Source organism: Pseudomonas congelans (assembly GCF_900103225.1).
Lineage (GTDB): Bacteria > Pseudomonadota > Gammaproteobacteria > Pseudomonadales > Pseudomonadaceae > Aquipseudomonas > Aquipseudomonas congelans.
Window position 1 is genome coordinate 1 of the sequence record NZ_FNJH01000010.1, and the last position, 112,265, is coordinate 112,265.

112 protein-coding genes, 2 tRNA genes and 5 pseudogenes (1 of these 119 running past the window's edge) are annotated in these 112,265 nt (G+C 58.5%); 48 read left to right on the forward strand and 71 right to left on the reverse strand.

Translation table 11 applies throughout. From position 1 onward, the window contains the following. Positions 1 to 74 precede the first annotated feature (74 nt). Positions 75 to 512: a DUF4399 domain-containing protein gene (locus BLR20_RS23470; RefSeq protein WP_025991017.1), complete on the reverse strand. Its 438-nt coding sequence runs from the start codon at positions 510 to 512 to the stop codon at positions 75 to 77. Positions 513 to 650: 138 nt separating this feature from the next. Continuing rightward, positions 651 to 1,286 (reverse strand): 2OG-Fe(II) oxygenase, encoded by a 636-nt coding sequence (locus BLR20_RS23475; RefSeq protein WP_032614391.1) that lies wholly within the window; start codon positions 1,284 to 1,286, stop codon positions 651 to 653. Between the two features lie 141 nt (positions 1,287 to 1,427). Here BLR20_RS23475 and BLR20_RS23480 point away from each other — a divergent pair, with 141 nt between their 5' ends. Both BLR20_RS23480 and BLR20_RS23485 read left to right on the forward strand, forming a co-directional pair. Then, entirely contained in the window at positions 1,428 to 2,186 is a 759-nt protein-coding gene (locus tag BLR20_RS23480) for a DUF2059 domain-containing protein (RefSeq protein WP_003372151.1), read from the forward strand. Between the two features lie 51 nt (positions 2,187 to 2,237). After that, entirely contained in the window at positions 2,238 to 2,429 is a 192-nt protein-coding gene (locus BLR20_RS23485; RefSeq protein WP_032614392.1) for a hypothetical protein, read from the forward strand. Here the strand turns inward: BLR20_RS23485 and bipL are convergent. Continuing rightward, on the reverse strand, positions 2,426 to 3,367 hold the full coding sequence (gene bipL / locus BLR20_RS23490; protein ID WP_032614394.1) for a phospholipase BipL: 942 nt from the start codon (positions 3,365 to 3,367) through the stop codon (positions 2,426 to 2,428). The two genes, BLR20_RS23485 and bipL, sit on opposite strands and share 4 nt — an antisense overlap. Before the next feature lie 270 nt (positions 3,368 to 3,637). On the opposite strand from bipL, the gene BLR20_RS23495 reads away from it, so the two are divergent. Then, positions 3,638 to 6,025 carry a penicillin acylase family protein gene (locus BLR20_RS23495; protein WP_054993306.1) on the forward strand — a complete coding sequence of 796 codons (2,388 nt, stop codon included), beginning with the start codon at positions 3,638 to 3,640 and terminating at the stop codon, positions 6,023 to 6,025. Between the two features lie 355 nt (positions 6,026 to 6,380). On the opposite strand, the gene BLR20_RS23500 is transcribed toward BLR20_RS23495, so the two are convergent. The 7 genes from BLR20_RS23500 to BLR20_RS23530 form a co-directional block, all read right to left on the reverse strand. Beyond that, positions 6,381 to 7,262, reverse strand: coding sequence for an ABC transporter permease subunit (locus tag BLR20_RS23500; protein ID WP_003394422.1), 882 nt, complete (start codon positions 7,260 to 7,262; stop codon positions 6,381 to 6,383). Next, positions 7,259 to 8,179 carry an ABC transporter permease subunit gene (locus BLR20_RS23505; protein WP_005896142.1) on the reverse strand — a complete coding sequence of 307 codons (921 nt, stop codon included), beginning with the start codon at positions 8,177 to 8,179 and terminating at the stop codon, positions 7,259 to 7,261. Before BLR20_RS23505 ends, BLR20_RS23500 begins: the two co-directional genes overlap by 4 nt. Further along, positions 8,176 to 9,318 carry a polyamine ABC transporter ATP-binding protein gene (potA, locus tag BLR20_RS23510; RefSeq protein WP_010438884.1) on the reverse strand — a complete coding sequence of 381 codons (1,143 nt, stop codon included), beginning with the start codon at positions 9,316 to 9,318 and terminating at the stop codon, positions 8,176 to 8,178. The genes BLR20_RS23505 and potA overlap by 4 nt, the downstream gene beginning before the upstream one ends. 55 nt (positions 9,319 to 9,373) lie before the next feature. Then, positions 9,374 to 10,468, reverse strand: a complete 1,095-nt coding sequence (locus BLR20_RS23515; RefSeq protein WP_032614398.1) for a polyamine ABC transporter substrate-binding protein — start codon at positions 10,466 to 10,468, stop codon at positions 9,374 to 9,376. A 171-nt stretch (positions 10,469 to 10,639) separates the two neighbouring features. Beyond that, positions 10,640 to 11,737, reverse strand: a complete 1,098-nt coding sequence (locus BLR20_RS23520) for a polyamine ABC transporter substrate-binding protein (RefSeq protein WP_032614400.1) — start codon at positions 11,735 to 11,737, stop codon at positions 10,640 to 10,642. Between the two features lie 142 nt (positions 11,738 to 11,879). Beyond that, the gene (locus BLR20_RS23525; RefSeq protein WP_054993307.1) at positions 11,880 to 13,244 is read right to left on the reverse strand and encodes an aspartate aminotransferase family protein; all 1,365 of its coding nucleotides are present in this window, start codon (positions 13,242 to 13,244) and stop codon (positions 11,880 to 11,882) included. 68 nt (positions 13,245 to 13,312) lie between these two features. Continuing rightward, entirely contained in the window at positions 13,313 to 14,671 is a 1,359-nt protein-coding gene (locus BLR20_RS23530) for a glutamine synthetase family protein (protein WP_002555767.1), read from the reverse strand. 594 nt (positions 14,672 to 15,265) lie between these two features. Here BLR20_RS23530 and BLR20_RS23535 point away from each other — a divergent pair. Further along, a complete protein-coding gene (locus BLR20_RS23535; protein WP_003413528.1) occupies positions 15,266 to 16,642 on the forward strand; it encodes a glutamine synthetase family protein in 1,377 nt (458 codons plus the stop codon). 376 nt (positions 16,643 to 17,018) lie between these two features. Continuing rightward, a complete protein-coding gene (locus tag BLR20_RS23545; RefSeq protein ID WP_054993779.1) occupies positions 17,019 to 17,657 on the forward strand; it encodes a TetR/AcrR family transcriptional regulator in 639 nt (212 codons plus the stop codon). A gap of 108 nt (positions 17,658 to 17,765) precedes the next feature. Here BLR20_RS23545 and BLR20_RS28175 read toward each other — a convergent pair whose 3' ends face one another. The 8 genes from BLR20_RS28175 to BLR20_RS23590 all read right to left on the reverse strand — a co-directional run bounded on the left by BLR20_RS28175 (position 17,766) and on the right by BLR20_RS23590 (position 26,026). Beyond that, positions 17,766 to 18,851: an RHS repeat-associated core domain-containing protein gene (locus BLR20_RS28175; RefSeq protein WP_235810004.1), complete on the reverse strand. Its 1,086-nt coding sequence runs from the start codon at positions 18,849 to 18,851 to the stop codon at positions 17,766 to 17,768. A gap of 144 nt (positions 18,852 to 18,995) precedes the next feature. Next, the gene (locus BLR20_RS23555) at positions 18,996 to 19,211 is read right to left on the reverse strand and encodes a TOBE domain-containing protein (protein WP_002555770.1); all 216 of its coding nucleotides are present in this window, start codon (positions 19,209 to 19,211) and stop codon (positions 18,996 to 18,998) included. 26 nt (positions 19,212 to 19,237) lie between these two features. Continuing rightward, positions 19,238 to 20,050, reverse strand: a complete 813-nt coding sequence (gene ssuB / locus BLR20_RS23560) for an aliphatic sulfonates ABC transporter ATP-binding protein (RefSeq protein ID WP_010435797.1) — start codon at positions 20,048 to 20,050, stop codon at positions 19,238 to 19,240. Continuing rightward, on the reverse strand, positions 20,047 to 20,844 hold the full coding sequence (gene ssuC, locus BLR20_RS23565; RefSeq protein ID WP_003413534.1) for an aliphatic sulfonate ABC transporter permease SsuC: 798 nt from the start codon (positions 20,842 to 20,844) through the stop codon (positions 20,047 to 20,049). The genes ssuB and ssuC overlap by 4 nt, the downstream gene beginning before the upstream one ends. Before the next feature lie 28 nt (positions 20,845 to 20,872). Then, positions 20,873 to 21,838, reverse strand: a complete 966-nt coding sequence (locus BLR20_RS23570) for a sulfonate ABC transporter substrate-binding protein (protein ID WP_054993778.1) — start codon at positions 21,836 to 21,838, stop codon at positions 20,873 to 20,875. Between the two features lie 496 nt (positions 21,839 to 22,334). Further along, the gene (locus BLR20_RS23580; protein ID WP_024648852.1) at positions 22,335 to 22,973 is read right to left on the reverse strand and encodes a peroxiredoxin; all 639 of its coding nucleotides are present in this window, start codon (positions 22,971 to 22,973) and stop codon (positions 22,335 to 22,337) included. A 169-nt stretch (positions 22,974 to 23,142) separates the two neighbouring features. Next, positions 23,143 to 24,504 (reverse strand): OprD family porin, encoded by a 1,362-nt coding sequence (locus BLR20_RS23585; protein ID WP_032614412.1) that lies wholly within the window; start codon positions 24,502 to 24,504, stop codon positions 23,143 to 23,145. Positions 24,505 to 25,585: 1,081 nt separating this feature from the next. Next, entirely contained in the window at positions 25,586 to 26,026 is a 441-nt protein-coding gene (locus BLR20_RS23590) for a hypothetical protein (protein WP_054993777.1), read from the reverse strand. Here BLR20_RS23590 and trmL point away from each other — a divergent pair. Then, the gene (gene trmL / locus BLR20_RS23595) at positions 26,025 to 26,480 is read left to right on the forward strand and encodes a tRNA (uridine(34)/cytosine(34)/5-carboxymethylaminomethyluridine(34)-2'-O)-methyltransferase TrmL (RefSeq protein WP_002551469.1); all 456 of its coding nucleotides are present in this window, start codon (positions 26,025 to 26,027) and stop codon (positions 26,478 to 26,480) included. The two genes, BLR20_RS23590 and trmL, sit on opposite strands and share 2 nt — an antisense overlap. 489 nt (positions 26,481 to 26,969) lie before the next feature. Here trmL and secB read toward each other — a convergent pair whose 3' ends face one another. Genes secB through BLR20_RS23615 form a run of 3 tightly spaced genes read right to left on the reverse strand, consistent with a single transcriptional unit; the run spans position 26,970 to position 28,166 of the window. Next, positions 26,970 to 27,458 carry a protein-export chaperone SecB gene (gene secB, locus BLR20_RS23605; protein WP_003372189.1) on the reverse strand — a complete coding sequence of 163 codons (489 nt, stop codon included), beginning with the start codon at positions 27,456 to 27,458 and terminating at the stop codon, positions 26,970 to 26,972. 40 nt (positions 27,459 to 27,498) lie between these two features. Beyond that, positions 27,499 to 27,750, reverse strand: coding sequence for a glutaredoxin 3 (grxC, locus tag BLR20_RS23610; protein ID WP_002551467.1), 252 nt, complete (start codon positions 27,748 to 27,750; stop codon positions 27,499 to 27,501). A gap of 2 nt (positions 27,751 to 27,752) precedes the next feature. Then, positions 27,753 to 28,166, reverse strand: coding sequence for a rhodanese-like domain-containing protein (locus BLR20_RS23615; RefSeq protein WP_003318290.1), 414 nt, complete (start codon positions 28,164 to 28,166; stop codon positions 27,753 to 27,755). Between the two features lie 156 nt (positions 28,167 to 28,322). On the opposite strand from BLR20_RS23615, the gene gpmI reads away from it, so the two are divergent. The 5 genes from gpmI to BLR20_RS23640 all read left to right on the forward strand — a co-directional run bounded on the left by gpmI (position 28,323) and on the right by BLR20_RS23640 (position 35,150). Beyond that, positions 28,323 to 29,855, forward strand: a complete 1,533-nt coding sequence (gene gpmI, locus BLR20_RS23620) for a 2,3-bisphosphoglycerate-independent phosphoglycerate mutase (RefSeq protein WP_010433151.1) — start codon at positions 28,323 to 28,325, stop codon at positions 29,853 to 29,855. A gap of 153 nt (positions 29,856 to 30,008) precedes the next feature. Continuing rightward, entirely contained in the window at positions 30,009 to 31,334 is a 1,326-nt protein-coding gene (locus BLR20_RS23625) for a murein hydrolase activator EnvC family protein (protein WP_054993776.1), read from the forward strand. Between the two features lie 33 nt (positions 31,335 to 31,367). After that, complete coding sequence (locus BLR20_RS23630; RefSeq protein ID WP_010433148.1) at positions 31,368 to 32,705, forward strand: S41 family peptidase; 1,338 nt, start codon at positions 31,368 to 31,370, stop codon at positions 32,703 to 32,705. Between the two features lie 3 nt (positions 32,706 to 32,708). Then, positions 32,709 to 33,491, forward strand: coding sequence for a divergent polysaccharide deacetylase family protein (locus tag BLR20_RS23635; protein WP_032613086.1), 783 nt, complete (start codon positions 32,709 to 32,711; stop codon positions 33,489 to 33,491). A gap of 156 nt (positions 33,492 to 33,647) precedes the next feature. Continuing rightward, positions 33,648 to 35,150: a trypsin-like serine peptidase gene (locus BLR20_RS23640; RefSeq protein ID WP_054993775.1), complete on the forward strand. Its 1,503-nt coding sequence runs from the start codon at positions 33,648 to 33,650 to the stop codon at positions 35,148 to 35,150. A gap of 4 nt (positions 35,151 to 35,154) precedes the next feature. On the opposite strand, the gene BLR20_RS23645 is transcribed toward BLR20_RS23640, so the two are convergent. The 8 genes from BLR20_RS23645 to BLR20_RS23680 all read right to left on the reverse strand — a co-directional run bounded on the left by BLR20_RS23645 (position 35,155) and on the right by BLR20_RS23680 (position 42,497). Further along, positions 35,155 to 35,910 carry a substrate-binding periplasmic protein gene (locus tag BLR20_RS23645; RefSeq protein WP_010433142.1) on the reverse strand — a complete coding sequence of 252 codons (756 nt, stop codon included), beginning with the start codon at positions 35,908 to 35,910 and terminating at the stop codon, positions 35,155 to 35,157. A 185-nt stretch (positions 35,911 to 36,095) separates the two neighbouring features. Beyond that, a complete protein-coding gene (gene hisF / locus BLR20_RS23650) occupies positions 36,096 to 36,866 on the reverse strand; it encodes an imidazole glycerol phosphate synthase subunit HisF (RefSeq protein WP_010433139.1) in 771 nt (256 codons plus the stop codon). 19 nt (positions 36,867 to 36,885) lie between these two features. After that, entirely contained in the window at positions 36,886 to 37,623 is a 738-nt protein-coding gene (gene hisA / locus BLR20_RS23655) for a 1-(5-phosphoribosyl)-5-[(5-phosphoribosylamino)methylideneamino]imidazole-4-carboxamide isomerase (protein ID WP_003372206.1), read from the reverse strand. 87 nt (positions 37,624 to 37,710) lie between these two features. Next, positions 37,711 to 37,971 (reverse strand): DUF2164 domain-containing protein, encoded by a 261-nt coding sequence (locus tag BLR20_RS23660; protein ID WP_010433134.1) that lies wholly within the window; start codon positions 37,969 to 37,971, stop codon positions 37,711 to 37,713. 4 nt (positions 37,972 to 37,975) lie between these two features. Further along, entirely contained in the window at positions 37,976 to 38,614 is a 639-nt protein-coding gene (gene hisH / locus BLR20_RS23665; protein ID WP_032613091.1) for an imidazole glycerol phosphate synthase subunit HisH, read from the reverse strand. After that, positions 38,614 to 39,207: an imidazoleglycerol-phosphate dehydratase HisB gene (gene hisB / locus BLR20_RS23670; RefSeq protein WP_054993781.1), complete on the reverse strand. Its 594-nt coding sequence runs from the start codon at positions 39,205 to 39,207 to the stop codon at positions 38,614 to 38,616. Before hisB ends, hisH begins: the two co-directional genes overlap by 1 nt. A 93-nt stretch (positions 39,208 to 39,300) precedes the next feature. Next, a complete protein-coding gene (locus BLR20_RS23675; protein ID WP_054993774.1) occupies positions 39,301 to 40,500 on the reverse strand; it encodes an amino acid aminotransferase in 1,200 nt (399 codons plus the stop codon). 335 nt (positions 40,501 to 40,835) lie between these two features. After that, complete coding sequence (locus BLR20_RS23680) at positions 40,836 to 42,497, reverse strand: OFA family MFS transporter (RefSeq protein ID WP_003427314.1); 1,662 nt, start codon at positions 42,495 to 42,497, stop codon at positions 40,836 to 40,838. 499 nt (positions 42,498 to 42,996) lie between these two features. Here BLR20_RS23680 and BLR20_RS23690 point away from each other — a divergent pair, with 499 nt between their 5' ends. The 4 genes from BLR20_RS23690 to BLR20_RS23705 all read left to right on the forward strand — a co-directional run bounded on the left by BLR20_RS23690 (position 42,997) and on the right by BLR20_RS23705 (position 46,829). Beyond that, a complete protein-coding gene (locus BLR20_RS23690; RefSeq protein ID WP_054993773.1) occupies positions 42,997 to 45,222 on the forward strand; it encodes an AsmA family protein in 2,226 nt (741 codons plus the stop codon). A gap of 93 nt (positions 45,223 to 45,315) precedes the next feature. After that, positions 45,316 to 46,383 (forward strand): A/G-specific adenine glycosylase, encoded by a 1,068-nt coding sequence (gene mutY, locus BLR20_RS23695; protein WP_054993772.1) that lies wholly within the window; start codon positions 45,316 to 45,318, stop codon positions 46,381 to 46,383. After that, complete coding sequence (locus BLR20_RS23700; RefSeq protein WP_002555777.1) at positions 46,380 to 46,652, forward strand: oxidative damage protection protein; 273 nt, start codon at positions 46,380 to 46,382, stop codon at positions 46,650 to 46,652. The genes mutY and BLR20_RS23700 overlap by 4 nt, the downstream gene beginning before the upstream one ends. Before the next feature lie 101 nt (positions 46,653 to 46,753). Then, a tRNA-Phe gene (locus tag BLR20_RS23705) sits at positions 46,754 to 46,829 on the forward strand. 89 nt (positions 46,830 to 46,918) lie between these two features. Here BLR20_RS23705 and BLR20_RS23710 read toward each other — a convergent pair. Next, positions 46,919 to 47,152, reverse strand: a complete 234-nt coding sequence (locus BLR20_RS23710) for a ribbon-helix-helix domain-containing protein (RefSeq protein ID WP_010433119.1) — start codon at positions 47,150 to 47,152, stop codon at positions 46,919 to 46,921. 203 nt (positions 47,153 to 47,355) lie between these two features. Here BLR20_RS23710 and BLR20_RS23715 point away from each other — a divergent pair, with 203 nt between their 5' ends. The 4 genes and pseudogenes from BLR20_RS23715 to BLR20_RS23725 all read left to right on the forward strand — a co-directional run bounded on the left by BLR20_RS23715 (position 47,356) and on the right by BLR20_RS23725 (position 49,918). After that, on the forward strand, positions 47,356 to 47,634 hold the full coding sequence (locus BLR20_RS23715) for a hypothetical protein (protein ID WP_010433117.1): 279 nt from the start codon (positions 47,356 to 47,358) through the stop codon (positions 47,632 to 47,634). Positions 47,635 to 47,981: 347 nt separating this feature from the next. Beyond that, a pseudogene (locus BLR20_RS28555) lies at positions 47,982 to 48,719 on the forward strand (PAS domain-containing protein); the annotation flags it as partial. Positions 48,720 to 48,821: 102 nt separating this feature from the next. Next, positions 48,822 to 49,289: pseudogene (locus BLR20_RS28560) on the forward strand (methyl-accepting chemotaxis protein); the annotation flags it as partial. Positions 49,290 to 49,432: 143 nt separating this feature from the next. Beyond that, on the forward strand, positions 49,433 to 49,918 hold the full coding sequence (locus BLR20_RS23725; protein WP_003342242.1) for a hypothetical protein: 486 nt from the start codon (positions 49,433 to 49,435) through the stop codon (positions 49,916 to 49,918). 57 nt (positions 49,919 to 49,975) lie between these two features. Here the strand turns inward: BLR20_RS23725 and gabP are convergent, their stop codons facing one another. Beyond that, complete coding sequence (gene gabP, locus BLR20_RS23730; protein WP_025990996.1) at positions 49,976 to 51,367, reverse strand: GABA permease; 1,392 nt, start codon at positions 51,365 to 51,367, stop codon at positions 49,976 to 49,978. A 525-nt stretch (positions 51,368 to 51,892) separates the two neighbouring features. On the opposite strand from gabP, the gene BLR20_RS23740 reads away from it, so the two are divergent. From BLR20_RS23740 to BLR20_RS23760, 5 genes are all read left to right on the forward strand, one after another. Beyond that, positions 51,893 to 52,666, forward strand: a complete 774-nt coding sequence (locus BLR20_RS23740; protein ID WP_003318317.1) for an ABC transporter ATP-binding protein — start codon at positions 51,893 to 51,895, stop codon at positions 52,664 to 52,666. 13 nt (positions 52,667 to 52,679) lie between these two features. Beyond that, positions 52,680 to 53,444 (forward strand): ABC transporter substrate-binding protein, encoded by a 765-nt coding sequence (locus BLR20_RS23745; protein WP_054993771.1) that lies wholly within the window; start codon positions 52,680 to 52,682, stop codon positions 53,442 to 53,444. Positions 53,445 to 53,509: 65 nt separating this feature from the next. Continuing rightward, on the forward strand, positions 53,510 to 54,205 hold the full coding sequence (locus tag BLR20_RS23750; RefSeq protein WP_054993770.1) for an ABC transporter permease: 696 nt from the start codon (positions 53,510 to 53,512) through the stop codon (positions 54,203 to 54,205). After that, on the forward strand, positions 54,202 to 54,891 hold the full coding sequence (locus BLR20_RS23755; protein WP_010433100.1) for an ABC transporter permease: 690 nt from the start codon (positions 54,202 to 54,204) through the stop codon (positions 54,889 to 54,891). Before BLR20_RS23750 ends, BLR20_RS23755 begins: the two co-directional genes overlap by 4 nt. A gap of 1 nt (position 54,892) precedes the next feature. Continuing rightward, positions 54,893 to 56,164, forward strand: coding sequence for a methyltransferase (locus tag BLR20_RS23760; protein WP_054993769.1), 1,272 nt, complete (start codon positions 54,893 to 54,895; stop codon positions 56,162 to 56,164). 295 nt (positions 56,165 to 56,459) lie between these two features. On the opposite strand, the gene BLR20_RS23765 is transcribed toward BLR20_RS23760, so the two are convergent. Both BLR20_RS23765 and BLR20_RS23775 read right to left on the reverse strand, forming a co-directional pair. Beyond that, a complete protein-coding gene (locus BLR20_RS23765) occupies positions 56,460 to 56,786 on the reverse strand; it encodes a DUF6124 family protein (protein WP_010433096.1) in 327 nt (108 codons plus the stop codon). A 433-nt stretch (positions 56,787 to 57,219) separates the two neighbouring features. Then, the gene (locus BLR20_RS23775) at positions 57,220 to 58,245 is read right to left on the reverse strand and encodes a J domain-containing protein (protein ID WP_054993767.1); all 1,026 of its coding nucleotides are present in this window, start codon (positions 58,243 to 58,245) and stop codon (positions 57,220 to 57,222) included. A 758-nt stretch (positions 58,246 to 59,003) separates the two neighbouring features. Here BLR20_RS23775 and BLR20_RS23785 point away from each other — a divergent pair. From BLR20_RS23785 to BLR20_RS23800, 3 genes are all read left to right on the forward strand, one after another. Next, a tRNA-Thr gene (locus BLR20_RS23785) sits at positions 59,004 to 59,079 on the forward strand. Between the two features lie 1,110 nt (positions 59,080 to 60,189). After that, a complete protein-coding gene (locus tag BLR20_RS23795) occupies positions 60,190 to 61,554 on the forward strand; it encodes an AAA family ATPase (protein ID WP_082429615.1) in 1,365 nt (454 codons plus the stop codon). Positions 61,555 to 61,556: 2 nt separating this feature from the next. Beyond that, positions 61,557 to 62,234 (forward strand): RloB family protein, encoded by a 678-nt coding sequence (locus tag BLR20_RS23800; protein WP_054993765.1) that lies wholly within the window; start codon positions 61,557 to 61,559, stop codon positions 62,232 to 62,234. On the opposite strand, the gene BLR20_RS27565 is transcribed toward BLR20_RS23800, so the two are convergent. Genes BLR20_RS27565 through BLR20_RS23900 form a run of 21 tightly spaced genes read right to left on the reverse strand, consistent with a single transcriptional unit; the run spans position 62,227 to position 77,602 of the window. After that, on the reverse strand, positions 62,227 to 63,201 hold the full coding sequence (locus BLR20_RS27565) for a hypothetical protein (RefSeq protein ID WP_054993764.1): 975 nt from the start codon (positions 63,199 to 63,201) through the stop codon (positions 62,227 to 62,229). The genes BLR20_RS23800 and BLR20_RS27565 overlap by 8 nt on opposite strands. After that, the gene (locus BLR20_RS23810; RefSeq protein WP_054993763.1) at positions 63,174 to 63,884 is read right to left on the reverse strand and encodes a hypothetical protein; all 711 of its coding nucleotides are present in this window, start codon (positions 63,882 to 63,884) and stop codon (positions 63,174 to 63,176) included. The genes BLR20_RS27565 and BLR20_RS23810 overlap by 28 nt, the downstream gene beginning before the upstream one ends. Then, positions 63,881 to 64,411: a baseplate complex protein gene (locus BLR20_RS23815; protein ID WP_054993762.1), complete on the reverse strand. Its 531-nt coding sequence runs from the start codon at positions 64,409 to 64,411 to the stop codon at positions 63,881 to 63,883. Before BLR20_RS23815 ends, BLR20_RS23810 begins: the two co-directional genes overlap by 4 nt. Beyond that, a complete protein-coding gene (locus tag BLR20_RS23820) occupies positions 64,408 to 65,340 on the reverse strand; it encodes a hypothetical protein (RefSeq protein WP_054993761.1) in 933 nt (310 codons plus the stop codon). Before BLR20_RS23820 ends, BLR20_RS23815 begins: the two co-directional genes overlap by 4 nt. Further along, positions 65,330 to 65,830: a hypothetical protein gene (locus BLR20_RS27895; RefSeq protein ID WP_054993760.1), complete on the reverse strand. Its 501-nt coding sequence runs from the start codon at positions 65,828 to 65,830 to the stop codon at positions 65,330 to 65,332. Before BLR20_RS27895 ends, BLR20_RS23820 begins: the two co-directional genes overlap by 11 nt. Further along, positions 65,827 to 68,169, reverse strand: a complete 2,343-nt coding sequence (locus BLR20_RS23830; protein WP_054993759.1) for a phage tail protein — start codon at positions 68,167 to 68,169, stop codon at positions 65,827 to 65,829. Before BLR20_RS23830 ends, BLR20_RS27895 begins: the two co-directional genes overlap by 4 nt. Before the next feature lie 8 nt (positions 68,170 to 68,177). Further along, the gene (locus BLR20_RS23835; RefSeq protein WP_004407232.1) at positions 68,178 to 68,702 is read right to left on the reverse strand and encodes a phage tail protein; all 525 of its coding nucleotides are present in this window, start codon (positions 68,700 to 68,702) and stop codon (positions 68,178 to 68,180) included. Continuing rightward, on the reverse strand, positions 68,699 to 69,868 hold the full coding sequence (locus BLR20_RS23840; protein ID WP_054993758.1) for a baseplate J/gp47 family protein: 1,170 nt from the start codon (positions 69,866 to 69,868) through the stop codon (positions 68,699 to 68,701). Before BLR20_RS23840 ends, BLR20_RS23835 begins: the two co-directional genes overlap by 4 nt. Then, positions 69,865 to 70,182 carry a DUF2590 family protein gene (locus BLR20_RS23845; protein ID WP_003342289.1) on the reverse strand — a complete coding sequence of 106 codons (318 nt, stop codon included), beginning with the start codon at positions 70,180 to 70,182 and terminating at the stop codon, positions 69,865 to 69,867. Before BLR20_RS23845 ends, BLR20_RS23840 begins: the two co-directional genes overlap by 4 nt. After that, complete coding sequence (locus tag BLR20_RS23850; RefSeq protein WP_054993757.1) at positions 70,182 to 72,551, reverse strand: phage tail tape measure protein; 2,370 nt, start codon at positions 72,549 to 72,551, stop codon at positions 70,182 to 70,184. Before BLR20_RS23850 ends, BLR20_RS23845 begins: the two co-directional genes overlap by 1 nt. A gap of 5 nt (positions 72,552 to 72,556) precedes the next feature. Further along, positions 72,557 to 72,700: a DUF6890 family protein gene (locus tag BLR20_RS28565; RefSeq protein ID WP_003342293.1), complete on the reverse strand. Its 144-nt coding sequence runs from the start codon at positions 72,698 to 72,700 to the stop codon at positions 72,557 to 72,559. Positions 72,701 to 72,720: 20 nt separating this feature from the next. Then, positions 72,721 to 73,011 (reverse strand): putative phage tail assembly chaperone, encoded by a 291-nt coding sequence (locus BLR20_RS23855; protein ID WP_003342295.1) that lies wholly within the window; start codon positions 73,009 to 73,011, stop codon positions 72,721 to 72,723. 33 nt (positions 73,012 to 73,044) lie between these two features. Next, positions 73,045 to 73,524 (reverse strand): lysis system i-spanin subunit Rz, encoded by a 480-nt coding sequence (locus BLR20_RS23860; RefSeq protein WP_054993756.1) that lies wholly within the window; start codon positions 73,522 to 73,524, stop codon positions 73,045 to 73,047. Then, positions 73,521 to 74,048 (reverse strand): lysozyme, encoded by a 528-nt coding sequence (locus tag BLR20_RS23865; protein WP_054993755.1) that lies wholly within the window; start codon positions 74,046 to 74,048, stop codon positions 73,521 to 73,523. The genes BLR20_RS23860 and BLR20_RS23865 overlap by 4 nt, the downstream gene beginning before the upstream one ends. Further along, complete coding sequence (locus BLR20_RS23870) at positions 74,045 to 74,251, reverse strand: hypothetical protein (protein WP_003342302.1); 207 nt, start codon at positions 74,249 to 74,251, stop codon at positions 74,045 to 74,047. Before BLR20_RS23870 ends, BLR20_RS23865 begins: the two co-directional genes overlap by 4 nt. Further along, a complete protein-coding gene (locus BLR20_RS23875) occupies positions 74,251 to 74,460 on the reverse strand; it encodes a TraR/DksA family transcriptional regulator (protein WP_004407224.1) in 210 nt (69 codons plus the stop codon). The genes BLR20_RS23870 and BLR20_RS23875 overlap by 1 nt, the downstream gene beginning before the upstream one ends. After that, positions 74,460 to 74,912 carry a phage protein gene (locus BLR20_RS23880; RefSeq protein ID WP_003342306.1) on the reverse strand — a complete coding sequence of 151 codons (453 nt, stop codon included), beginning with the start codon at positions 74,910 to 74,912 and terminating at the stop codon, positions 74,460 to 74,462. The genes BLR20_RS23875 and BLR20_RS23880 overlap by 1 nt, the downstream gene beginning before the upstream one ends. Before the next feature lie 3 nt (positions 74,913 to 74,915). Continuing rightward, positions 74,916 to 76,028: a DUF2586 domain-containing protein gene (locus BLR20_RS23885; protein WP_054993754.1), complete on the reverse strand. Its 1,113-nt coding sequence runs from the start codon at positions 76,026 to 76,028 to the stop codon at positions 74,916 to 74,918. A gap of 14 nt (positions 76,029 to 76,042) precedes the next feature. Further along, positions 76,043 to 76,711, reverse strand: coding sequence for a phage virion morphogenesis family protein (locus BLR20_RS23890; protein ID WP_054993753.1), 669 nt, complete (start codon positions 76,709 to 76,711; stop codon positions 76,043 to 76,045). Further along, positions 76,701 to 77,144: a phage tail protein gene (locus BLR20_RS23895; RefSeq protein ID WP_054993752.1), complete on the reverse strand. Its 444-nt coding sequence runs from the start codon at positions 77,142 to 77,144 to the stop codon at positions 76,701 to 76,703. The genes BLR20_RS23890 and BLR20_RS23895 overlap by 11 nt, the downstream gene beginning before the upstream one ends. Further along, entirely contained in the window at positions 77,141 to 77,602 is a 462-nt protein-coding gene (locus BLR20_RS23900; RefSeq protein WP_054993751.1) for a head completion/stabilization protein, read from the reverse strand. The genes BLR20_RS23895 and BLR20_RS23900 overlap by 4 nt, the downstream gene beginning before the upstream one ends. Before the next feature lie 35 nt (positions 77,603 to 77,637). Here BLR20_RS23900 and BLR20_RS23905 point away from each other — a divergent pair, with 35 nt between their 5' ends. Beyond that, positions 77,638 to 77,934 (forward strand): hypothetical protein, encoded by a 297-nt coding sequence (locus BLR20_RS23905; protein ID WP_003342323.1) that lies wholly within the window; start codon positions 77,638 to 77,640, stop codon positions 77,932 to 77,934. 140 nt (positions 77,935 to 78,074) lie between these two features. Here the strand turns inward: BLR20_RS23905 and gpM are convergent, their stop codons facing one another. Genes gpM through BLR20_RS23920 form a run of 3 tightly spaced genes read right to left on the reverse strand, consistent with a single transcriptional unit; the run spans position 78,075 to position 80,750 of the window. Then, a complete protein-coding gene (gene gpM, locus BLR20_RS23910; protein WP_054993750.1) occupies positions 78,075 to 78,797 on the reverse strand; it encodes a phage terminase small subunit in 723 nt (240 codons plus the stop codon). Beyond that, a complete protein-coding gene (locus BLR20_RS23915; RefSeq protein WP_054993749.1) occupies positions 78,794 to 79,816 on the reverse strand; it encodes a phage major capsid protein, P2 family in 1,023 nt (340 codons plus the stop codon). Before BLR20_RS23915 ends, gpM begins: the two co-directional genes overlap by 4 nt. Before the next feature lies 1 nt (position 79,817). Then, the gene (locus BLR20_RS23920) at positions 79,818 to 80,750 is read right to left on the reverse strand and encodes a GPO family capsid scaffolding protein (protein WP_054993748.1); all 933 of its coding nucleotides are present in this window, start codon (positions 80,748 to 80,750) and stop codon (positions 79,818 to 79,820) included. 161 nt (positions 80,751 to 80,911) lie between these two features. On the opposite strand from BLR20_RS23920, the gene BLR20_RS23925 reads away from it, so the two are divergent. From BLR20_RS23925 to BLR20_RS23935, 3 genes are all read left to right on the forward strand, one after another. Beyond that, positions 80,912 to 82,966: a terminase large subunit domain-containing protein gene (locus tag BLR20_RS23925; protein WP_054993747.1), complete on the forward strand. Its 2,055-nt coding sequence runs from the start codon at positions 80,912 to 80,914 to the stop codon at positions 82,964 to 82,966. Beyond that, positions 82,893 to 83,744 (forward strand): phage portal protein, encoded by an 852-nt coding sequence (locus BLR20_RS23930; RefSeq protein WP_054993780.1) that lies wholly within the window; start codon positions 82,893 to 82,895, stop codon positions 83,742 to 83,744. The genes BLR20_RS23925 and BLR20_RS23930 overlap by 74 nt, the downstream gene beginning before the upstream one ends. A gap of 75 nt (positions 83,745 to 83,819) precedes the next feature. Beyond that, positions 83,820 to 84,080, forward strand: coding sequence for an ogr/Delta-like zinc finger family protein (locus tag BLR20_RS23935; protein WP_003342337.1), 261 nt, complete (start codon positions 83,820 to 83,822; stop codon positions 84,078 to 84,080). 39 nt (positions 84,081 to 84,119) lie between these two features. Here BLR20_RS23935 and BLR20_RS23940 read toward each other — a convergent pair whose 3' ends face one another. Further along, entirely contained in the window at positions 84,120 to 84,302 is a 183-nt protein-coding gene (locus tag BLR20_RS23940; RefSeq protein WP_054993746.1) for a hypothetical protein, read from the reverse strand. A gap of 88 nt (positions 84,303 to 84,390) precedes the next feature. After that, on the reverse strand, positions 84,391 to 84,741 hold the full coding sequence (locus tag BLR20_RS23945; protein ID WP_032703434.1) for a helix-turn-helix domain-containing protein: 351 nt from the start codon (positions 84,739 to 84,741) through the stop codon (positions 84,391 to 84,393). An 84-nt stretch (positions 84,742 to 84,825) separates the two neighbouring features. Here BLR20_RS23945 and BLR20_RS23950 point away from each other — a divergent pair, with 84 nt between their 5' ends. The 9 genes from BLR20_RS23950 to BLR20_RS23990 all read left to right on the forward strand — a co-directional run bounded on the left by BLR20_RS23950 (position 84,826) and on the right by BLR20_RS23990 (position 90,985). Continuing rightward, on the forward strand, positions 84,826 to 85,038 hold the full coding sequence (locus BLR20_RS23950) for a helix-turn-helix domain-containing protein (RefSeq protein ID WP_032703435.1): 213 nt from the start codon (positions 84,826 to 84,828) through the stop codon (positions 85,036 to 85,038). 29 nt (positions 85,039 to 85,067) lie between these two features. Next, positions 85,068 to 85,547, forward strand: a complete 480-nt coding sequence (locus BLR20_RS23955; RefSeq protein ID WP_276325958.1) for a YmfL family putative regulatory protein — start codon at positions 85,068 to 85,070, stop codon at positions 85,545 to 85,547. Further along, on the forward strand, positions 85,544 to 85,906 hold the full coding sequence (locus BLR20_RS23960; protein ID WP_054993744.1) for a hypothetical protein: 363 nt from the start codon (positions 85,544 to 85,546) through the stop codon (positions 85,904 to 85,906). The genes BLR20_RS23955 and BLR20_RS23960 overlap by 4 nt, the downstream gene beginning before the upstream one ends. Before the next feature lie 70 nt (positions 85,907 to 85,976). Continuing rightward, positions 85,977 to 86,216, forward strand: coding sequence for a hypothetical protein (locus BLR20_RS23965; protein ID WP_004407174.1), 240 nt, complete (start codon positions 85,977 to 85,979; stop codon positions 86,214 to 86,216). Further along, positions 86,213 to 88,906 (forward strand): toprim domain-containing protein, encoded by a 2,694-nt coding sequence (locus BLR20_RS23970; RefSeq protein ID WP_054993743.1) that lies wholly within the window; start codon positions 86,213 to 86,215, stop codon positions 88,904 to 88,906. Before BLR20_RS23965 ends, BLR20_RS23970 begins: the two co-directional genes overlap by 4 nt. Positions 88,907 to 88,930: 24 nt before the next feature. Further along, positions 88,931 to 89,233, forward strand: coding sequence for a hypothetical protein (locus tag BLR20_RS23975; protein ID WP_054993742.1), 303 nt, complete (start codon positions 88,931 to 88,933; stop codon positions 89,231 to 89,233). Between the two features lie 84 nt (positions 89,234 to 89,317). Beyond that, positions 89,318 to 89,551: a hypothetical protein gene (locus BLR20_RS23980; protein WP_054993741.1), complete on the forward strand. Its 234-nt coding sequence runs from the start codon at positions 89,318 to 89,320 to the stop codon at positions 89,549 to 89,551. Positions 89,552 to 89,627: 76 nt separating this feature from the next. After that, positions 89,628 to 89,840 carry a hypothetical protein gene (locus tag BLR20_RS23985; RefSeq protein ID WP_004415321.1) on the forward strand — a complete coding sequence of 71 codons (213 nt, stop codon included), beginning with the start codon at positions 89,628 to 89,630 and terminating at the stop codon, positions 89,838 to 89,840. Next, the gene (locus tag BLR20_RS23990) at positions 89,837 to 90,985 is read left to right on the forward strand and encodes a site-specific integrase (protein ID WP_054993740.1); all 1,149 of its coding nucleotides are present in this window, start codon (positions 89,837 to 89,839) and stop codon (positions 90,983 to 90,985) included. The genes BLR20_RS23985 and BLR20_RS23990 overlap by 4 nt, the downstream gene beginning before the upstream one ends. 285 nt (positions 90,986 to 91,270) lie before the next feature. Here BLR20_RS23990 and BLR20_RS23995 read toward each other — a convergent pair whose 3' ends face one another. Then, on the reverse strand, positions 91,271 to 93,406 hold the full coding sequence (locus BLR20_RS23995) for an NACHT domain-containing protein (protein ID WP_054993739.1): 2,136 nt from the start codon (positions 93,404 to 93,406) through the stop codon (positions 91,271 to 91,273). Between the two features lie 1,179 nt (positions 93,407 to 94,585). Between BLR20_RS23995 and BLR20_RS28190 the strand changes: the two are divergent. Beyond that, positions 94,586 to 94,892: pseudogene (locus tag BLR20_RS28190) on the forward strand (integrase arm-type DNA-binding domain-containing protein); the annotation flags it as partial. Between the two features lie 4 nt (positions 94,893 to 94,896). Here BLR20_RS28190 and BLR20_RS24000 read toward each other — a convergent pair. Next, positions 94,897 to 95,259 (reverse strand): annotated as a pseudogene (locus tag BLR20_RS24000) (phosphoglycerate mutase family protein); the annotation flags it as partial. 98 nt (positions 95,260 to 95,357) lie between these two features. Beyond that, positions 95,358 to 95,699: a DUF5713 family protein gene (locus BLR20_RS24005; protein ID WP_054993738.1), complete on the reverse strand. Its 342-nt coding sequence runs from the start codon at positions 95,697 to 95,699 to the stop codon at positions 95,358 to 95,360. 187 nt (positions 95,700 to 95,886) lie between these two features. Between BLR20_RS24005 and BLR20_RS24010 the strand changes: the two genes are divergently transcribed. Together BLR20_RS24010 and BLR20_RS24015 are read left to right on the forward strand one after the other, a co-directional pair. After that, positions 95,887 to 96,309, forward strand: coding sequence for a DUF1493 family protein (locus BLR20_RS24010; RefSeq protein WP_054993737.1), 423 nt, complete (start codon positions 95,887 to 95,889; stop codon positions 96,307 to 96,309). Positions 96,310 to 96,615: 306 nt separating this feature from the next. Further along, on the forward strand, positions 96,616 to 97,353 hold the full coding sequence (locus BLR20_RS24015) for a hypothetical protein (protein ID WP_074595064.1): 738 nt from the start codon (positions 96,616 to 96,618) through the stop codon (positions 97,351 to 97,353). 10 nt (positions 97,354 to 97,363) lie between these two features. Here the strand turns inward: BLR20_RS24015 and BLR20_RS28195 are convergent. The 5 genes and pseudogenes from BLR20_RS28195 to BLR20_RS24040 all read right to left on the reverse strand — a co-directional run. Further along, positions 97,364 to 97,504, reverse strand: a pseudogene (locus BLR20_RS28195) (GNAT family N-acetyltransferase); the annotation flags it as partial. 66 nt (positions 97,505 to 97,570) lie between these two features. Beyond that, positions 97,571 to 97,861, reverse strand: coding sequence for a type II toxin-antitoxin system RelE family toxin (locus BLR20_RS24025; RefSeq protein WP_010434526.1), 291 nt, complete (start codon positions 97,859 to 97,861; stop codon positions 97,571 to 97,573). Next, complete coding sequence (locus tag BLR20_RS24030; protein ID WP_002551444.1) at positions 97,851 to 98,090, reverse strand: type II toxin-antitoxin system RelB/DinJ family antitoxin; 240 nt, start codon at positions 98,088 to 98,090, stop codon at positions 97,851 to 97,853. The genes BLR20_RS24025 and BLR20_RS24030 overlap by 11 nt, the downstream gene beginning before the upstream one ends. A gap of 156 nt (positions 98,091 to 98,246) precedes the next feature. Continuing rightward, positions 98,247 to 98,720: a GNAT family N-acetyltransferase gene (locus BLR20_RS24035; protein WP_032613122.1), complete on the reverse strand. Its 474-nt coding sequence runs from the start codon at positions 98,718 to 98,720 to the stop codon at positions 98,247 to 98,249. Positions 98,721 to 98,822: 102 nt separating this feature from the next. Then, the gene (locus tag BLR20_RS24040; protein WP_054993172.1) at positions 98,823 to 99,371 is read right to left on the reverse strand and encodes a GNAT family N-acetyltransferase; all 549 of its coding nucleotides are present in this window, start codon (positions 99,369 to 99,371) and stop codon (positions 98,823 to 98,825) included. A 160-nt stretch (positions 99,372 to 99,531) separates the two neighbouring features. Between BLR20_RS24040 and BLR20_RS24045 the strand changes: the two genes are divergently transcribed. Continuing rightward, positions 99,532 to 100,026, forward strand: coding sequence for a hypothetical protein (locus tag BLR20_RS24045; RefSeq protein ID WP_054993173.1), 495 nt, complete (start codon positions 99,532 to 99,534; stop codon positions 100,024 to 100,026). 81 nt (positions 100,027 to 100,107) lie between these two features. Here BLR20_RS24045 and BLR20_RS24050 read toward each other — a convergent pair whose 3' ends face one another. From BLR20_RS24050 to BLR20_RS24075, 4 genes are all read right to left on the reverse strand, one after another. Next, positions 100,108 to 101,382: an OprD family porin gene (locus BLR20_RS24050; RefSeq protein WP_054993174.1), complete on the reverse strand. Its 1,275-nt coding sequence runs from the start codon at positions 101,380 to 101,382 to the stop codon at positions 100,108 to 100,110. Positions 101,383 to 102,030: 648 nt separating this feature from the next. Beyond that, entirely contained in the window at positions 102,031 to 103,137 is a 1,107-nt protein-coding gene (gene aguA, locus BLR20_RS24060) for an agmatine deiminase (protein ID WP_054993175.1), read from the reverse strand. A 5-nt stretch (positions 103,138 to 103,142) separates the two neighbouring features. Beyond that, a complete protein-coding gene (aguB, locus tag BLR20_RS24065) occupies positions 103,143 to 104,021 on the reverse strand; it encodes an N-carbamoylputrescine amidase (RefSeq protein WP_003372277.1) in 879 nt (292 codons plus the stop codon). Between the two features lie 516 nt (positions 104,022 to 104,537). Continuing rightward, entirely contained in the window at positions 104,538 to 107,450 is a 2,913-nt protein-coding gene (locus BLR20_RS24075) for an aminotransferase (protein ID WP_054993176.1), read from the reverse strand. Between the two features lie 242 nt (positions 107,451 to 107,692). Between BLR20_RS24075 and rfbB the strand changes: the two genes are divergently transcribed. The 4 genes from rfbB to BLR20_RS24095 form a co-directional block, all read left to right on the forward strand. Continuing rightward, on the forward strand, positions 107,693 to 108,775 hold the full coding sequence (gene rfbB / locus BLR20_RS24080) for a dTDP-glucose 4,6-dehydratase (protein ID WP_054993177.1): 1,083 nt from the start codon (positions 107,693 to 107,695) through the stop codon (positions 108,773 to 108,775). 80 nt (positions 108,776 to 108,855) lie between these two features. Continuing rightward, positions 108,856 to 109,401 (forward strand): dTDP-4-dehydrorhamnose 3,5-epimerase, encoded by a 546-nt coding sequence (rfbC, locus tag BLR20_RS24085; protein WP_054993178.1) that lies wholly within the window; start codon positions 108,856 to 108,858, stop codon positions 109,399 to 109,401. A 170-nt stretch (positions 109,402 to 109,571) separates the two neighbouring features. Continuing rightward, on the forward strand, positions 109,572 to 111,380 hold the full coding sequence (locus BLR20_RS24090) for a sensor histidine kinase (RefSeq protein ID WP_033832452.1): 1,809 nt from the start codon (positions 109,572 to 109,574) through the stop codon (positions 111,378 to 111,380). After that, a protein-coding gene (locus BLR20_RS24095; protein WP_054993179.1) for a sigma-54-dependent transcriptional regulator crosses the window boundary here: on the forward strand, positions 111,377 to 112,265 show its 5' portion. It continues 497 nt past the right edge of the window; the window shows 889 of its 1,386 coding nt (coding positions 1–889); the start codon lies at positions 111,377 to 111,379; its stop codon lies off the right edge, out of view. Before BLR20_RS24090 ends, BLR20_RS24095 begins: the two co-directional genes overlap by 4 nt.

The following is a 112,265-nucleotide window of genomic DNA, read 5'->3' on the forward strand; positions in this document are numbered from 1 at the left end:
ACACCTATCGTTCCTCACGCTCCAGCGTGGGAATGCCTTTCGTGACGCTCTGCGTCACACAAGCACTGAAAGCCCTACTTCACATTGATGGTGATTTTCTTCGACTCGACCGAAGGATTCAGCGGCATGTGGCCTTTGTCGCCCATCAGCAATTGCAGGGTGTGCTGGCCCGGCGGCAGGTTGATTTCGGTTTCGGTCTGGCCTTTACCGAAGTGGCGGATGTTGTCGCTGACCGGCAACGGCGCGTCCATCGCGGGCTGGTCCTTCACGTCGATCAGCAGGTGATGGTGACCGGTCTCGGGAACATCGACCCCCGCAGGCGCGACGCCCATGCCCTTGAGACCGAATTGCACCTTGAACGGTGAGGTTACCGTTTCACCGTCCTTGGGCGAGATGATGTACACCTCGGCGCCTTCGGGGGCGGCGGTGCGTGGTATATCGGCGGCGCTGGCCAGCATGGATGCGCTGAGCAACAGGCCGGCGACCATCGTTCCAGAAAATAAGGATTTCATGATTGCTCCGGCTGCAGTTGACGTAAGTCGACCCTGAAACGACGAATCCGTCGCTTCAGGAGTGCTCACGATAGACCGCAGTCCGGCTCAATGGCTCATTGCGTTGATGAAACTGTTTTCATGAACGCGGCCCGAAGGTCATTGAAAAAGCTCGTTGCCCCGGCGCCTGAACCACCCCGTCAATGACAGCCGGTCACGGCTGGCGGGCATGACTTCATGGGGAATTTCGCCGGACATGAAGACCACCAGACAGCCGCCCGCAGGCTGAACGTCGTAAGCCACCTCGTCCTTTAGGTACATGCGTAACTGACCGCCATGCTCGGGCAACCAGGCGTTGTTGAGGTAGAGCACCGCCGACACCATGCGCCTATCGTCATCGCGGAATCGGTCCACATGCCTGAGGTAGCGGGCACCTGGCGGATACAGCGCAAAATGGCTTTCGTAATCTTCAAGCCCCAGGAAAAGGCCGCGATTGAGCGCCTGACGCAAACTGTCCATCAGCTCAAGATAGCGGTCGCAGCACTGTACCTGCCCCGGCTCAAGCCACTGAATGCGGTCGCCACGAATACCCTCGCGTATTTCCAGCGCGGCTCCCTTGCCAATTGCGGCAGGCTCGAGCTCACCTTCGGCAGCACGTTTGCGGCACTCTTGCTCAAGTTCCAGAGTCAGAGCTTCGGGCAGGAAAATATTCTGCTGCGACCAGCCGTTGGCGGCCAGATCGTCGACGATTCGTAACAGCAGTGGGTGGTCAGAGGGTATGCGCATGGCGTGCATAGTATCCATAAGCCCTGAAATCGGACAGAGGCTTATACAGGCGGCATTACGCGCATGAGATTTCATTCACCGAAGGCACTCATATCTCGACAAATCCACGCTAACACCGGGAGAATAGCGGCCTGCCGACAGGAGTCCCCAATGCGTCGTTTGTTTGTTTTGCTGTTGATGTTCTGCACCTCACCTGCTTGGGCAGACAGCTACGATCAGTTGTACAAGTCTGCAGGCTGGCCGGAACAGCGCGCGCATTTCAACGATGCCCTCAAGGCTGCCCAACAGCGTTACAGCAACAACCTGCCGCCCGCGGTTTATCAAGCGCTGGTCAACAACAGTAATCAGCGTTTCGCCCCACAGGCCATGGACCAGCGCGCGTCGAAGCGCCTGCGTGAAAGCCTCAAGGACCCTGCCCCGTCGCTGCAGTTTTTCCAGTCGCCGCTGGGCCGCAAGATCGTCAATGCCGAGCTGACCGCCACCCGCGCCGATCAACTGGCCAAACATGCACAGGGGCTGCCGCATATCGAAGCGGACGCAACGCGTCAGTTGTTGATCGGCCATCTGGCCCAGGCGCTGCCTGCCAGAGAGGCCGGCGCGGAAGTCAGCCTTGCCATCGCAGGCGTTGCTGCAGACAGCCTGAGCCAGATGATTCCCGGCCTGCTGGGCGGAGGCCAGGCGCAGGGCATGCTCGAAGGCCAGCGCGAGCGACTGATGGCGCAGATGAGTGCTGATCTGAACAACACGCTGCTGTACGTCTATCGCGACCTGTCGGACCCTGAGCTCGAAGAATTCTCGACCTTCGCCGAGTCGCCGGAAGGCAAAGCCTATTATCAGGCCGCTCTGGCCGCGATTCGTGCCGGTCTGGCCGTCGGGCAGAGTGCGTCGAGCCTCAATCCCGGACAGTAAAAACCGTTCAGGCCTTCAAGCGCCTGGAGTCAAAGGAATGGACACCATCGTATGAAAGACTCGTTGGCCCTGCTTGCCACCGCTATCGTTATGGCCTTTCTCTCCTGGCTGTTCTGGAGTTCTCTGGGACAGGACGCCTTTGCCGTGTTCGGGGCGCTGATGCTCGTCGTACTGGCCATTGAAAACTCTCGCCTGCGCCGCCAGGTAAAGGCGCTGCAGGCCGGCAAGGCTGAAAAAGTCTAACGAAGTCGCCCTTCCAGAAAATCAAAGTACCGGGCCCGCAGCTCTGGCGTTTCGTTGGCCAGATGATGTCGGGCATGCCCCAGCATCAGAATCTGCGGCTGGCTGAACTTGTCTTTCAGGATCGCCAGATTGTGCGACCAGTCGACCGTCATGTCCGCCTCACCCTGAATGATCAGCGGGCTGCGCAGGCTGCGCGGCGCGCTTTCAACGCGCACGATCCATTGCGCCAGCGCGCCGACCCAGGCAGTCGGCAGCCGCAACGGCTGTAACGGATCGGCCAGCAGAAAAGGCAGGAACGCGGGCGCGTTGGAGTTTTCCGTGAAACGGCGGGCAATGCCATTCACGAACGGCTTGAGCAGGTGATAACTCAGACGCGACCAGCCCCAGGCACGCGGCCTGACCAGCGGCGCCAGCAGGATCACCTCACCCTGCGCCGGCGAGTCAGCCCCCTGATGAAGCAGGTGATCCGTCACGATGGCACCGCCCATGCTTTGTCCGCACAGGTGCCAGGGATGTGGCAGCCCAAGGCCCTCGGCTTCGAGCAGCAAGCGTTGCAACACCAACTGATACTCGGCGAAGTCATTGATGCAGGCACGATTGCCGCTCGACAGACCATGCCCCGGCAGGTCACAGGCGATCACGGCAAAGCCCTGTGCCAGAGCCCACTCGATCACATGCCGATACAGCCCCATGTGGTCATAGAAACCGTGAAACAGAAACAGCGTGGCAACCGGATTTTCAGGCAGCCATACCTGCCCCACCACCTCGTAGCCCGCCACATCGAGACGCCCCAGCCAGCTGCGTATGACGTTTTCGCCGCCCAGTCCGGCCAGACCATAGAAACGCTGGTAGGCCTGGGCATCCAGAGAAAGCGGATCAATAACGCTCAGCGGCAGCAGGCTGGCACGCAGGTTATCGGGGTCAAACGTGGCGGACATGTGGTTTCCAGATTTCAACAAAGGACTCGTAAAGTTGTGTAACGATATTCTTCTGTCTGCTCCGGCATGGCAAGCTAAGCCGCTGTAATCGCAGACATCTGTCATTGAACGTGCACATTGCTGTCTGCACACTGGGCATTGCTCGCCAGCTCACCTGCCTGAGTTCGCCCTGAAGCCGCTTCAAACGGGCTCATGTGTCGGATTTCATCGAGTCAACTGCATCACAACGATAGTCTCCATTCCTGCCTACGCCATTTACAGAGAAACCGGATGAAACGCAGCCTCTTCATTCTAGCCATCATCATCGCCCTGCTTGCAGGTGGCGCGGGCTGGTACGTAAACAGCAAGTTGCCGGTACGCGATGGCGAGATCGCCATGAGTCGTCTTCAGGCCCCCGTCACCCTGAGCTACGACGAGCGTGGCGTGCCGCACATCCGCGCCGAGAACGAAGCCGACCTTTACCGTGCGCTGGGCTATGCCCATGCTCAGGACCGGCTGTTCCAGATGGAAATGCTGCGTCGCCTGGCACGCGGCGAGCTGGCAGAGGTACTCGGGCCGAATCTGGTCGAGACCGACAAACTGTTTCGTACCCTGCGCATTCGTGAACATGCGGACGCTTATGTCGCACGTCAGGACAAGAACACCCCGACCTGGAAAGCGCTGGAAGCCTACATCGACGGCATCAACCAGTACCAGGACACCCACGCAAGGCCGATGGAGTTCGACGCGCTGGGCATCCCCAGACGACACTTCACTGCCGAAGACACCGTCAGCGTCGGTGGCTACCTGGCGTACAGCTTCGCGGCAGCCTTCAGGACCGAGCCATTGCTGACGTACGTGCGCGATCAGCTTGGCCCGGATTACTTGAAAGTCTTCGATCTGGACTGGCACCCGGACGGCATGCTGGCTTCGAAGCCGGCGCTGGCCAGTGCCGACTGGAAGGGGCTGGCGCAGCTCGCTCAGTTGAGCCACAAGGCGCTGGATGATGCGGGCCTGCCGCAGTTCGAGGGCAGCAACGCCTGGGTGATTTCCGGCAGCCGCACGCAAAGCGGCAAACCGATACTGGCCGGTGACCCGCACATTCGCTTCTCGGTGCCTTCGGTGTGGTACGAAGCGCAGCTGTCTGCACCGGGCTTTGAGTTGTACGGACACTTTCCTGCACTCAACCCGTTCGCGTTTCTGGGGCACAACATGGATTTCGGCTGGAGCCTGACCATGTTCCAGAACGATGACGTGGACCTGATTGCCGAAAAGACCAACCCGGCTAACCCGAATCAGGTCTGGTACCACGGGCAATGGGCGGACATGAAACGCACCGAGCAGCAAATCACCGTCAAAGGCCAGGCCCCGGTCACACTGACGCTGCTGGAGTCACCGCACGGCCCTATCGTCAATAATGTGATGGGCAAGAACGCCGGTCAGACGCCGATTGCCATGTGGTGGTCTTTTCTGGTGTCTGCCAACCCGGTACTGGATGGCTTCTACCAGGCCAACCGTGCCGACACTCTGGACAAGATGCGTAGCGCGGCCGAGAAGATTCAGTCGCCGGGCCTCAATATCGTCTGGGCCAACGCCAAGGGCGATATCGGCTGGTGGGCCGCAGCGCAACTGCCGATCCGTCCGCAAGGCGTCAACCCGGGTTTCATTCTGGATGGCAGCACCGCGCAGGCCGACAAAGAGGGCTTCTACCCATTCAGCGCCAACCCGCACGAAGAAAACCCCGCGCGAGGTTACATCGTGTCGGCCAACTTCCAGCTGCAGTCGCCGACCGGCATGCAGATTCCCGGCTATTACAACCCGGCTGAACGTGGCCAGGCGCTCAACCGGCAACTGAGCGACTCCAGCATAAAATGGGACTTGGCCGCCAACAAAGCGCTGCAACTGGGCACGCAGACCGACTATGCACCAAGCATTCTCAGGCCATTGATTCCGGTACTGCGCAGCGTTGTCAGCGACCCGGACGAACTGGCACTCGTGGAGCGGCTGGCCAGCTGGAAAGGTGATTACCCCGTCGATTCGGTGGGTGCCACGCTGTTCAATCAGTTCCTGTTCGACCTGACCGAAGAGACCTTTCACGACGAGCTGGGCGACGCGATGTTTGAAACACTGCTCTCGGCCCGCGTACTGGACGCCGCCCTGCCGCGCCTGGCCGCCGATGCCGATTCGCCGTGGTGGAACAATCGCAATTCACCGCACGAAGAAAGCCGCGCCAACACCGTCAAGGTGGCCTGGCGCGCCAGTGTTTCGCATTTGAGGTCGCTGTACGGCACCAACCCGGACGAATGGGTGTGGGGCAAGGCGCATACCCTGACTCAAGGCCATCCGCTGGGTTCGCAGAAGCCGCTGGACATGATTTTCAACGTCGGCCCGTACGCAGCGCCGGGCACGCATGAAGTACCGAACAACCTGTCGTCGAGCATCCGCCCTGCCCCGTGGCCAGTCGGCTACGGCCCCTCGACCCGCCGCCTGATCGACTTCGCCGACCCGGCGCACAGCCTGGGGATAAACCCGGTAGGACAAAGCGGCGTGCCGTTCGACAAGCACTATTCCGATCAGGCCAAAGCCTTCCTGAATGGCGAGTACCTGCCCCAGCACTTCAGCGAGAAGGACGTGGCCAGGCACACGGAAGGGGTTTTACGGTTGGTGCCGGGGGCGTAGCGACACTCTCTGCGCCGAGCCCGGAAACGGGGCTTCTTCCCGGAGGGCGTGGGAGCGAGCCTGCTCGCGAACTGTCGGGAACCGACAGTGAAACCGTCAAGTGCGGTACATCAGGCACAACCGAGATCGCTGGTTTTGCTGTCGGTCCCCGGCAGTTCGCGAACAAGTTCGCTCCTACGCCCTTCGGGCAGAATCAAGAGCAGACTTGCGACCAACGTCTTCGCGAACAAGTTCGCGCCTACGCCCTTCGGGCAGAATCAAGAGCAGACTTGCGACCAACTTCTTCGCGAGCAAGTTCGCTCCTACGCCCTTCGGGCAGAATCAAGAGCGGACTTGTGTATCCGCGTTCAGGTCTTCACGCCGCCGGAGCGCGCCTCGGATCAGGCTGCTTCCAGGCATCTGCCGCGCTTTCCTCGATAGCCTGTTGAATCGCACGCTTGCGGTTGTTTTCGGCGCGGCGGGTGAAGAACCAGACCAGAAAGGTCGCCAGTGAAACGGCCAGCAGGATCAGGCTCGCCACTGCGTTGATTTCAGGCTTCACACCCAGACGCACAGCGGAGAACACTTCCATCGGCAAGGTCGTCGAACCGGGCCCGGAAACGAAGCTGGCGAGTACCAGATCGTCCAGCGACAACGCGAAGGACATCATCCCCCCGGCTGCCAGCGATGGCGCGATCATCGGGATGGTGATCAGCAAGAACACCTTCCAAGGGCGGGCACCCAGGTCCATTGCGGCCTCTTCGATCGACAGGTCCAGCTCACGCAGGCGCGCCGATACCACCACAGCCACATAGGCCGCACAGAACGTCGTGTGCGCGATCCAGATGGTCATGATGCCGCGTTCCTGCGGCCAGCCGATCAACTGCGCCATGGCCACGAACAGCAGCAACAGCGACAGACCGGTGATCACTTCCGGCATTACCAGCGGAGCGGTGACCAGCCCGCCAAAGAACGTGCGGCCCTTGAAGCGGCTGATGCGGGTCAGCACGAACGCAGCCATGGTCCCCAGCGCCACCGCAGCAATGGCGGTATAGCAGGCGATTTCCAGCGAGCGCATCACCGAGCCCATCAGTTGAGAGTTGTCCAGCAGGCCGACGTACCACTTCACCGACCAGCCGCCCCAGACCGTCACCAGTTGCGAGGCGTTGAACGAGTAGATGACCAGAATCACCATCGGCGCATAGATGAACAGCAAACCCAGAACCAGCATCAGGTTCGAGAATCGAAAGCGGTTCATGCCTTGCCCTCCAGTTCTTTGGCCTGACTGCGGTTGAACAGGATAATGGGCACGATCAGCACCAGCAGCATGATGACCGCCAGCGCCGAAGCCACCGGCCAGTCACGGTTGTTGAAGAATTCCTGCCACAGCACGCGGCCGATCATCAGGGTTTCCGGGCCGCCGAGCAGCTCGGGAATCACGAACTCGCCCACCACCGGAATGAATACCAGCATGCAGCCGGCGATCACGCCGTTCTTGGACAGCGGTACGGTGATTTTCCAGAAGCTGTTGAAGGTGCTCGAACCCAGGTCGGAAGCGGCTTCCAGCAGGCTGGTGTCGTGCTTCACAAGGTTGGCGTACAGCGGCAGGATCATGAACGGCAGGTAGGAATAGACCACGCCGATGTACACCGCCAGGTTGGTGTTGAGGATCTGCAACGGCGAGTCGATCAGCCCCAGCCACATCAGGAACGCATTGAGCAGCCCGTTGTTGCTGAGAATACCCATCCAGGCATAGACGCGGATAAGGATCGCCGTCCAGGTCGGCATCATGATCAGCAGCAACAGCACGGTTTGCAGGTCCTTGCGCGCGCTGGCGATGGCGTAGGCCATCGGATAGCCGATCAGCAGGCACAGCAAGGTGCTGATGAAGGCCATCTTCAGCGAGCCCAGATAGGCCGAAACGTACAGGTCATCGCCACTGAGCAGGGTGTAGTTGGCGAAGTTGAGGACCATCTGCAGCTTTTCATCGGCGTAGCTGAAGATTTCGGTGTACGGCGGGATCGCGACGTCGGCCTCGGCGAAGCTGATCTTGAGCACGATCAGAAACGGCAGGGCAAAGAACAGGAACAGCCAGAGGAACGGCACGCCGATGACCATCTGCCGCCCGTTGGGCTTTATGCGCTCGAAAGCGCGCTTGATCTTGCGGATTTTCATGAGCGCAGTACCACGCCGCTGTCGTCTTCCCACCAGACGTAGACTTCATCGCCCCAGGTAGGCCGTGCGCCCTGACGCTCGGCGTTGGCGACGAACGACTGCACCAGCTTGCCGCCCGGCAGCTCGACGTAGAACACCGAATGACCGCCCAGATAGGCGATGTCATGGACCTTGCCGCGCGACCAGTTGTATTCGAAGGCTGGCTGCTCGGTGGTGATCAGCAGTTTCTCCGGACGCAGTGCGTAGGTGATGTGCTTGTCTTCCACTGAGGTACTGACGCCGTGACCGACATAGATATTGCGCTCCAGCTCAGGGCTGCGGATCAGCGCATGCGCTTCCATGTCCTCGATCACGTCACCTTCGAACAGGTTGACGCTGCCGATGAATTCGCAGACCAGACGGCTGGTCGGAGTCTCGTAGATGTCGATCGGGCTGCCGATCTGCGCGATCCAGCCCAGGTGCATGATCGCGATGCGCTCGGCCATGGTCATGGCCTCTTCCTGATCGTGAGTCACCATCACGCAGGTCACGCCGACGCGCTCGATGATTTCCACCAGTTCCAGCTGCATCTGCGAACGCAGCTTCTTGTCCAGCGCGCCCATCGGCTCGTCGAGCAGCAACAGCTTGGGCTTTTTGGCCAGCGAACGGGCCAGGGCCACACGCTGACGCTGACCACCGGAGAGCTGATGCGGCTTGCGCTTGGCGTATTGGGTCATCTGCACCAGCTTGAGCATTTCCGCCACGCGGGCGTCGATTTCCGACTTGCCCAGCTTGTCCTGCTTCAGGCCGAAGGCGATGTTGTCCGCCACGGTCATGTGCGGGAACAGCGCATAGGACTGGAACATCATGTTGATCGGCCGCTCGTACGGCGGCATGTCGGTGATGTCGACACCGTCGAGGTAGATGCGCCCTTCGGTCGGCCGTTCGAACCCGGCCAGCATGCGCAGCAGTGTCGATTTGCCGGAGCCAGAGCCGCCAAGCAGGGCGAAGATCTCGCCCTTGTTGATCTGCAGGGACACATCGTCCACCGCGATCGTCTCGTCGAACTTTTTCGTGACCCGATCAATCCTGACCAGCACCTCTTTGGGTTGCTGACCGCCTTCGATGGCTTTCTTGTAGGCGCCGGAGGCAACTGCCATGGGTGAAACTCCCAACAGGTAGGCAACCCGGCCCGTATGGCCGGGTGCTGGATTTTTATTTGCCCGACTTGACCTTGGTCCAGCTGCGGGTCATCAGACGTTGCACCTTGGGTGGCAACTCGCTGTTCACGAACAGGCGGTCCAGTACTTCCTGAGGCGGATAAACCGCTTCATCGGTACGGATGCTCTGGTCCATGAACTCGCCGGAGGCGGGATTGGGGTTGGCGTAGCCGACTTCATCGCTGACCTTGGCAATCACCTTGGGGTCGAGCATGTAGTTGATGAAGGCACTGGCCGCCTTGATATTCTTCGAGTCCGCCGGGATCGCCAGCATGTCGAACCACAGGTTGCCGCCCTCTTTCGGAATGCTGTAGGCGATCTTCACGCCCTTGCCCGCTTCTTCAGCCCGGGATTTGGCCTGGAACACGTCACCCGAAAAACCCGCCGCGACGCAAATGTCGCCATTGGCCAGGTCGGTGATGTATTTGGAGGAGTGGAAATAGGTCACGTAAGGACGAATCGCCAGCAGCTTGGCTTCGGCCTTCTTGTAATCGGCTTCCTTGGTGCTGTTGGGGTCCAGCCCCATGTAGTTGAGCACCGCTGGCAACATTTCATCGGCAGAGTCCAGAAACGCTACGCCGCAGCTGGAGAGCTTCTTGATGTTCTCCGGTTCGAACAGCACGGCCCAGGAGTCGATCTTGTCGACGCCCAGTGCTGCCTTGACCTTCTCGACGTTGTAACCGATGCCGTTGGTTCCCCACAGGTACGGCACGGCGTACTGGTTACCCGGATCGTTCTTCTCCAGACGCTTGAGCAGCGCCGGGTCGAGATTCTTGTAGTTGGGCAGCAGCGACTTGTCGAGCTTCTGAAACGCGCCGGCCTTGATCTGCTTGCCGAGGAAGTGATTGGACGGCACCACCACGTCATAGCCCGTGCGTCCGGCCAGCAGCTTGGCTTCCAGGGTTTCGTTGGAGTCGAACACGTCGTACATCGGCTTGATGCCGGTAGCGGCTTCGAAGTCCGCCAGGGTGGTCTTGCCGATGTAATCGGACCAGTTATAAATATGCACGGTGGACTCGGCCTGGGCACTGATCGACAGTGTCAGCCCGGCAGCCGCCAGCAAGGCTTTGGAAAGAATAGAAATAGACAAAGAATGAGTCCTTTTAACAGAGGGGCCTGAGCACCGGAGGGCGTCCGGAAAACCAAACCGGCGCGCAACTTACCGTCTATGCGTCCAACCAGCAAAGGTTTAGGCAATATTCCTGTCTGCTGGATGCTGCACGGCCAAGGCTACGCAGCATCCACAGGTTTGATGACAGGCTTATTTACCTGACTTTATCTTGGTCCAGCTGCGGGTCATGATCCGCTGCGTGGCAGCAGGCAAGTCTGCGATTGCATACAGTTTGGCCTGAACGTCGGCAGGTGGATAAACGCCAGGGTCACTGGTGATTTCCTTGTCGACCAGCGCAGTAGCCGCCGCGTTACCGTTCGGGAAGCGCACGGCGTTGGTGATCTCGGCCATGATTTCCGGCTTCATCAGGAAGGTCATGAACTTGTAGGCACCCTCGACGTTTTCGGCATCCTTGGGAATGGCGACCATGTCATAGAAGCTGCCGGCGCCTTCTTTCGGAATGTTGTAGGCAACCTTGACCTTGCCACCGGCTTCGGCAGCACGGGATTTGGCCTGGTAGATATCACCCGAGTAGCCGACGGCGACGCAGATGTTGCCGTTGGCCAGGTCCGAGATGTACTTGGACGAGTGGAAGTAGCCAATCGACGGACGAATCTTCATGAACAGCGCTTCAGCTTCGGCGATCTGCTTCTTGTCCTGAGAATCGGTCGGGTAACCCAGGTAATGCAGGGCGATCGGCAGCATTTCGGTCGGCGAATCGAGGAAGCTGATGCCGCACGACTTCAGCTTGGCAGCGTTCTCGGGCTTGAACAGCAGGTCCCAGGAATTGACTGGCGCGTCAGCACCCAGCGCGGCCTTGACCTTGTCCGGGTTGATGCCGATACCGATAGAACCCCACATGTACGGGAATGCGTGCTTGTTATCCGGGTCGCTGACCGACACGGCCTTGAGCAGCGATTCGTTGAGGTTCTTCCAGTTCGGCAGCTTGGACTTGTCCAGCTCCTGATAAACGCCGGCCTTGATCTGCTTGGCCAGGAAGTTGTTGGACGGTACGACGATGTCATAGCCGGATTTGCCAGCGAGCAATTTGGCTTCGAGCGTCTCGTTGCTGTCGAAAACATCGTAGACCACCTTGATGCCCGATTCTTTCTCGAACTTGGCAACGGTGTCCGGCGCGATGTAATCGGACCAGTTATAGACGTGCAGCACTTTGTCATCGGCCTGCGCAGCAGTGGCCACAACGCCCATCAGGGACAGCGCGAGAAGGGTCTTGCCAAATTTTTTCATGCGTAGCTCCAATGTATTTTTATCACTGACCGTCAGTTAGCGGCGTGTAGCCATTAGTCTGGCAACTTCCTGGGCAGGCTTTCAAGCCAAAGCCCCTCAAACAATGCACATTGCGCTCGAATCGACGCTTTTTTTCGCGTTTTCAGCCCTGCAACACCGCCAGCGTCAGATCCAGGCATTTGCGCGCCTTCTCTACCAACTCGTCGATTTGCTCAAAACTGATCACCAGCGGCGGCGCAATGATCATGGTATCGCCCACAGCCCGCATGATCAGGCCATTATCGAAGCAGAAGGTTCGACAGATCATTCCCGCGCCCTTGTCGGTATAGCGCTCGCGGGTGGCCTTGTCCTTCACCAGCTCAATCGCCCCAAGCAGCCCGACACCCCGGACTTCGCCCACCAGTGGATGATCGCTCAACTCACGCAAACGCTTTTGCAAATACGGTGCCGTTTCCGACCTGACCCGATCGACGATCTTTTCTTCGCGCAGGATACGGATGTTCTCAAGCGCAACCGCGGCCGCCACCGGGTGTCCGGAGTATGTAAAGCCATGATTGAAATCGCCGCCCTCATTGAGCACAGCGACGATTTCATCGCGCACGATCAGGCCGCCCATCGGGACGTAACCGGAAGTCAGCCCTTTGGCGATGGTCATCATGTCGGGCTTGAGGCCATAGAAATCGCTACCGAACCACTCACTGGTACGCCCGAAGCCACAAATCACCTCATCGGCGGCGAACAGGATGTCGTAGCGGGAGAGGATTTCCTTGATCTTCGGCCAGTAGGAGTCAGGCGGGACGATCACACCGCCTGCGCCCTGGATCGGCTCGGCAATGAACGCACCGACGTTCTCGACGCCCAGCTCGAGAATTTTCTTTTCCAGTTGCTCTGCAGCCCAGATGCCGAACGCGTCCGGCGTCATGTCGCCGCCTTCGCCGAACCAGTATGGCTGTGGAATGTGCACCACCCCCGGAATCGGCAGGTCGCCCTGCTCGTGCATGTACGTCATGCCACCCAGGCTGGCACCGGCGACAGTGGAGCCGTGATAGCCATTGACGCGGCTGATGATGGTTTTCTTGTTCGGCTGGCCTTTCAGCGCCCAGTAATGACGAACCATGCGCAGCATCGTGTCATTGCCTTCGGAGCCTGAACCGGTAAAGAACACATGGTTCATGCCCTGCGGCGCAATCTCGGAAATGGCCTTGGCCAGCTCCAGCACCGGCGGGTGGGCGGTCTGGAAAAACAGGTTGTAGTACGGCAGCTCGCGCATCTGTTTGCTGGCTGCGTCGGCCAGTTCTTCGCGGCCATAACCGATGGCCACGCACCACAGGCCGGACATGCCATCGAGGATCTTGTTGCCCTCGCTGTCCCACAGATAAACGCCCTCGGCACGGGTGATGATGCGCGGGCCCTTCTCTTTCAACTGTTTGTAGTCGCTGAACGGTGCCAGATGATGCTCGCTGCTCAGGGCCTGCCATTCGAGGGTTTGCGGGTTGTTGGCACTCATGCAGCACTTCCTTTGATCAGGTCAGTTGGCAGAGCGCCGCGCATCAACCGCAGCGGCGCTCTGCGTGATCAGACGGCGAAAAGCAGGAATTCCCGCTCCCACGAACTGATCACGCGCTTGAAGTTTTCATGCTCGGCGCGCTTGACCGCGACGTAACCGATGATGAATTTCTTGCCCAGGTATTTTTCGATGGTCTTGCTGTTTTCCATGCGCTCCAGCGCGTCTTCGATGGTCAACGGCAGGCGCAGATTGCGCCGCTCGTAACCCCGTCCGACCACCGGAGCGCTCGGATTGATGCCTTCAACCATACCGATGAAGCCGCACAGCAGACTGGCGGCGATGGCCAGATAAGGGTTGGCATCGGCACCCGGCAGACGGTTTTCCACGCGACGGTTCTGCGGTACGGCGTCCGGCACACGCAGGCCGACGGTGCGATTCTCTTCGCCCCACTCGACGTTTACTGGCGCCGAGGTGTCGGGCAGAAAGCGCCGGAACGAGTTGACGTTGGGCGCGAACAGCGGCAACAGCTCGGGGATGAACTTCTGCAGACCACCGACGTGGTTCAGAAACAGCTCGCTCATGGTCCCGTCTTCATTGGAGAAGATATTCTTGCCGGTCTCGATGTCGATGATGCTCTGGTGCAAGTGCATGGCACTGCCCGGCTCGCCGGTCATCGGCTTGGCCATGAAGGTCGCCGCGACGTCGTGCTTGAGGGCGGCTTCGCGCATGGTGCGCTTGAACACCAGAATCTGGTCGGCCAGCGACAGGGCATCACCGTGACGGAAGTTGATTTCCATCTGCGCCGTACCGTCTTCGTGGATCAGCGTGTCCAGGTCCAGGTTCTGCAGTTCGCACCAGTCATAGACGTCTTCGAACAGCGGATCGAATTCGTTGGCTGCTTCGATCGAGAACGACTGACGGCCGGTTTCCGGACGCCCGGAGCGTCCGATCGGAGGCTGTAGCGGATAGTCAGGGTCGTCGCTGCGCTTGGTCAGGTAAAACTCCATCTCCGGCGCCACGATGGGCTGCCAGCCCTGATCGGCGTAGAGCTTGAGGACCTTCTTCAGCACGTTGCGTGGCGACAGCTCGATGGGGTTGCCTTGCTTGTCGTAGGTGTCGTGAATCACCTGCGCAGTGGGCTCGACCGCCCAGGGCACCAGATACACCGCGTTCTGGTCGGGACGGCAGATCATGTCGATGTCTGCCGGGTCCAGCAGCTCGTAGTAGATATCGTCCTCTACGTAGTCACCGGTCACCGTCTGCAACAGCACGCTTTCAGGCAGGCGCATGCCTTTTTCAGCGATGAACTTGTTGGTCGGCGAGATCTTGCCACGTGTAATCCCGGTGAGGTCGGACATCATGCATTCGACTTCGGTAATCTTGTGTTCTTTCAACCAATCGGTGAGCTGGTCGAGGTTGGTACTCATAAATACCTCAGGGTTTTATTGTCCTGATCGTGATCAGGCGTTCCAGACGCATTGGCGTCATGATGTACAACTCGTTTCGGCAGACGCCGATTAGGGGTAAGGTGACAGCTGCGGGGCCGGATTTCCAGACGGCCACGGTCACACCGACGACGCCGTTATAGTGGTAATGTCCAGCGTTGAGAGTAGAGCAGACTGGCTTCGATAGCCGTTCAGGGATGTCGCAATACGTGGCAACCCACCACGAGCACCGATATCACAGGCATGATGAGCGCTGTAAGGACTTGATAGTCGCGTATCGACCAGGGAAAGGTGAAGCATTTGACCCCCCGCTATTGTTGCTCTACTGGGTTGAGATCGAGCTTAGCCTCGTTCATTTTTTTATACAACAACCCGTTAAGAATAGAAGACAGGCCGCTCTAGCTCATATTTAGAAGCGGTCAGAAACGGAATAAAACGCCCTAAATAGCAGCAAAAAAGGCCATATGGCGCAGTTTTAGGGCAAAAAAGGCTCTATTGACTTCATCATGGCTTTCGGATTGACTGAGATCCGCAATCATTGATGATTGATATTTTTAACAACAAAGGTGTTGCATCATGTCGGTACCCCCGCGTGCCGTTCAGCTTAACGAAGCGAACGCGTTCCTTAAGGAACATCCTGAGGTTCTGTACGTTGACCTTCTGATTGCAGATATGAATGGTGTGGTGCGTGGCAAACGCATCGAACGCACCAGCCTCCATAAGGTTTACGAGAAGGGCATCAACCTGCCTGCCTCTTTATTTGCTCTGGATATCAATGGCTCCACGGTGGAAAGCACCGGCCTGGGCCTGGATATCGGTGATGCTGACCGAATCTGTTATCCCATCCCCGACACCCTGTGCAACGAGCCGTGGCAAAAGCGCCCTACCGCGCAATTGCTGATGACCATGCACGAACTCGAAGGCGATCCGTTTTTCGCCGACCCGCGTGAGGTATTGCGCCAGGTCGTCGCCAAATTCGACGAAATGGGCCTGACCATCTGCGCAGCGTTCGAGCTGGAGTTCTACCTGATCGATCAGGAGAACGTGAACGGTCGCCCGCAACCGCCCCGCTCGCCGATCTCCGGCAAACGCCCGCATTCGACACAGGTCTACCTGATCGACGACCTCGACGAATACGTCGACTGCCTTCAGGACATCCTAGAAGGTGCGAAGGAACAAGGCATTCCTGCCGACGCCATCGTCAAGGAAAGCGCCCCGGCCCAGTTCGAAGTCAACCTGCATCACGTCGCCGACGCGATCAAGGCGTGTGATTACGCCGTATTGCTCAAGCGCCTGATCAAGAACATCGCCTACGATCACGAGATGGACACGACCTTCATGGCCAAGCCCTATCCGGGTCAGGCGGGTAATGGTCTGCACGTTCACATCTCGATTCTGGATCGCGATGGCAAGAACATCTTCACCAGCGAGGATCCCGAGCAGAACGCCGCATTGCGTCACGCAATCGGCGGTGTGCTCGAGACCCTGCCGGCACAAATGGCCTTCCTGTGCCCGAACGTCAACTCGTACCGCCGGTTTGGTGCGCAGTTCTATGTGCCCAACTCACCGACCTGGGGTCTGGATAACCGCACGGTCGCCGTTCGCGTACCGACCGGCACCGCCGATGCGGTACGTATCGAACACCGCGTTGCCGGTGCCGATGCCAACCCGTATCTGGTGATGGCTTCTGTCCTGGCCGGCGTGCACCACGGCCTGGTCAACAAGGTCGAGCCTGGCGCCCCGGTAGAAGGCAACTCCTACGAACAGCACGAACAGAGCCTGCCGAACAACTTGCGCGATGCATTGCGTGAGCTGGACGACAACCCGGTGATGGCCAAGTACATCGACCCGAAATACATCGATATTTTCGTGGCCTGTAAAGAGAGCGAGCTGGAAGAGTTCGAACACTCCATCTCCGACCTCGAGTACAACTGGTACCTGCATACGGTCTGATTGAGGCCGAGCAACACAAAACGCCGCAGGCTTTGAGTCTTGCGGCGTTTTTGTCTGGTGTCCCCCCCCCCCCCCCCCCCCCCCCCCCCCCCCCCCCCCCCCCCCCCCCCCCCGGACACCTATCGTTCCTCACGCTCCAGCGTGGGAATGCCGTTCTGGACGCTCTGCGTCCGATCTTGAACATGCGGTGCGGCCCGAATTTGTGACGCAGAGCGTCACGAACTGCATGCCAACGCGGAGCATTGGCACGATAAACAGTTGGATTTGTGTATACCGATGAGCGCGGAGCGTGGGAGCCATAAACGTTTGGCGACGACAGCGATTCATCCCGTCAGAATCCCTTACAATGCCCGCAGCCCACCCAAGAGCCACGCCCATGACCCGCGCCGTCACTCCTCGCAAACCTCAAGCACGCAGCCAGGCCAGAATCGATTCGATTCTCGACGCCGCACGTACGCTGCTTGCCGAACAGGGGGTGGCCAGCCTGTCGATCTACAGCGTTGCCGAGCGAGCCGGCATTCCGCCGTCCTCGGTGTACCACTTCTTCGCCAGCGTACCCGCGCTCCTTGAAGCATTGACCGCCGACATCCACGCCGCCTTTCGCGCCTCGCTGCAGGCCCCCATCGATCACGATCAGCTCACCACCTGGCGCGACCTGTCACGCATCGTCGAGCTGCGTATGCTGGCCATCTACAACGCCGACGCCGCCGCCCGGCAATTGATCCTCGCCCAGCACGGCCTGACCGAAATCAACCAGGCCGATCGACAGCACGACATTGAACTGGGGCACTTGATGCTTGAAGTGTTTGACCGCCACTTCCAGTTGCCCGTACTGCCGGATGATGTAGATGTGTTTGCGCTGGCGATGGAACTGGGGGATCGGGTGTATGCGCGGTCGGTTCAGTTACACGACGAGATTACACCGCGCATGGCCGAAGAAGGCATGCGGGTGTTTGATGCTTATCTGGGATTGTATTTGCCGGTGTTTTTGCCAAAAAGGGGAAAGTCTTTCTGAGAAATCAAGCAGCTTCAGAGAACGTTAATGGGGGTTGAAAGGAAAAAAACGCCCTCATCAAACACACTTGAAGCACGGAGTTTTTGCCGTAATGAGCTGCAAATTTCTTCAAAGACTGGAGTTCCCGATCCTGACTCGCTCGACTTTTACCCCCCATGTACTCAGCCGTATGTCGACAGGTTGCAGAGTTGAAAAACCAGGGTAGTAATGCCCCGAATCATTCCATAGCACGACTTGATTTGGTTTAGGGCGCGCGATCATACCGGCAGAAATGACCTCGCTACCTGGCGATCTGTAGCTTGCCAAAATAGCGTGATTGATACTTCGCCTCTCAAGATCCATTGACGGGTCAACCAGCAGTTCGCTTTTACTTGTAAACACGAAACGACGAGGATACGAACCGCTTACTTTTACCAAATCGTCTGCTCCCCCTATTGAGAGCACCTGGAACGGGTCGATTTCATTGGCGGCACTGAAAGAAGCAAACTCACGTGAGAACGTGCTGATTTTTCTGTTGGATAACGCAGGATACTGGCTCAGCACCGTTGCTTTCTGATTATCCATGAACTCACTTCTTCTTGAAGCTGACTCACTGCGTAAAGGCTTTGCTTGCCGCTGCAGACGCTTCAAAACTTTTCCCAGTGAACCGATTACAGGCTTCCAAACTGCTCCTGTCGGGTCTGTTCTGTCAGTGGGGTCTCCGGAACAATAGGCATAGCAATTGATCCCGCCGGCTGCAAATGGACTGAGACTGTCCGGGCTGTTAAATCGCATCAACACCGGATTGAACGCTCGGTAGCCATTACCCAAAAGATAGTGTCCGGACACCGGATCACGTAGCTCGCCGTTAAACCCCATTAAACAATCCAATCCATTTTCGGCATCGCTATAACCGTAAGCACTGTAGGCAGCAGACTCGATGCCCGCGCCACTCACCCCGTGTAACACCGAACCCGGTTGATCGGTCGCCAACAGGCTCGTTTCATTGCCGGTAACCGAGTGCTTTTGTTGGGCCAGTAACTGCTCGTCATGACCAAAAATCGTATGCCGAATCGCCCCCTGGATATGCGTGGCCAGACGGCTCTTGCAGTAGAAGCGTAGCGCAGCGCCCTGACCGGCCGGCGAGGTACTCGCCAGACGGTCAAGCGGATCGTAGCGATAGCGGCACAATACCGCTGAGGTGGTAGGCGTCATGGTGTTCTCTCGCCAGTGTTCGAGCCATCAGCTTCGACTTCAATGGCGGCATTGCCTAGCTGGCAGATCTACTAGGATCGCCCTGACGACAAACAGAAACGCCCCGGAGGGGCTTTCACCGTCAGGGGCGTTCCATTACGGCAATTACAACTTGGCAATGGAGACTTCAGTCGACTTCACGAAGGCAATCACTTCACTGCCAACGACCAGCTCCAGCTCCTTGACCGAGCGGGTGGTGATGACCGAAGTCACGACGCCCGACGCGGTCTGTACGTCGATTTCCGACAATACGTCGCCGTGGACGATTTCCTTGATGGTGCCTTTGAACTGGTTGCGAACGTTGATGGCTTTGATAGTCATGGCATGTCTTCCTTTGGGGATCAGGGTTAATTTGCCCAGCGCAATTGCGTGGGCAGTGGCGAAAACGGTTCCGGGTCGGGCGGCGAGCCAGGGAGTGCCAGCACGCGGTTGAGCACTTCGGCCTCCAGTGCGGCAAGGCGATGCGAGCCACGAACACGCGGACGTGGCAGATCGACCAGCAGATCGAGACCGATCTGCCCTTCTTCGATCAGGATCACTCGGTCGGCAATGGCCACAGCCTCGCTGACATCGTGGGTCACCAGCAGCACCGTGAAGCCATACTGGCCCCACAGCTTTTCGATCAGTTGCTGCATTTCGATCCGGGTCAGGGCATCCAGCGCGCCCAACGGCTCGTCGAGCAACAGCAGGCGCGGCTTGTGAATCAGCGCGCGGGCCAGGGCAACACGCTGCTTCTGACCACCGGACAATGCGGCAGGCCACTCGTTGGCGCGCTCGGCAAGGCCGACGGCCTCAAGCGCTTCAAGGGCCTGCGACCGCCAGTCGCCGCTCAGCCCGAGGCCGACGTTGTCGATGATCTTTTTCCAGGGCAGCAAGCGCGCTTCCTGAAACATCAATCGCGTATCTTCGCGAGCATCGTCCAATGGCGCAGAGCCGGCCAGCAACTGCCCTTGCGTCGGTTTGTCGAGGCCGGCGAGCAGGCGCAACAGGGTGCTTTTGCCGCAACCGCTACGGCCGACGATGGCAACGAACTGACTGGCAGGGATGTGCAGGTCGATGTCCTTGAGCACTTCGCGGGTGCCGAACGCTTTTTTCAGCTTGCGTACCGCCAGCGGGATGCCACGCAGCAAGTGTGGAGGTTGCTGTTTCAGACTGGTCATGCGGCACCGCCTTTGCTCACTTGATAGGCCGGGTGCCAGCGCAGGCAGACACGTTCCAGGCCTCGCGCCGCCAGATCGGCCAGCTTGCCGAGTACGGCGTACAACACAATGGCCAGCACCACGACGTCGGTTTGCAGAAATTCCCGCGCATTCATCGCCAGGTAGCCGATACCGGAGCTGGCGGAAATGGTTTCCGCGACGATCAGCGTCAGCCACATGAAGCCCAGCGCAAAGCGCACGCCGACCAGAATCGAAGGCATGGCGCCCGGCAGGATCACATGACGGAACAGGCTGAAACCTGACAGGCCGTAGCTGCGGGACATTTCTACCAACGCAGGATCGATGTTGCGGATGCCGTGGTAGGTGTTCAGATAAATCGGGAACAGGGTGCCGAGCGCGACAAGGAATATCTTGGCGGTCTCATCGATACCGAACCACAGGATAACCAGCGGAATCAGCGCCAGGTGCGGCACGTTGCGGATCATCTGCACCGAGCTGTCCAGCAGACGCTCACCCCATTTGCTCAGGCCGGTAATAAAGCCCAGCGCCAGACCGATGCCGCCGCCAATGGCGAAACCGATCCCGGCGCGCCAGCCGCTGATCGCCAGATGCGTCCAGATTTCGCCGCTGGCGACCAGGTTTATGCCCGCTTCGATGACCGCGCTGGGCGCGGGCAGAATGCGTGTGGATAACCAGCCGGCGCTGACCGACAGCTGCCAGACTGCCAACAACAGGACTGGAAGTGCCCAGGGCGCCAGTCGATGAACGATGCGTTGCGAAGCACTGAGGCTCATGGAGTTGTCTCCTCGAAGGGCCTGACGATCACTGTGCTTGAGCAACAGCAGCAGGAGGTGTCCAGACCACATCAGCAATGCTGAGCGGCTTTGGAATCAGCTTGAGCTGGTAGAAGGTGTCAGCGATTTTCTGCTGTGCCACCACCACCGGCGGGGTGATGAACTGCGCGCCGTAGCCCTGACGCTTGACCGAGGTCAGGGTGATGTCGGCCGGCAGCCCCAGTAACGGTGCGACCTGTCGGGTCACTTCATCGGGATTGGCCTTGGACCACTCGCCCACCGCACGGACCTCTTCGATCAGGGCCTGAATCACCTTGGGGTTTTTCTGTGCGTACGGCTTGGTCGCCAGATAGAACTGATGGTTGTCGACAATGCCGCTGCCGTCTTTCAAGGTCCGCGCCTGCAGTTGCTTTTCAGCAGCGGCCAGGTACGGGTCCCAGATGACCCAGGCATCCACGCTGCCCCGCTCGAAAGCGGCACGCGCATCGGCCGGAGGCAGAAAGACGGTCTGGATATCGGTGTATTTCAGACCAGCATCTTCCAGCGCCTTGACCAGCAGGTAATGGACGTTCGAGCCTTTATTGAGGACGACTTTTTTGCCTTTCAGGTCTTTGACCGAGGTAATCGGGGAGTCTTTGGGCACCAGGATGGCTTCACTGGTCGGCGCTGGCGGCTCGTAGGCGACATACAGCAGGTCCGCGCCTGCGGCCTGGGCGAAGACCGGCGGTGTTTCGCCAGTGACGCCGAAGTCGATGGAGCCTACGTTCAAACCTTCAAGCAGCTGCGGGCCGCCAGGGAACTCGGTCCACTGGACTTTCACGCCCTGTTCGGCCAGACGCTTTTCCAGCGAACCCTTGGCCTTGAGCAGCACCAGCGTGCCGTACTTCTGGTAACCGATGCGCAGATCTTCCGCGTGGGCCTGAGTGACCGCACCAAGAGCGACCGCAGCAGCAAACAGCGCGACAAGGCCTCGACGCAAAATGACAGTGCGCATATGCGCTCCTTTACCTATTTGAAGTGGTCCCCTGCTCGACCATTGAGGAAGGAGCAAGGTGGGAATAGGCACGACATTAGCAGCCATTTTTTATATCTATAAATCTTATTTATTCATTTAGTTATTCCATAAATGAATATATAAAAGTCTCGCTGGTAGCCAGCTGCGTCCGATCCTGACTTTGCAGCGCGACGAAGATTTGTGACGCAGAGCGTCACCCACGGCATTCCCACGCTGGAGCGTGAGGAACGATAATCTCGACTATCTTGCCCGTGCTCCGCTCCGCGTCCGATCCTGACTCTGCGGCGCGACGAAGATTTTTGACGCAGCGTCACCCACGGCTTTCCCACGCTGGAGCGTGAGGAACGAGAGTCTCGACATCGCGCTCATGCTCTGCGTCCGCGCTTGATCGCGCGCATAGCAGGCGGCCATGGGGGAGTAATAAAAAAGGGCCGATAAATCGGCCCGAATAACCCCACGCTTGGTAGCTCGAAAATCAGCGGTTTGGCTGTGGTGTCAGGCGCAGGTAAGGCGTGACCGCCTTGTAGCCCTTGGGAAAGCGTTGCTTGATCTCGGCTTCGTCCTTGATCGACGGCACGATCACTACGTCATCACCGTCCACCCAGTTGGCGGGCGTAGCGACCTTGTAGTTGTCGGTCAATTGCAGGGAGTCGATGACGCGCAGAATCTCGTGGAAGTTACGCCCGGTGCTGGCCGGATAGGTGATCGTCAGACGCACCTTTTTGTTCGGGTCGATCACGAACAGCGAGCGCACAGTCAGCGTGTCGTTGGCATTGGGATGAATCAGGTCGTACAGGTCGGAAACCTTGCGATCAGCGTCGGCCAGAATCGGGAAGTTGACCAGGGTGTTTTGCGTGGTGTTGATGTCGTCGATCCACTTGATGTGCGAATCGACCGGGTCCACCGACAGCGCAATGGCTTTCACGCCGCGCCTGGCGAACTCGTCTTTCAATTTGGCAGTAAAACCCAGCTCGGTGGTGCACACCGGCGTGAAGTCAGCCGGATGAGAAAACAACACACCCCAGCTGTCGCCGAGCCATTCATGAAAACGGATACGACCCTCGCTGGATTCCTGCTCGAAGTCAGGGGCGATGTCGCCAAGTCGCAGTGTCATGGTGTTGCTCCTTGTCTGTATCGGGTAGGCCTTGGTATAGCACTACTGTGCGCCCTGTCGAGAGAAGTTAAAAAGAATAAATAATGCGCCTCATAGACCTGCCAGGAATATCAAAAAACAGGCAAAAGAAACCCCGCACGGGGCGGGGTTCCTTTCAGCTTCAATACACTTACATGAAGTTGTAGGTGTAGTTGAAGATCAGACGGGTTTGATCAGCATCAACAGCGCCGTTGAGGCCGCCATCAGCACGGTAGTTCCCGCGACGCAACGAAGTGCCCAAGCCTTTCAATGGACCGCTCTGTACCACGTAGTCAACGCGCACATCGCGTTCCCACTCAGAATACTCGTTGCCGAACGAAGTGGTACCACGTGCGCCTTTGATGTCATCACCGTAGAGGTAAGCAAGGGATGCTTTAAGGCCTGGAACGCCAACCTTGGCGAAGTCATACGAGTACTGACCGAACGTGGTGTTTTCACCCGCACGGTTGAAGCCGTTGATCATCGAGTCAGTGAACAGGTAGAAACTCGAACCACCGTTGCCTTCGGAACTGGAGCGGCTGGTGCCGTTTTTGGTAACACTACCCTGACCCAGGTAAACCATACCGCCGTCATCACCAACCTGCTGATGGCCAACCATCAATGCATGGCCGCCCAACGAGTAAGTGAACATGGCGGACCAGGTGGTGTTGTCTACTTCACCAGCTTTTTTGGCATAACCGCTATTGTTGTTGAAACTGTAGCCAGTTGCGCCGCTACTGTTTTTACCATCAGAGCTGCTGTTGAAATAACGCAGGTCAGTCTTGAAGGACTGGTTGTCGCTGATCGGATAAACATGAACCAGACCCAGGAAGTGTTGCTTGTAGAAGTCTTCCAGGTTGGCGTAGTAGTACTGCAGGGTCAGGTCTTTGGTGACTTTCCAGTCTGCGCCAGCGAAACGGAACTGGTCGCTCGTCTCGGTAGCGCCAGCAACGGACAGGTCAGTCCAGTTGCTCGAAGCGCGGCCGATGGACTTGCTCAACTGACCAGCAGTGAAGGTAACGTTGTCCAGATCCTTGGAAGTCAGGATGCCGCCCTGGAAAGCCTGAGGCAGAAGACGACCGTCGTTGCTGACCAGAATTGGCAGGTTAGGCGCCAATGCGTTACCGACTTTCAGCTCGGTTTTCGAGAAGCGTACCTTGCCGTTGGCGCCCAGACGGCTCCACTCGTCAACTGAAGAACCGTCAGTGTCAGAAGGCGAGATGGCACCGTTCACTGCGTGATGGCCACGGCCACCATCAAGATGAACGCCCACCAGACCTTGCAGGTCAAGACCAAAACCAACAGTGCCCTGAGTAAAGCCCGACAGGTAGTCAAACTTCAAACCAGTAGCGGTCTCACGATTGTTGGCCGAGCCAGGCTCACGCTGGTCGTTGTCAAAATACAGAGTACGAGAACTAACGGACGCTTTGCTGTCTTCCAGGAAACCAGCTGCACCGGCCTGCTGAGCCAATACACCAACGGTTACGGCCAAGGCCAGGGTGGACTTCTTCATTACTACGCTCCTCGTGAATCTAATTTTTTATGTCTCTGGTGCCGGGCGTTGCCCTGACCCAGAGATATTGCGAAAGGCGACAGTCCCGACCTGGAGGTCAATGGTTTCTGTACACCCCGACTTTTGACTAGACCGCGTATGTCATTGGCCGCACGTCAGTGAAACTTCTTCATGCCTAAAAGGAAGCGTTTCTTCATTTCCTAAGAACAATCAGGCATATGTCACAACTCGTGTCAGCCAAGACGTCACGGAGTGTATCGACCTAATTGTGTAATTCCCAAAATTTATTTTGATACCGTTCGTCAGATCGTTTGGTTTTGTGCCACTGACCAGCCAAACCGAAGCCGGTCGGTCATAATCCCTCACGACAGCGCGCCATTTGCCTTCCGGCAAAAGCCTTTCAAAACGGGCACTTCAGAGAGGTTAGTGATGAAATATGACAGTTGTCACCACTTTGACGGCTAGCGCTGCCAAGCCACGAAATATTTTCCAAAAACCACTTAAAACGCCCTTTTTCAGTACTTTTCAGCGCCCGAAACACGCGCTGAACTGTAGTCGAGGTGAACAAAAAAGCAATTTTGTTGTCTGGAGCCCACCCTCTCGGCTGATCGGCCGATGCGCGGAGGGCTCTCGATGTGCAGTCGCTAGAGGAAAATCTCTGCACGCCGATGCTTGAAGTCAGGTCTACGCGCGCAGTCATCTAGGCTGATACCTGGCAGGTTCAGCCTCATTAATGCATCAGTATGGGTGTGTGCATCGTTGCGGTGCGCAAATAGGGTGCATGTCCTGACGACGCACAGCCGAGGCTGCCGTAGCATTCAGGGTTCAGGCTGGTGTCATCAGCCACTCATGGAAGACAGGGAACTGATCGGCCATGATTTTGTAAAAATTAATAAATATTCATTAAATTCAATTACTTGAGTAATCGAAAGCTTTCTTTCCATCAGAAATACTTAATTGAATATGACTAATCGGGCCCGCTCTTTCGGATTAACTCTCAAAACTGGCACGCCCCCTGCAATAGGTATTACATCACCAGTTTTGGGGACCTTGGTACAGGCAGGCCGGGGATTCCCCTCTTTTATTCCTCCCGGAGACTGACCTCCAGTCTCCAGCGCCCGTCCACCTTCTCAGTGCGCCAGTCGCCATGAAGTGGGCGGGCTGCCAGGAGCGTCAGCACCAACCCCTTCTCTCCTCGTTCCACCTTCCAGCGCGCAACCCGATTGTCGAACCTCAGTTGGCCCGTCCACGGCTGCCCTGAAGCATCGACGTTGAGTACCACCGCGCCATCGACTGTCGCGCCGCGATACTTTGGTTCTTCGTTGAACCACAGCGCCAGACCGGCAGGCAACTCTTCGATCTGCTCCAGCTGGACCGGATCAGGCTGCTGCAGGCGGCCGATAATCGTGCCCACGGTAAACCCGAGAATCGCGATGGAACCAAGAACACGCGGCCATAGCTTCGGTCTCGGGTCCTCTTCAAGGGTAGAATGCATCCCGTCCTTTCGTTCGGAGCCGTGCATGTTTCACGTCATCCTTTTTCAACCAGAAATTCCGCCGAATACCGGCAATGTCATCAGGCTATGCGCCAATAGTGGCTGCACCCTGCATTTGATCGAACCCTTGGGTTTCGAGCTGGACGACAAGCGCCTGCGCCGTGCCGGGCTCGACTATCACGAGTATGCCACGCTGCAGACACATGCTGACCTGGCAAGCTGTCTGGAGAAGATAGGCAACCCAAGGTTGTTCGCCTTCACCACCAAAGGCTCGCGCCCTTTTCATGATGCGAGCTTTGAGCCAGGCGATGCCTTTCTGTTCGGCCCGGAAAGCCGCGGCCTGCCCGCCGATATCCTCGACTCGCTGAGCAGCGAGCATCGCCTGCGACTGCCCATGCGAGAAGGCTGCCGCAGTCTGAACCTGTCCAACACCGTCGCTGTGGCGGTTTATGAGGCGTGGCGCCAGCACGGGTTTGCTTAGGCCTCAGTGCGGGGCTTTGCTGCGCCATATGCCTGTTATCTGACTGACACTCGTGCCAATGCTACGCGTTGGCATGGATTGGGTGACGAGTTGCGTTACACAGCGGTTCTGCGATGCCAGGTGGATTGGGGGTCGACTCAGGTCACCTTTTCGCCCCTCGGCGACTCACTTTGATGGGGCCAAAGTAAGCAAAGCCCGCAGCTCCGTTTCCGGCCCGACTTCGTCGGGTTCCTTCGCCCTGTCACTGATCCGGGGGTCGCCGCAACGGGCCATCCATGGCCCGGTGCGGCTAGCCTGGCGTCCTGCCAGGCTCCCCCCGGATCAGCGCCAGGACTCAGCCGTCACTTACGTCGCACTCTGCGTCGTCAGTGAAATCGCGATAAAAAGCATACAGACAGCATGCACGACGATGTGCGCGGTCAGCCGCTGCTGTTTGAACAGGCACAAAAAAGCGCCCCGAAAGGCGCTTTTTGCTTGCAGCGGTAACGCTTACTGAACAGTCGGCGTTTCGCCAGCTTCCTGCATGCGTTGCAGTTCTTGCGCGTACAGGGCGTCGAAGTTCACCGGAGCCAGCATCAGCGCAGGGAACGAACCACGTACGACCAGGTTGTCGATGGCTTCACGAGCGTAAGGGAACAGGATGTTCGGGCAGAATGCGCCGAGGGTGTGGCTCATTGCGCCGTCGTCCAGGCCCTTGATCAGGAAGATACCGGCCTGTTGCACTTCAACGATGAAGGCAACTTCGTCGCCATTGTTGACGGTCACGGACAGGGTCAGCACGACTTCGTAGAAATCGCCTTCCAGCTGCTTCTGACGTGTGTTGAGGTCCAGGCTGACGGTCGGCGTCCACTCCTGGCGGAAGATCGCCGGGCTTTTTGGCGCTTCGAACGACAGGTCGCGAACGTAGATACGCTGCAGGGAGAATTGTGGGCCGTTTTCTTCGTTGGCAACAGCGTCGTTGTTCGGTTGGTCGGTCATCTCGGATCCTTGTCAGATTAGGCTGAAAGAGTAAGGGGTATCAGGCCAGCAGCGCATCGAGCTTGCCGGCACGCTCCAGAGCAAACAGGTCGTCGCAGCCGCCCACGTGGGTCGAGCCGATCCAGATCTGCGGTACGGAAGTACGACCGGCCTTCTTGGTCATTTCGGCTCGCAGCTGTGGCTTGCCGTCGACCCGGATTTCCTCGAAGGCCACGCTCTTGCTCTGCAAAAGCTGTTTGGCACGGATGCAATACGGGCAGTAGTCGCTGGAATAGACGATGACTTGAGCCATGTTCACTTCACCAGAGGAAGGTTATCGCCGCGCCAGCTGGAAATACCGCCGGACAGCTTGGCCGCCTTGAAGCCGGACTTGAGCAGCTCGCGGGCGGTGGTGCCAGCATGCTGCCCCATTGCATCGACTATGATCAACGTCTTGTCCTTGTATTTCTCCAGTTCGGCGGTACGGGTCAGTACCTTGTCCTGGGGGAAATTCAGGGAGCCGACGATGTGCCCTGCGGTGTAATCCTTCTTCGAGCGCACGTCGATGACCACGCCCTGATCGCTGTTGACCAGCGCGGTCAGCTCGCGAGTGCTAAGGCTGGCGCCGCCCTTGCTCATTTCGTAAGCAATCAGCAGTCCCAGCAGAATGACGAAGGCACCGGTGATCAAATAGTGGTTAGTGGCGAATTCAAGCAGGTGAGCAACCATCAGTAGGTTCCAGGGCGTTAAAATGTCGGCCAGTATACACAGCAGCCAAGGTCGGCCAAAGTCCGTACGGCAGTGACGCCGTTTGAACTTGTCCTTAAAATGCCGTTCCCTTGTACTTTGTTCATCTCTTTATCCAATCAGCATCGAGTGGGTTCTATGACTGCCACGCCAAAACCTCTGGTTCTTATCATCCTGGATGGCTTCGGACACAGCGAAAGCCACAAGGGCAATGCCATTCTGGCCGCGAAGATGCCCGTCATGGATCGCCTTTACCAAACCATGCCCAATGGCCTGATTTCCGGGTCGGGCATGGATGTCGGCCTGCCGGACGGGCAGATGGGCAACTCCGAGGTCGGGCACATGAACCTGGGTGCCGGCCGCGTGGTGTATCAGGACTTCACTCGGGTGACCAAAGCGATTCGCGATGGCGAGTTCTTCGAAAACCCGACCATCTGCGCCGCTGTGGATAAAGCCGTCAGCGCCGGCAAGGCCGTGCACATCATGGGCCTGCTGTCCGATGGCGGCGTGCACAGCCACCAGGATCATCTGGTTGCGATGGCGGAACTGGCGGTCAAACGCGGTGCAGAAAAAATCTACCTTCATGCTTTCCTCGACGGTCGCGACACACCACCGCGCAGCGCGAAGAAATCCCTTGAGCTGATGGACGCAACCTTCGCCCGCCTGGGCAAGGGCCGCACTGCCACGATCGTCGGCCGTTACTTCGCCATGGACCGTGACAACCGTTGGGACCGGGTTTCCTCCGCCTATAACCTGATCGTCGACAGCACCGCCGATTTCCACGCAGACAGCGCCGTTGCCGGGCTCGAAGCCGCCTACGCACGCGACGAGAACGACGAGTTCGTCAAAGCCACCCGCATCGGCGACGCCGCCCGCGTGGAAGATGGCGACGCTGTGGTGTTCATGAACTTCCGCGCCGACCGCGCCCGTGAACTGACCCGCGTATTCGTCGAAGACGACTTCAAGGACTTCGAGCGCGCCCGCCAGCCGAAGGTCAACTATGTGATGCTGACCCAGTACGCGGCCAGCATCCCTGCGCCGTCCGCTTTTGCTGCGGGCAGCCTGAAAAACGTGTTGGGCGAGTACCTGGCCGCCAACGGCAAGACTCAGCTGCGCATTGCCGAAACCGAGAAATATGCCCACGTCACCTTCTTCTTCTCCGGCGGCCGTGAAGAACCGTTCCCGGGTGAAGAGCGCATTCTGATTCCGTCGCCGAAAGTCGCTACCTACGACCTGCAGCCGGAAATGAGCGCGCCGGAAGTGACCGACAAAATTGTCGATGCCATCGAACATCAGCGTTACGACGTGATCGTCGTCAACTACGCCAACGGCGACATGGTTGGCCACAGCGGGATCATGGAAGCCGCGATCAAGGCCGTGGAATGCCTGGACGTGTGCGTCGGACGCATTACCGAGGCGCTGGAGAAAGTCGGTGGTGAGGCGCTGATTACCGCTGACCACGGCAACGTCGAGCAGATGACCGACGACTCCACCGGACAGGCGCACACCGCACACACGTCTGAGCCGGTGCCATTTGTTTACGTCGGCAAACGCCAGCTGAAAGTTCGCCAGGGCGGTGTTCTGGCCGATGTCGCGCCGACCATGCTGCACCTGCTGGGCATGGAGAAGCCGCAGGAAATGACCGGCCACTCGATCCTTGTGAACGAGTAATCCGGTAAAAACCGGCCTTTAGCCACCAGGCAAGGCCGGTTTTTTATGTTTCAGGCCTCAAAGCAGTGGCTGCGAGGCGTTTTTTTTGCAGCGCATGGCGGGCATACTAGGCCTGACATTTTTTCTCACAATTCCTCGGTATCGCCCACCCACATGCTTCGCGCCTTGATTGCCCTTGCTCTGATCTGCCTGCTCAATCCGGCGTTTGCCGAAGACGAGCGTGTGCAAACCCAAAAACAGATAGATGCTGCGCGTCAGGATGTGACGGAGCTGCAAAAAGTCCTGGGCAAGCTTCAGGAAGAACGTGCAGGCGTCCAGAAGGACCTGCGCACCACTGAAACCGAAATGGGCAAGTTGGAAAAGCAGGTCGAGGTCCTGCAAAAGGAACTAAAAAAGACGGAAACCGAGCTGCAAAAGCTCGACAGTGAAAAAAAGAAACTGAACAGCGCCCGCGTTGAACAGCAACGCCTGATCGCCATCCAGGCCCGCGCCGCTTACCAGAGTGGCCGTCAGGAATACCTTAAGCTGCTGCTCAACCAGCAACACCCCGAGAAGTTCGCCCGAACCCTCACGTATTACGATTACCTGAGCCAGGCGCGCCTGGAGCAGCTACGCAACTTCAATGAAACCCTGCGCCAGCTTGCCAATGTCGAAAAAAACATCGACCTGCAACAGGCCCAACTGCTGGTGCAGAAAAGCAGTCTGGACAGCCAGAGCGAAGAACTGGCCAAGGTTCGCCAGGAACGTCAGCAGGCGCTGGCCAAGCTGAATCAGGACTACAAGGCCCGCGACCAGAAACTGCAGGCCCGTCAGCAGGATCAGGCCGACCTGGCCAAAGTCCTCAAGACCATCGAGGAAACCCTGGCCCGCCAGGCGCGTGAAGCCGAAGAAGCTCGCCAGAAGGCCCTGGTTGCAGCCCGCGAGGCGGAGGAGAAGCGTCAGCGCGAAGCTGAAGCCGTTGCTCGTAATAACAGCAGCAACAGTAGTAGAAAAAGCGATGATGAACCGGCACCGCGTCGCCCGGTCAAAGCCCCCGGCGCAGTCGTTTCCAGTGCCGGTGTTTCCTACGGCGGACCTTTTGCAGAGGCCAAGGGAAAACTTCCATGGCCTATCGATGGTCGACTGCTTGCGCGTTTCGGTGAAGCCCGCGGTGATGACGAACGGACCAAATGGGACGGTGTCATGATCAGCGCCGCAGCCGGAAGCCAGGTACGTGCCGTGCATGGCGGACGAGTGGTGTTCGCCGACTGGTTGCGCGGTGCCGGGCTTCTGGTCATTCTCGATCATGGCAACGGTTATCTGACCCTTTACGGGCATAACCAGAGCCTGCTCAAGTCGGCAGGTGACATTGTAAAAGCCGGTGAAGCGATTTCCACGGTCGGCAATAGTGGCGGTCAGGACACGGCAGCGTTGTACTTTGCTATTCGTCAGCAGGGTCGCCCCAGCGATCCGGCCCAATGGTGCCGCACTCAAGGATAAGTCGGCGTCAATATCTGTAGGAGTTCGTTAGACATGCTGCATTTGTCCCGCCTCACCTCGCTGGCCCTGGCAATTGCCATCGTTATCGGCGCGCCTCTGGCGCAAGCTGCCGAAAAGACCGCGCCAGCCACGCCTGCAGCAGTCTCGCCCGCCAAAACCAATGCCGCCGCAAAGCCACCGCTGCCGCTCGACGAGTTGCGCACCTTTGCCGAGGTCATGGACCGGGTCAAGGCGGCCTATGTGGAGCCGGTGGACGACAAGACCCTGCTGGAGAACGCCATCAAAGGCATGCTTAGCAACCTTGATCCGCACTCCGCCTACCTCGGCCCGGAAGATTTCCAGGAGCTGCAGGAAAGCACCAGCGGCGAGTTCGGTGGGCTGGGCATCGAAGTCGGCGTCGAGGACGGTTTCGTCAAGGTGGTTTCGCCCATCGACGACACACCGGCTTCCAAGGCGGGCATCGAGGCAGGCGACCTGATCGTGAAGATCAACGGTACGCCGACCCAGGGCCAGAACATGCAGGAAGCGGTCGACAAGATGCGCGGCAAGATCGGCGAAAAAATCACCCTGACGCTGGTCCGCGATGGCGGCACGCCGTTTGACGTGACCCTGGCGCGGGCAACCATTCAGGTCAAGAGCGTCAAGGCGCAGATGCTGGAAAATGGCTACGGCTATATCCGCATCACTCAGTTCCAGGTCAAGACCGGTGACGAAGTCGGCAAGGCGCTGGCCAAGTTCCGCAAGGACAACGGCAAGAAAATGAGCGGCCTGATTCTCGACCTGCGCAACAACCCGGGCGGCGTGCTGCAATCGGCGGTGCAGGTGGCGGACCACTTCCTCACCAAAGGCCTGATCGTCTACACCAAGGGCCGTATCGCCAACTCCGAGCTGCGCTTCTCGGCAGACCCGGCAGACGCCAGCGAAGGCGTGCCTCTGGTGGTGCTGATCAACGGCGGCAGCGCCTCGGCATCGGAAATCGTTGCCGGCGCCCTGCAAGACCAGAAACGCGGCATCCTGATGGGTACTGACACCTTCGGCAAAGGCTCGGTGCAGACCGTCCTGCCGCTGAATAACGATCGCGCCTTGAAGATCACCACAGCGTTGTACTACACGCCGAACGGCCGCTCGATCCAGGCTCAAGGCATCAACCCGGACATCGTGGTACGTCGGGCCAAGGTCACCAACGAAGCGGACGGCGAGAACTACAAGGAAGCCGACCTGCTGGGTCACCTGGGCAATGGCAACGGCGGCGCGGACAAACCGACCGTCAAGAGCGGCGCAGCAGCCAAGGCGCGTCCGCAGGATGACGACTTCCAGCTCAGCCAGGCGCTCAGCCTGCTGAAAGGGCTGAGTATCACCCGCGGCAATTGACGGATGCGCTTTCTAGCTCTGCTACTGCTGACCCTCTCGATCACTGGCGCTGCTCATGCAGCGCCAGCCGAGAACAGCGGCAAACCGCCCAAGGCTTACCTGAGCCTGATCATCGACGACCTTGGCCAGAATCCGCAGCGCGACAGCCGCACACTCGCGCTTCCCGGCCCGGTCACCCTGGCGATCATGCCCGACACCCCGCATGCCACCGAGTTTGCCCGCGAAGCCCATCGCGCAGGCAAGACGGTCATGCTGCATATGCCCATGGACCCCGCGACCGGTCCTTACGCCTGGCATCCCGAGCTGCCACTGCCCGAGCTGGAAAGCCGTCTCAATGCCGCCCTGCTGAAGGTGCCGTATGCAGCCGGCATCAATAACCACATGGGCAGCCGGATGACCGCCGAGCCGGTCGCCATGACCTGGCTGATGGCCGAGCTGCAGCGCCGTCACCTGTTTTTCGTGGACAGCCGCACCAGCGCGAAAACCGTGGCGGCCGCCGAGGCGCAGCGTATCGGGCTGGCCAGCGTCTCGCGGGACGTATTCCTGGATGACGAACGCACCGCAGAAGCCATCACCCGCCAATTGCAGACCGCGATAAAAATCGCCCGCAAATATGGCTCGGCCGTGGTTATCGGCCACCCCTACCCGGTCACGCTGGACGTGCTGGAACGCGAACTGCCCAACCTCAAGGCACAAGGCGTCGAATGGATCGACCTGCGCAGCATGATCAGCGAACGCGGCAATCAGGCGAGTGCGGCGCATGGCAAGAATGGCGTGTATCGCTGATCGCGCCTCTTGCGCGTCAGCACTTTCCATACGTTAAGTCCGGCAAATCTGCTTTCCGTGTCCACCACTGTTTCAGCCTTGATAAACGTGTCAATTCCGGCTTAAAGGAAGGTGTTCCCATGACGGGGACCCAGACACATTTATCAGGGATTGATGATGAAACCGACCATGATGACGGGGGCGTGCTGCGTTGCGGCACTGCTGCCTTTTTCCATCCACGCCACACCTGCCGACCTGGGCGAAGGGCTGATGGCTCTCGCGCCTTCCACAGCGCTGCTCAACGCCGACGGCTCGCGCGACCACTGGAACGGCATCGGCCGTATCAACAGCAGGTCAGGGTCAAACTGTACGGCGACGCTGATCGATAGCCGAAGTGTCGACAGCCCGTCTGATGCGCCCGCCTATGTACTCACCAGCGGTCACTGTATCAATCGTCAGAATGGCCTGATCATCACCTATGGCGAAGTCGAAGGCAGCGTGCATTTCAACTTCTTCACCGACACAAAGGCCCGCAGCTATCCATTGAAACGCGTCAGCTGGAGCAGCATGCAGGGTGTGGACCTGGCGGTTGTCGAATTGCAGCCCACGCTTGAAACGCTCGTCAACGACGGTATTCAGCCAGTCAGGCTCGCTGCAGAGATGCCCGAACAGGGTCGCGATATCCTGTGGGTGGGCGCACCGCTCGACAAGGATACCGGGCATCTGCGCATGGCGGCCTGTGTTCACCAGACGTCGGAGGTGATCATGGAGCAGCCTTGGGTCTGGCGTCACACCGCACGCAATCAATGCCGTGATGTCGATACGGGCGCCTCCGGCAGTCCGCTGCTGACCCGTGACAACGGCGAGCTCTATGCGGTCATGAACCTCACCAACCAGGCCTCGTCGGATAACCCGACCGAAGACCTCAGTGATGAAATACCCGGCTTTCCGCCCATGGTCGCCGACAGTAACTATGGCAACCCGGTCACGCTGCTGAAGAAGTGTTTCGTCAGCGGCGCGTTGAGTACCGATCCGGCAGTCTGCGACCTGTTTCCAGCCTTCTCGGTCGATTTCGAAACGCTGGGCCGCCAGCCCGCAAGGCTTGCCAGGGTGCAACTGGATGCCGAAGGCAGGAATGTCTACCCATCCTGGGACTTGCGCTTTATGGTCGACACGCCCTTGTATCGCTACAAGAAGGTCGATTCGGCCATGCAGTGCGAAGACCCTGTGGGTTACAGCCACACAATCAGCTCGGAAAACGCGGCCATTGATGACCTTGTCGATCAGCAGATCGGCATCAACTGGCTGTGCATGGTCGGCGTATCTTCTGCCGAGCAACGCTCCAGCGTCGGCCTGATGCGCAACGCACTGACGCTTACGATAGAGCTGCAAGCAGCAGGTCCTACCCCGGAACCGCACGTGCAGATCGGCAAAAACCGATCTGGCGCGACAACGGTCACTTGGTCGCACGAGCACCGGCTGATCGACCACTACACGGTCAAAATGGGCCAGCCGGACACCACCGACTGTTCCGCTCCTGAAGGTTTCAAGCCGCAATTTCGCGATCTGGTATTACGCGCGAAGTCGTTGCCGTTGAAGATCTGCACCTACGCCCACGACATCAACGGTCAGCCATCCGCCTTGCGCGAAGACATAATCGCGTCGCCCGCTGAAGGCTGAGCGGTTACTGGTAGCGCGCCTTGACGGCGTCGATCCAGCCCTCGGCGCGCATCTGGTCGAGGGCCTTTTGCAGGCGATTGACAACCTCGTCAGGCGTGCTCTTGTTGACCGCCAGGTAGAGTTCGGCGCTGTTGAAACGCAGCGCTGTCTTGAAGCCCGTGACGCCCTCCAGTTTCGCCAGATAGCGGCCCACGGGATCGCCTACCGCCCACAGGTCGATCTGACCGTTGGCGAGCTTTTTCACGTTATCGCGGTCACGCAGCATCAGAATCGGGTTCAGGCCCATGGTGTTCAGACGTTCGCCGATGGCATCGCCTTTGTAAGCGCCAATCTTGTAATCCCTGGCCTGCTCCAGCGACGTCAAAGTGATCGGGCTGTCACCGCGCGCCAACATGATCCAGTCGTAGGAACCTACCGGGCCGACCCATTTGAAGAGGTTTTCACGTTCGGGCAGGCGGGTCGTGGAAAACACGCCGTAGCCGGGCTTTTCCAGAGCCAGTTTGTAGACACGGTCCCACGGAAAGCGCAGCGTCATGCTGTAGCCGATATTCGCGCGCTTGAACATCTCGCGCACCACCTCGGCGGCGATACCGTCGATGTTGTTTTCCTGCGCGAAATTCTTGCCGTCGACCGCCATGTTGAACGGCGGGAAGTTCTCGGTCAGCAACACCATGGAATAAGGCGTCGACTCGCTGGCCCGGACACCTTCACTCGACAAGACACCGACCCCGATCAGTGCAAGCAATAGGCGTTTGAACATGTTCCGGCACTCGATCGTGAACGACGCATGCAGAGTGCCGTGAACCCGGCGTACTGTCTAGCGCGCTGTCCGGCGATGTCGCTTACAGGCAATAGTCGAATGCCACAGGGCTGAAACAAAGCGAGCGCCGGCTGTTTCAAACACTTGGTCTGAAACAGGCGGCGCCCGCTTTTATGCGCAGTGACTTAGCGCACGACAATCCCGCGGCTGGCCATGTAAGCCTTGGCCTCGGGGACCGTGTATTCGCCAAAGTGGAAAATACTCGCCGCCAGCACAGCACTGGCGTGGCCCTCGATGACACCGGCAGCCAGGTGCTCAAGGTTGCCGACACCGCCGGAAGCAATCACCGGAATACCCAGCGCATCGCTGATGGCGCGCGTGACGCCCAGGTCGAAGCCGTTCTTCATGCCGTCCTGATCCATGCTGGTCAGCAGGATTTCGCCAGCGCCCAGGTCTTCCATCTTTTTCGCCCAGAGCACCGCGTCCAGCCCGGTGGGTTTGCGCCCGCCGTGGGTGAAGATTTCCCAGCGCGGGGTTTCGCCCGGACCGGAGACCTTCTTGGCGTCGATAGCGACCACGATGCACTGCGACCCGAAACGCGAGGCTGCTTCACCGACGAACTCGGGGTTGAACACCGCGGCCGTATTGATCGAAACCTTGTCGGCACCGGCATTGAGCAGGTTGCGGATGTCCTGCACGGTACGCACGCCACCGCCTACGGTCAGCGGGATGAACACCTGACTGGCCATGCGCTCGACGGTATGCAGCGTGGTGTCACGGCCATCGACGCTGGCGGTGATGTCGAGGAAAGTGATTTCGTCGGCACCCTGCTCATCGTAACGACGAGCGATTTCCACCGGATCGCCTGCATCCCGGATGTTCTCGAACTTGACGCCCTTGACCACTCGACCGTTGTCGACGTCCAGGCAAGGGATGATGCGTTTGGCTAGGGCCACAGGGTCAATCTCCAGCTGTTCAGCGTTGTTCGCGGTCGCAGAGCGCCTGAGCTTCGGCCACATCCAGCGTGCCTTCATAAATCGCACGGCCGGTGATTGCACCGATGATGCCCGGAGCCTTCGCATTCAGCAGCGCCTGGATATCGCCGAGGTTGTGAATGCCACCCGAAGCGATCACCGGGATCCGCGTGGCAGCCGCCAATGCCGCGGTAAACGGAATGTTGCAGCCCTGCATCATGCCGTCTTTGGCGATGTCGGTGTAGACAATGGCCGACACGCCATCGGCCTCGAAACGCTTGGCCAGATCGATGACCTGCACCGAGCTGACTTCAGCCCAGCCGTCGGTGGCGACGAAACCATCCTTGGCATCCAGACCGACAATCACCTTGCCGGGAAACGCACGGCAGGCTTCGGCCACGAACTCGGGCTCTTTGACGGCCTTGGTGCCGATGATGACGTAGCTCACACCCGCCTTGACGTAATGCTCGATGGTTTCCAGCGAACGGATGCCGCCGCCGATCTGGATCGGCAGGTTCGGGTAGCGTCTGGCGATGGCCGTGACCACATCGCCGTTGACCGGCTGACCTTCGAACGCACCGTTCAAATCGACCAGATGCAGACGGCGGCAACCACCCTCGACCCACTTGGCGGCCATGGCCACCGGGTCATCGGAGAACACCGTGGAATCTTCCATCCGGCCCTGACGCAGACGCACGCAAGCGCCGTCCTTGAGATCGATAGCGGGGATAATCAGCATGCTTTTTCCTTGGTCAAAAAGAGCGGCAAGCTGCAACGATGCGCACTCACCCATTCTTGCTGCTTGATGCTTGCAGCTGCTTTCTAGCTAATTTTTTTCGAGTGCCCACAGGTCACTTTCGATGCTCTCGAAGCGCTCCTTGAGCTGCTGCTGAACATCGAAAATGGCGCGGTTGTAGTAATGCGGGGCAATCTCGCGCGTGAACAGCTCGAGCACTTCAGCCACTTCGAACGAGCCCAGATCCAGCTCGAAGCGCTGTGCAAACAGGCGCTTGAGCTTGTCGATCGCCTGTTGCTCGTGCTCGGGCGAGAGGGTCAGGATCGGCGGCTTGCCCTTGGCTTTGTTCATGCGCTTACCAGCGACCATCCCAGGCGGCGAAGTTCTGCAGCAACTGCAGGCCGTGGGTATGGCTCTTTTCAGGGTGGAATTGCACAGCAAAACGCGAACCGTCGGCCAGCGCAGCGGCGAAATCTAGGCCGTAGTGACCACGCCCGACCACCTGACGCTGATTGGCAGCATCGATGTAGAAGCTGTGCACGAAGTAGAAACGCGCCTGATCCGGAATGTCATGCCACAGCGGGTGATCCACCGCCTGAGCGACCTGGTTCCAGCCCATGTGCGGCACTTTCAGGTGTTCGCCCTCTTCGTGCAGGTCCTTGCCGAAAAACCTGACCTGGCCGGGAAACAGGCCGATGCAGTCCACACCGCCGTTCTCCTCGCTGCTGTCGAGCAACGCCTGCATGCCGACGCAGATACCCAGAAACGGACGGTCCTGGCTGACTTCCCTGACCAGCGAATCGAAGCCCAGGCGGCGAATCTCCGCCATGCAGTCGCGAATCGCGCCCACACCCGGAAAGACGATGCGGTCGGCTTCGCGAATCACCTTGGCGTCACTGGTAATCAGCACACGGCCTGCACCCACGTGCTCCAGCGCCTTGGCGACAGAGTGCAGGTTGCCCATGCCGTAATCGATGACCGCAACTGTCTGCATCAGAGCACACCCTTGGTGGATGGCATCTGTCCGGCCATACGCTCATCCAGCTCGACCGCCATGCGCAGCGCACGGCCAAAAGCCTTGAACACGGTCTCGATCTGGTGGTGAGTGTTGGTGCCACGCAGGTTGTCGATGTGCAGCGTCACGTTCGCGTGGTTGACGAAGCCCTGAAAGAACTCCTGAAACAGGTCCACGTCGAAGCCGCCTACCGTGGCGCGGGTATACGGCACATGCATCTGCAGGCCCGGACGCCCGGAGAAATCGATGACCACGCGCGACAGCGCTTCGTCGAGCGGCACGTAGGCATGGCCATAACGACGAATGCCCTTCTTGTCGCCGATTGCCTGACTGAACGCCTGGCCCAAGGTGATACCGACGTCTTCCACCGTGTGGTGATCGTCGATTGCCAGGTCGCCCTTGCATTCGATGTCCAGATCGATCAGCCCGTGCCGGGCGATCTGGTCGAGCATGTGCTCAAGGAACGGCACGCCGATATCGAATCGGGCCTTTCCGGTACCATCCAGGTTGATCGAGGCTTTGATCTGGGTTTCCAGAGTATTGCGCTCGACGTACGCCTTACGTTCGGCCATCACCAGCTCCGCAAAATCATTGGGCGAAAAAAAGGCGAGCATTATAGGCCCAGAAGCGCCCGCCATGAAGCAAACAGACGACCAGCAGGGTATTTAACGGGCGAAGAGGCTCGCGATTGCGTTACATACCTTGTCGATATTCCCTTCATTCAAACCTGCCATGCATACCCGGCCACTGCGCAGCATGTAAATGCCGTGAACGTCTTTCAGTTCGTCGACCTGCTGCGGGGTCAGACCGGTGTAACTGAACATCCCGTTCTGCCTGAGGATAAAGCTGAAATCGCGGCCGGACACTTTCTGCGCCAGCACCTCGACCAGACGCGTGCGCATGTCGATGATACGCAGGCGCATGGCTTCGACTTCGCCCAGCCACTGCTCGCGCAATGGCGGCGTGTTGAGCACTTTCGACACCAGAAAGGCACCGTGCGCAGGCGGGCTGGAATAGTTGCGGCGCACAGTCGCCTTGAGCTGACCGAATACATTGGCCGCGGAGGCCGTGTCTTCACAGACCACCGACAGCCCGCCGACCCGCTCGCCGTACAGCGAAAAGATTTTCGAGAACGAGTTACTGACCAGCGTGGTGACACCTGCGTTGGCCATTGCCCGGATGGCATAGGCGTCTTCGTCGATGCCTTTGCCGAAGCCCTGATAGGCGATATCCAGGAAGGCAATGAGCTGACGATCCTTGATCACTTCGATCAGGCGGTCCCATTGCGCCACCGTCAGGTCGGCACCGGTCGGGTTATGACAGCACGGGTGCAGCAGGAGAATGCTCTGCGCAGGCAGCCCCTGCACCGTGTCGAGCATGGCCTCGAACCTCACGCCGCCCGTCTGGGCATCGAAGTACGGGTAGGTGTTGACCTTGAAGCCCGCCCCACCGAACAGCGCGTTATGGTTTTCCCAGGTCGGGTCGCTGACCCAGACCTGCGAGTCCGGAAACGCATACTTGAGGAAATCGGCACCTACCTTGAGTGCGCCCGAGCCGCCCACGGTTTGAATGGTGGCCACGCGGCCTGCCTGAACGAGCGGGTGATCGGCGCCGAACAACAGGGTTTGCACCGCCTGCCGATACGCCGCCAGGCCTTCCATCGGCAGGTAGACGGACGCTGCCTGCTCGCCTTCGGCCAGTTGCTGTTGTGCCGTTGCTACGCATGCCAACTGCGGGATGCGGCCCTGTGCGTCGTAATACAGGCCGATGCTCAGATTGACCTTGTCCGCACGCGAGTCCTTGCCAAAGGTCTCCATCAGCGAAAGGATCGGATCACCGGCGTATGACTCCACGTGGGCTAGCATGCAAACAACTCCTTCGGGCAATAAAATCAGGGCTGACTAATGTAGCAGCGTATGCACCGAAACGGGCAGTGCATCGAGTACATAGGGTCAACTGAATATCGCTATCGCGACGAACACACTGGTCATCGTTCCCATGCTCTGCGTGGGAATGCCGTTCGTGACGCTCCGCGTCACAAAATCTGCAGCCTTGCGCGGTATCAAGCGCAAAGGCGTCCAACTTTTGGGGGGTGAGTTCAGAGCATTGGCACGATAGTCAAAAGCGCAGCCCACAAAAACCCAGGCAAAAAAAAGCGCCTGCACCGAGGTGCAAGCGCTTTTCAGTTAACGGCAGGCTTTTAGTGGAACAGCACTGCGGTTTTTTGCAGGGTAATCCAGACGCCCCATGCCAGCGGGATGCCTACGGCCAGCCAGGCGGCGATGACCAATGGCTTGCTGCCTGCGGATGCTTTCCACTCCAGCGAAGTCGTGGCGTTGGCACCCTTGTCGTGACCGATGGCTTGTTCAGCCGCCAGTTCGGCGTCGGTCATGAAGTACTTGTCGGCAACCGGACGAATCAGCAGGTTGCAGATAAAGCCCAGCACCAGCAGACCCGAGAGGATGTACAGGGTGATGTCGTAGGCGTCGGCACGTGCAACACCGTGGGCGAGTTGGTACTCGCGCAGGTAGTTGACCAATACCGGACCCAGCACACCGGCCGCAGCCCAGGCAGTCAGCAGACGACCGTGAATCGCGCCGACCATCTGCGTACCGAACAGGTCAGCCAGATAAGCCGGAACCGTCGCAAAACCGCCACCGTACATCGACAGCACGATGCAGAACGCAGCCACAAACAGGGCGATGCTACCCATATGGCTCAGGGTCGGAACCGACGCATAAAGCAGGAAGCCCAGTGCGAAGAACACGAAGTAGGTTGCCTTGCGACCGATGAAGTCCGAGCACGAAGCCCAGAAGAAACGACCGCCGATGTTGAACAGACTCAACAGACCGGTGAAGCCGGCTGCAATCGCAGCAATGGCTTTCAGTTGGTCGGCATTGAGCTGGCTGAAGGTCAGATCGAGGCCCAGCAGTTTACCGGCGAAGACTTCCTGCAGCAGCGGCGAAGCCATGCCCAGGATGCCGATACCGGCCGATACGTTAAGGCACAGCACCAGCCAGACCAGACGGAACTGCGGTGTCTTCCAGGCCACGCTGACGTGCACGTGACGGTTGGTGATCATCGAATTCTTGGCCTTGGCAGCCGGAGCGGTCCAGCCTTCAGGTTTCCAGCCGGTTGGCGGAACACGGTAGCCCAGTGCACCGCCGATCATGAAGATGAAGTAGATCACCGCCATCACCACGAAGCTCTGCCATACGCCAACGCTTTCAGCCGAAGCAAAGTGACCCATCAAAGCCGTAGCCAACGGAGCACCCACCATCGCGCCGCCACCAAAGCCCATGATCGCCATGCCGGTCGCCATGCCGCGCTTGTCCGGGAACCACTTGATCAGGGTCGATACCGGGGAGATATAGCCCAACCCCAGACCGATACCGCCGATCACGCCCGAGCCCAGCCACATCAGCCAGATCTGGTGCGTATAAATGCCCAGTGCGGAAATCAGCAAGCCACCACACCAGCAGAGTGCCGACACCACACCTGCCTTGCGTGGACCTGCGTGCTCCAGCCAGCCACCCCAAATGGCAGCCGAGCAACCCAGGAAGATGAAAAACAGTGTGTAGATCCAGCCCAGCATGGAGATCTGCCAGTCACAGGTCGACGCGAACATCTGCGCGAAAAAACCCATGTCCGGTGTGCAAGCGACAGGTGCCGTAACACCGATAGCCTTCGACAGCGGCAACCAGAATACCGAGAAGCCGTAAGCCATACCGATACAAAGATGGATGGCCAATGCTGCAGGTGGAACAAGCCAACGGTTGAAACCGGGCTTGGCGATAATGCGCTCTTTGGACAAGAACGCAGGCTGAACGGCTTCGCCGCCCAAGGCTGTGCTTGTGCTCATTATAATTACCCCAATGTGTGAAGCTCGCAGATGGTCCGCTGGTCCGCCACAGACTTAGTGCCGAGCGGCCATGTCTGTCTTATCGGCAGGTTATCCGGATACGTGACAAAAAGACGCACCTGAACCAGCAAAAACGGAGACTATCACTGTCTGATGGCAAATAAGCATCTCGTCATATGCTTTTATTATCTATTTTCACAAGTTAATCCACGTGCTCTATGACGCCATAGATGCAGTCAATTAAGCGTTACATAACATCGGCCTGAACCGAAGTTGGGCCGGTAACTGTGTACCTGTTAGTGCGCTGCACAAGTGGCTCGGCAGCTATATCGGGACCAGACGCATCGCCATCTTTATAGCTGCACCCAGACGTCATCGAGCGCTGCGCTGCCTCATCAAGCACGTGGCCAGACAGCAATAACGGCATCCGCAGCCCGGTCGGCTCGTCAGAGCGGTATACTCGTGGGCTATTTTTGAACATCGACACAAGGACTCGCCCATGAAAGCGTTCGGCAAAATCCTGGGGCTGTTTATTCTCGGGTTGTTGCTGATCATCGTGGCTCTAGGCTTCGCCCTGACCCACCTGTTTGATCCCAACGACTACAAAGACGAGATTCGCCAGCTGGCACGCGACAAGGCCAACGTCGAGCTGACGCTCAATGGCGATATCGGCTGGAGCCTGTTCCCCTGGCTCGGCCTGGAACTGCACGACGCCCATGTCGCCACCCTGACCGCTCCCGATCAACCGTTCGCCGATGTGCAGATGCTCGGCTTGTCCGTTCGCGTTCTGCCACTGCTGCGTCGCCAGGTCCAGATGAGCGACATTCGCGTCGAAGGCCTGAACCTGACCCTGCACCGCGATGAAAACGGTCATGGCAACTGGGAAGACATCGGCAAGCCTGCCGTGGCAAGCACTGACACACCTGGCGAGCCAACACCGGCCCCGGCTCCGGACGCGCCCAAAGCGGATCGCCCTTCCCAGCCGATCCGGCTGGATATCGACAGTCTGACCGTCAACAACGCCCGCGTGGATTACAGCGATGCCCGAAAAGGCCGGACCTTCATGGCCGAGAGCATTCAGCTGAGTACCGGGCCGATTCGTGAGGCGTCCGATATCCCGATCAAACTGACGGCGTTCCTGAGCACCAACCAGCCCGTCGTGCGCGCCAAGACCGAGCTGGTCGGCGAATTGCGCATGGACCGCGTGCTCAAGCGTTATCAATTCGAAGACATGCGCCTGTCCGGTGAAGTCGCCGGCGAGCCGCTGCAAGGCAAGACCGTGACCTTCTCGGCGCAGGGCCAGTTGCTCGTCGACCTGGCTGCCAATATCGCTGAGTGGAACAGCCTCAAAGTCTCGGCCAACCAGTTGCGTGCACTCGGCGAACTGCGTGCCCGCGATCTGGACAAAACGCCACAGATCAGCGGCGGCCTGTCCATTGCCCAGCTCGATCTGCGCGCGTTCTTCGAGAACATCGGCCAGCCGCTGCCGGCCATGTCCGAGGGCGCGCTGAGCAAGGTTGAAATGGTCACGCGCCTGGCGGGCACGCCGACCAGCCTTGCGCTGGACAACCTCAACCTGAAAGTCGACGACAGCACCTTCACCGGTCGCATCGCGGTGGACGACTTCGCCAAACAGGCGCTGCGTGTCCAGCTCAAGGGCGACACCTTCGACGCCGACCGCTATCGTCCGGCCGAAAGCGAAGAAAGCAAAGGTGCCAAGGCCGCGCGCAAATCCGAGGTGCAGTCAGGTGAAGCCGCCGCCGCTGCAGGCGACTCGCCGCTGCCCGAACAACCGACCAAGGCCGCCTGGAGCACGACAAAACTGCTGCCGCTGGAGCGCTTGCGTACACTGGATGTCGAGGCTGATCTGAGCTTCGGCAAGCTGACCCTGAACAAACTGCCTATCGACAACGCAGCGTTCAAGACCCAGGCCAACGGTGGCCTTATCAAGGTCGATACGCTGAGTGGCGATCTGTACAACGGCAATTTCGAGGTCAAAGGCAATCTGGATGCGCGTCCGGACACGCCTGTGGCCACTGTGCAGACGCGCATTGCCAAAGTACCGGTCGAACGCATTCTGGAAAGCCTGGGACAAACGCCGCCCGTGCGCGGCCTGTTGAACCTCGACAGCAACCTGACCGGCACAGGCAACAGCGAAAAAGCCCTGATCGACAGCCTGAACGGCACTGCCAGCTTCGCGCTCAATAACGGTGTACTGGTCAATGCCAATCTGGAGCAGCAGCTGTGCAAGGGGATTTCGATCCTGAACCGCAAGACGCTTAGTGGCGAACCGCGTGCCAAGGACACTCCTTTCCAGCAGCTCAACGGCAATCTGGTGATACGCAATGGCGTAGCCAGCAATCCGGACCTCAAGGTCCGCACGCCGGGCATGGCGGTCAACGGTAACGGCGACGTCGACCTGCGCGTATTGGGCATGAACTACCGCGTCGGCATCATCGTCGAAGGCGACAAGAGCGATATGCCGGACCCGGCCTGTGAGGTCAACCCGCGCTTTGTCGGCATCGAGTGGCCGGTACAGTGCCGTGGCCCGCTGGAACTGGGCGCCAAGGCCTGCCGTCTGGACAAGGAAGGCGTCGGCCAGATCGCTGCGAAACTGGCAGGCGACCGGATCAGCGAGAAGCTTGAGGACAAGCTGAACGACAAACTCGGTGACAAGGTCAGCCCCGAACTCAAGGACGCCTTGAAGGGACTGTTCAAACGCTAGGGCAACTTGGACTGCTCAGGGGCGCCCTCGCGGCGCTCCGCTGGCGCAACCTTTCATATCCCGACTCATATTCCGACGAGAGCCCTTCAGGCCATGCAACCCGAACAATTCTCCAGCGCCGTGCTGGACTGGTACGACCGTCATGGCCGACATGACCTGCCCTGGCAACAAGACATCACGCCGTACCGGGTCTGGGTGTCGGAAATCATGCTGCAGCAGACCCAGGTCAGCACCGTTCTGAGCTACTTCGACCGCTTCATGGAGGCGCTGCCGACCGTGCAGGCGCTGGCTGAAGCGCCCGAGGACGAAGTGCTGCACCTGTGGACGGGGCTGGGTTACTACACCCGTGCCCGCAACCTGCAGAAGACGGCAAAAATCGTCGTCGCCGATCATGGCGGCCAATTTCCCCGCGATGTCGAAAAACTCATCCTGCTGCCCGGCATCGGCCTGTCCACCGCAGGTGCGATTGCCAGCCTGAGCATGGGCCTTCGTGCGCCGATCCTCGATGGCAACGTCAAACGCGTGCTGGCGCGCTTCACCGCGCAAGAGGGCTACCCTGGCGAACCGAAGGTGGCCAAGCAGCTGTGGGCCACCGCTGAACGCTTCACGCCGCATAGCCGGGTCAACAACTACACCCAGGCGATGATGGACCTCGGGGCCACACTCTGCACTCGCAGCAAGCCCAGCTGCCTGCTCTGCCCGCTGGAGCGCAGTTGTGAGGCGTACATGCTGGGCCTGGAAACGCGCTACCCGATCCCCAAGCCGCGCAAGACCGTGCCGCAGAAACGCACGCTCATGCCGATGCTCGCCAACGAAGACGGCGCGATCCTGCTTTATCGCCGCCCTTCCAGCGGCTTGTGGGGCGGCCTGTGGAGCCTGCCGGAACTGGATGACTTCGATGACCTTCAGCACCTGGCCACCCAGCACGCGCTGCAACTGGGCGAGCACCATGAACTGCCGGAACTTATCCACACCTTCAGCCACTTCCAGTTGAGCATCGAACCCTGGCTGGTCAAGGTGCGGGAGTCCGCCGATCACGTGGCCGAGGCCGACTGGCTCTGGTATAACCTCGCCACCCCGCCACGCCTGGGCCTTGCTGCCCCGGTGAAAAAGCTGCTCAAACGCGCAGCCGACGTATTGAACGCAGGAGAGTCGTCATGACCCGCACCGTAATGTGCCGCAAATACAAAGAAGAACTGCCCGGCCTGGAACGCGCCCCGTATCCGGGTGCCAAGGGCGAGGACATCTTCAACCACGTCTCGCAGAAAGCCTGGGCCGACTGGCAGAAACACCAGACCCTGCTGATCAACGAGCGTCGCCTGAACATGATGAACGCCGAAGACCGCAAATTCCTCCAGACCGAGATGGACAAGTTTCTCTCGGGCGAAGAATACGCCCAGGCCGAAGGCTACGTTCCCCCCGAAAAATAAAGCGTTTCACGCAGTGAAGGTCGTAAGCGTCGGTAATAATTCAAATTTTTTAAAAAACACGCTTGACGACCTCCTGAAAAACACGTCTAATGCGCCCCGTTGCCCAGATAGCTCAGTCGGTAGAGCAGGGGATTGAAAATCCCCGTGTCGGCGGTTCGATTCCGTCTCTGGGCACCACCTTCCGTTTTCAGGTGATGCCAAGCACACCTGAAAGCACATAAGAAGCCCGCCTCATGCGGGCTTTTTGTTGTCTGGCGAAACAGTACTCAGCCATTCGCTTTCAACATTCTCTGCTTGAACTCATCGACGTTGAATGGACGAGGCTCCCGGCTGGACTCGCCTTCGATCAGCGCAAGCTGGATAGCTTCGATGTCGGCGCTACGGGCTTGGCTGCGACGAATCAAGTCGCGAATAGGTTCGCTGTCGCTGGTGTAAGCGTCTACGTCGGTCTGCGCGTTTATCAAGGCGCCCTTTTGATCGGTCATCCGTACGGTCCCCATAATTGAACTCCAGAATCGGTTATCGACTGCGAGAGGCCTTCTCCTGGAAGGGACATGCTCACACATGCGTTAAGCAGCGCGGAGGTCCAGAGCTTCGAGCACCTCAAGACCAGCCATCCAGAGCCCTGCCACCTCCATCCCATTGAACTAATTTTCCCTGCCCGCCCTCGAAGCCATACATTTGCTTCCACAAGGAAAATTCCGTGCTCAAGTTAACTGCCTCCGCCCTCATCATCGCTGCCACTCTGGGTCTGGCTGCCTGCGACAGCAAATCCGAACAGAAAGCACAGGACGCTCAGGCGCATCAGGAGAAATCCCAGGAGAAGATGGAGTCTGCTCAGGACAAAGTGAACGAAGCGGCCAAAGAGAACACCGAAGCGGCCAAGGATAAAGCGGCTTCCAAGGAAGCAGCTGCCGAAGAGTCGAAGACCTTCGTGCCGACCTCCGAAGTGACCAATACCATTCAGCCTGAAAAAAAGTAAAACAGTGAAAACTCTTCACAAAGTTTTCACAGCGGCCGCGTCATTGTAGAGCTGCTCCCAAGTGTGAATCCTTAAGCCCGCTCCCCCATCGCGGGCTTTTCTTTGCCCGGAATTTGGCGGGCAAGGCCCCCTTTGAGCAGATTCGATCTCCATTCCCGGCGGGCCGTTCTCGGTAAAAAATCGCCCAATATCTGACGCCAAAAAATCACTTGATTTATTTATAGGATTATTGCACTCATGCATTAACGCCACAGGTTCTGGTGTCGATAGCCTCATCACAGTAAGTCCGTAATCACACCAAGGGGCACGTTATGTTCGGAAACAAGAACAAAACTGAACTGACGGCCATGAAGGCCGAGGTAGATGGACTCAAAGGACTGACAAGCGCGCTGGAAAAATCGATGGCAGTGGTCGAGTTGGGTCTCGACGGCAAGATTATTCGAGCCAACGATAACTTCCTCGCCGCGATGGGCTATCGGGCCGAAGAGCTGGCAAACAAGACGCATCGCGACTTTTGCGAACCGGACATGCTCCGCAGCCGCGAATATGCTGACCTCTGGGCATCTCTGAAGGCCGGGAAATTTATCTCTGGCACCTTCAAGCGCGTCGGCAAGAATGGCCACAGCGTCTGGCTCGAAGCCAGCTACAACCCGGTAATTGCGCAGGGCCAGGTAGTCAAGGTGGTCAAGTACGCCCTGGACGTCACCGCACGCGTGATGCTGGAGAACGAAACCAACAGCAAGCTCGCCGCCGTAGACCGGGCGATGGCTATCTGCGAATTCGAACCCAACGGCAATGTGATTACGGCCAACAACAACTTTCTGAACGTCATGGGTTATGCGCTGAACGAGATCAAGGGTAAACATCACCGATCGTTCTGCGAACCCACACTGGTCAACAGTCCGGAATACACCGAGTTCTGGCGCAAGCTGAACCACGGCGAGTTCATCGGCGACCAGTTCAAACGTATCGGCAAACATGGCCGGGTTGTGTGGCTGGAAGCAACCTATAACCCGGTTTTTGATGTCGACGGCAAACTCTACAAAATCGTCAAGTTCGCCAGCGACATTACCCAGCGCGTCGAAAAACAGGAAGCAGACGCGCACGGTGCGTCGCGCGCTTACCATATCTCGGCAGAAACCGAGAAAGTGGCCGAGCAGGGAACCCTGGTCATTCAGGACACCGCGCGGGAAATGCGTCAGATTTCCGAAAACATCGGTGCGTCGGCGAAGCTGGTGAGTCAGTTGGGCGACCGCTCCGAGCAGATCACCGCCATCGTCAACACCATTCGCGGCATTGCCGATCAGACCAACCTGCTGGCGCTCAACGCAGCCATCGAAGCGGCACGGGCGGGCGATCAGGGCCGTGGGTTTGCCGTGGTGGCCGATGAAGTCAGGCAACTGGCGGGGCGTACCAGCGGCTCGACCACCGAGATTGCCGAAATGATCGGCAAGATCCTCGCCGAAACAAGCGAAGCTGTGGCGAGCATGGACGCCACTCAGGAAGGTGCCATTCGCGGCGTGACGCTGGCCGACCAGGCCGGGCAGGTCATCGTGCAGATCCGCGATGGCGCAAGCGATGCGGTCGAAGCAGTCAGCATGTTCGCCAACCGCATGGATGAAGCCGAAGCGTTTGCAAAACCCGGTAAACGGTGACGCTCAGGTAACACCCAGCAAATCAAAAACCCGCGCGTTGCGGGTTTTTTATCGACTGCTGATTACTGCACAAACCTTGGTTATCGAGCCCGTCTGCGCTTCAATAGCGGCCATTGCACCCCACGCCAGCCAAAGGACCGCTCATGGCCTCGCCAGACAAGCAGCAAAAACGTGCCAAGCGCGCAAAGATCAAGGCCAAGCAGAACCGCTCGGGCAAGGCTGCAACCAGCCTGGTTCATCCGGTATTTGCCTCGGCACTGGTCAACCAGCCGTTCGATGACGTCGAACTCGACCTCAATACCTTCGACTTCAGCGACATTGTCGAAAACGGTTTTGACCCGGCTGACTACGACGACCTTTTCACTGCCATGAAGCAAGCAGAGGCCATCAGCCAGCTCGCGCTGTGCGTCGTCTTCCTGCAGTACCCGGTGCTGGCACTGGTGATTTCCGAAGAGGACGAAGACCCGGCCACGGACTTCATGATGGGCCTGCTTATCGTGTACCGCGCCATGTACCACGATGAGGACGAAGACAGCGCAATCGAGTGGATCGAGAGCCCTGCCTTCCAGAAGGATTACACCCTGGCGTCCGACCTGCTGATGAAGAGAGACACCAGAGCCGCGCGCTGATGGAAGATCGTGCCAATGACTGGCATCGGCACGATCGTTATCCGTTCAGGTGGGCGATCAACCCAGCGCAGCAGCGCCCACGCGACCGGCCTTGCGGCGACGCGATACGATCAGACCAGCGCCGATCACCAGCAGGCTGAGCACGCCGGTGGCGATGATTTCGATGCGATGCTCTTCCTGCACCAGCATGATGGTCAGCACCGCGACGATGAACGCGATCACTGCCCAGGTCAGCCATGGGAACAGCCACATTTTGAAGTCGATGGCCTCGCCCGCAGCAATGCGCTTCTGGCGCATACGCAGCTGCGACACCGCGATCACCAGGTACACCAGCAGTGCGATGGCACCAGAGCTGGCGAGTAGGAAATCAAACACGGCCGCAGGCGCGATGTAGTTGGCGAACACGGTCAGGAAGGCCGCCGCAGTCGACATGATCACCGCCCAGTGAGGCGTACCGCCCTTGCTGGTGCGCTTGGACAGCGCCGGTGCATCACCGCGCTTGCCCAACGAGAACAGCATGCGCGAAGCGGTGTACAGGGCCGAGTTCAGGCAACTGGTCACTGCGACCAGGACCACCAGATCGACGATCAGCTTGGCGTTCGGAATGCCCATTGCATCGAGCACGGTCTGATACGAACCCACCTCGGCCAGGCGTGGGTCGTTCCACGGCACCAGCGACACGACGATGAAGATCGAAACCAGATAGAACAGGAAAATCCGCCAGATCACCGAATTGGTGGCCTTGGTGATCTGCTTGCCAGGGTTCTTGGACTCGGCCGCTGCGATGGTCACGATCTCAGTGCCCATGAACGAGAACATGGTGGTCAGCATTGCTGCCAGCACTGCGCCCATACCGTTTGGCAGGAAGCCGCCGGTGTCGAACAGATGACTGACACCGCTGACGTTGCTGGTGGGCAGCAGACCGAAGATTGCCGCGACACCCAGCACCACGAACGCGATGATCGCCACGACCTTGATCAGCGCGAACCAGAACTCGAACTCACCGTAGTTCTTCACACTGAACAGGTTGGTCGCGGTCAGCAGCAAGGTGATGACCAGCGTGAACATCCAGATCGCGATGTTCGGGAACCAGGCGTGCAGGATGGTTGCAGCAGCGTTGGCCTCCAGCGGAATCACCAGCACCCAGAACCACCAGTACAGCCAGCCGATGGTGAAACCGGCCCAGTGACCGATAGCGCGGTCGGCATAGGTTGAAAACGAACCGGTGTCAGGCGAGGCAACGGCCATTTCGGCCAGCATGCGCATCACCAGCACCACCAGCGTACCCGCAGCGGCATACGCCAGCAGCACGGCAGGCCCGGCTTCGGCAATCGCGTGGCCGGAGCCGACGAACAACCCGGCGCCAATCACGCCAGCAATCGACAGCATCGTAATGTGTCGAGGTTTCAGCCCTTGTTCGAGCTCGGAAGAGTTAGCGGTACTGCTCATAAAACCACCTGTGCAAGACGAGCGAGGCACACCGAAGCGTTACGTAAAAAGAAACCTACGGTGCCGTTCTTTATATTTGACGCAAGAATTGCGCCAAAATATTTCGAAAACGACGTCGCTTAGAGAATACGAGGTCTGTGGCTTGACCTGTTAAGCATGCAAGACGACGGCTTTTATCCGCAGTCTGTAGGATTTGTTACCAAATGCCTCAGATTCGTCTACATGCACGCACCAAAAATGCCCCAAACCTTCCTCCAAGCGCAAACATGGTGCAGAAATCAGACCGCCGCTCAGCAAATGCTACTTCCAACACCCGGCCAAAGCTGGCAACATCGCGCCTTTTTCGCGCACGCCCCTGTTTTACAGGGCATCGTGCTTGCCTTCTTGCGACCGTCCGCTACCAGGATGAGACAACCCGGCGAACGCCGTCACATTCAGTGTTCGACGTCGATGGTTGTCCTTTAGACGCTGTGCTAGCTTGGCGTTCGCTGGCAGCCAGCGCGCACACTTCAACGAGGACCCCACATGGCCGAGGCCACGCCCGCCCTGGAAATCCGCAACCTGCACAAGCGCTATGATCAGCTTGAGGTGCTCAAAGGTATCTCGCTGACGGCTCGCGACGGCGACGTCATATCGATCCTTGGCTCTTCCGGTTCCGGCAAGTCCACGTTGCTGCGCTGCATCAACCTGCTGGAAAACCCGCATCAGGGCCAGATTCTGGTGGCTGGCGAAGAACTGAAGCTCAAGGCCGCGCGCAACGGCGATCTGATTGCCGCCGATAACCGGCAGATCAACCGCCTGCGCAGCCAGATCGGCTTCGTGTTCCAGAATTTCAACCTGTGGCCGCACATGAGCGTGCTCGATAACATCATCGAAGCCCCGCGTCGCGTCCTCGGTCAGAGCAAGGCAGAGGCCATTGCGGTGGCTGAAGAGTTGCTGGCCAAGGTAGGTATCGCCGACAAGCGCCATGCCTACCCCGCACAACTTTCCGGCGGACAGCAGCAACGCGCCGCCATTGCGCGTACGCTGGCCATGCAACCAAAGGTCATCCTGTTCGACGAGCCGACCTCGGCCCTCGACCCGGAGATGGTTCAGGAAGTACTCGGTGTCATCCGCGCCCTGGCTGAAGAAGGCCGGACCATGCTGCTGGTGACCCACGAAATGAATTTTGCACGTCAGGTATCAAGTGAAGTGGTGTTTTTGCATCAGGGAATGGTCGAAGAACAGGGCACACCGCAGCAAGTATTCGAAAACCCGCTGTCGGCAAGGTGCAAACAATTCATGTCGAGTCACCGCTAACGGAGCAACACCCATGCAGTCGTACAGAAAGATCTTGCTGATCGCAGCGGCCACCCTTGCCTTCAGCGGCAGTGCCTTTGCTGAAACAATGAAAATGGGCATCGAAGGTGCCTACCCGCCGTTCAACAACAAGGACGCGAGTGGCCAGGTGGTGGGCTTCGACTATGAAATCGGCCAGGCCCTGTGCGCCAAGATGAAGGTCGAGTGCGAAGCGGTGACATCCGACTGGGACGGCATCATCCCGGCGTTGATGGCCAACAAGTTCGACTTCCTGATCTCGTCGCTGTCGATCACCGAAGAGCGCAAGCAGGTGGTCGATTTCACCAACCCGTATTACTCGAACAAGCTGCAATTCATCGCGCCGAAAACCTCGTCGATCGATGTATCGAGCGTTGAAAAAGCCAAAGAGAGCCTTGCCGGCAAGTCAGTGGGTGCACAGCGCTCGACACTCGCCGCCACCTGGCTGGAAGACAAGCTGGGGATCATGGACGCCAAACTCTATGACACTCAGGAAAACGCCTTCCTTGACCTGTCCTCCGGTCGCGTCGACGCCATGCTGGCCGACAAATACGTCAGCTTCGAGTGGCTGAAAAGCGAAGCGGGTCAGAACTTCGAGTTCAAGGGCGAGCCTGTCGTGGAAGACGACAAGATCGGCATCGCAGTGCGCAAAGACGACACGCAACTGCGCGATCGCTTGAACGCTGCCCTGAAAGAAATCATCGCTGACGGCACCTACAAGAAGATCAACGACAAGTATTTCCCTTTCAGCATCCTCTGATTCACCTGACCGCGTCGCCGTGCTTCCTGTCGAAGCGCGGCGACCGGCCCTGACAAAGCCTGCCCATGAACATTGATCTCCACGGATTCGGCCCGGCCCTTGCGGCTGGTGCGCTGATGACGGTCCAGCTTGCACTCTCGGCCCTGTGCCTGGGGTTGGTGCTCGGACTGCTCGGCGCCTTGGCCAAGACCTCGCCCTACAAGCCGCTGCAATGGCTGGGCAGTACCTACTCGACGCTGGTGCGCGGCATTCCCGAACTGCTTTGGGTGCTGCTGATTTACTTCGGCACCGTCAACGGCATGCGCGCCCTGGGCAAACTGTTCGACATCCCCGACCTGGCCCTGAGCGCCTTTGCTGCCGGGGTCATTGCCCTGGGCATTTGCTTCGGCGCCTACGCGACCGAAGTGTTTCGCGGCGCGATTCTGGCCATTCCCAAAGGCCATCGTGAAGCCGGGCTGGCGCTGGGCATGTCACGCTCGCGCATCCTCTTCAAACTGGTCCTGCCGCAGATGTGGCGCATCGCCCTGCCCGGCCTGGGCAACCTGTTCATGATTCTGATGAAGGACACCGCACTGGTTTCGGTGATCGGCCTGGAAGAAATCATGCGCCACGCGCAGATCGCCGTGGGCTTCACCAAGCAAGCGTTCACCTTCTACATGGCCGCCGCCTTCATGTACCTGGGCCTGACCGTGCTGGCCATGGCCGGCATGTACTTCCTTGAAAAACGCGCCAGTCGCGGCTTTCTGAGGAGCGCGTCATGAACTGGGAAGTCATCATCAAGTGGCTGCCACGCCTGGCACAGGGCGCGACCCTGACCCTGGAACTGGTGGCGATTGCCGTCACCGCCGGGCTGATCCTCGCCATCCCGATGGGCATCGCCCGCGCATCGCGGCACTGGCCGGTGCGCGCCCTGCCCTACGCCTACATCTTTTTCTTCCGCGGCACGCCGCTGCTGGTGCAACTGTTTCTGGTCTATTACGGGCTGGCGCAGTTCGAGTCGGTGCGCCAGAGTGCGTTGTGGCCATACCTGCGCGACCCGTTCTGGTGTGCCGTGGTGACCATGACCCTGCATACCGCCGCCTACATCGCCGAGATCCTGCGGGGCGCCATGCAGGCCGTGCCGCCGGGTGAGGTCGAAGCGGCACGGGCGCTGGGCATGTCGAAATGGAAGGCGCTGTTCTACATCGTCCTGCCACGCGCGGCACGCATCGGCCTGCCGGCCTACAGCAACGAAGTGATCCTGATGCTCAAGGCCAGCGCGCTGGCCAGCACCGTCACCCTGCTGGAGCTGACCGGCATGGCACGCACGATCATCGCCCGCACCTACCTGCCGGTGGAAATCTTCTTCGCCGCCGGCATGTTCTATCTGGTCATGACCTTCGTGCTGGTGCAGGGCTTCCGGCTGCTGGAAAAACTATTGCGTGTAGACGCCAGCCAGGGGCGCTGATATGAAAGGTGCTGGCGTCGATCCAGCCAGCACCTTGCCACACGAGGCCGCGACCATGCCCTCTGAACCTCGCTTGCAGGATGAACACCTCGGCAGCCACTTTGGTGCGCTGGACAGCTTCCTGTTCGCGCATCAGGCCTTGTGGCGGCCCAAGCCGTTCACGCACCTGGCCCTGCCATGGGAAGACAAATACCCGGACCTCGCGCACTGGCTGCGACAACGCACGCTGGAACAGGCCGAGGCCGCGCACAACCACCCGGAACACCTCGACGCGCCCTTCCCGTTCAAACAACTGGCCGCCGAAGCCGTCGCGCTGAGCCACGTCGCCGAACTACCCGTGCATGCGCTGCAGCCGGTCGAGGCGCGCATGAGCGTCGATGTGCCGGGGCGCAAGTGGCAGCAGATCGAAGCCTTCGCCAGCCATCTGGACATGCGTGACAGCGCGACTCACTGGCTGGACTGGTGCGCCGGCAAAGGCCACCTGGGGCGACGCCTGACCGGGCCTGGTCAGCGTCTGACCTGCCTGGAGCACGACCCGGCGCTGATCGAAGCAGGCCTGGCCCTGAGCACGCGGCAAGACATCGACGCCAGGCATGTGCAGCAGGATGTCATGGCCGACGACACGTGGCGCTGCCTGCAACCCGAACATACGCCTGTGGCGCTGCATGCCTGCGGCGACCTGCACATTCAGTTGATGGAGCTGGCCAGCCAGACCGGCTGCCGGCACATGGCGATTGCGCCATGCTGCTATAACCGCACCCGGCACGAGCTTTATCAGGCGCTGTCCAGCGACGGCAAGGCGTCCGGCTTGAAATTGTCGCGGGACGAACTCGGCCTGCCGCTCAGTGAAACCGTGACGGCCGGCGCGCGCGTGCGTCGTCAACGCGACATCTCGATGGCCCGCCGCCTGGGCTTCGACCTGCTGCAGCGCCGCCTGCGCGGCATCGATGACTACTTGCCCACACCTTCGCTGCCGACGTCCTGGCTGGATGCGTCCTACGCGGACTACTGCAGCCATCTGGCAAAACTCAAGCATCTGCCTGCACCGGGCCAGCAGGACTGGGCTGCTCTGGAAGCCGCTGGCTGGAAAAGACTGGCCGAAGTGCGCAATCTGGAACTGGTCCGCGATCTGTTTCGACGTCCGCTGGAGGTGTGGCTGGTGTTGGACAGGGCGATGTATGTGCGCGAGCAGGGTTACAGCGTGAGCGTTGGCACCTTCTGTGACAGCCGAATTACACCGCGCAACCTGCTGATTCTGGCTCGAAAATCGTGACCTAAATCGGTTGAGCAACCTGTGGATAAGTCTGTTGATGAAAATGTGGATGAGTGCGTTAAAGCTTGGCGCGCCAGTTACTGAAGCCCCTTATTTTTTTCCGCAATCCTTCCCGTAACCCGCAAAAACAATACCTTGCGGCTCAATGCACCCGACTGCACATAATTACCCAGCTGCGCAAATGTTTATCAGCCAATTGTGCATAAAGATTTGGTAAAGGCTCTGGCGCAAGCGTTTTGCGCGGCTCGATCGTGCACATGCAGACGCCTGCGCACGACCTGTCCGGCGCAAGATTTCAGACCTCTTCGACACACTCCAGCGAGCGCTCGACCATGACCTTGGCCATTTCCAGCATGTGCATGGACGCGAACGCCAGGTCGCGTTGCGAACCGGTCAGTTCATCGCCGAGTTCGTGGGCGGTGGCCGATGCGCAACGCAGGAAATCCAGCGCGTGCACCAGGGTGGCTTCCAGGCTGATGAAATCGGACTTGCTGTCGTGGGGTTCCTTGGCCGCTCGGGAGATTGGCAGGTAACACTCCATGGCGCGCTTGACCACAGCCTTGTCGAAGACCGGTGCACTGCTGGATTGCTTGTTGGGCGGATCGGGGGTTACTTTGACCATGCTTAGCTCCTTCTATGAAGTCGCTGCTTTTCGCTACTAAACGAAAGGTGGCGACTGTACGCGAGTTAGTAGACCGGTGAGCTAAGAACCGGCGCACCCGAAGGTGCCAAGCGCACAGTCGCCATAGCATCAGGACGAAGCCTGATGAAACGCGGCTGTGTTACGCCTTAACTCACTGCGGGCTACTAAACCCGATCGCTGATGGGCAGCGACGGGGCGGAGATTAGAAGCCCGGACAGGGGGGCGCAAGCGGTCGGGGATTCTCTCGGAAATGTCCTTCAAAAGAAAGAGACGAGCCCTGCAAAAACCGGCCTGAAAGCGTTGCAAAAGGTGAGTTCACAGTACGACGCTTTGATTCTGGCCGAAGGCCGTAGGAGCGAACTTGTTCGCGAAGACTGAATACGCAGCGCCGCATTCCTGTAATGACTCACTACTAAAACTGATCATCCTTCAACCGCGCAAACGGCACACTGCGGTTCTGCAGCTTGCGCAACGTCAGCTTGTAGGCACTGGACTTGATCTGACTGCCCATCGGCGTCTCCTCCAGCAAAATCCGACCCGACGCAAAGGCACAGCCCGTGCTCATCATCTTGTACTTGAGCAGGTACAGCCCCGGGTCCATCTTGGCGAACGTAAACACCGCCCCGGCCGGCACAAACGCATGCCGAAACGCCCTGCGCCCCACCGCATCCGTGACCTTGGCATACACCGCCGACTCGCCCGCCGAGTTATCCACAGTGATCTGCGACCAGCCGTTGTCCTTGAGCACCGGCATGTCCTTCACATAACCCGCCTTGTCCGGCCACGGCGCGCCCATCGGATCAAGCGCCGCCACGCCACACTCGGACGCCGCCGCATCCACCGGCTTCGCCGGGCTCGCTGCAGGCTCCTCGACCGGCGCGGCAGGCGTTGCAGGAGCGGGCTTGACCCACGTCTGCGCAACTGGCGCAGGCTCGGACGGCACAAACGACTTGCCTGCACCCGGGTCGTAACCCATCCACGCCCCACCCGCGCAGAACACCACAAACAACAGCGCCCAACGCCACGCACTGCGACGACGCCTGTCACGGGAGGGGGATGCAGAAGCATAGGAAGAGGACTTGGGAGCCGGTCCCGAACGAGCCGCCTGAGACGGCGCTGCAGTTGCGGCGGCAGAAGTGGCGGCATACACATGAACCGCCTGCCCGCGCGTTGCATGCGCCTGCTTGCGGCGCGCAGCATCGATACGCGCCTTGTGCTCATTGGCTGCGAGCTGCGCGTCATAAGCCGCACGCCGCGAAGGGTCAGCCAGCACATCGTGAGACGCGTTGACGACGCCCATCATGTCCGAGGCGTAAGGATCTGGATTCCTGTCCGGGTGCAGCTTCTGCGCCAGCTTGCGATAAGCCTTCTTGATCTGCTCAGGAGAGGCATCGCGAGCAACACTCAGCAGCTCGTAATGCGTAGGCGTTCTCTGCATTGCACTTGCTGTCCATGGCCGACTGCCATTTTCGATACAGCTGTATCGGCCAAAAAACCGGTAGCTCCAGTGCAAATCCGACGCAACAGCAACCAGCACACAAGAAAATGCCCGAATCCAGAGGATCCGGGCATTTCTTGAAACATCGATGAAGCCTTCGTCAGCATCCAGACGCACATTCATGCGATTCAGACAGCCATCCTCAGCCCCACCCTGCGCAAAGCCAAAAGACCAGGCGCACCTGCAAATATCCTTCAACAACTCTTCAGCGAATGACCAGCCTGCGGCATACAACACCCCAAACCCGGTTACGATCCATCGCATTACTCATCAGATAGTCCTTTATCTGCATGGCTGAAAAGCTAACGACCCGTGCTGCTGACTCAGTAGCCTGGGCCGTTGAGAACAAGCCTATGCAAAGCCCTCATGCACCGCAACTGCCCAAAAATGGTGGGGTCGGATGGGTGCCTGTTCACACCCCAAATCGCCACCACGGCTGCAACCCTCTGCGTGCAAGACCTGGTTAAAAATCCAGCGTCCCCTCATGCATAAGCTGTGCGCGCCAGAGGCAAAATCAACGCCCGAATTCAACGCCATCCGCCCTATCACACAGACCAATCCGTCGAAACCGAAGGACACGTCCTGCACTACCACCCGCCCGCCTCCGACCCGAAGCGCCAATGGTCGATTTTTTTCAACTGAATCAGACAGCTAGGCTTTACAAGCGCATCAGACTCTATATACTCGCAGCCCATTACGCCGGTATAGCTCAGTTGGTAGAGCAACTGACTTGTAATCAGTAGGTCCCGGGTTCGACTCCTGGTGCCGGCACCATATAAATCAAGGGCTTGCAGCGATGCAGGCCCTTGTTTTTTCCCCCAGACGTAATAAGCCACGTAACAAGGCCACCGATCGGGCCTGTCTTACGCGCTCCACGTCGAACTCCAACCGCAGCTACAGACGCTCATAAGCAGTAGCGCGAGACCCTGGCCAACCGCTCGGTGCAGGGTGCCCCGCTCAAAATCTGAGGGGGGTCAGAAAAAAGGTAATATTAGTAATACGGCTCGGGAAAAATGGCTGCAGCCCTTGCAGGCCGTGGCTTTCAGCGCTTTCTGGCAAAGGTAATATTGAAGCGATACAAAGGCCATAATATTACCTTTTACTAAAGCTATATTTTCATTTCCTAAAACCCAATGAATCCGGGGGTTTCAGGAAAATATTACCTTTCATATCGCTTCATATTACCTTTCGATGTAATACGCGCAGGCCAGTAAAACCGTGGCCTCCAGCCTAGGTTCGAGGGTCATATAGCTAATATCGCTCTTTTTGAAAACACCCTCCCATACCTGAGATTCGATCTCATTTAAAACGGCTTTTTTCAAAACTCCGACTGCAGCGGATTAAGGTCTTCAGGTCGTCACCAGCACGTGTAACTGTGTGCAACGTCATAGCATCCTGAGTGCGGCTATAGCCCCCGTCCTGCGTGCGTTGTAGAGGTTTGACCTGATCTGGCTATCGATGCCCTGGTGCGCCGCTTCAGGACTGGTATCGATTTGGAAAACCACCCTCCTCCTCGGTTTTCCAACTTTTCACCCAAGCGGGCCGGGCCCCCGAGGTTTGCCACCATCTGTACCGCTCCGTCGCTCACTGTGTAAGGCGCTGACATTTTTCTGCATAAGCTTGCACGTTGTGCAATTGCCGCTCCCCTGCGCAACCCCACGGCTGGCCTGGGCTGGGGTAGTGCTTTCATCGCATCTGGATTTGCACAAAAAACGGACGCGGAGCCCGTCGGCGGGAGGGGGATAAGTGCTTTTCTGAGGAAGATATTTTCGCCGATACCGATGCTTTAGATTTCAAGCCATGAGCTTCCGCTAAGAAGCCTTGCGGCTTCCGGAGGTCGGATGTAGTCTTCCAAGACGACTTTTTGTCAAAAAAATTCAGAAAATGCTTCTTGAGGTAAAAATGCTCCTTAGATTCGGTACCTCCAACCATCTGTCAGTGCGCGAATATCAAGAACTTTCCTTGGTCGCTACGCCGTTGAAAGGATCCTTGGAAGGCCTGCTGCAGTCCTCTGACACGGCTGATCAGAGCAAAGCTTTCAGCACTGTTCCAGTCGTAGCTATATACGGCGCAAACGCAGCTGGCAAATCGACGATTTTGCGTGCATTAGAGTTTTTTGTCACAGCGATCAAAGAGTCACAAAACGGAAGTTCATCGCGTCAAGGCACTCCTTATCAACCCTTCCTTTTGGATGAAAATTCCCGAAACAGCGTATCCCGATACGATGCCGATTTCGTTATCGATGGAATTAGGTATCACTACGGTTTTACCCTCGATGGTAAAATAGTACACAGCGAATGGCTGTTCTCATTTCCTGCTGGTAGCCAAAGACAAGTTAGAAGCATTCTCTTCCATCGTGACGCGGCAGATGAAAGCTCATTCTACTTTGGAAAAAGTTTGAAGGGCGACAACAAACGGATATCAAAACTAACAAGAAACAACAGTTTATTCTTATCATCCGCGGCGCAAAACGCGCACTCACAGCTTTCAAAAATATATGATTATTTCTCTATAGGCTTCTCTCAACGCCTCGAGACAGTTTCAGACAACGCCTCCATTAGCGAACAAATGTTTGCTTATTTTGGAGCAGATAAAGCGCAGCGAAAACGCGCAATGAATTTTATGCAGGCTGCAGATATAGGGATAGCGGACGTAGAGTTCTCTAAGAAAGCTCCTGGAAAGAAAACCCAGCTCTTAATACAAGAGTTTGAGAATATTTTTACCAAACATTTTTCGGACTTTTCGTTTCCTGAATCGTACGAAACAAACGAAGCAAAAATTTTACACTATGGCGAATACGCGAAGTACTACCCCATTGCTTTAGAATATGAAAGCTCTGGAACCAAAGCATTATTACAAATACTCGGCCCAGTGTTCACCAAGCTTGAAAATGGTGGAACACTAATAGTTGATGAACTAAATATTGCACTACACCCGCTAGTCTCTCACGAACTTATAAAGCTTTTTTCAAGCCCCGAGACCAACCCTGGCCGTGCACAGCTAATTTTCACCACGCACGACACCAATATCCTTACCTCCGGACTGCTCAGAAGAGATCAGATATGGTTTGTGGAGAAAGATGGGACTGGAAGTACTTGTCTTTACCCTCTAAGCTCAATAAAAATTCGTCAAAATGACAACTTTGAAAAAGGATACATTGAGGGGCGATTCGGAGCTATACCAATGTTTGGCCTTAACAAATACAATTACAAAAACCTAGACTCTCTTTCAAAAGAAGGAGACAAGTAAACATGGCTCGAAATATACCGCCCGCGCCATCGCTCAAGAGAAAAACTGACGTAGTTGATCCAAAAGTAGAGATATATATTGTATGCGAGGGAAAAAATACAGAGCCAAAATATTTTGAAGACTGCGCTGATTATTATGGAAACGGGCTAGTCAAGGTAAAGCCATTGCGCGGGGCGGGCGTCCCTATGACTATAGTTCAAACGGCAAAAGAACTTAAAGAGGAACTTATAGCTGCTCGAAGTGGGAAAAAAGCCAAAAACAGTTTCGACCATTGTTTTAGAGTGTGGGCAGTATTTGATAAAGATGAGCACCCTGAAATTGATCGAGCTTTAGCTATAGCTCTCGAGAGCAAGATCGACGTAGGCTTTTCAAATCCCTGCTTTGAACTATGGCCGTTGCTGCATCTAACTGCTTATGGTGGACAGGATGGCAGACATCCACTACAAAAGCGTTTGAAAAAAGAAATGCCAAATTATGATCATGACAGTGAAGCAATAGTTGACTTCGGACAGATAAAAGACAGTTTCCCAATAGCGCTTGATAGAGCTAAAGCGCTATTGGATGCGCGAGCGTCCGAACAGTGCATACACGGCTGTCCATCAACTACTGTCGGAAGTCTGGTTGAAAAGATCATCCAGAACGGTAAGAAATGGGCATCAAGGGTGAATACTGTTAAGTAGTCACAGACTTGAGATCTTTAAGCAACTTGCCTGATCTCACTCCGATGGAGCTGAATACCTCGGCATTTACTGGGGGGTCGCCGGCCCTTGGATGAACATGCGCTGCTATCTGGCCACTCATCTGTTCAAGCAGGTCTAACGTGTCGCAAAGGACCTGAAAAATGTTTATGTTGCCTGACCCAACCCAGTTTTTTGGAGCCTGCAGACGCTGGCCCTTGCTAGTGATGCTCTCGCGTAAACCCTGAATCCGTTCATGCATGTCGCCACCCACTGTGGCGTTGTGCTTCTGCCCGACAACCAGGTTCAGATCCCGACCAGTAGCCTGATGCATGTCATCCACTGCCGCCAGGCTCGCGGATCCGCCGGACAGCAGCTTGAGCGCTCCCAGGGCCTCGATCTTCTTCACGCCACCCACTGATTCAGTCGAATGGTCGTCCACTGTCCTGGTGTGGCTCTGGAAGCTTTCGGTGTTCGTCATGGCGTCGACTTCCCGCTCGATCGCCTGGTCCTGGATCTTGCCGTCGGTCTTGCGCAGCCAGTTGCCATCCGCGTCGACGCGCTGCTGCACTGCGTCACTGTGCTGCCACACCTGGTCGCCCTTTGGGACCTTCGGCAATGTCAGGCCGTGGGGCAAGATAGTTTGAATATAGGGCTTGTGCGGCAGGCCATAAGCGAAGCACACCACCACGCTGGTGCCCTCCTCCGGAAAAGCAAAGAAACCCATTTCATCACCGCCTACCGGCATTGGCAGCGGCACACCGGCCAGTACCGGCAGCGCTGTATCAATCTCGCCGTCCGGCCCCATCACCTGCAGGTCGACCGAGAAGCGCGGGCGGAAGTCGTCACACAGTCCAGCGCTGGCCGGCGCATCCGCCACGGCCACCACCTTGGCGAAGCGCGGCAGGTGATAGCCGCCAGTGAGTTCGGGGAATTGTCGCTCTACGCTGCGCTTGATTGCGTCGTCCATTTGATAGCCATCTGTGTGCCGGCCAGCGTCACGTTCGTGATCCGCTCGCCCTGGTTGATTGATACGCCTGGTCGCAGGCCTGGTAAGGCCGCGATCATCGCGCTCTGGCTGCCCTGATAACCGTCGAAAAGGTTAACCGGCAACTGCAACGGCGACCGAGCGCCGAAGAAACTGTCAGCCCAGGCACCGACGTAGATCTCGCCGTCACCCTGTTGCTGCCAGATAAAGTCCTTGATGCCGAACACTCGCGCCATGCTGTCCAGCGCTTGGTATCCAGCGGCCAGGTTGTAGAAAAACGGCGTCTTGACGCGTGTGTAGGCCTGATCCGGAACCCGGAAACGCAGGCCGGTCTTGCTGCCGATATCGGCCAGTACCGCGCGCAGATCTACATGGCGCAGGTTCATGGGCAACGGGTTGGCCAGCACCGCAGCTAACTCGCGACACAGCACCACCTGCTCGATGCCGTTGGTGGCAGTGCAACGCTCGACATAGCCAATGAAATGACGCTGCAGGACCGCTTCGTTGTAGCCGATATCGAAGGTGACCAAACCTTTGACGGTGGCACCTGCCTTGATCGTGAACGTGGCGCGTCCCGGACTCTTGAGGTCCAGACGAACATCGTCATTGATCAGCGGCATGGTCACGCCGCCGATCGTCACCACCTTGTGCAGCTTCATGCTCATGGCGTGCCGCCCAGGTAGGTGTCCACCTTCTTGAGCACCGCTTCAAAGCCTGTCAGCTCTTCAGGCGTGGCCGATCCGCTGCCTGCAACACCGTCACCTGGTGCTGACTGCGACGTAACGCCGTTGCCGGCGCGCCGGTTCTCGACCTTCTCCGGGTTGGATAGCTTCTCGCTCAGGGTGAACTGGACGATCCACTGAGCCAGTGTGTCGTCCTCACGGGCGCTGACCCCATCGGAGAATGTCACCTGCCGGATGCCGAAGGCCTTGGCCGTGTCATTGACGATGCGGTAGGTCTGGAGCTGGCCACCACCTGCAGTCGCCTCGGCCAGGCGCATGATGGTGCTCAGGTTATCGAGCGACTTGTAGGGGATCGTCAGGGCTACTGTCAGCGTCTTGGGCTTGAAACCCTTGTGTGACTTATCGGTGCCCGATGTCTGACCGCCCAACTCGTCGGCCTCGATCTTGAGGTTGGCCGTTAGCTTCATCCGGTGGCCGATGATCTGTTCGCCGTTGAGTAGCAGCGTCATAGGCCCACCAGTTCCTGGACAAAGCTCAGGCTCTCTGCAGATCCCACCAGCAGCGCGCCGGCACATAGCGGCCATTCATGGCCCGGTGCTTCGCCCTCGAGCAGTTCGCGGCGCAGTTGGCCCAGGTCACCCGGTCCCAGCATCCGGGACTGTATCGATACGTCGTCGGCACTGTTGGTGAACTGGGCTTTCAGGTCGGCCAACTGCTGATCGCGCTCCTGGGCCTGCGCCTTCTTTCGCGCCTGCAGATCTGCAAGGTCCGCCATGGGCGAGCTGTCAGCAGCATAGCCCTCAAGTACAGCCAGCTGGCCGGCCATGGACTGGCTGGCCAGCTTGGTGATCGGGCACCGCTGCAGCGGCAACTGGCTCCAGAGCGGCATTTGCCCGGCGATCGGCATGACCCACTTTTCCACCTCAAGCTTGGCCAGGTGTTCGGCACGGCGCTCGGCGCGCACCAGGTCGGGCATGGGCAATACCACGTTGAACCGCCCCAGCGTCGCCGCGAGCTGATCCAGGCGCGTCGCGAGGAATATCAGTACCAGGGCGCTTTGCTGACCTTGCGGCCGCACAGCGTCGGTGGTGTCAGTCAGCTTGTCGGCCAGCAGCTGCAGTAGGTTCGGCGCAGACAGAAAGCGCTGGTGACCACCGCTGCCCTGCCCTACACCGTACTGAAACGGCGTCACGACAATGCACGACGGGACGTTTTCAAACTGTGCGACCAACGCATCGCGTCCGGCGCTGATGGCCGACTTCGCGGCCCCTGCGATTAGACCGGGACTTGTAGTGGCGATATCGGCCAGCATCGAGACACGCTGGCCGGTGATTTCCATTTCGCTCTGGATCAGGTCACGAGCGCCCGCCATCTGATCCATCCACTGAGTGGCCTGCACCGGCCATTGCAGTTTGATCGGTGCCCATTCATTTGCCATTGAGCACGACCGCTTCAATCCAGTCCGGGGTAACCGGCTGTGTGGTCTCCTTCGGGTAGCCAGGCACCTGCGGCCATTCACGCACTGCCTGACGCCAGGTCAGCAGCTGGGTGAATTGCTCGGGTGTGATCGGCAGTTCACCGCCCAGATCGCGAGCATCGCGGTACTGCGATACCAGGTTGTCCGAGACTTTCAAACGCAGCTCCACCCAGAGCTTGGCCAGCAACGCCGGGTCGGCCTGGACAACGATGTCCTCGGCGTACTCGGTAGAGTGGCCACCGGCGTCCAGATAGTCGACAACAGCCTGGTAAAGCGGCGGGTTGTAGTCCTGGGTAACATGACAACGGTTGCCAGCAACGGTTATCACGAAAGAGCCATCGTTTTTAGTGGCCACCTCGGAGAAGGACACGCCCAAAGCAACTGGCTCTTCGGGAGCCGCGAAAATCGGCGGCATGACCTCTTCAGGGGTTTTAAGTGTCACGTCTGTCATGCTGCGTACCTCCAGGCGAAACCGTAAATGGTGCTTCCGCCGCTGAATGAAATAACGGTGCCGCCAGCTGCCTGGCCACTTCGACCGATCACGCCGGCGCCGCCCGAGTAGTAATGCATCAGCGAATAGCACCAGGTGCCGCCGGCGGGCAGTCTCACTTCAGTGGCAGTGATAGAAACCGCCAGGAAGTTGTTGTTGTCGGGCCGGTAAAAGTTTTGCTCGCCCCACAAGAGGCCGAGGTCAGTGTTATCCACTTGCGCCCGAACACCTGTTCCGTTAGCTGCCCACCCCAGGCGCAACTGATTGCCTGCCTGATTTGCGCCGCCGCCCTGCTGTACGGGCGTGTAGTCGAGGCGTTTTTGCAGGTAGTGAACGGCCCCGTTCGAGGCACGTCGAAAATACGGATAATCCGGGTTGTCACTGGCAAAACCCGCTGTGGTAATTGAGTCGGCGGCGACCCTTGCGGCTACCAGCGCGTTGACCTGAGCAGCGGTGTAACAGTCAGTGATGCCGTAGCCGGCGATGGAATTAGCCTTGTTGGCTTTATCGTTGGGGTTGAACGACTGCTCAGTCCAGATTCGGCCCATATCTGTGGCGTCGACCGTCAATTTCAGACCGACGTCTGACCAACCGATATAAAGCTTGTTCGTCTTCTGGCCGGCACCACCACCCTGCTGCAATGGCGTGTAACCGATCTGCGGCTGCAGGTAGTAAACCTTGTCATCAGAGATGCGACGGAAGTACGGATAGTCGGTGTTGTTGCTGGCAAAACCGGCGTGAACGATGGAGTCAGCCAGTACCCGTCTGCCCACCAGGTCGTTGACCTGAGTGGTGGTGTAGGCATCGGCGATACCGTAGCCGGCCAGCGTAGTAGCCTTGTTGGCCTTGTCATTGGGGTTAAATGACGTTTCAGTCCAGATCCTGCCCATGTCGGTGCCGTCAACGCTCACTTTGAGCATCGCGCCGGTCCAGCCGATGTTGATCCGGTTGGTCTTCTGGTCAGGCCCACCGCCTTGCTTCACGAAACTGCTGTTCGCGTCATCCTTGCTGTACGCATCGGTGATGCCGTAGCCAGCGAGCGTTGTCGGGTTACTGCCGCTAGTGACCAGACCCTTCAGGTTGACGGCTACTTTTGTGTACGTGCCTGCCGCTACACCGCTATCGGCCAGCGTCAGGGTGATATTGGTATCACTCGCGCCGTCATAGGTTCCGATGCCGCTGGCTGCACCGTTGAATCGGAAGGCTCGCGGGGTAACCAGGCGCACGGCCCTGCCGACGCTGGTCGAGCCATCAACGATCGACGCGATCGCCTGGTTGATTACCGTGCGTACGGCGTTGACCATTCTGGTGGTGGCCAGCACGGCACTGCTGTTGCTGTTTGGATCGTCGCTGATCGCGTTGGGCAGGTTGCCCAGGTCCACGTCTTCCTTGGTCGTGGCACGGGCGCGCAGATCTGGATAGTCTCCAACCCGAGCAGCAAAGTACTTCACCAGCTCGCTGTCGATCGCCTCGATCGAGCGCAGGTCGACCAGACTGCTGGTACCGGTGATGTCAGCCAGCGGCACCAGGTAGTGCCTGGCCGAGGCGCTGTCGGTGTAGTCGACCTTCGCTTCCTGACCGAACACAACCTTGAATGAGGCCACAACGTCGCTCAGTTCGCGCTGCAGCACCACATTCAGCCAAGCCTTGGTCGGCACTGACGGCACGGTCACCGGCAGCACGGCATCGAGCTGCAGACGAATACCTTCGACATACGCCACGCCGGGATTGAGCTGGTAGGCATTGCCCACCTTCTGCAGCTGCAGGCCAGAGCCGAAAAAGCAGGCGCGCCCAAACATGTCGCGGTTACTGATGCGCTCGCGCTCATCAATGCCTTTCATGCGCGCCGTGTAATCGAACTGCCAGGTACTGGCGTCGATCTTGATGCCAGTCAGTTGCTGGGCACCGTCGAACACCAACAGGAAGTTGCGCGTGACGTTGTTGCCGATCTGGTCGGGCAGGATGTTTTTGCGCTTCTGTTGCACCGGCACGTAGGCGACCGACAGCAGCACGTCGTCGCTGGTCTCCATGCCGATCCAGTTCCAGTCGAAGTCGCCGATATCGGTGCCCATCAGCAGGCTGTACACCACCTGGTTGGGGTTCACGTAGCCCTGCTGGGTGATGCTCGCGGTGTAGACGATCTGGGCCGCTGGCGGCTTCACGCCTGCGCGATTGACCGGGCCGCTCACATTGAGGCCCGGCACGTTGGCCAGCACGAAGCGGGCCACGGTCAGCGGCAGATTGGCCGCTTGTTTCTGGGCGATCAGTTTCTCGCCGGCGATGGTGATACTTGCAGCCATGAGGGCTCCTAAAGGCTGGCGACCAGCGTTTGCTGATCGTCATTGAAATCCACCAGGGCAACAGCAAGCCGCACCGGGGTGATGGTTACGAAGTCATACCGGCGACAGGTGCGTCCGTACTGACGGATCAGCACGCGCAGCAAGTCGGGGTTCTCGGACAGTTGGGAATCGCTCAGGGTGAGCAGCACGACGTCCCAGTCGCGTTCGGGCATGCGTTCCTGGATCTCGACATAACCCACGCCGAGGCGCTCCAGGATGCGTTTCAAGCCGGCAGTGCTGCCGGCGTCCACGGAGTTGATAAAGGCGTACTTGACCCGCAGCCGGAACAGGCTTTCCGGCTCGGCGGGGAACCGCGTGACGTCGCGCTGCCAGGCCCACAGCTCCAAAATGGACAGGTGGCAGGTGTCGGCGTCGAACTGCAGGTACGGCCAGCGCAGCCATTCGGTGGCCTGTTCCCACCAAAGCTGGGCGGTGGCCACCAGCTTGGTCAGCTCCAGCCCTTCGAGCCAGAACGGCAGCTTGAGCTTGATCATTGCAGGGCCACCGCCAGGGTGGTGATGCGCGGGATGTCCAGTGCCGACACGATGTCGCTGTTGGCGAACCGCAACGAACTGATGTCAGGAAACTGGACGTGCAGCTCTTCTGTCAGGCGGCTGAAGCTGAAACGCGACTGAGGGAATGTGCGAGTCGGCGCGTAGTCACTCTGGGTGCTTTCGCGGAACGCAGCGCGGATGAACAACCCGATCTCGGCCTGCAGCGTCTGCAGCTGCAGCACGGTGAGGTTGGCCACCGGCCAGACGTTGACGCTGATCGCGTGCAGGGTTTCAGGCATGGCCATCGCCAGCAGATCGTCGCCGTGGCCATGGTTGCCGCCGTCGCGGATATGGGTGTTGATCTGCTCAAGGAACGTATCGGCGGGCACGCCGGCGTCGAACAGCACGAAGGCATTGGCGCTGCCTGGACCACGCGGCGCGCCGTGTTCAAAGTACACACCGTCCGCTGCCACACCTGGAAACCCGGTGATGATCGCCCGGTACACCGCGTCGGTATGCCACTGGTTGACCGCCGAAAACTGGTTGCGCACGCGCAGGCGCAACTGGTCGTCATGCTCCGAATCCGCGCCAGGCGTCTGCAGCCAGTCGGTATTGTTCACCACCTGGACAACGCCCGGTACCGACTGAGGCAGCACCGCGTAATAACCCGGTGCCAGGTTGTAGCCGCTGCCCGCTCCCACGGCCTTGACCGGTACCACAAGCTGACTCTGGCCCTCTTCAAAGCTGCGCGGCTCGGTGGTCACCAACTGGTAGATATGACCGTTGAGGGTCGGGGACTGAACGACAGTGCCGATCGGCACTTCCAGCTCGCCACCGGTATTGGCGCGGGTAAAGAGCAGTTCACCAACGGCCACCGTCGCGGCCTTGCGCTCGATGTTCACCGCCCAGGCCAGCATGTCCAGCCACTGCGCGCCGGCAGTCTTGACGAAGAAATTCGGCAGCACCGTGCCGCTGACGAACTCCAGCAGCCACAGCACCGGCTTGGTGACCAGCGCCGTGATGATCCGCCAGAACGGACTGTACGCGCTGGTGTTGGTCAGCGTGCTGCCCTGCTCGACGGCCAGCTTTTCCCAGGCCTGTATGAGCTGCGCCTCAGTGGTCGGAATGCCGGAGTCACCCAGCGCTTTTTTGAAGTCGACGGTCATAAGGTGATCTCCACCTGGCCAAACTTCACGGTCGTGGCGGTCACCAGGTACACACCCGGCTGGGTCTGCTCGATCTGCGCGGTGCCTGGTACCAGGCGTTCGTCATCCTCGACGAGCAGCTCCATCTGCTGAATGCAGTCACGCTGACGCAACCGGTCGCGCTCGGCCACCAGGGTGATCAGCAGGCCGCTTTCGCGGATCAGGTGCGCGATGTCCTGAGCGATCGAGGCGCGGTCATCCACCAGCAGAGGCTGGCGGGCCGGATCGAGTACCAGGTCGTTGTTCATGATCAACAGATCAACGTATTCACTCATCAGCCGCCCACCGCCATGGCCATCATGTTTTCCAGTTCCAGCGGTGTCATCGGTTTGGAGGTATTGATATTCAGTGTCTCGACGTGGGTGCCGGGGCGCTGGTTGGGGTTCATGGCGTTGCTCTGGTTCTGGAAGCTTTGCATCAGTCCTCCTTTCGGGACGGCCTGCGGTTTGGTGGGGCTGATCGACGTATTGGCGTTGATCGCCTTGCGGGCCTCGATACCCTTATCCGATTTGGCGGGCAGCTCGATGACCTTCTCGACGCGCTCTGGCAGAGCAGCTTTGGCCGGCATAGAAAACGCCAGGTCAGCCGATGCCGGCGGCAGCATGATCGGGTCGGCCTGGCTGATCTGCGGAGCAGGCATCTGCAGCGGTTTGAAGGGCAGCACGTTGGGTTGCGGCAGGCTGATGGGCTGGCCCGGCTGGACCTGAACTGCAGGTGCGGGAACCTGCACACGCGCAGATTGAGCGACGGCAGCCGGTACCAGAGCCAAGGGCTTAGGTGGCTGGCTTGCTGGAGCGGGAGCTGCCGAGGCGACTTTGGCCCCCGGTACGGTGCCCGCTGGCGCTGTGGTCACCACTGCAGGCAGTTGTGGACCCGGTACAGGTGCGCCCACTTGACCAGGCAGATCGGGCACCTTCGGCGGCTCTGGCAAATCGCCAAACGTGGTTTCGATGTTGATACCGGGGATCTTGTTGGCCATCTCGATCAGGCCATTGATTGCGCCCTTCACCGTGGACAGGATGCTGTCCCAGGCAGTTTTGGCGATGCCGGACCAGCCGCCCATCGAGTCGAACCAGCTGGACAGTTTGGCCATCTGATCGCTGATCCACTGGAACGCGGTCGTGTTCATCAGCGCCGTGCACAAATCGTCCCAGTACACGACCGCCGCAACCACGGCAGCGGCCAACAGGACAATGCCGGCCACGATCAGCAGCACCGGGTTGGCCAGCATGGCGGCGTTGACCAGCCAGATCGCGCCCTGCCACAGCAACATGCCGACGCGCACGATCGCCATCCAGGTATACAGACCGATCAGGCCGACCACGAAAGCCGCGACCATGACCGTGTGGAACAGGAACATGGCGATCGATTTGAAGCCCTGCCAGGTGAGCAGCTTCCACACGGTGAGCATGCCCAGCCAGACCATTTTGCTGACCCCGACTACCAGAGTCAGCAGCGACATTGCGGCGATGAAGCCAAAGACCACCAGTGTGGTGATACCGATGATGCGGGTGATGTTCGGGAACAGCTGCGTCCAGCGGGTCAAGGTCTTGGCAATGCCCACCAGGCGATCCATCAGCGGGGTCAGCGTCGGAATCAGGGACTGACCGAAGGCGATGCGTAGCGCTTCGACGGCTTTACCGAACTGCTGCCAAGGGTCGACCATGGCCTTGGCCATCTTCTCGGCGTTCTCCAGGCCCCGGACCTTGCCCAGCTCGGCAATGCCGTTGCGCAGCCGATCGGTGTCCTTGGCCAGCGCGCCGATCACCTGGGCACCTTCACCGCCGAACACTTCCATCAGCTTGGTGCCGGCAGCAGCACTGGTCAGGTCGCCGTACTTGCCCTGCAGCTTGTCCATGATCTGCAGCATGGGCAGTGCATTGCCAGCGGCGTCCGTGAAGCTCAGGCCGGTTTTCTCGGCAGCCGCACTGAGGTTTTCAAAAAACGCCTTGTAGCGCCCGCCGGCGTCGCCGCCTTCCATGGTGCTGGACAGCGTACCGACCACAGCCATTTGTTCGGCAAAGCTGACGCCGGCCTGGGTCGCGATCGCCCCTACTTCCTTGAAGGCGTCTTTCAACTGGGCACCATCGGTACGGAACAGCTTCACCGCCAGCGCGGTCTGGCCGGTCAGTTGCTCGGCCCATTGCACCCGGCCCATCTTGTCCGCATCGGACTTGAACAGGTTGTACATGGTGCCCAGGTACGCGCCGGTCGTTTCGGCGTCGGATTTGGTGACCTTGGCCAACAGGTTGCTGGCACTCGTGATGGTCGCCAGTTGGCCACCGACCAGGCCCTTGATCGCGCCATCGATGACGCGTGACGACGTCACGAATTCGGCGGCGCTGGCGGCATAGGTGATCGAGAATTCGAGGGCAGTCCGGTTCAAGGAGGCCAGCGCGTCTTCGGTCGTGCCCAGGGCGCGCATGTCACCCAGTGCCCGGTTCACTTCCAGCGCCGGCTCCAATGATTCGGTGATGGCCTTGCCCGCCCCCACCATGCCGGCCAGGCCTGCACCCATCTGAATGATGTTCTGCTGGCTCTTGGCGGCAAGGTCGCTGAAGCTGGTTTTCACCTTGCCCAACGGGGCACTGACCTTGTCGGTCAGTTTCAGGATGAAAGCCAGGCGGGCGGAACGGTCAGCCATCAGGGTTATCCATTAAAGGCAGTAGAAATGCCGTTGGCGACGGCAATTTCCATGCGTCTCCAGTGTTCGTCTTCAAGCCACTTGGCGGTGCCCATGCTTTCAATGGTGGGCTCAGCGCCAGGTAGCCAACGTTGGGTCAGGGCCAGCAACTGGCCCAGCCCGTCCTGGGTCAGGCCTTCGGCATGTTCGAGGGCTTTTTTACGATCACTTCAACGTCCGGCGAATACTCTTCAAGCAACGCACCGGCCAGGGTCATGGTGGTGATCGGGTTTTCCAGCAGCGCCTTCAGTGCGGCCTTGTCTTCGTCCTTGACGGTGCCCATCAACAGGTTGTGAGCCGGGGCGACCTTGTTGGCCTGGGTGGTGGCGTTGAAGTACTTGGTGATCACCTGCGGGGTCAGGTTGAAGGTGAATTCCTTGTCGCCACGTTCCAGGGTGATGCTGCGGTTTACTTCGCTCATGTCGTTGTTTCCGTAAGGTTGAGTTGCAAAGGGTCAGGGTTGTGCCGGCGTGCGTTGCACGACCTGGCGGATGTAGTCCTGCAGGCCGAGGATCATTTGCCGGCTGAGGGCAAGCTCGTCTCTGAGGGTGAAATAATCCGATCGAGCGTCTGCTGCGAGTTCGGCGCTGCCTGCATCAGCCAGGCCGGCGGTGCCGGGGGCACCGGGCATTGCGGGGCAGACAGCTTTGATGCGCAGCCGGTAACGGCCATCAGCAACAGCAAGCTGCAGAGTGTTGATTTGAGCGCGGGCACGGTTCAGTTCCTCGGTATGGTGGGTGTCGAGCTGGTCCCGCGCTGCCAGCTGATCGCGGGCCAGGCGCGCCGCCTCTCGCTCGGTGTGCAGATCTGCAGTGGCGTCGACCAGATCAGCGCGGGCAGCGACGAGCTGGTCGCCCTGGTACTCGAAAACGCACCAGGTCAGCAGTCCGACTACCAGCAAAAACAGGGCAAGGCGCAGCGGGCTGATGGTCATTGCAGGCACAGCCTCATTTCGGCCAGCCGGCGGTTGTGCAGGCCACGAACGAAGGTCTTACGACCATCGGCACCGGTCACGTAGGCCCACACCGGCGTCGTGCCGTCGGAAGCCCAGGCCAGCGCTTTGCAGCCCTCGGCAATGCGGCCCGCATTGATCAGGCCCACCGCACGGCTCGCGCACGTCGTCGGCACGCCGAAGTTGTGGCCATGGCTGCTCAAGGCGTCGAACGTGTTCTGCCCGATCGCTTGGTTGGTCAGGCAGTCGGCCAGGCTCAACTGGCCCTTGGCGATGACCAAGCCTTCCACCTCGGCGCAGCGCGCATCCGACCAATATTCACCGACCACCACTGGATCCGGGCTGGTGTGCCTGGTGATGCCCTTGCAGACCGTAGGCAAACCCGTGGCCAGCTTGTCGGCGTACACCACGTTCTGGCCGTTGCCTTCCCAAGTGCCCAGGAAGGCGGTCAACGTGCCGCTGCAGAGCAGCAGCAAGCCCGCGGTGATCTTGACGCGCAGGCTCATGGCTTGACCCTCCAGTCCCGCAGCATCTGGCGGTACTTGGGGATCAGCAGCAGGATCTGCAGCACCATGTAAAACGCGGTCAGCATGTAGGCCACTGCGGACCAGTCGACGGCACCGGTCGCGCCCGTGGCGGCAACACCAATGGCAGGCGATGCCTTTACCAACGCAATGGCGGTGTCCTGAGCAGCTTGATTGGTGCTCATCAGCGAAGCCCCTTTTCAGTCAGGGTTTGGCAAGGCACGCAACGAGTCATGCCACCCAGCGCCTGGCGTGCTGGCGGGATCTCCTTGTCGCAATCCTGGCAATGGGTGAGGCTCGGCCCGCTCGCTCGCGGCTTGGCCAACTGGGCCGCAATGGCCTGGTCGCGCTGTCGCTGCTCCAGAGCCTGCGCACGATCGAACGGGCAAACCATTACGTCAGGCCCTCGATTTCAGCAGCAGCCAGGTACGGCACGCCGTTGATCTTGATGAAATCCGGACTGGTGACGTCGAACGGCACCTTGTGGGTGTTCTTCGCGCCGCCCTTGGGATCGATGCTCAGCAGGCTGGACACGCGGACCTTGCAGCCGAAGGCCTCGATGCGCAGTTCCTCTTCGCCGGCCTTGGCGAAGAACACGATGTCGAACGGCTCCAGCTCGCGGAAACTGCCGGCAGTCTTGGCCTGCTCGATGAGCAGATTGAAGTTGGTGGTGTCCAGCTCCAGTTCGCCGGCTGCAGCGACATCGCCGTCGACGTGCCCGTTGGGCACGCCCTTGGTCTGGGCCACGGTGCTGTTGTCCGTGATGTCGATGGTGCCGGCCTCGACGTGAACGAGCAGATCGCCCAGGTTCACGTCGAAGTTCTTACCGCCAATTTTTGCGGCCATGGGTTACTCCGAATCCGTAACGGAAAGGTCCAGCGCGATGTTCGCGGTCAGGTCTTTCGGGCAGTTGAGGGGGCGCAGCTTGAGGTAGGCCACGACAGAGGTTTTGCTCGTCCAGGTCAGTACGATGTCGCCGTCCTTGGGCTGCTCGATCTCGCCCGGAAACACCTGGCCGGCGAACTTGGTGGACTTGGCCATCGCGCGCAGCGGGGCCATCAGCTTGGAAGTGGTGGTCGCCATGCTGTTGGCCGAGCTGTTCAGGGTCCGATCGCCCACGTAGCGGATCAGCAGAGCGCGCACGCGACGGGCTGCCTTGTCGACGACACGCAGGTTCTCGATCACCTGGAAGTCACTGCCAGGGGTGTCCAGCATGTTGCCGTCGCCCCAGTAGGTGCCCGGATAGTCCGGGTACGTCTGGGGCACAGACAGACGCGCTGCGTCGAGCTGCGAAATCACCGCAGTGCTCAGCGGGATGCCGTCCATGTCTTTGGGTTCAGCGCCCAGACCCAGGACCGCGCCGGTGGCAACGCGCATCGGAGTGTCGGCAATGCTCACGGCGGCATTGGCCAGTCGACCGGCCAGCACGCCCAGGTTATTGCCGTGCAGTTGCGGTACCGGCAGAACGCGAGGCGCAGCCAGGCCGTCGACAATGGTTTTCTGCTCGACGACGTAAGCGCTCCAGCTCAGCTGCGGAGCGATGCCGGCAGTGGCCGCCAGCACGAAGACACGGCGGCCCAGCTTGTTGCTCAGGTCATTGGCAGCAACGTGCATCGCTGACAGCTCGGCCTGAGTGGTAACCGGGTTGACGATCACCACCGCCTCGAAGGAATAACTGCGGGTCGCGCTCTCAAGCGCCTGTTGCCAGGTGGTTTCGCCTGCGATCGGAGCGGCGATGCAGGCCCAGCGATCGCCGCCGTTGCTGCGCGCTGCCAGGATTTGGGTTTTCAGGTCGCTGTCCGCAACGCCCAGCTGGACGTCCAGATCACTTTGGGTGTCCAACGGGACCAGCTTGCCGACGTTCTTGGCAGCGGGACCGATGAACAGGAAATAGCGTTCGATCTCGCTCACGGCACCCTGGCCGAGGTTGAGATTGTTAACGCTGACTTTGCCGAGTGCCATAAAGCGGTGCCTCGTTAGCGGGGTGAATTAAGGATTTGTTGCAGCACCAGGTTCACCAGTTGGCTGGTTTCGCTGTCGCTGGCACCGAGGAACTGACGCGCAGGCAGCTGGATGTTCCAGCTTTGCGCACCGGTGGATTCGGCTCGTTCGTCTTCCAGGACGCGGATCAGCAATCCCGCCCGGGCGTAGTTCAGGTGTTGCTGGATCCACGCCACGGATGGGCGGGTCAGGGTCTTTTTGCCTTCCTGACGGGTCTTGAAACCCAGACGGCGCAGGCTCTTGGCCTGTTTTTCGGTAGCGGCGGTGCCCGGCGGAACCTTGTTCCACTGGCGCATCTGTGCGGCGGTGCGCCGCTCGGACACGCCGTTGTGTTGCTGCGAGGCAACCCAGCGGGTCAGCGTGTTGCGCCAGCCCAGTTCGGCTTCGGTACCAGTCAGGCGGGTGACATCGAGCAGCTTGCCCAGGCCGGCTTCCATCTTCTTCTTGCCCTTGGACGTGTCCTTGCGGGCAGCGAACGGGGTTCCATTCAGGTTCTGCTGGTTGCGGATCCGCTGGCGACTCAGGCTGCGCACGCGCTTGGCCACGTTGTTCAACAGACGTCTGCGCTTGGGCGTCGGAAGCTCCATCAAAGCCAGCAGGTCCTGGGCTTCGAGCATGCCGCGAATGTCCAGATCAAAGGCCATGACCGGTCACCTCGCCGCTCTCAGCCACCCACAGTTCGAACGGTACGAACGACCAGGTACTACCAAAGGCCTCGATCTCGCCGGCAGGATCCTCGGCCAGGTACTGCGCCTCGATGAACTGCAGCTTGATGTCGACGTCAGCCAGGTCGTTGTCGAGCATGACCACATCGAACACCACGTTCGGCAGACCGTCGCGGTCCTGGTCGTGGGTTTCCAGCCAGCTGCCAACGAGGGCGAACAGACGGGCCGGGTGATCCGCGAATCGCTCGATCGAGATGGTCGCGCCGTAGTTCATGTCACCCATGTGCATGCCTTGGGTGTCAGGTTTCCAGACCAGCTCGACCTGCACCTGGTCGGTCCAGCTGTCGAGCTGCTCAGGGGCGACCAATTGGCGCTCGAGCAGGTAGGCGGTCAACGCCTTGAGCTTGATCACAGCAGCGCCGCCGTGATGCGGCCACGGCCCTGCAGCGACCGCACAGCAGCCTGGCTGAAAGCGAGGAAGGTTTCGGAGCGCTCTGGCAGTTCCTTGCCCAAGTTTTCGGCGCTTTCGCGACGACTGACCGTGGCGAACTGGGTCAGCAAGCTGGCTTTCGCTCGGCTGTACACGGCGCGCTTGTACGTCGCCGCTTGAAAGTTGCGCTCTGGCAGGACGGTGGTGTCTGCGGACTCAACGTTGGACACGCCAGCGCCCTGCCAGCGCGCTTTTAACTTGGCCAGGTCGGTATTGACCTCGACCATGGCCATGTTCAGATCGGCAGCCAGCATCTCTACCAGGTACTCCGCCGGCAGGCGGTAACCTTTCTGAAACTCGGCTATCGATAGGTCGGGCCAAAAACCATCGTTCCCGATCCGTTCGTCTACCAGCACCGTGGGTTTTCCGGAAAAGCTCATACACTTTCCCCACAAGCCAAGGAGGACTGCTCAACATGACCGACGAACAAGGAAAGGTTGTTTCTATGAAAGAGCGGCTTAAGGCGCGCCAGACCGCTGCCAGGCGTAAGCAGCAGCTCTCCGATAGAAGACTTGAGGACGCACACGCAATGGCGCTTATGTTTATGCGCACCCAAGGTGATCATGTGGCGACGATCAAGGCAGCGCTGAAAGTCGCTGACCGGTACGTCATAGCACTGAGGGAGTGCGTCCATGTTCTGGGAGGCAGTAGTTTGGAAGTCACCGCGACCTTCCCCGAGGGGAAGATGGCGATAGATAAGCTCTCGCAGTGATCCGTTAAACATCTGTGCCTCACAAAGCCCCGCCCAGTGCGGGGCTTTTTGTATTAGGGGCGGGAAAACTGTTTCAGTGGGTCAGGGGCCATAAAATGGTTGGCTCACATCCACAGTTTCTCGCCGGGGGGGGTAGTCGGTTATTCGGTGCCGTTGCCGGCGTTTTCGGTGGCTTGTGCCTTGGCCAGTGCCTTGCGGCAGTCAGCCAGGCGCGTCCCTACGCCGATGCTTTCGTAAAGCTGTTCGGCCCGTTCGAAGTGGTGAATTGCTACAGGCCAGTCCTTGCGGTGCAGCGCGATCATTCCCAGCAACTTGTGATAACGAGCAGGAATGCGCTCGAACAGCTGCCATTCGCCGTCGACACGGGGCAGTAGGTTGGAAACGTAGGGCTCAGGGCTGCGCCTGGCCTTGAATTCCGCCTCGGCCCAATCGATCACCTCATCTGCAACGAAGGTCGGAATGTCACGGTTGAAGCGCTCAGGCAGTGCCTGCCCTTGAGACATGGCGAAATCGGCCAGCTCCAGGCCCTGGGTAAACTGCTCGGTGTCGAACAGCCAGATCAGGACGTACACCAACACCGAGTTCTGGAAATTCAATTCCGAATCGCGATACCGCTGTACGTACTCCAGGTATTTGGGCAGCAACTCGTCACGCTTGAGCAACTGGCGCAGCGAGTGGCTGTTGATCGCGCTGATGCGCTCCAGATCGCCCGCCAGCGCGTCTTCCATCAACTTCAAGTGCTTGCGTGCATTGGCAGGGCTGGACATCGCGGTGTCCGCCGAATAAGCCATTGGGGCACCGGCGATCGCAGCCGCTGGGCCTTCTGCGATCAAGCGGCGTTTGTGCGCCAGTGCCAGGCTCATGCTTTCACCAATTCGACGTTTTCGGTCATGGCGAACTTTTCCAACTGCTCGATCACATAGCCTTCGTTACGGCTGTTGTAATCCTCGACGCGGGAGCGCTTCGGGTTATCAACGGTCTGCTTGCGCCAGCTGGAGTCCTGGAAGTAGATCGACAGGTTGTCGAAGCTGGTGACCACAACGGCGTTGACCGGGAAGAACGGCACGCTGAAGCTTGGCAGACCGCCATAGGTCGCGATGACCTGAGCGTCTTCGATGCGTTCTTTTTCGGTCGGCACGTCGCCTTGCTTGGCGTAAAGCTTGGCCTTGTCGGCTGCCAGCAGATCACTGCCAATGATTGCGATCAGGTCGCCGCCATCGCGAACGCGCTCGTCGACCATCTGCTTGGTGTCATGCACCAGGGCGTCGAGGTTGGCGTAGTCGCCACCTTCGCCCAGCCTGACCTTGCCCGCTTCCAGGCCTTGGCTCAGAACCTGTTCAGGGATCTGCTCGCGAGCGATCTGCAGCCAGCCCTTGTTCACGTCCTGCAGCATCGGAAATTCGGTGATGCTGGTCTGCGGTGCGGCTTTGAGGCCATGGAAGCCGATCATCAGACGGTCGAGTGCGATCTGCTTTTGCACAGCAGCGGAGTAGCGCTGCTGGAAGTCCGGAAACTTGGCCCAGGCGTCGATCTTGGCGTAAGGCAGGCTGACGTCAGATTCAGTCGAGAACAGCTCGTAGGTGCTGTCATCAAGCGCCGAAGCATCCTTGGCTTCGCGATCGGTGGTCTTGGTGTTGGTGCGACCGGTCACAGGACCCGACACGCCCAGGAAAACCTTTTGACCCTTGATCTCGGTCACGCCGATGACGTTGATGCGCTGCAGGAAATCGGACTTGTGGGTGATCGCCTCGTTGAGTTCCTGGGCAATCGATGGCTCGACGCTGAACGTCTTGCTGGCCAACTCGACACCGTAAGACTCAGCCAGGGAAACCTGCAGGGCCGCGAACATTTTCGCGCCGAATGCGCTCAGTGACTGGGCCATGTCAGAGTACCCGCTTCGGTTTAGGGTCAGCGGCACCAGTGGTGCGTGACAGGTGGCGGCCTTCCGGCTTGTCCAGCAACGCGCTGAATTGCGCCTGCAGCTTGTTCATGCCGGCCAGCACTGCGGCGTTGGACGAGCCCTTGCGGCTCAACTGCTTTTCGTCTTCGGCGGTGGCCACGATGTCATCGACCGCCGTCTGTACGTCGTCGATCGGGGCCTGGTCGGGTGCCGGCGGTGCCTCTGCGAAACTGTCAATCAGCGCCTGAATGCCGGCAGTGACGATCAGTTGCTGTTCGATCAAGGCCTGCAGCGCTTTGGCTGTAGCTTCATCCATTGGGGGTTTGCTCTCTATAGGGGTTTGCGGGGTGGTTTCGGCTGGCACCTCTTCAATGCCAAAGCGCTTGAACAGGCCGGTGAACAGGCTGAACAGCTTGGCCACCTCGCCCTGCGGTTCGTCTTCACCAATCGAACCCAGCGGGACGGCCGCCGCGTAATGCACGCGCTTACCGGGGTTGCCGGGGTTGCGGGAGAAGTAGAGTTCTTGAGTGCCCAGGCTCGCAGGCTCGTCAGTGACGGCCAGGCCGGTCAGGTACGCCCTGCCGGTGCCAGCGAAGTCGGGCATGATCTCGATGCTGGTGAAGAGCTTTTCGCCTTGGTCGTTGAGCCACAGCAGCTTTTGATTGGGCTTCAACTGCGCTTCCAGCGCGACTTGGCCGGGGGCCAGACCCTCGACGTCCTCGATCAGGCGCACGGCAAACACGGTGCCGTAGGAGCCTGGCCAGCGGTCATGTTCGGACCAGATGGTGGCCGTGTAAGTAGTAGTGCTGTACGTCTCGGCGATGTCGCGCAGTTCCTGGGGCGTGATGACGCGACCATCGACGGTAGGACCGCTGGTGGCGACGCGTTTCCAAAAGCTGACAAGGGAACGGGGCATGGGAAGAACTGCGCTCATCGGTAAGTTGAGGCCCCAAGATAGGGAGCCGCAACGCCTCCAACAAACGGTTTACTTTCGCGCTTCTCCTATATTTGATTTATAGGAGAAACACGGATTTTAACTGCACGTTTTCCGCGTTTTCGCCGCATAGACTGCGGCCCATGTACTACTCAACCGAAGTCAAAGAAGCCGCCAAACGCCTGTTTCTACGCCGTCACAAGGCCAAGGAAATTCAGGCGCAGTTAAACCTGCCCAACATCCGGATCGTGTACCACTGGATCCGCGTTGGTGGCTGGGAAGACATGCTGACGGATGAAGAACCGCTGACTGCCGTCAGCCGGCGTATCACCTTGCTTCTGGAGAAAGCCGACTCGCTGACCAAGGGCGAATTGGACGAATTGGACCGGTTGACGACTGTTCGCGAAAGACTGGTTAAGCAGTGTGTAAAGCCGGTGGCTGCGCCGATCCGTGATGACCAGGACAACGATGGCCATCGCCGCGATGATCAACGCGGTGAGCGTCGGGAGCGTGGCAAGCGCGACGGCAAGAAGCGGGAAAAGAAGGTTAAGAACGACGTCAGCGAGCTGCGCGAAGTGGACTTTCTCGACAAGTTCATCAGCAAAATGTACGGCTACCAGAAAGAGCTGTTCGCCGCGAAACAGAACCCGCTGACCGCCAGGATCCGGAACATCCTCAAAAGCCGCCAGGTGGGCCTGACCTACTACTTCGCCGGCGAAGCTTTCATGGACGCGGTGCTGACCGGCGATAACCAGGTGTTCCTGTCGGCCAGCCGCGCCCAGTCCGAGATTTTCCGCAGCTACATCATCGCCTTTGCCCAGGCGTGGTTTGGCCTGGAGCTGACCGGCAACCCGATCGTACTCAGCAAGGACGGCAAGCCCTGGGCCGAGCTGCGCTTTCTCAGTACCAACAGCAGCACTGCGCAGGGTCACCATGGCCATGTGTACGTTGACGAATATTTCTGGATCCGCGACTTCGAGAAACTGAACACCGTGGCAAGCGCCATGGCGACCCATAAGAAGTGGCGCAAAACCTATTTCTCCACGCCCAGCGCCGTGTCGCACCAGGCCTATCCGTTTTGGCAAGGCGAGAAGTTCCGCAACAGCAAGCGCAAGAACGCCAAGGAGCCATGGCCGAGCGATAAGCAGATCTCTGCCGGCGCGCTGTGTCCGGACGGTCAGTGGCGCAAGGTCATCACCATCCTGGACGCGATCGCCGGTGGCTGCGATCTGTTCGACCTCGAGCAGCTGCAACTGGAGTACGACGAGGACAAGTTCCAGCAGTTGTTCATGTGCAAGTTCATCGACAGCAGCCAGAGCGCGTTTTCCTTGGCAGATCTGGAGCGCTGCTATTCGGACCTGTCTTTGTGGGCCGACTTCGACCCGGACGACCCTCGCCCGTATGGCAACAGCCCGGTCTGGATCGGTTACGACCCGAGCCGGACACGCGACGATGCGACGTGCGTGGTCATCGCACCGCCGCTGGAGAACGGCGGCAAGTTCCGCATTCTTGAGAAGCACAGCTGGCGTGGTCAGTCGTTCAAGTACCAGGCCGAGCAGGTCAAGAAGCTGACCGAGCGCTTCAACGTACAGCACATCGGGATCGACACGACCGGCATCGGCTACGGCGTCTTCGACCTGGTGCGCGACTTCTACCCGCGTGCGACCTCGATCCACTACAGCCTGGAAACCAAGAACCTATTGGTGCTCAAGGCGCAGGACACCATCCAGGGCAGCCGCATCGAGTGGGACGCCGGCTGGAACGATATCGCCCAGGCCTTCCTGACAATCAAGCGCGGCACAACCGCCAGCGGCCAGGTGACCTATAGCGCGTCGCGAACAGACGCGACAGGTCACGCGGACGTGGCCTGGGCGGTCATGCACGCCCTGCAGTACGAACCCCTCAACACGGACAAAAAGCGGCGCAGTCGCTACGCACTCACTGGATCAACTTCCCATGGCAAAACCCAAAACCCTGCAGCAGGAAAAACCGGCGCAACGGCCCATGCGTGCATTCACGTTCGGTGCTCCGGAATCAGTGCTGACCGACAACATCGCGCAGTACCTGGGCGTGTTCGCCAGCGACGACGGTCGCATCTTCACGCCGCCAGTCTCACGCAGGGGGCTGGCCAAGCTGCTCAAAGCCAACGCACACCACGGCGCGATACCAGGGTTCAAACGCAATCTGCTGCTGCGTGAGTTCATCCCTTCAGCCGGCCTGTCAGTGGCCGATATGAGTCGGGCTGCGCTGGACTTCATGGTGTTTGGCGAAGCGTACTTCTATCGGGTGCCCAACCTGCTGGGCCAGATTCTGGAGCTGCGACACCTGCCGGCCATCAACATGCGGGTCAAGGTCGACGGTGGGTTCGTCCAGTTGGAACAGAACGGTAAGGAAACCGAGTTTGACGCCGACGAGATCGAGCACGTCCTCAACTACGACGTAGAGCAGAACATTTATGGCGTGCCTGAGTACCTGGGCGGTCTGCAGGCGCTGCTGCTCAACGAAGCCGCAACGCTGTTTCGCCGGCGCTACTACAGCAACGGCGCTCACGCGGGATACATCTTCTACACCAACGACCCGAACCTGACCGAGGAGGACGAAGAGGAGTTGCGTGCCCAGATCACGGCCAGCAAAGGCGTGGGCAACTTCCGATCGATGTTCGTCAACATTCCAGGCGGTTCCGAGAAGGCCATTCAGATCATCCCGGTGGGCGACTTCCAGGCCAAGGACGAACTGGAAAAGGTGAAGAACATCACGCGCAATGACGTGATCGCGGCCTGGCGCATGAACCCGGCCCTGGCCGGAATCATCCCGGAGAACAGTGGCGGATTCGGTGACATCGAGAAGATCGATCGCGTTTACACCAGCAACGAGATCAGGCCGATCTGTCAGCTGTTTGACCAGGCCAATGCGACTTTGCGAGAGGACAGGCGGTTCGCCTGGAAACCGCTGCCGGACACATCTGTAACGGCTTGATATGACCGAAAGCACAGATAATGCCATTACAGATATGGCAAAATAGTAGCCATAGGATGGCCCTGGGGAGGGAACATGCGGATTTATTGCACAACATGCGGGCACAAGGGACGGATCAGCTCACGGGAGGAAGTGACGAGGGCGTATGTGAAGTTGTACTGCCAATGCTTGGACGCCAGTTGCGGCCATACATGGGTGGCCAACCTGACGTTTTCGCACACGCTCAGGCCGTCCGGGCAGCAGCTGGACGTGATGCTTTTTGATCGGTTACGGGATCTGACACCTGACAAACAGAAAGAACTGTTTGAGCAGCTGGGACGGAAAGCCGTCGCTTGAAGTGAGAACCGCCGACCGACTAGGCCGGCGATCAGCGGATTAATCCTCTTCACATTCAGGGTGACAAACCAACAGATCTACGAGGCGCAGCACTCTGCGCTTTTCATCATCAGTCAAGCGGCGAAAACCTTGAATAATCTGTTGCTCCTCAAGGCCGTGCATGTACTCCCGGGTATAGCTCAGGTTACGAGAATCACACGCTACGTCTGTCATATCTGACATGCCTTAACTCCTTGAAATACATAGGGGAGGAGGCTTTATCGGCTATGGCATTACTGTTTTGTGGGGGCCGGGAGAAATCATTCACGCATTATCGTATATGCGTTTTCGCGTCATCAGCCATGGCCTTCAGAAAACGTCGAATCGCATGCTGGTCGTGCTCAGGTATTGCTCGATACTGTTGAATCATCTGGTCCTCAACTTCGCTGAGTTCACCAGAACTGAGCGTAGTTCGGACGCCGTTGAGTATGTACATGACGTCGAAGCTCAGCTCACGTGCAACGATGCTCAGATACATTGCCGGCGCGTCGCTCGACCCGGCTTCGTAGTTCGCTTGAGTACGCTTCACAACGCCAGCCGCTTTGGCGGCCTGCTCTTGAGTAAGTCCGCACCGCATTCTCTCTTCGCGCAGTCGCGAGCCGATCTCTTCAGAAGAGTGCAAAATTATTCATCCAATGGCTTTACAAATGCACGTATGTGCATCATTCTGCATTCCACACCACATGAAAATGCATGGAATTGCACTATGCCGAACAGCACCATCACCGAGCAAGCCCGTATAGCTGCACGTGAAGCTCTTGAGCGTCGTGGCCAGACGGCCAGAGGATTTGCGCTGCAGCACAATTTGAATCCCAGCACAGTGTACGCAGTGCTGAGTGGCCAGAGCCGATGTAGATGTGGGGAGGCACATCGAGCTGCCGTCCTCCTCGGGATCAAAGACGGCGTGATTACAAGGTAATGGCACACATCAGCAGGGAAAAGCAGAACATGAAAAGCCCAGTTCTAAAGACACGCCGTGAAGTAGTCAGCGCGATCATCTGCAGTTATCCAGGCGGACGTGAGTGCGCAGCTGCTCGTATCGGCTTGGCATTGAAGAAGTTTGATAACCACGCTTACGAGAACAACAACAGTAGGCCACTGAATGACGCGCAGCTGTTCCAACTGGAGCAAGAAGCCGGTACCCAGCATTTGGCTAACTACGTGGCGTCCATGTATGGCGGTCTGTTCGTTCCGGTGGCTGATCCCGATTCGCTGGACAACGTCGAGATGTACGCCCTTTCCATTCAAGCGGCGGCAAAGCGTGGATGCGTCGACCTGGAGATCTCCAAGGCTCTTGCCGACGGCTACATAAGTGCAGCAGAGGCCGAGCACATTCTCAATGCACACAACCTGCACATGGCTGCACGTCATGCGGAAGTGTTGGCAGCTATCGACCTGTACCGCGCTAAATCAGGGACTGAAAAATGAACAACGTACCAGCTGATATGGATTATCAAGAGACCATCCGCGCTGCAGCTCAGGCATTTATCGAGCGCCATCAGGGCGAGCATTTGGGCGATCTGGGCCAACTGCTCAGTCGAACGACCGATCACCTGGTCGAAAGCTTTGAGGTCAAAGAGTCTTTTGCAAACCATCTGGTGCACCAGGCCTACAGCAACGTTCTGGCAGTCATCGGTCGCCAGCGTATAGACCTTCAGGCAAGCGCAGAAATGACAGTAGTGATCAGTGATCCCATTCGTGGGCTCGCTTGGTCTGTACCTGTTCATCTGATCTACGAACACCTGATCGCTGCCGGCCACGGCAAACCCGTCCCCCCCGCCACTTAAACACCCCCAAACATTGCCTGCCCCACTCCAGTGGGTATGGGTGAGCTGCGCCCAAATTCGAGGTTTAACGATGGCCAACGCCGTGATCGTCACCGCTCAACTGCCCCAGGCAGAGGCTCAAGCACTGCTTGAAGCACTGCGTGAACAGTACCGCCTGAGGCTCAATGAATACTGGTACGACGACCAATACCGCTTTGTAGCGGACGGCCAACGCCATGGCGCAATTCTCGCCCACGTCCCTGTTATGGCAGCGCAAAAACGCCTTATGGCAGCCCTGAGCCAAAGCCTCAAAGCAGTGAAGCATTCATGAGAGACGATCTACGCCACGACGTTCTGCAGCGCATTCAGTCCGACTACGGATTGAAGCTCCGCAAATCAACCAACTATATGCGCGGCGGCACCTGCCCCAAGTGCAACAAAAAGGAGCTTTACACCCGCTTTGACAGCCCTTGGCAGTTGATTTGCGGCCGGCAGGAGAAGTGTGGTCACACGCTGCACGTCAAAGAGATTTACGACGACCTTTTTGAGGATTGGAGCAAGCGCGCGCCCACGACCGATAATGCCCCTACCGCAACGGCTCGCGCCTACATGGAGTTTGCACGTAGCTTCGACATGTCGTTGATCACCGGCTGGTTCACTCAGGACACTTTCTTTTCGTCCCAACATGACGCTGGCAGCGCCACAGTGCGGTTCGCACTCGATAAAGGTGGCTACTGGGAGCGGTTGATTGACCGCCCAGCCCGGTTCGGGAAGATGAAGGCGCGCTTCAAACCAGGCGAAAGCTACAAAGGCGTGTGGTGGTGCCCCCCATGTGTCGAGCTGCTGGACGTTAAAGAGCTTTGGATTGTCGAGGGGATCTTTGATGCCATCGCGCTGGTGCATCACGGCGTGGCAGCAGTATCCGCTATGTCGTCCAATGCATTTCCTGACGAGTCATTGAAGCGCCTCGCCAAAGACCGTGAAGGCAAATTACCGAAGCTAGTGTGGGCATTGGACAACGAGCCAGGCGCACACGCGTACACCAAGCGCTGGGTTCGTCAGGCGCGAGAACTGGGCTTTGTCTGCGAGGCGGCCCAGATCCCCCAGCGTGACGGTCGCAAGGTCGACTGGAACGATCTGCATCAGCGTTGGTGGGCCATAGAAGAGGATGACAAACGGACCGAGCAGACCCAGAAGGACCTGACTGTTGCCAGGCACCACGGTGCCCTTTTGATCGCCGATAACGCAACGGAAAAGGCGTTGGTGCTTTTCGACTGGAAACGCCGTAGTGAATTCCACCTTGAGTTCGGTAACCGCCTCTACTGGTTCAAGCTCGATCTGGAGAAATTCAACCGGGCCATGCAAGACCTCGAGGACAGCGAGCATCAGGACGATCAGTTACTGAACGACAAGCAGCGCCGGGCCAAGGCCATGCAGCAGTGCGGCGCGATTCAGCGGATTGCCACCTGCAACCCCAAGGCGCTGTACTACCAGGAGAACAAGCTAACCGACGAGTCCTGGTACTACTTCCGGATCACGTTTGCCCACGACGCCGCGCCGATCAAGAACACCTTTACCAGCTCGCAGATCGCCTCGTCCGCCGAGTTTAAGAAACGACTGCTCGGGATCGCACCCGGTGGGATGTTCACCGGCACCACGCAGCAACTGGACGCGTTCATTGAGGAGCAGACAAACGCGCTCAAGACCGTGCAGACAATCGACTTCACCGGCTACACCCGCGAACACGGTGCCTACGTTTACGGCGACGTGGCCGTGCGCGACGGCAAGGTTTACAAACTGAACGAGGAAGACTTTTTCGACATGGAGAAACTGAGCATTAAAACGCTCAGTCAGTCCGTCACGCTGAACATCAACACCGATCTAAACAAGTTCACAACGCGCTGGCTCGACATTCTGTGGCAGTGCTTTGGGGCCAAAGGAATCGTCGTTCTGGCGTACTGGCTGGGAGCATTGTTCGCGGAGCAGATCCGGCAACATCAGAAGAGCTACCTGTTTCTTGAGGTGGTCGGTGAAGCCGGTGCGGGTAAGTCCACGCTGATCGAGTTTCTATGGAAGCTGCTCGGTCGCCTCGACTACGAAGGCTTTGACCCATCCAAGGGCACACCGGTCGCCCGCGCTCGTAACTTCGCCCAGGTCGGCAACCTCCCGGTCGTGCTGATCGAATCCGAACGGGAAAAGACCGATGGCAGCGCGACTAAGCAGTACGACTGGGACGAGCTGAAAACCGCTTACAACGGCCGTAGCGTCCGGTCGACCGGGGTCAAGAACAACGGCAACGACACGCGGGAACCGCCGTTCCGCGGTGCTTTTGTGTTCGCCCAAAACCATGCTGTGAACGCCTCGGAGCCCATCCTGCAGCGGATAGCCCACGTCGGCATGACAAAGGACGGCCAGACAGCCAAAACCAAACTGCTGGTGGAAGAGCTCGAGCAGATGCCAGTCGACAAGGTGAGTGGCTTTCTGTTGATGGCAACAACCCGGGAAGCGCAAGTGATGCAGACCGTGAAAGCGAGTGTGCCGCTCTATGAACAGCGGCTGCTGCAGTTGCCCGAGATCCGCACGGTGCGTATTGCCAAGAACCACGCCCAGTTGCATGCGCTGGTCGACGCCCTGGTACATGTCGTGCCACTGCAGCAACACCAGGTTGACGCAGCCCATGCCGAGGTTCAAAGCATGGCCAAAGAGCGACAACTGGCAATCAACGCTGATCACCCGATGGTCGTTGAGTTCTGGGAGCTTTACGAGTACCTGAACAGCCACGCTGGTGCGTTGAACCACTCTCGTAATGAGGGGCTGATTGCGGTGAACCTGAACGACTTTGCCGAAGCTGCGGCGAACAAGCGGCAGAAGGTCCCGGATCTGGCCGAACTCAAACGTCACCTAAAAACCAGCAAGTGCCCGAAGTTCATCGAGACAAACCGCAACGTGTGTTCGTCCTGGGATATCGACGCCGCCGATAAGCCGAAAACCGTGCGGTGCTGGATTTTTCAAGCCGCTTGATCACTACCGCGAGGAGAAACACATATGCACATTCAAGTCATCACGGGCGAAGGTTGGCAAGGTGCTACGAAGCAGCTCAAGCATTTGAAAGAACTGCACGACTGGATCGGCGAAGCAAACCAACTGGTACATGCCGAGGCATACAGCGCTGATGGCCTGGTAGAGATTCTGGAAGTTCGGAGCACCACAAAGCAGGAGCTTTTAGTACTGGAATGCAGCCGGGATCAGATCCAGGCGGTGCTGGAATGGCAATCAGAGACGGAAGATCTGGTCGATCTGGAAGACTTGGTGATTCACCTGGTGCGCAGGGCAGGACTGCAGCCATAAGAAACTGACGGCAACGATGTCAGCAAAAGAACGGTACTGAGGAGTTGCAGCTCCCCAGTACCAACCACTACTAGGAGTACGGTGATGAAGACGGAACACCCAAGCAGCAGCGATCCAAAGGCTAGCACACCATCCCAAAACCTGCTGACTATCGCCCTGATCGGCGCAGCATTGATCAGTTACCAGGTGCACAAGACTCCGCACGCTCGCGGGCGACTTGAAAGCCTGGCCACACAGGCCACTACCCAAGGTGATCTGAGCGCCAACGACATGCGCGTTCTGGCCAGCATTCTCGCCATCCCCTCCCCCAGTAATTGAGCCTTCAGGTTCTGGCTTTGAGCATCAGGGCGGGACGTTACACTGCCCTGATTGCTGCTTGAGATAGAGAGCAATCATGAACTCCCAAACAAGCAATGTTCTCACTTTTGAGGACCTGCAGCGCATCACCGGCTACCAACGCCGCTCCGACGTCGAACGCTCGCTGATCACTCAGGGGATCCGCATGTTCCGGGGGCGCACTGGTCCGTGGACGACGCTGGATCTCATCCACCACGCTGCGGGCATAGAGTCTGTAACTTCAGAGAGTTATGACACCGATATCCTATGAGGAAAGCGCGTAAGCGGAAGCATAATCCGCACATCCCCCCACACATTGACCAGGCCGCTCTTCCAGCGGCCATCTATTTTGATCATCGCAACGCCGGCGTCTGGTACACGCTGCATTACGACGAGACCGGCAAACAGCGCCGGCGCAATGTGGCACCGGCTGACGTGAGCCTGGCCGAGTTGCACCAGATAATGGAGCAAACCTCGGGCGTCGATAAAGGCACATTGCGTTACGTCTGCGCGCAGTTTCATCTGAGCGATCGTTACAAGCGACTCAGCCTCAAGACTCACAGCGACTACTGCTATTCGCGAGACGTCTTGCTCGGCATACCGACCCGGCTGGGCAAACCGTTGGGGGATCTGCTGGTGAAGAAATTCACCGCAGCATTGATCCAGCGGATTGTTGATCGCCTGGCCGACGAAGGCACGCCGTCCAAAGCGGCGCATGTCCTGCGATACCTGCGCCGGGTGCTGCAGTGGGGTCGCAACCGGGGCTACCTCGACAACAATCCCGCGCAGGGAATTGAAGCGCCTGTGGAGCGCAAGCGCCGGCGTTTGCCGGAACACCTGGTCATGGAAGCGCTGGTCGACCGTGCACTGGCGTTCGGGCGCTTGGCCAGGAACGAGAAAGGCGGCTGTCCGGAGTACCTGAGCTACGTGATGGAGATCGGTTACCTCTGTCGCTTGCGGGGCATTGAGACTATCACCCTGACCGATGCCCATGAACTGGACGAAGGGATTATGACCAACCGGCGCAAGGGCAGCCGGGACAATATTGTCCGCTGGACGCCACGCCTGCGGGCCGCCTGGGAGGGAGCGAAGGCCTACCGGGCAAAGGTGTGGGCCAGCAAATCAACGGTCCTTCCGATTCGTCCCGATCGACGCTATATCATCGTGGCAAGCCATGGTGGTGCTTTACGTAAATCCAGTCTGGATACGGCCTGGCAACGATTCATCACCTCGGCCATTGAGGACGGCACCATAACGGTCGAGCAGCGGTTTGGCCTGCATGACCTTAAGCGGCGTGGTATCACCGACACGGCGGGCAATAGGGCGGATAAACAGGAGGCCAGCGGTCATCGGGACGGAGCAATGATGGATGTCTACGATCTCAGCGTCCCGCTGGTCAACGCTTCTCAGACGTAGCGGGGAACTGACGAAGCTTAAGACTTTAATTCAAGACCTTGCTTGGTGGTGGCCATGCCCTTTGGCGTCCAGAAGAGGCAAAAAAAAGCCCGCCGGAGCGGGCTTTTCTGTGGGGGTCGATTGAACATAGGGCGCGTTACGGGTACTTCGGAACAGAGCCCGACGAGCGGGGGGAAACTTCGACACACAGCGCTCTAGGTGGAGGTAAGGAAACGGCCAATAGCTGCCTTCAGTGACCTGACAGTTATTGGCCAAAAAGCATGCACTGATATTAAAAAAGTGCAACTACATGGTCTCGCGAATTAGCTGCTCGATAATACCCAATGTTTCCGGGGAGTCATAATCGATTAGCTCGATAGGGCGCTTAATTCTCATGAGCGCGGCCGGCCTGCCGTGCATCGGCTTACCCTTCTTCACTTCCATTCGGCCATGAGCAAGTAGAACGCTTTTCACTTGAGGCCAATGCTCATCGCGGAGCATAAAAGATCCTTCGTCATCGTCTCCATCGCGGAGATAGCAGTATCTGACTGATCTACGAGCAACCTTTTCCAACAGACACACTGCAGGGTGCTCTCTAAGTTTTCCTTTATCCGCATCAGCAAAGTGATTGCGAATGAACGTGTCAATTTCGGCCGGATCTCTTTCGATCCGAGGCGCTTCACCTCGAATTTCTAAGGCATCGATACTCGGTACGCTATTACCGAACAGTGTAAACTCATTAGCTACAAAGGTTCCAATTTTTACTTTATCAAAATTAACTTTTGAAACATCACTTCCGCAGACATCCAATCGACTTACTGTGACATCCTGAAGTGTTCCGACTGGAGATCCGCCGGCAAAAGTTGCATCATTTACTACAAGATAATCTATTCGCTCAGTTAGCCCCATGGCGAAACCTAGAAGTACCATCGCTCCACCATTAGACGCGAGACCATCGTTAGATGAGTCTCCGTTGATTGTAGCGTATAGATAATCCATGGCTTTTTTTGCAGTTTGCTCTGCTTGCGTGAAAACTTCGGCAAACACTTCAAGATGCTCAGCGCTCAAGATCGTTCTACGCAGAACGCTAGGTATGGTTTTCCTAGCTAGCTGTGCTAACAAGGCGTTTCCTAGAAAGTAATATTGCACCTCAGCATGAGGAAACTTCCTTTTATCCTTGATATCGGAAGTCTCAAGAAGGGAAATACTGCCAGCTTTGTGCGTAAGTTTTCGACGAGAATTGTCATCCAGCAGCTCGCTGAAGCAGTAGTCTGTCAAGAAGGCTAAGTGATCTATTTCAATCAGACTGTTTTCTCGAGAGGCCATTTCCAACGACACCTCCTCGAAAAGAGTATTCAAGCTCGATGCAACATCCTCACCATTTAAAGTACCAAAAGTCTTTGAAAGCATTTTGGATTCACGATCAATGAGGTTATTTACCAAGAATGAACGGAAGCCCTCAGAGTTCACATTTGACCACCCACCGGCATCTCTTAGAACACTGAGGAAAAATGGACGCAAGGCATAGCTATTATTGGAAAATATATCCGCTGTAATCTCTCGACTTAAATCGGTAGGCTTCCACTTAGAACTGGATAAATATTGTATCGCGGTTTCAATTGTGGCAAGTTTTATATGTGCAAGCTTTAAATCAATCGCCTCTTCATTTTCAGTGCTAATTCGAGATATCAGCTCTTGCTCGTCGAGAAAAGTGTCTCGAGCAGCTAGTATCACCTTGCCTGAATTACCGACATCCTCAATGAAATCTTTTAATGCTCGCCATGAGTCCTCATATCCATCAGCATCAACGAGCTCGTCGAAACCATCGATTGCCGCGATCAATAAGCCGTGCCTAACGAGCATAGGGACATGCGCACCAGTGAAAGATGCCCCCATCTCTTGAGTGGTAGCTGCAAGAACGTCCTTAAAGTTAGACAAACGACGCCCGCTGCTCGATATGATTAGTACTGGGGGGCTAATATTGTCTGAGAGAAATTTTTTACACTGGGCTTTAGCCAACTCGGTAATTTGAAATGTTTTGCCAACTCCAGCTGGGCCGTCGAGCAAAACCAGCGTCACTTTACCTTCTGTTATCTTTATGTTTTCATCAAGATCTTTGGCAAGTATGTCATTACCACTATAGCTTATCTCTGATTCAATAAGAGGCTTTTCCTTTGTTTGGGAAAAGAATCTTTTTTGAGTTTCCGCAAATCTCTTTATATCCGAAAACTCAACTGACGCAATAAGTGTTTTAACATCTTTGTATTCGGCTTTTTTATGTTTAGCCGAAATTCTACCCGTTTCCACATCGATATCGAACGTTAGCTCTCTGCCGTTCCGAATCAATATTATTCGTTTTTTTCCTGCTACAGGTTTTTGAGCAATCTCAGTAAACGGGTCGCAGAACAATTTAATGTCTTCGATTGTTTGTGCTATATTCATTTCAAATCCTATGAATTATTCCATCTGTACTTAAATGTCTATTGTCGTGTTCGCGAGTGATCCGAAACACGTAAGTCGGCAATCCCCAAGCTTCGGCAACAAATACGCCTGGTAAAAGATCGTCATCATCACCTACAACTATAGCCAGCGTAGTAGGTCTTTCATTTCTCCTGAAGCTGCTGCTTTCAGAGCGACAAAAACTTAAAAGATCGGAGACAAGAGCAGTATCTACCATTTTTTGGCTCGACGCCCCGGGATTGCTACGATCTGCTCGTAAAGTATCATAAATAGGACTTCGACCACCCCTGCATATGAGTTCATTCCCAAACTCTATATCTGGCAAGTAAGAAATTCTATTTCTTGAAACCGCTTTTAACTGAGATCTAAGTTGATCCCACACAACTTTATCGGCGGAGGGAGTCGTGCCACTATGCCAGCCATGATAGATTCTAGTCTTCAGTATCTTTATCGGTGACTTGGGCTCGATTTCCGCCAGCTTGCTTATTATTCTCTCCTGCAGCTCGGCGTATGCTTGCCTAGTGCAAGAAAGTCGTGCCGCCAATGGCATGTCTTTTTTGGGTCTTATCGTAGCTACCCGAGAGGCTGAGTCCCAATCAATAAATAAATTCGCTGTTATCACTCGTCTAATCCTTGAAGTAGTGAGAGTTCCAGAGTGAAGACAGATCGCAGCCTTCGCATTTCTGCATTAGAAATGTATGGCCAGACGCTATCAAATCCGTAAGCAACAGTCTATGGAAACCCCCTATCAAGTCAGGAGAAATCCCGACCGTCTTGATCGGCCTTTCTAGCCGAAAGCTGCGTCAGGAATAAACCTAGCTACGTCGCCCCCCAATCGGCGCACGTAATAACAACGCTGGAACTCACACAGGCCGTGGCTTCAAGGGCATTGGCACGTAATAAGAAAAGCTGTAACCCTTTGATATACAAAAAAAAAGCATCTTCCTTGTAATCGGTAGGTCCCGGGGTCGACTCCTGGTGCCGCACCATACAAGGTTTCAAAGGCGGCTTTCACAGCCTTTGAAATCTCCAAAAACCCGCCTTTTGGTGATTTTTTTCGTTTTGTCGCTCCATCCGTTTCCGTCAGGAACTGGTAGATTCCAACCGACGCAAGGGCAAAGTTTGGTGTAAGGGTCATTTTAATAAAAGGGGAGTACCCTAATGTCGCGCATCATTGCTCTACTCTCTTATTCGACTTGCAGCTCAGCCAAGCCCACCGACCGCGCCCACAAGCCTTTCGACGGCGACGACCTCTACCTTCTAGTCCAAGCAGTGGTCGCTAAGGCTGACGTGTCAGGTATGTCAAACCTGATGAACACGAAGGACTGACTTTGTTCGGCTGCTACTCCGTCATCTGCCTTTCCGATGCGCGCCATAAGCGCGTGAAAGTAAGCGAATGCTGGCGGATGAAGTTGATCCTATAGAGCCCAAGCACCGAGCCAAGGCCGAAATCGTAATCAAAGGCAGACATGTGATTCGGCGCCTGCTTCATCCGTAAACGCCGGGTCTGACCTGGCCCAATAAGCTTCAACCCAATCCCGCCGCTGAGCAACGGTCGTGTTGGCACATCGCGCGGGTTCGAGATAGGTAAACTCTTGGATGGGCCAGGTTTCAAGCGAGGTGGCAGGGAAAGCAGCTGCGGTCGCCATGGCGGTTGCCTGCGCTCTGGAAAACGGCAAGGCGACAATCAAATCCGGCGCATGTGTGAATGATCGGGCCACTAGCTGTGCTTGTTCTACTCCCTTCAACGTGAGAGGAATAGTCGCGTGATCCACACTGGCTTCGCCTGCGTTGGCGGCGCTTTCTCCGTGACGAATTAGTCTGACCTGCTTCATTAATCAGAGACTCGCGTAAGGGGTAGAGGCTGGCCCATTCAAGCGTACGCCCCCTTCTGGCAAAACCCGTCAGCATCAGGGGGCATATAGCCGGTTGATTACCAGTCGCGCGGCGCAATCAGATCCTCAATGTCCGCGTCGGTGAAGCCATAAGCGTCTGCTATCCGTACGAAATCCTCGGCAATGGTTTCGCGGGCGACGGTTTCGATCTCACTGCCGTTCTCTTCGAACACCTCCTCCAGCTCGTTGATTTGCTCTGTCGCTTTGTGAGTCAGGGCATACAGCGCGTCCAGGTCAGAAGGCTTTTGCTGCTCGATTTCGTGACACAGGTTGACCAGCACGTCTTCGCACATTTTTACAACGGCATCAGGGAAATACTCGTCCTGATACATGCCTTTCAGGAAGGTGTATTTGGCCATGGTTTCATTGGTCAACTGCATGGGTATCCCTCGTCGATGTACAGTGGGCGCTCAGTGACTCCAATTGAGGTGACAATCGGATGCATTACAAGATTATTGCCCATTCTGCAGGCTGGGCGTATACGGCGGCGGAGCCAAGGCTGATAGCCTGCAAGACAGTTGTAACTGATGACTCCATTGTGAGCACCGACGATCAGGTTTTCTAGCCATGAACAAACCCCTTGATTACAAATTAATGGATAGCATCGTCGTCTGCATCAACGATACCGCGGGCTTTGGAAGAAAGGCGTTTGAAAGCTTCAGCTTGGCGACCGATGTCGCAAGAGCCATGGGCGTTGATGGTGACGATGCAAATGATCTGATGGTCGAGTTTTTCGAAAGGTTCTCTATCGATCTTAACGATTACGACCCTTACCGGTACTTTTTGGAAGAAGGTTTCAACTTCTTTTCCTTCAGGCGCGCCAAAGACAGACGCGGAAACATTCCGTTGAGGGTGGGCATGTTGTATTCAGCCTTGAAAGCGAGACGTTGGGATACACAAGCATTTGAACAAGCCACATTCAGCGCTGCTCCCCTGTATGAGCGCACAGAAGATATTCCGATTAGTGGCTACAAGATAAAGAGCCGTTGATCTTGCCTGTGTGATCCGCTTGGTATGCATGTCATACCCCAAGCGCCTTACGAAAAGTGAATGAGCTCGGTGATGACGTCAGGTCGCAGCAATCCACGTAATTCAAACCCCCTTTCAGCGTGACGGAGGTTTCCTTTAAGCATGGCCTTGAGCAGCCCACGACGTGCCAAGTTCTATAGGGAAACAAAAACTCCCGAGGCAAAGCCAACAGAAACAACCTGAAAACCTTCGCGCCCCCAACCCCCTCAAGCTCCCCCCCACCCCGTCGATACCCTCCATACAACCCCGCAATCATGGATCGATGAAATGGTTATCTCACTAACCCCCGGCAACAACACGTCTCCCACCATCACCCTGCCCAATTCCGGTATCACGCTCACTCCAACGCCGCTCACCGATGCGCAGAAAGAAGCGTTGAAGAACGCTGCTGCCAGTACGCCCGCTGTCGTCTATCACCCGAGCACCGAAGTGCCTGCGACCACTGAGCCTATGGAAGCAGTGGATACCTGGATAGGTCGCTCGCAGTCGCCTGATTTCCCAAAGATGGCGGCGCAGCACAGTAACTCGACGGAGGCGCTGAAGACGTCGTATGAAGCGTTCAAGTCGACGCTGGCGTCGGTGTATCCGGACCTGGCGAGCAAGAAGTTCGGCTTCACAATCGAGGCGGACGGCAATCTGAAGGCGATCAACAGTTCCGGCGAGTTGAGCGAGGCGGATACCAAGCAACTCAATACATTGTTGAATGCGTCCAGTGGGCTCAAAACCGCGGCGGCCACCTATCGAGAGACGGCCATTGATCTGGTCGACGCCGATTCGCCCTGGAGCGGCAGTTATCTGGGTCGCTACAACCTGAACAAGGAGAACTTCGCCAATTCTCTGGACCTGGGCGCGCTGTTCATTCCTAAGACGTCGACGCCTTCGAAAGAGCAGGCCGACGGTATGTTCTTCAATCAGTTGGCCTACAAAGGTGAGCTGCACACCCAGGAATCGGAGGCGGCCATGCTCGCTGCGCGTGCGGCGGAGAAAGCTGCCTCGGCAGGTTGATCCCGGCTCGTCAGCAAATCGGCAGACGTTGCGGGCGGAGGTAGTAGTTGTCGAACTCGCCGCTCTCAACGAGCTGAAACCCGTGACGGAGGTAGAAGCGGTTGGAGTCGCTTTCTTTCAGGGCGCCCAACCGTAATGTCGATGGTTTGGCACCAGAGCTGGTGGCGGGCTAGGCAACTTATGTTTTTCATTCAGTACGCAGTAGCCCGGTCCTCATTTACCCGCCCAACCGATCAGCAGCCTTACGGTAAACCTCCTCTCGCTCACGCTTGTCCACAGCAACCACGAAGACCACAACCTCTTGGTCAATAACCTGATAAACCAGCCGATAGCCGCTACTGCGCAGTTTGATTTTGTAGCAGTCAGGCAATGCATGCAGACGATTGGCTTCAACACGCGGAGCAACCAGAATCGTAGCCAGCTTTTTCTTGAGCTGCTGACGCACGGTATCCCCTAATTTGTGCCATTCCTTTAGAGCCCGCGCATCGAATTCGAGGTTATAGGTCATCCAGTGAAACCTTGACCCGCTGCGGAGCTGCAAGGCGCTCGCGCACAGTTGCCAACAGCGCTTCGTCTTCCTCTGTCATCAGAACCGTCTTGAAGGGCAGCTGGCCACGCTCAGCTACATACTGCAGGGTTTGGCGCAGCAACTCCGAGGGGGTGACGCCAAGCTTTTCCAGCTCGAGGTAAGCACGCGCTTTGAGATCGTCGTCGATACGAACGTTGATAGACGCCATGGGGCATCCTCCAGTGTAATGACAATTGTATTTACACTGAGGCAAAGTGGCTATTTTTGCAAGCAGCTGTACAGATCATTTGGGTCCCCACGCTCTCGCTGGTCAGCTCGAGCTGCGCGTACAGCCGTGACAACTGCGGATTAGTATCCCAACCCCTCAGCAAATCGGCAGACGTTGCGGGCGGAGGTAGTAGTTGTCGAACTCGCCGCTCTCAACGAGCTGAAACCCGTGGCGGACGTAGAAGCGGTTGGAGTCGCTTTCTTTCAGGGCGCCCACTCGTACTGTGGATGCGGTTTCGTCCGCTTGTGCGAACACTTGCCGAAGCACGGCAGCACCAATGCCCTGCCCTTGAACGGCGGGCTTGATGTACAGGTGATCCAGCAACAGGCCATCGCTGGTGGGTTTGACGACCACGAAGCCGACCTTGCTGCCGGCGACCTGGATGTAGTGTGTGCATGACGCAGAAAACCCTTCACGAAAACGCTCTCGGGCGCGCACCGGATCGAAGCGGCCAACACGCTCGAGGCTTTCGCGCATGGCTTCGATACGTATGGCCACCAAGGTTTCGAAGTCTTCGGGCTGGACCGTTACCAGGGTGATGTCGGGCTCGGTCTTGCGGGTCAACGGCATTCGGGTCGCTCCCTGTTTGTCGAGCAATATCACTTGGGCTGGTGGTTTGAGCAACAGATTACTGCCCGGTCGGCCTCTGCGTCAGACATTCGCAGGGCCTGACTACAGCGGCCGCGCCAACCACTCCTCCCGCGTCATCTCCCAAACTTCCACCTCGAACCGTCCGCCGACAAACTCCCCTTCCTGCGTGCTCACTTTGCGCATGCCTTCGCTGATCGAGATGCGCCGCGAGGCTTCATTGGGGGTGGCTTTGGGCACTTGCATCAGGGGCATGCCCATCACGTCGAACCACTGTCGATTGATCACACGGCAGGCCTCTTTCATGTAGCCGTGGCCTTGCCAGTCCGGGTGCAACCAGAAGCCGCGGTTGTTACCGGGATGGGTCATCAGGGTGATGCTGCCGATGATCTCGTGGGGCGCGCTCTGCAGGCGGATCATCCAGTGCCACTCGCTGCCGTTTGCGATGGCGGGCAGTGCGACGTCCTGAATGTAGCGCAGCGCGCCGTCCTGTGGATAAGGCCAGGGGACGCGGTTGTTCAGGTACTTCACGATGTCCCATAGCGGGAAGCGCTGCTGAACAGCAGGCGCATCCTCGAGCTGCAGTGGCGTCAGCAGCAGGCGGTCGGTGTGCAGCGTGGGTGTGATGGTCATGACGATTTACCTGTTCGTCGAAAGGTGCGCACTGGATGAACGGTCCCGTATGCCGGGGATTTAAGTCGAACTGCTGGCTACAGGTGGGGGTCTATCCAGCATCTTTTATACATCGGTAACACCAGTGCCCAGAATCATTACGGATGAAACACCCGCGAAAGTGGTGGATGAGCAGCAGATCAAATTGTTTGGCTCGCCCAAGGAACGGCTGGATTTTTATCGACGCGAAATTCATTACGAAACCACTAACCTCTCCAACCGCACCAACGCCTATCTGTCGGCGCAGTCATTTCTGGTAATCGCCTACGCGTCGTCGATGGCCAACATGAACACGGCCTGGGGCGCGATGTTCACGCTGGTAGTGCCGCCGATGCTGGCACTGCTGGGGCTGCTCAGTACGCTGTTCGCCTGGCCGGGTATTCGGGCGGCGTGCGACATCATCCAGCACTGGCACCACAAACAGGCGCAACTGCTGCTCAGCGAGCCGGTCATCGGGCTGACCTATGACGACTCGCCGTTGTTCAGCGATTGGGAGTCCAGCGAAACGGGGCCTAAAAAGTCCTTGCTGTTCTCCAAGCGCAGTCCTTGGCTGTTCAGCTTTTTCTGGGTATTCCTCGGCGGCTTCGCAGTGTTTGTTCAGTTGATTGCGGATTGAGTCAGGAAATGCGTGCCGACGCTGGAGCATGGGCACGATAGGGATACAGGCGACGGTCTTTGTCAGGCCGCCGCCTACGGATCAGAAAACGTTGATCGGGTAGTCCACGAAGATGCGTGTCTCATTGCCTTCGCTGTTGTAGGCCTGGGCATCATCCGAGACCCGCAGGAACGAGTTACGCAGGCGGATCGAGAGGTCTTTGGCCGGGCCGCTCTGGACCACGTAGGTCAGCTGGCTGAAGATCTCGCGTTCAGTGCCGTCGCCGCTGCCTGTGGTGCCATCGTCGATGTTGTCGCCGCGTACGTAGGCAGCCTTGTAGCTCAGGCCGGGCAGGACCAGTCCGGACAGGTCGACGCCATAGGCCGCCTGCCACGAGCGTTCGTCCTTGCCGTTGAAGTCGGACCAGTAGGAATTGGCGAGGTAAATGGTGTTACCGCCATCGCCGAAACCGCCGTCGTTGCGATAGCCTCCGTAGGGGTAGCCCATGTCACCGGAGCTGCGCTGGTGCGCCAGGGTGAAGGAGTGGATGCCCACGGCCCAGGTCGCAGCCAGGCTCCAGATCTTGTTGTCACGCGCGTCGCTGGCAGCGAAGTCTTTATCCAGTCGGGTCTTGTAGCCGTTGAAGTCGAAGGTCAGCGACTGGTCTTGCGGCAGGGCAAAAACGTAGTTCAGGTTCAGGTACTGCTTCTTGAACACGTCTTCATTGTCGGAGGCATAGAAAGCGGCGCTGAACTCATCGGTGAATTTGTAGCTGGCACCGTAGACGTTGATGCTCTTCAGGTCACCACTGTCGCGACCTTCGGCGCTCTTGCGCGCTTCCTGGGTGAAACGCCCGGCGACCACTTCCAGCCCATCGATCTCTTTGGAGGTGATCAGGGTGCCGGTGTAGCTTTCCGGCAGCAGACGGGAGCTGTCGTAGTTCAGCACCGGCAATTGCGGCATCTGTTCGCCGTACTTGATGACAGTATTCGAGAAACGCGCTTTTACCGCAGCGCCTGCACGGGACAGATCATCGGCAGCCGCGCCGCTGTCGCCCTGCTTGAAGAAGTCGATGCCGCCGTTGCCACTACGACCCTTTCCGCCATCGAGGCGAATGCCGTACAGCGCAAAGGCGTCGACGCCCACGCCAACCGTGCCCTGAGTGAACCCGGACGCGAAGGTGCCCATGAAGGCCTGGCCCCATTCGGATTTGTCTTCACGGTCGTTCTTGTAGTCGCGATTGATGTAGGCGTTACGCAGGTTGACGTTCAGACTGCTGTCTTCAACGAAGCCCTTGGCATCGGCCTGCCCATGGGCCACGGCCTGACCGGCGCTGATGATGCCCAGAGCGAGCATGCCCATACGTGTGTTAAGCATCTTGTCTTCCTTGTTCTGCAAATGACATGCGCTGTGGCGGCGGACAATGGCCGTCCTGGCTTCCAGCCGTTGATCAGGCGGAGGAGAGCCGCACGAAATCATCGCAGTGGACTACGAAGCACGTACAGGGTGTGGAGCCACAGGCAGTGGGGCGCGAATCCTAGTTCGGGTGCCTGGGGGTGTCAAACGTGTAGATGGCCGGGGCCAGGCTTGGTGTATTACCTAATCTGTCAGCACGCGTGCCAACGCTTCGAATTCCGCATCGTTGAACAGGCCTGCCGGATAGCGCTTCAGCAGCATGGCACGTACATCCGGTCTGGCTTTCACGGGCCTGGTTGTCCTTAACCAATCCGCCACTCGCTGGCGTGCCTCGTTACTGAGAGAAGCAGAAAAACCACGAACTCGCTGCTGGTTCATACCTGCATTCATAACGAAAACCTCTTGATTCATGAGGGGCTAAATCTACTGATGCCATGTGACAGTCAAGCTAAGAAAACGGGGTTTCGCCAGTCCGATTTAGGGTCATTCGGATAAACGAACCTACTTTAGTTATAAGGTAACGCAAAAAAAAACCCATCAGATGATGGGTTTAATAACAGCAAAAACGGGACCAACTAGTTGCTGTCAGATGCAACTAGTCACTAAGCACTAGTGTTTGTGAGGCGCTGGCTGTTGCTGTGTCAGGCAGTGGATATTGCCCCCACCCAGCAGCAATTCACGGCCCGGTGCCATCACGACCTCATGCTCCGGAAACAGCTTTTGCAGGATCTCATGGGCCTTTCCGTCCATCGGATCGTCGAAACTCGGCGCAATGATGCCGCCGTTGACGATCAGAAAATTCACGTACGATCCGGCCAGACGCACCGAAGGATTGCGTTCCTGGCTGCCGTGCACCTGATCGACGCCTGCGCATTCTTCTTCTGTTGCGAACAATGGGCCTGGAATCGGCATTTTATGCACGATAAACGCACGACCCTTGGCATCCCGGGTGTTTTCCAAAATACTCAATGCTGCGTGGCAGCGTGAGTAGTTGGGGTCTTCGGGATCATCGGTCCAGGCCAGTAACACCTCGCCCGGACGGATGTAGCAGCAGAAGTTATCCACATGCCCGTCGGTTTCGTCGTTGAACAGGCCATCCGGCAACCAGATGACTTTATCCACAGCCAGGTAATCGCCGAGGATCGTTTCGATCTGTTCGCGGGTGAGGTGCGGGTTGCGGTTGCGATTGAGCAGGCACTCTTCGGTGGTGATCAGCGTGCCCTCGCCATCCACGTGGATCGAGCCGCCTTCGAGGACGAAGCCCTCGGTGACGTAACGTGGGCAGCGCTCGATTTCCAGCACTTTGCTGCCCAGTTGCGAATCGAGATTCCACGGCGCATACAAGCCGCCATCGAAGCCGCCCCAGGCGTTGAATTCCCAGTTCACGCCGCGCACTTCGCCACGGTCGTTGATGACGAACGTCGGCCCGCTGTCGCGCACCCAGGCGTCGTTGCTGCTCATTTCCACAACGCGGATGTTCGGCATGTCCAGGCGCGCCCGGGCGTTGTTGTATTGCGCAGCGGACACGGCCACCGTGACCGGCTCAAAGCGGGCGATGGCCTTGGCGATGGCAACGTGGGCAGCCTGGGCGGGCTTGCCACCCAGGCGCCAGTTGTCCGGGCGCTCGGGCCAGACCATCCAGACCTGGGTTTGCGGTGCCCATTCGGCCGGCATGTGGAAACCATCGGCGCGTGGCGTGCTATTGAGCGTGGTCATGGCGATCAGGACTCCAGCGAACCGTCGAGGGTCTTTACCGCGCCGTACAGGTTCGGGCGACGATCGCGGAACGTGCCCCAGGCACTGCGGATGTGCTCCAGCTCGTCCAGGTCGAAGCTGTGGACCAGTACGCCTTCTTCGGTTTCGTTGAGCTCGGCGACTTTTTCACCGAACTGGTTGGCGATGAACGACGAGCCGTAGAAGGTGATGTCGTAGCCGTCCTGCTCTTCGTTGCCGATGCGGTTGCTGGCGATCAGCGGCATCAGGTTCGCGCCGGCGTGACCTTGCTGCACGCGCTGCCAATGGTCACGCGAGCTGATGGTCTTGTCGTGCGGCTCGCTGCCGATGGCGGTCGGGTAGAACAGAATTTCCGCGCCCTGCAACGCCATGCTGCGCGCGCACTCCGGGAACCACTGATCCCAGCAGATACCGACGCCGATTTTCGCGTAACGGGTCTGCCAGACCTTGAAGCCGGTATCGCCCGGGTTGAAGTAGTACTTTTCGTGGTAGCCAGGGCCGTCCGGGATGTGGCTCTTGCGGTAGATGCCCAGGTTGCTGCCGTCTGCGTCGATGATCGCGATGCTGTTGAAACGCGCACGCCCTGCCAGCTCGAAGAAGCTGATCGGCAATACGACCTGCAGTTCTTTGGCGATTTTCTGGAAGTGCTTGATTGCGACGTTGGATTCGAGGGTCGTTGCCAACTGCAGATAGTCCGGGTTCGGCTTCTGGCAGAAGTACGGGGTTTCGAACAGCTCCTGAATCAAGATGATCTGGGCGCCCTTGGCGGCAGCTTCACGTACCAGCTTTTCAGCGGTCTCGATGTTGGCTTCCAGATCCCAGGAGCAGGCCATCTGGGTAGCAGCGACAGAAACGATACGGCTCATGAAAATATCTCCAGGGGCGGTTGCAAAGGACTTAACACCATAGCAGACGAGCGATGACGATTATGAACGCCTTTATAACGGATAGAAATCGGTATTAAAAGCGATAATTCTTGCTTTGAAGAATTTATTCGTAATTTTTACCGATATTAATCTGCTTATAGCTCGCAGCGGCCCCTTCGCGAACAGGCGAAGCGTCGTCCGGCCACGCCACCTATCGTGCCCACGCTCCGCGTGAGCATGCCGTTCTGGACGCCCTGCGTCCTATCCTGAATGTGTGGCGCGGCGCAAAATTGTGACGCGGAGCGTCACGAAAGGCATTCCCACGCTGGAGCGTGCGGAACGATAGGTCCGGCCGCGCACCGCCCTATCGTGCCCATGCTGGAGCGTGCGGAACGATAGTCGTCAGGCGCACCCCTATCGTGCCCATGCTGGAGTGTGCGGAACGATAGTCGTCAGGCGCACACCTGTCGTGCCCACGCTCCGCGTGGGTATGTCGTTCTGGACGCTCTGCGTCCTCTATTCCAGTTCGTGGAGCACCTTCGATACGTTGTCGACGAAAAAATCCACGCTTTGGCGGGTGGTGCACATCGGGGGTTTGATTTTCAGGATGTTCAGGTAGTCACCGGTGGGCTGCATGAAAATTCCCAGCTCACGCAGGCGTTCGCACAGCCGGGCGGTTTCTTCTGTGGCGGGTTCCAGGGTGTGGCGGTCGCGGACCAGTTCCATGCCCAGATAAAACCCCATGCCATGCACCGCGCCCACCAGCGGATGCTTGTCGGCCAGGGCCTGCAGCCGCGCCTTGAAGTGGTCGCCCACGATTCGCGCGTTGTCCCAGAGCTTTTCCTCCTCCATGACATCCAGCACCGCCATGCCGATCCGGCAACTGACCGGGCTGCCACCGGATGACGAGAAGAAATAGCCCTCGGCCTCCAGCGCCTCGGCGATCTCGCGGCGGGTGATGACTGCGCCCAGCGGGTGACCATTGCCCATGCCTTTGGCCATGCTGATGATGTCCGGCACCACGCCCTGCTCCTCGAAGCCCCAGAAGTAGTGCCCCAGCCGGCCATAGCCCACCTGCACCTCATCGGCAATGCACACGCCGCCCACCGCGCGGATCCTCTGATAGACCTGTTGCAGATAACCCGGCGGCAAGGAAATCCCGCCCGCATTGCCATACACCGGCTCGCAGATGAAGCCCGCCACCTGCCGTTGCTGCTCAGCCAGCGTGGCAAGGGTCTGATCGACACTGCGCACATAGTCCGGCGCACTGTCCGCGCCCCTGAACGGGCCGCGATAGGTATTAGGCGCGGTAACCGGATGCACCCAGTCCGGGCGGGTGCTGAGCGCCTGCGGGTTATCGGCAATCGAGGTGGAAATGGCATCGGTGGCCACCGACCAGCCGTGATAGGCCTCCAGCACACTGAGCATGTCGCGACCACCGCTGTAAGCCCACGCCAGCCTGATCGCCAGGTCGTTGGCCTCGGTGCCGCTGTTGACCAGAAACACTCGGTCCATGCCCTCGGGTGCCAGCTTGAGCAGGCGCTCGGAAAACTCGGCGATCGCGGCATAGTGAAAACGCGAGTTGGTGTTGAGCAGCGACCACTGCCGCGCCGCCTCGTGGGCCATGCGCGGATGGCCATGACCGAGAACGGCGACATTATTAAGCATGTCCAGATAGGAGCGGCCCTGCATGTCGATCAGGTGATTGCGCCAGCCGCGCTCGATTTGCGGCGGGGCCTGGTAATAGTGCTTTTGCGAGCGGGCAAAGCTGGCATCGCGGCGCGCCAGTAATTGCGCGGCGTCTTGCAATGCTGGCGCGTCACAATCAAAACCCAGCAGGGCCGACGGCGACGGGCAGATTGCGCGCCAGGCATCTGCCCAGGCCGGTGTGGTGAACAGCGGCGGGCTGAGGTCTGGCGCCGTACACAATTGCAGCAACAGCGAGCCACCGCCCTGCCCGATCAACGTGCCCTCCGCTACCTGACCCAGTAGCGAAGCCTCCGGCAACACACCCCACAGCTTCAAACTGATGCGCTCGCCGACCAACAGTAGCGCAGCATCGGCCGTCAGCCGCAAGGTGCCATCGAACGGCGCATGCAGCGGTGTTGCTGCGGGCACATGCAATTCGACGTATAGCGCAAAGGTCTCCGGCTCGCTGGCGCAGTCAGGCAAGGTACGTGACAGACGGTATTCACCGAACCGACTGGCTGCCAGACCATCATCCCCGGCCGCTTGCGACAGCAGATATTCATCGATCCCACTCTGTTCCCAGTTGCCTGCCACGAAGTGCTCACTGAGCACACCCAGATCCACCAGCACCGGTTGCTGCCCCGCCAGGCTGGGCAGCAACGGCGAATAGGCAGGCTGCTCGACAGGCGGCAGATCCGGACCCACCGAGCGCAGGATGGCGGCTTCCATCAGCGCCATCGGCACCGACGTGGCGACATCGAAGATATTCCATTCGCCGGCAAGGTTGGCCTGGATATACGCATTGCCGGGCTCGACGCTGGCCTGTTGTTCGCTGCTGAGCACAAGCACTGCGGAGCGAGCGACGATCAGCGGCCAGAGCGCCTGCAATTCCTCGATCTTCAGCGGATTGAGGGCGTGATAGGCGGCAATGGCCGAGAGGATGTACAGCGGATCGCCCTCGGCATGGTGCAGCAGCGCCGCACAGGTCACCGACAGGTCGGCCACTCGCCAGGTACTGAGCAGATCGCCGAAATCAATCAGCCCCTGCAACTGCCACGGGTGCCCCGCCTCGCGCCGCCAGACTGCGTTGTGCTCGGAGATGTCCAGATGCACCGCCTGTATCGGCAGTGCTGCAATCAGGGGCAACAAACGGCGATGAGCCTGCTCGCCGGCTTCGATCAGACAGGCACGGGCGTCGGCATCCTTGATTACCGGCAGCAGGTGCTTGATCAACGCATGGGCGTGACGCGGGTCCCACTGCAGGATGCGCTGCAGACCGGGGTGCTCGAAATCGGCCAGCGCGATATCCACATGGGCACACAGTTCGCCCAGTTCGACCACGATGTCACGGCCCAGATGCTCGACATGCCCCAGCGATTGCCCGTCGATGAAGTCCAGCAGGCGTACATGCACCGCCTGCCCGTCGATGTCGACCGACAGTAACTGTTCGGTATCGTTGGCACGGATAACGCCCGGCACATTGAACGTACTGTGGCCAGCCAGATGTTGCAGCGCCGCGTGCTGAGCGTTCAGCTCGGTGGTCGAATACGCCCCATGACAGATTTTCAGCACATAACGCCGCGTGCCGGTGTCCAGCAGAAAGTTGCGATCCTGCTGGCTGCCCAGCGCTTTCAGCGTGCCGCTCAGCCCGTAATGCTGCGTGAGCAATTGCAGCGCCTGGTCCACGCTGACCTCGGGGCAAGGCAGACTGGAGCGACGGATAAGCGTGGCAAGCGGCATGGAGAACCTCGTTTTTGTTGTCAGGCCCGGGCTCAATGAGCAAGGCGTGATAGGCAGTCGCGTAACTATAGAGGAATTGACTATGGGGAGATTGCGCTGCGCGACTAATCCGGACCTTTACCTCAGGTCGTAAAACAGCCGGAGTTTTCTTCGATCTCCTGCTCGGGTTTAATGGGCTGATCCTGTCATACGCGCTCAAGCGCTATGCTGCGTTACTCCAGAACACACAAGAAGGTCAGTTCATGCGAATACTCGTCACCGGGGGCGCAGGCTTCATCGGTTCTGCACTGATCCGCCACCTGATAAACAACACCGAACACGAAGTGCTGAACTTCGACAAATTGACCTACGCGGGCAACCTTGAATCGCTGCAGTCGATTGCGACCGACACGCGCTATGAGTTCGTGCAGGCGGATATCTGCGACCAAGCCAGTGTCAGCGCGGTACTGGAGCGCTTTGCGCCGCAGGCGATCATGCACCTGGCGGCTGAATCCCACGTCGACCGCTCCATCGATGGCCCGGCCGAGTTCATCCAGACCAACATCGTCGGTACTTACAGCCTGCTGGAAGCCACGCGCGCCTGGTGGCTGAAACTGCCGGACGCGGAGCGCCAGGCGTTTCGCTTCCATCATATTTCCACTGATGAGGTGTATGGCGACCTGCACGGTGTCGATGATCTGTTCACCGAAACCACACCGTATGCGCCCAGCTCACCCTACTCGGCGAGCAAGGCTGCGTCCGACCACCTGGTGCGCGCCTGGCACCGCACCTATGGCCTGCCGGTGGTGGTGACCAACTGCTCAAACAACTACGGGCCGTTCCACTTCCCGGAAAAGCTCATCCCGCTGGTGATTCTCAACGCCCTGGCGGGCAAGCCACTGCCGGTGTATGGCAATGGCCTGCAGGTGCGCGACTGGCTGTACGTCGAGGATCACGCACGGGCGCTGCTCAAGGTGGTGACCGAAGGTGAAGTCGGCGAGACCTACAACATCGGTGGCCATAACGAGCAGAAAAACATCGACGTCGTGCGCGGTATCTGCGCGCTGCTCGATGAGCTCGCTCCGCAGCACCCGGCAGGCGTCGCGCAGTACAGCGACCTGATCACCTATGTGGTCGACCGTCCGGGCCACGACCAGCGTTATGCCATCGATGCCGGCAAGATCGACAAGGCGCACGGCTGGACGCCCGCAGAGACCTTCGAGTCCGGGCTGCGCAAGACAGTGCAGTGGTATCTGGATAACCTGGACTGGTGCCGCAGGGTTCAGGACGGCAGTTATCAGGGCGAACGGCTGGGCTTTACCGACCCTAAAGACCTGATTGCCTGATCAATACCCTTCTCGGCAGGCGCGCCTCAGGGCAGACTGTCGAGTCGCCACAATTTTTTGAATATTGCAGGGGAAGCCACGTGAACGTAGTCGCAACAAAATTGCCGGAAGTCCTGATTCTCGAACCCAAGGTATTCGGTGATGAACGAGGCTTTTTCTATGAAAGCTTCAACGCCAAGGCTTTTCAGGCCGCCACCGGCCTGACCCGTGATTTCGTGCAGGACAACCACTCGCGTTCGCAGCGCGGCGTCCTGCGCGGGCTGCACTATCAGATCGAAAATGCCCAGGGCAAACTGGTGCGCGTCACGTTCGGCAAGGTGCTGGATGTGGCGGTGGACATTCGCCGCAGCTCGCCGACCTTCGGCCAGTGGGTCGGCGTCGAGCTGTCCGCTGAAAATGCCCGGCAGCTGTGGGTTCCGGAAGGCTTTGCACATGGTTTCGTGGTGCTCAGCGAACACGCCGAGTTCCTGTACAAGACCACTGACTACTACACACCGTCGGCCGAGCGCTGTATAGCCTGGGACGATCCGGATCTGGCCATCGACTGGCAGTTCGACGGCCAACCCAGCCTGTCGGCCAAGGACCAGCAAGGCAAGCGCCTGAAAGAAGCCGACCTGTTTCCCTGAACCCGCGACCCAAGGCCACCCGGCGCAATGTCCGGGTGCCTGACAAGCCGGTGGCGGGCATAATACGCGCCTGATGCCCACGTCAGGATCGACCGGGTGTTTCTGTTGCCTGCCGCGGCGTAATCGTCAGCAGGCATCGTCAACCCTTCGGCGACGGCCAATCGATGACCATGACTCCCGCTCTGCCGCCCCGCCCTCGCTGGCGCAGCCTCGCCCTTCTGGCACTCTGCCTGGCGCCGCTGCTGTGGCCGCTGGAGCATCTGGCCGAACGTTATTACCGCAACGTACTGGCCAATCAGAACCGTCAGACCCTGGACCTGTACGTCGCCAACCTGCTCGGCACCCTGCACCGTTACGAAACCCTGCCGCAGATCCTCGGCGACCTGCCGGCCTTGCGCGCCGCACTGGCGGCACCCGGCGACACCCCCACCCTGATAAACGCCAACCGTCTGCTCAGCGAAATCACACACCAGACCGGTGCCGATGTCATGTACCTGATGGACGCAAACGGCCTGACCCTGGCGGCCTCCAACGCTGATCAAAAGGACAGCTTCATTGGCCGAAACTTCTCTTTCAGGCCTTATTTCATTGATGCACGGGCAGGCAGAACCGGGCGGTTCTTCGGCCTCGGCACGACATCTGCCAAGCGGGGTTACTTTTTCGCCGGCCCGGTGCGTGACGGTGAGCGGATCATCGGCGTGCTGGTGGTCAAGGTCGATCTGGACCACACCGAAACCCTGTGGGGCAAGACGCCCGAGCAACTGCTGCTGACCGACCAGAACGGCGTGGTGATTCTGACTTCCAACCCCGAGTGGCGTTTTCGGGCGACCCGCGACCTGACCGATGACGAGAAAAAAGCCATCGTCGCGATCCAGTCCTACCCGACCCGCGATCCGCGCCCGTTGAGAATCGATGAGCACGCCTGGCTGACCCAGACCCAGGCCATCGAGGAGACCGGCTGGAACGTCAACATCCTCGCGCCTCGCGCCCTTGTCGACCGTCAGGTGCGCACGGTGGTAGCGATTGGCGGCGCAGCGCTGCTGGTGCTGATGTTGTTGCTCGGGCTGATGATGCAGCGGCGTCGCCATTACCTGGACCGTATCGCTTTCGAGGCCAAGGCGCGTCGCGAACTGGAGATGCGGGTTATCGAACGCACCAGCGACCTGGAGGGGCTCAACAGCCGTCTGCGTCAGGAAGTGCTGGAGCGCGAACAGGCGCAACAGGAACTGGTGCAGGCTCAGGACGAACTGGTGCAGACCAGCAAACTGACAGCGCTGGGCACCATGTCGGCAAGCATCAGCCATGAGCTGAATCAGCCGTTGGCCGCCATCCGCAGTTACGCCGAAAACGCCGAAGTACTGCTCGATCATCAGCGCACCGAGGACGCACGCGGCAACCTCAAGCTGATCAGCGAACTGACCGGGCGCATGGCCTCGATCATCGCGCACTTGCGCGCGTTCGCCCGCCGCGACCGCCACGCCCCTGAAAGCGTGGCACTGCAACCGGCGCTGGAAGATGCGCTGGCGTTGCTGGCCAAGCGGCGGCGCGCCATGGAAGTCGAACTGATCCGTGACCTGCCGGACGCCACGATCTGGGTGCAGGCCGGTGAAACCCGTCTGCGTCAGGTGCTCGGTAATCTGATCGCCAACGCGCTGGACGCCCTCACTGAAAAAGGCCCGCCGCGCAGGCTGTGGATAAGTGTCGAGCAAACCGCCGAGGGCGTTAACCTGTACATTCGTGACAACGGCCCCGGCTTTTCCCAGGAAGCACTGGCGCGGGCCCGCGAGCCCTTCTTCACGACCAAGACCCGCACCCAGGGCCTTGGCCTCGGTCTGGCCATCTGCGATACGCTGATGCGCGCGCTGGGCGGCGAGTTGCTGTTCGCCAACCATCCCAGCGGCGGTGCGCTGCTGACCCTGCGCCTGCGTGCCGGTGCTTCCGGAGCCAATCTTCAACCGCCAGAGGACCTTTCTGCATGAGTTCGGACACAGCCATCGACAGCCAGATTCAGGTGGTGCTGATCGACGACGATTCGCACCTGCGTCAGGCACTGCGCCAGACGCTGGACCTGGCAGGCCTGAACGTTCTGTCGCTGTCCGAGGCAACCGGGCTGGCCGAACGCATCGGCCTCGACTGGCCGGGCGTGGTGGTCAGTGATATTCGCATGCAGGGCATGGACGGCCTGGAACTGCTCGACCAGCTTCACGCGCAGGACCCCGACCTGCCGGTGCTGCTGATCACCGGGCATGGCGATGTACCGCTGGCGGTGAAAGCCATGCGCGCCGGGGCCTACGACTTTCTGGAAAAACCCTTCGCCAGCGACGCCATGCTCGACAGCGTGCGCCGTGCCCTGGCCCTGCGCCGTCTGGTTCTGGATAACCGCAGCCTGCGCCTGGCCCTGAGTGATCGCCAGCAACTGAGCACGCGCCTGATCGGGCAATCGCCGCCGATTCTGCGTCTGCGCGAACAAATCGGGGCATTGGCCGGGACCCGTGCCGACGTGCTGATCCTCGGCGAAACCGGCGCAGGCAAAGAAGTGGTCGCCCGCGCGCTGCATGACCTGTCCAACCGCCGCAGCGGCCCGTTCGTGGCGATCAACGCCGGCGCGCTGGCTGAATCGGTGGTGGAAAGCGAGCTGTTCGGTCACGAGCCCGGGGCCTTCACCGGCGCGCAGAAGCGGCGTATCGGCAAGTTCGAATTTGCCAACGGCGGCACGCTGTTCCTCGATGAAATCGAAAGCATGAGCCTGGACGTGCAGGTCAAGCTGCTGCGCCTGCTGCAGGAGCGCGTGGTCGAGCGAATGGGCAGCAATCAGCAGATCCCGCTGGACATCCGCATCATCGCCGCGACCAAGGAAGACCTGC

Bases quoted from the DNA above. Each gene is read 5' to 3' on its own strand.
- BLR20_RS23470 (WP_025991017.1), bottom strand. From the start codon at position 512: ATGAAATCCTTATTTTCTGGAACGATGGTCGCCGGCCTGTTGCTCAGC.
- BLR20_RS23475 (WP_032614391.1), bottom strand. From the start codon at position 1,286: ATGCACGCCATGCGCATACCCTCTGACCACCCACTGCTGTTACGAATC.
- BLR20_RS23480 (WP_003372151.1), top strand. From the start codon at position 1,428: ATGCGTCGTTTGTTTGTTTTGCTGTTGATGTTCTGCACCTCACCTGCT.
- BLR20_RS23485 (WP_032614392.1), top strand. From the start codon at position 2,238: ATGAAAGACTCGTTGGCCCTGCTTGCCACCGCTATCGTTATGGCCTTT.
- bipL (WP_032614394.1), bottom strand. From the start codon at position 3,367: ATGTCCGCCACGTTTGACCCCGATAACCTGCGTGCCAGCCTGCTGCCG.
- BLR20_RS23495 (WP_054993306.1), top strand. From the start codon at position 3,638: ATGAAACGCAGCCTCTTCATTCTAGCCATCATCATCGCCCTGCTTGCA.
- BLR20_RS23500 (WP_003394422.1), bottom strand. From the start codon at position 7,262: ATGAACCGCTTTCGATTCTCGAACCTGATGCTGGTTCTGGGTTTGCTG.
- BLR20_RS23505 (WP_005896142.1), bottom strand. From the start codon at position 8,179: ATGAAAATCCGCAAGATCAAGCGCGCTTTCGAGCGCATAAAGCCCAAC.
- potA (WP_010438884.1), bottom strand. From the start codon at position 9,318: ATGGCAGTTGCCTCCGGCGCCTACAAGAAAGCCATCGAAGGCGGTCAG.
- BLR20_RS23520 (WP_032614400.1), bottom strand. From the start codon at position 11,737: ATGAAAAAATTTGGCAAGACCCTTCTCGCGCTGTCCCTGATGGGCGTT.
- BLR20_RS23525 (WP_054993307.1), bottom strand. From the start codon at position 13,244: ATGAGTGCCAACAACCCGCAAACCCTCGAATGGCAGGCCCTGAGCAGC.
- BLR20_RS23530 (WP_002555767.1), bottom strand. From the start codon at position 14,671: ATGAGTACCAACCTCGACCAGCTCACCGATTGGTTGAAAGAACACAAG.
- BLR20_RS23535 (WP_003413528.1), top strand. From the start codon at position 15,266: ATGTCGGTACCCCCGCGTGCCGTTCAGCTTAACGAAGCGAACGCGTTC.
- BLR20_RS23545 (WP_054993779.1), top strand. From the start codon at position 17,019: ATGACCCGCGCCGTCACTCCTCGCAAACCTCAAGCACGCAGCCAGGCC.
- BLR20_RS28175 (WP_235810004.1), bottom strand. From the start codon at position 18,851: ATGACGCCTACCACCTCAGCGGTATTGTGCCGCTATCGCTACGATCCG.
- BLR20_RS23555 (WP_002555770.1), bottom strand. From the start codon at position 19,211: ATGACTATCAAAGCCATCAACGTTCGCAACCAGTTCAAAGGCACCATC.
- ssuB (WP_010435797.1), bottom strand. From the start codon at position 20,050: ATGACCAGTCTGAAACAGCAACCTCCACACTTGCTGCGTGGCATCCCG.
- ssuC (WP_003413534.1), bottom strand. From the start codon at position 20,844: ATGAGCCTCAGTGCTTCGCAACGCATCGTTCATCGACTGGCGCCCTGG.
- BLR20_RS23570 (WP_054993778.1), bottom strand. From the start codon at position 21,838: ATGCGCACTGTCATTTTGCGTCGAGGCCTTGTCGCGCTGTTTGCTGCT.
- BLR20_RS23580 (WP_024648852.1), bottom strand. From the start codon at position 22,973: ATGACACTGCGACTTGGCGACATCGCCCCTGACTTCGAGCAGGAATCC.
- BLR20_RS23585 (WP_032614412.1), bottom strand. From the start codon at position 24,504: ATGAAGAAGTCCACCCTGGCCTTGGCCGTAACCGTTGGTGTATTGGCT.
- trmL (WP_002551469.1), top strand. From the start codon at position 26,025: ATGTTTCACGTCATCCTTTTTCAACCAGAAATTCCGCCGAATACCGGC.
- BLR20_RS23590 (WP_054993777.1), bottom strand. From the start codon at position 26,026: ATGCACGGCTCCGAACGAAAGGACGGGATGCATTCTACCCTTGAAGAG.
- secB (WP_003372189.1), bottom strand. From the start codon at position 27,458: ATGACCGACCAACCGAACAACGACGCTGTTGCCAACGAAGAAAACGGC.
- grxC (WP_002551467.1), bottom strand. From the start codon at position 27,750: ATGGCTCAAGTCATCGTCTATTCCAGCGACTACTGCCCGTATTGCATC.
- BLR20_RS23615 (WP_003318290.1), bottom strand. From the start codon at position 28,166: ATGGTTGCTCACCTGCTTGAATTCGCCACTAACCACTATTTGATCACC.
- gpmI (WP_010433151.1), top strand. From the start codon at position 28,323: ATGACTGCCACGCCAAAACCTCTGGTTCTTATCATCCTGGATGGCTTC.
- BLR20_RS23625 (WP_054993776.1), top strand. From the start codon at position 30,009: ATGCTTCGCGCCTTGATTGCCCTTGCTCTGATCTGCCTGCTCAATCCG.
- BLR20_RS23630 (WP_010433148.1), top strand. From the start codon at position 31,368: ATGCTGCATTTGTCCCGCCTCACCTCGCTGGCCCTGGCAATTGCCATC.
- BLR20_RS23635 (WP_032613086.1), top strand. From the start codon at position 32,709: ATGCGCTTTCTAGCTCTGCTACTGCTGACCCTCTCGATCACTGGCGCT.
- BLR20_RS23640 (WP_054993775.1), top strand. From the start codon at position 33,648: ATGAAACCGACCATGATGACGGGGGCGTGCTGCGTTGCGGCACTGCTG.
- BLR20_RS23645 (WP_010433142.1), bottom strand. From the start codon at position 35,910: ATGTTCAAACGCCTATTGCTTGCACTGATCGGGGTCGGTGTCTTGTCG.
- hisA (WP_003372206.1), bottom strand. From the start codon at position 37,623: ATGCTGATTATCCCCGCTATCGATCTCAAGGACGGCGCTTGCGTGCGT.
- BLR20_RS23660 (WP_010433134.1), bottom strand. From the start codon at position 37,971: ATGAACAAAGCCAAGGGCAAGCCGCCGATCCTGACCCTCTCGCCCGAG.
- hisH (WP_032613091.1), bottom strand. From the start codon at position 38,614: ATGCAGACAGTTGCGGTCATCGATTACGGCATGGGCAACCTGCACTCT.
- hisB (WP_054993781.1), bottom strand. From the start codon at position 39,207: ATGGCCGAACGTAAGGCGTACGTCGAGCGCAATACTCTGGAAACCCAG.
- BLR20_RS23675 (WP_054993774.1), bottom strand. From the start codon at position 40,500: ATGCTAGCCCACGTGGAGTCATACGCCGGTGATCCGATCCTTTCGCTG.
- BLR20_RS23680 (WP_003427314.1), bottom strand. From the start codon at position 42,497: ATGAGCACAAGCACAGCCTTGGGCGGCGAAGCCGTTCAGCCTGCGTTC.
- BLR20_RS23690 (WP_054993773.1), top strand. From the start codon at position 42,997: ATGAAAGCGTTCGGCAAAATCCTGGGGCTGTTTATTCTCGGGTTGTTG.
- mutY (WP_054993772.1), top strand. From the start codon at position 45,316: ATGCAACCCGAACAATTCTCCAGCGCCGTGCTGGACTGGTACGACCGT.
- BLR20_RS23700 (WP_002555777.1), top strand. From the start codon at position 46,380: ATGACCCGCACCGTAATGTGCCGCAAATACAAAGAAGAACTGCCCGGC.
- BLR20_RS23710 (WP_010433119.1), bottom strand. From the start codon at position 47,152: ATGGGGACCGTACGGATGACCGATCAAAAGGGCGCCTTGATAAACGCG.
- BLR20_RS23725 (WP_003342242.1), top strand. From the start codon at position 49,433: ATGGCCTCGCCAGACAAGCAGCAAAAACGTGCCAAGCGCGCAAAGATC.
- gabP (WP_025990996.1), bottom strand. From the start codon at position 51,367: ATGAGCAGTACCGCTAACTCTTCCGAGCTCGAACAAGGGCTGAAACCT.
- BLR20_RS23740 (WP_003318317.1), top strand. From the start codon at position 51,893: ATGGCCGAGGCCACGCCCGCCCTGGAAATCCGCAACCTGCACAAGCGC.
- BLR20_RS23745 (WP_054993771.1), top strand. From the start codon at position 52,680: ATGCAGTCGTACAGAAAGATCTTGCTGATCGCAGCGGCCACCCTTGCC.
- BLR20_RS23750 (WP_054993770.1), top strand. From the start codon at position 53,510: ATGAACATTGATCTCCACGGATTCGGCCCGGCCCTTGCGGCTGGTGCG.
- BLR20_RS23755 (WP_010433100.1), top strand. From the start codon at position 54,202: ATGAACTGGGAAGTCATCATCAAGTGGCTGCCACGCCTGGCACAGGGC.
- BLR20_RS23760 (WP_054993769.1), top strand. From the start codon at position 54,893: ATGAAAGGTGCTGGCGTCGATCCAGCCAGCACCTTGCCACACGAGGCC.
- BLR20_RS23765 (WP_010433096.1), bottom strand. From the start codon at position 56,786: ATGGTCAAAGTAACCCCCGATCCGCCCAACAAGCAATCCAGCAGTGCA.
- BLR20_RS23775 (WP_054993767.1), bottom strand. From the start codon at position 58,245: ATGCAGAGAACGCCTACGCATTACGAGCTGCTGAGTGTTGCTCGCGAT.
- BLR20_RS23795 (WP_082429615.1), top strand. From the start codon at position 60,190: ATGCTTCTTGAGGTAAAAATGCTCCTTAGATTCGGTACCTCCAACCAT.
- BLR20_RS23800 (WP_054993765.1), top strand. From the start codon at position 61,557: ATGGCTCGAAATATACCGCCCGCGCCATCGCTCAAGAGAAAAACTGAC.
- BLR20_RS27565 (WP_054993764.1), bottom strand. From the start codon at position 63,201: ATGGACGACGCAATCAAGCGCAGCGTAGAGCGACAATTCCCCGAACTC.
- BLR20_RS23810 (WP_054993763.1), bottom strand. From the start codon at position 63,884: ATGAGCATGAAGCTGCACAAGGTGGTGACGATCGGCGGCGTGACCATG.
- BLR20_RS23815 (WP_054993762.1), bottom strand. From the start codon at position 64,411: ATGACGCTGCTACTCAACGGCGAACAGATCATCGGCCACCGGATGAAG.
- BLR20_RS23820 (WP_054993761.1), bottom strand. From the start codon at position 65,340: ATGGCAAATGAATGGGCACCGATCAAACTGCAATGGCCGGTGCAGGCC.
- BLR20_RS27895 (WP_054993760.1), bottom strand. From the start codon at position 65,830: ATGACAGACGTGACACTTAAAACCCCTGAAGAGGTCATGCCGCCGATT.
- BLR20_RS23830 (WP_054993759.1), bottom strand. From the start codon at position 68,169: ATGGCTGCAAGTATCACCATCGCCGGCGAGAAACTGATCGCCCAGAAA.
- BLR20_RS23835 (WP_004407232.1), bottom strand. From the start codon at position 68,702: ATGATCAAGCTCAAGCTGCCGTTCTGGCTCGAAGGGCTGGAGCTGACC.
- BLR20_RS23840 (WP_054993758.1), bottom strand. From the start codon at position 69,868: ATGACCGTCGACTTCAAAAAAGCGCTGGGTGACTCCGGCATTCCGACC.
- BLR20_RS23845 (WP_003342289.1), bottom strand. From the start codon at position 70,182: ATGAGTGAATACGTTGATCTGTTGATCATGAACAACGACCTGGTACTC.
- BLR20_RS23850 (WP_054993757.1), bottom strand. From the start codon at position 72,551: ATGGCTGACCGTTCCGCCCGCCTGGCTTTCATCCTGAAACTGACCGAC.
- BLR20_RS23855 (WP_003342295.1), bottom strand. From the start codon at position 73,011: ATGAGCGAAGTAAACCGCAGCATCACCCTGGAACGTGGCGACAAGGAA.
- BLR20_RS23860 (WP_054993756.1), bottom strand. From the start codon at position 73,524: ATGACCATCAGCCCGCTGCGCCTTGCCCTGTTTTTGCTGGTAGTCGGA.
- BLR20_RS23865 (WP_054993755.1), bottom strand. From the start codon at position 74,048: ATGAGCCTGCGCGTCAAGATCACCGCGGGCTTGCTGCTGCTCTGCAGC.
- BLR20_RS23870 (WP_003342302.1), bottom strand. From the start codon at position 74,251: ATGAGCACCAATCAAGCTGCTCAGGACACCGCCATTGCGTTGGTAAAG.
- BLR20_RS23875 (WP_004407224.1), bottom strand. From the start codon at position 74,460: ATGGTTTGCCCGTTCGATCGTGCGCAGGCTCTGGAGCAGCGACAGCGC.
- BLR20_RS23880 (WP_003342306.1), bottom strand. From the start codon at position 74,912: ATGGCCGCAAAAATTGGCGGTAAGAACTTCGACGTGAACCTGGGCGAT.
- BLR20_RS23885 (WP_054993754.1), bottom strand. From the start codon at position 76,028: ATGGCACTCGGCAAAGTCAGCGTTAACAATCTCAACCTCGGCCAGGGT.
- BLR20_RS23890 (WP_054993753.1), bottom strand. From the start codon at position 76,711: ATGGCCTTTGATCTGGACATTCGCGGCATGCTCGAAGCCCAGGACCTG.
- BLR20_RS23900 (WP_054993751.1), bottom strand. From the start codon at position 77,602: ATGAGCTTTTCCGGAAAACCCACGGTGCTGGTAGACGAACGGATCGGG.
- BLR20_RS23905 (WP_003342323.1), top strand. From the start codon at position 77,638: ATGACCGACGAACAAGGAAAGGTTGTTTCTATGAAAGAGCGGCTTAAG.
- gpM (WP_054993750.1), bottom strand. From the start codon at position 78,797: ATGAGCCTGGCACTGGCGCACAAACGCCGCTTGATCGCAGAAGGCCCA.
- BLR20_RS23915 (WP_054993749.1), bottom strand. From the start codon at position 79,816: ATGGCCCAGTCACTGAGCGCATTCGGCGCGAAAATGTTCGCGGCCCTG.
- BLR20_RS23920 (WP_054993748.1), bottom strand. From the start codon at position 80,750: ATGCCCCGTTCCCTTGTCAGCTTTTGGAAACGCGTCGCCACCAGCGGT.
- BLR20_RS23925 (WP_054993747.1), top strand. From the start codon at position 80,912: ATGTACTACTCAACCGAAGTCAAAGAAGCCGCCAAACGCCTGTTTCTA.
- BLR20_RS23935 (WP_003342337.1), top strand. From the start codon at position 83,820: ATGCGGATTTATTGCACAACATGCGGGCACAAGGGACGGATCAGCTCA.
- BLR20_RS23940 (WP_054993746.1), bottom strand. From the start codon at position 84,302: ATGTCAGATATGACAGACGTAGCGTGTGATTCTCGTAACCTGAGCTAT.
- BLR20_RS23950 (WP_032703435.1), top strand. From the start codon at position 84,826: ATGCCGAACAGCACCATCACCGAGCAAGCCCGTATAGCTGCACGTGAA.
- BLR20_RS23955 (WP_276325958.1), top strand. From the start codon at position 85,068: ATGAAAAGCCCAGTTCTAAAGACACGCCGTGAAGTAGTCAGCGCGATC.
- BLR20_RS23960 (WP_054993744.1), top strand. From the start codon at position 85,544: ATGAACAACGTACCAGCTGATATGGATTATCAAGAGACCATCCGCGCT.
- BLR20_RS23965 (WP_004407174.1), top strand. From the start codon at position 85,977: ATGGCCAACGCCGTGATCGTCACCGCTCAACTGCCCCAGGCAGAGGCT.
- BLR20_RS23970 (WP_054993743.1), top strand. From the start codon at position 86,213: ATGAGAGACGATCTACGCCACGACGTTCTGCAGCGCATTCAGTCCGAC.
- BLR20_RS23975 (WP_054993742.1), top strand. From the start codon at position 88,931: ATGCACATTCAAGTCATCACGGGCGAAGGTTGGCAAGGTGCTACGAAG.
- BLR20_RS23980 (WP_054993741.1), top strand. From the start codon at position 89,318: ATGAAGACGGAACACCCAAGCAGCAGCGATCCAAAGGCTAGCACACCA.
- BLR20_RS23985 (WP_004415321.1), top strand. From the start codon at position 89,628: ATGAACTCCCAAACAAGCAATGTTCTCACTTTTGAGGACCTGCAGCGC.
- BLR20_RS23990 (WP_054993740.1), top strand. From the start codon at position 89,837: ATGAGGAAAGCGCGTAAGCGGAAGCATAATCCGCACATCCCCCCACAC.
- BLR20_RS23995 (WP_054993739.1), bottom strand. From the start codon at position 93,406: ATGAATATAGCACAAACAATCGAAGACATTAAATTGTTCTGCGACCCG.
- BLR20_RS24005 (WP_054993738.1), bottom strand. From the start codon at position 95,699: ATGCAGTTGACCAATGAAACCATGGCCAAATACACCTTCCTGAAAGGC.
- BLR20_RS24010 (WP_054993737.1), top strand. From the start codon at position 95,887: ATGAACAAACCCCTTGATTACAAATTAATGGATAGCATCGTCGTCTGC.
- BLR20_RS24015 (WP_074595064.1), top strand. From the start codon at position 96,616: ATGGTTATCTCACTAACCCCCGGCAACAACACGTCTCCCACCATCACC.
- BLR20_RS24025 (WP_010434526.1), bottom strand. From the start codon at position 97,861: ATGACCTATAACCTCGAATTCGATGCGCGGGCTCTAAAGGAATGGCAC.
- BLR20_RS24030 (WP_002551444.1), bottom strand. From the start codon at position 98,090: ATGGCGTCTATCAACGTTCGTATCGACGACGATCTCAAAGCGCGTGCT.
- BLR20_RS24035 (WP_032613122.1), bottom strand. From the start codon at position 98,720: ATGCCGTTGACCCGCAAGACCGAGCCCGACATCACCCTGGTAACGGTC.
- BLR20_RS24040 (WP_054993172.1), bottom strand. From the start codon at position 99,371: ATGACCATCACACCCACGCTGCACACCGACCGCCTGCTGCTGACGCCA.
- BLR20_RS24050 (WP_054993174.1), bottom strand. From the start codon at position 101,382: ATGCTTAACACACGTATGGGCATGCTCGCTCTGGGCATCATCAGCGCC.
- aguA (WP_054993175.1), bottom strand. From the start codon at position 103,137: ATGACCACGCTCAATAGCACGCCACGCGCCGATGGTTTCCACATGCCG.
- aguB (WP_003372277.1), bottom strand. From the start codon at position 104,021: ATGAGCCGTATCGTTTCTGTCGCTGCTACCCAGATGGCCTGCTCCTGG.
- BLR20_RS24075 (WP_054993176.1), bottom strand. From the start codon at position 107,450: ATGCCGCTTGCCACGCTTATCCGTCGCTCCAGTCTGCCTTGCCCCGAG.
- rfbB (WP_054993177.1), top strand. From the start codon at position 107,693: ATGCGAATACTCGTCACCGGGGGCGCAGGCTTCATCGGTTCTGCACTG.
- BLR20_RS24090 (WP_033832452.1), top strand. From the start codon at position 109,572: ATGACTCCCGCTCTGCCGCCCCGCCCTCGCTGGCGCAGCCTCGCCCTT.